This is a genomic window from Streptomyces sp. NPDC055749, assembly GCF_053617235.1.
The window spans coordinates 56,182-171,524 of the sequence record NZ_JBSHFH010000007.1; the positions used below are offsets into that span (position 1 = coordinate 56,182).

Genomic DNA, 115,343 nt, shown 5'->3' on the forward strand with positions numbered 1-115,343 from the left:
GGGGCGGCCATCGAAGTGCCCTGGTAGGGCTTGTAGTTCTCCGTCGACTGCGTGGTGGCACCGGAGTTCAGCGTGGAGAGGATGCCGTTCTCGGGGGTGGTGATGGTGCCGGGCGTGTCGGTCGCGCGGCGGGTCTCGCCGCCGGGCGCGGACACGTCGATGATGCTGCCGTAGTTCGAGTAGAACGAACGGTTGCCCTCACGGCTGGTGGACGCCACGTTGATGACACCGGAGCAGTTGGCGGGCGTGAAGCCGGAGGCGTTGGCGTTGCTGTTGCCCGCCGCGACGACCACGGTGGTGCCGCGCGAAACGGCGCCGTTGATGGCGGTCTGGTAGACGCTGGGGCAGGTGGAGCTGGCGCCGCCGAGGCTCAGGTTGATGACCTTGGACGGGGTCGCGTTCGCCGCGACGCCCGGGACGGTGCCGCCGGACGCCCAGGTGATGGCGTCGGCGATGTCCGATGAGGAGCCGCCGCACTTGCCGAGCACGCGCACGGGCTGGATCTTCGCGCTGTACGCGATGCCCGCGATGCCCTTGCTGTTGTTGGCGGTCGCCCCGATGGTGCCGGCGACGTGCGTGCCGTGCCAGGAGGAGTTGCTCGCCGTGGAACCGGCGCCGCACTCGCCGGCGGTGGCGTTCCAGTCGCCCTCGTCCTTGGCGTCGCTGTCGCGGCCGTTGCCGTCACGGGCGTCCGCGGAGGAGGAGATGAAGTCGTATCCGGCGACGGTGTTGGCGGCCAGGTCCGAGTGGGCGGCGTAGCCGGTGTCGATGACGGCGACGGTGACGCCGCTGCCGGTGCCCTTGTCCCAGGCGCCGGGGACGTTCATGCCGCCGGTGGCCTCGAACAGGTCCCACTGCTTGGCGTAGTCGGTGTCGTTCGGGGTGGCCGCCATCGCGTAGGCGCGGATGTCGGGCTCCACGGACGCGACGGAGGAGTCGGCACGGAAGGCGTTCATGACCTCGGTGACGTCCTTCTTGGACGTCTCGCCACCCAGGTCGACCAGGGCGGCGCCGCCGGCGAGGCGGCGCTCGAACGACAGGCTCTCGCCGGTCTGCTCGGCCTTGGCGGCCGCGTCGCTCTTGGCGGCCGCGTTGGAACCGGCCTCGGCAGCCTTGGACTTGTAGGTGACGATGACGTTCTCGACCGGCGCGGTGGGCAGCGCGGTCATGGCCTGCGAAGCCGGGGCAGGCTTCGGGGAGGGGCCCGCCGGGGCGGCGGCGAGCGCCACGGAGGAGGTGGCAACGACACCGGCGATCGTGGCAGTCGCTGCCACAACGGATATGAGTCTCCGCCTGGAACCGTTCAAGGTGTTCCCTTTCAATGACTACTCGTGCGGAGCGCGGCGGGCGGCGCGAGAACCGCGGTGCAGCGTGGGGGCTGCGGTCCGCGGTTCCTGGGCGGGGTGGCCCGTGCGCCGACGCCGACGCCACGACCCTGGTCAAGGCCGTCACCGACGGAACCTCACCCCTGCTTTACATGCACCTGACACCTAAGAGTCAGAGGATGGGATCCGCCGGTGCGGCAGACAGTAGGGAACGGGGAGATGAACCCGATACGGGGAAAACCCTTGTCCGGGGCGGGGGGTCCGGGCAGGGCCCGCGAGCGTTCCCGCCCGGGCGCCCCCTCAGCCGACGAGCGTCTGAATCAACTCACTGCGCTCCGACGTGTGGACGATGCGCCCGAGTGCGCCGTTGACGAGGGGCATGAACGGCGGGACGTGCCCGCACTCGACGTCGGCGATGATGGGCACAGCCAGCGATCCGAGCGCGTCGAGCACGGCTTCGTGCTGGGTGAGCGAAGGCGCGTCGGGCGCCGGAGTCCGCCCGATCAGCACGGCGTTGGCATGGTCGAAGAACCCGGACAGCCGCATCCCGTGAAGGTTCCGGCAGGTCGTGAAGGCATCCTCCGAGGCCTCGACGTACACGAGAAGCCCTTCCGGGGCATGGTCGCGCGCGAACGCCGAGAGATCCCCGTACGGAGTCCCCGCCAGCCCGGCGACCGTCTCGAGGCACCCTCCGACGAGCCGCCCGGAGACATCCACGTCCCCGTCCGTATCACCGTCGAGGCGGGTCCACCGCCCGGCGGTGTCGAGCTTGAAGTCGCATACCTCGGGGAAGGCCTGGAAGTCGTCCCAGCCCGTGGACGAATGGCGCCCCGGCGGCGTCTGCACGAACCGCCGGCCCTCCGGCATGGTGACGATGTCCAGCCAGGACAACAGCCCTTCGGGCACCCGGTAGGGCGTATCCATGAGGTTGTTGCCGTGCACGGTCGCGACGCCGGTGAGCAGGGTGAGCGGCGTGATGAGGGTCGACATGTCCGACCACCCGACGACCCAGGTGGGCTCGGCGTCGCGCAGCCGCTCCCAGTCGAGGAGAGGCAGCAGGTCGATCGCGGTCTCCCCGCCCCACGGCGGCACCACGGCCCTGATCCCGGGATCGGTCAGCATCCTCATGAACTCGTCAGCACGCTCGGCGGCGGGCGCACTGACATGCCCGGCCCCGTCCATGCACTTCCCGACGACGACCTCGTACCCCCGCGACTCGACCTCACGGATCGCCACATCGAGCCGCGCGCGCAGTTCCTTCGGCACTCCACTGGACGGCGAGGTGACGCCGATGCGGTCACCGGGACGGAGGGGGTGCGGGAATCGAATAGGCATGCGGGGATTTTGGCACGGCGTTATATGGGAACGGCACCGAGTTTCCGCGCACCCCGTCCCCGTCCCCGTGCAAAGCCCCCAGGGGTGGTGCCCACGATCCGCTTGAAGTGCCGGCTCAGATGCGACTGGTCGTAGAAGCCGGCCGCAGCCGCCACCCCTCCGGGCGGCTGCCCATCGAGCAGCAGCCGCCGCGCCCGGTCCACCCGGCGGGCCGTCAGGTACTGGTGCGGGGCGATACCGAAAGCCCCGCTGAACGCCCGTACCAAGTGCGTGGGGTGGGCGTGCAGCAGCTTCGCCGCCTCGTCCAGGGTCACCCCCTGGAGCAGCCGTTCGTCGAGGAGTTCCCGCAGGCTGTGGGCCACACCGCGAGGGGGCACCCGAACATCCGTGACGAGCCGGGGCCGCAGGTGGGTGTGCAGCCGTTCACGGATGAGGGCGAGGCGGCTCTGCGCCTCCAGTTCGTCGCCTCTGTCCGCGAGCGCGCTGTGCGGCTGTCCGACGCGTTGCCGCAGCAGGGAGTCGACGAGGTCGGGTCCGTCCACGGCCGGCCCGATGTAGCTCTCGTCGAGCTGGGTCAGATCCAGATAGAGGACCCGCTTGCGGAAGCCGTCGGAGGTGGCGGGTGAGCCGTTGTGCGGTACCTGTGGCGGGAGCAGGGACACCGTGTCGCTCGGGGTTCCGCGCTCGTGGCGGTCCAGGTCGTAGCGGACCGCGCCGTCGTCGACGATGAGCAGGGTCCACACGTCGTGGACGTGCATCGGGTACGCGTGCTCGGTGAAGTGGGCGTGGAAGACCTCCACGACCCCCGGGACCTGCGGGCGCCATGCGGAAACCTGCTGCCGGGGCACCATGCGCTGCCGGGGCACCACGCGCTGCCGGGCCACCATGCAAGGAATGTACAAGACGGTGCGGCGGGGTGGTCGGCAGTCTCGGAGCATGACGACGACCGACAACGCCCCCGCACGTTTCGACACCAAGATCGCCGTACTGCTGCGCGAGGACCTGGAGACCTGGCAGCGGCTGAACGTGACCGCGTTCCTGGTCAGCGGCCTGGGCCCGGAACAGCCCGAGGTGATCGGCGAACCGTATGCCGACGCCGACGGCACCCCGTACCTGCCGATGTTCCGACAGAAGGAGACGCTGACCGCGGCGCACACCCGCGCACTGTCCCGCTCGCTGCCCCGGTCGGTGTTCACGTCCGACCTCTTCGCCACCGGCAACGACGAGGACAACCGCGCGGCGGTGCGGGCGGTGCCGAAGGATCAGCTGGATCTGGTGGGCCTCGCCGTGTACGGGCCGCGCAACGCGGTCGACAAGGTACTGAAGGGCGCCCGCATGCACCCCTGACCCGTCGGCAGCGGCCGTGCGCGGGTGCCGCCCGGCCGTGTGCGCGGGTGCCGCCCCGCCCCCTTCCCCCATGCCCCTTCCCCCATGCCCCATCCCCTATGCCCCCTTCCCCTATGCCCCCTGTTCCGGCTTCCTGAGCACCTCGACCAGCGCTGAGATGCTGTGGTCTCCGTGGCCTGCCTCGACGGCCCGCCTCACCAGGTCATGCAGCGGGGCCTGCCAGGCCACGTCGACGTTCGCCTCCCTGCCGAACTCCTCGTCGGCTGCGATTCCCGCGAGGAAGAGGTTCACAGAGGACGCGGGCTTGCTGTAATCGCCGCTGTCGATCTCCTCGGCGAAGACCGGCAGGACGGAATTGATCATCTCGAACCATTTAGCGGTGAACCGCACCAGCGAGCTTGCGTCCAGCCCTCGCGCCTGGACGGCGGCAGCGCCCTGGAAGAAGCCGACGAGTGCCGGAAGCAGCGTGCCGCCCACCGCCATCTCGTAAAGCGCGGCGAGATCCGTCTCCTCGCCGAGATGGACGGTGTCGCCGCCCATCACCTTCAGCGTCGACGCGTATTCATCGAAGACAGTCCTGTCGCCGCCGTAGTACAGCAGGGTGTCCGGTGCGCCCACAGCCGACGGCACGTTCTTGATCGCCCCGCCGAGGAACCGGGCACCGTGCCCGGTGGCCCAGTCGGCCATCTCGCGGGCGCCGGCCGGGGAGCCGCTGTTCAAGGTGACAAGGGCGCGCCCGCGCAGTGACGCGGCGGCCGGTTCCAGGGCCTGGCGGGTGTCCTCGAAGGCGGTCAGACAGGCGATGACCAGCGGGCTCGCCACCACCGCGGCCTCGACCGCCTCAGCGTGGACCGCCCCCATGGCAACAAGCGGCGCAGCCTTGCCCGGCGTACGGTTCCACACCGTCGTCGGGTGCCCGGCGCCGATGAACGCCTCTGCTAATGCCCGGCCCATCGAACCCAGCCCGATGACGGTCACGGGTGTGCGGTTGTCCCCAGCCATGCTTCGCTCCAATTCACGGTCAGACCTTCGGTATCCACGAAGATGCGATGAGGGCTTCCGTGCCGGTCCGGGATGATCGCGGCGCGGCGCACGTTGAATGCTGGGCCTTCGATGAAATTCCCTCAAGTACGTACAAATTTGTCAGGTACCCACATCTTTGTAAGTGGGAGCGCCCACCCCAGGAAACGCTCCCGGTCACAGCACCTGGCTGCGCTGCGGCCCCGTCGCGTACGCCAGAGGGGGGCGATCGACTGGGCGTCGGCTCCCTCGGCCACCCAGAGCCCGATCAGCAGCGCGGCCGTCGCCTCGACCGGCCCGGCCCGTTCGAGTCCGCCGGCGGCAAACGGTTCGCATCCCACATCCCGCACCAACTCCCTTACGGGTACGAGTGCCTCCTCCTCGTCGCCGCAGAGCGGCACGGCGAGCGGGCGGCCGCCGAAGACCGGCGGGTCCATGCGCCATTTGACCCCCTTGGGGGAGACCTTGCTGACCCCGATCGACGCGTTCGGCAGGTGGGCCTTCGAGCACGGCGACGAGGTCATGGCGGCCCGGGACACGAACGCGGACGTGCCGAATTAGCCTCCGCCGCGCAGGTCACCGGACAGGGGTATGGCTCGAAGTCCCGTTCGCATGGTGGGAGATGGGCGGCGTGCGGTACGGTCACGGAACATCACGCTCTGTGTGGACACGCACACACAGGGCGGCCCCCGGCGGTGCGCCAACACCATCCGAGGGCCTTCATCACCAGTGGAAGAAGCCACCGGAAATGCTGCGTCATGTTATCGCTCCGTCTGCGTTCTACACGAAGGCGTCGAACGAAGTCGTCCGCCATAAGCGTCTGAACAGTGACGCGAAGATCCTCGTGCTGTACGTCCAGGGTCTCCCTGGAGAGTGCACCTGTAAGCCCCTGGGTGAGCTGGCCGAGAAGCTGGAGATCAACGGGCGCGCCTACCAGAAGGCCAAGCAGCAGCTGATCGCCAACGGGTACGTGCACGAGTGGCGGAGCCAGGGTGACGGGGGCCGCTGGGTCACGCATCAGCTGATCTCGAACGAACCGCTCACGGCCGCGCAGGCGAGGGCCCTGCGGGAAGCTCCGCCCACGGCCCCGCCGCCGAGTGCACAGTTTCCGACGGTCGGTGTGCCGACCGGTCGGAGGGCCGGTGGTTATAAACCTGTAGAAGACCACAGTGATAAGACCACTCCCCACCCACCCTCCGAAGCCGAGCCGAAGCCGTCTCCGGAACCGCCGGACGCGCCCCCGGCCCCGACCGCACCCAGGGCCGCGCCCCCGTCCGCAACTGATCCGACCCCCGCACCGACCCCACCCGTGCCCCCCGCACCGACCCCACCCCAGCCCCCGGCACCGACCCCACCCCGGCCCCCGGCTGACCCGGTCCGAATGCTCCAACTGGCCCGAGCCGAACGGGTCCTGCTCTCCCTGCGCCACTCGCGCCGAGAACTGCATCTGGGGGCCCGCGAGGCCCGAGCTCTGGCGGTCGAGGCGGTCAAGTGGCTGGAACGCGGCCTCAGTGCTTCCGACTTACGGCAGGCCATGCTCGCCGAACGCCCCGAGAACGGCGTGCGTTCGGCGGTGGGCTTCCTGCGCTACCGCCTCATCCACAAACTTCCCGAGGACCCGACGCCACTCCCACCCTCCCCCTCACCCCCACCCTCACCCTCACTGCCTCCCCACGCCCGCGAGCTGATCACCTGTAAAGGCCCGGGCGAGGAGCACCTCTTCCGCCCGCTGGGCGCCGAGACGGAATGCGGCGAGTGCCGTCAGGCCGCCGCGTACGCGGCTTGGCATCGCATCCCCCCGCCGCCCGAGGGGCCTGATCCGGAGCGCATCCCGTGGCGGGACCGGTTCGCGCGGATCCAGGCGGCGGAAGGCTGACTGGGCGAGCGCGGAGGCGAAGTCCGTACGGTCTTGCGGATGCAGTGTTGCGTACAACGCGCTGGATGCTCCGCAAGGGAGCCCGCACCGGCTGTTGGGGGTGGGAGGGGGCAGGGATGGGGAGGAGTGGATCATGCCTGCCCCGACGAAAGCCGATGTCAGGACGCTTGACCACATCAAGCGCCGCCAGCGGAGCCTGGCCACCCACCGGCAGCTCCAGGCCGCCGGCCTGCACCGAAGCACGATCAAGCGCCGCTGCGAACCGGGCGGCCCCTGGCAACGGGTGCTGCCCCGGGTGACGTTGATACACGCGGGCGCGCCCGACCGGTACCAGCGCATGCTGGCGGCGGTCCTCTACGCGGCTGAACCGGACTCCGACCCCCTGTCCGGCGCGACGGCCGTGGTGACGGGGGAAGCCGCGCTGTCGCTCTACGGGGTACGCGGCACGCGCAGCGGGACGGTAGACGTACTGGTCGACGAGGCGCGAAGGATGCGGGACGTGGCGTACGTACGCATCCGCCGCACCCGCCGCCGCCCACCCAGCCTCCTCTTCGAGGGAGTGCCGTGCGCCCGCAGACCGCGCGCGGCGGCGGACTTCGTCGCCCGCGAGGCGTCCCCGGAGCGCGTACGAGCGGTCCTGGCGAACGCCGTCCAGGCAGGCCGCTGCGACCCGCGGGACCTCCTCGCCGAACTCCGGGCGGGCCATGCGCTGCGGGGTGCGCCGGTACGCGCGGCAGCGGAGGAACTCCTCGTGGGCGTCCGCTCGATCGAGGAGGGCCGCGCCCGCGACGTACTACGCGCGGCCGGAGTCCCGGACGCCCTGTGGAACCCCACGCTGCTCACGGCGGACGGCATCTTCCTGGCGGTCCCGGACGCGTACTGGCCGCGCGAGGGCGTAGCCCTGGAGGTCGACTCCGAGGAATTCCACCTGGGCGTGAACGAATACCGAGCCACCCTCCGCCGCCGCCTAAAACTGGAGGCCCACGGCGTAGAGGTGGTGAGCGTGGCCCCCGCGCTGGTACGGGACCACCCGGCGGAGGTGGTAGCCGCGATCCTGGCCAAGCTGCGACTGGGCGCGGGGCGCCGGGAGCCGATTTCGGTGGTGGTGCGGGGTTAGGGAGAGAGGCGCGAGTGGCCTACTGCCTCAGAGTCGCCACGAACTCCGCCCAGGCGCTGGTGTGTACGGAAACGCAGGCCCCTTCGGGGCGCTTCGAGTCCCGTACGCCGACGAAGGTGTCCAGGTCGGCTACCTCGACACACTCAGTTCCACTTCCACCGCTGTACGACGACTTGAACCAGTGCACGCGTTCGGTGTCCATCAAAGCTCCCCAATGACCCGATTCAGGAGCGCGGCAGACTGGTCGATATCCAACGCCTGCGCACGCAGGTACTCGAACGCCAACCTATAGCGCGCCAGTTCCTGGGGCTTCTCCATGAAGAGCCCACCGCCGATGATGTCCACGTACACGACATCGAGTTCGGGTGCTGGGCCGCCGAGAATGACGAAGCTGCCGACCGCCGCGGCGTGGGCGCCCGCTGCGAACGGCAGTATCTGAACGGTGATGTGTGGCTCGGCTGCTTGCTCGCTGAGGTGCCGCAACTGCTCGCGCATCACCCCGTGTCCACCCACCATGCGCCGGATGACTGCCTCGTCAATCACGGCCCAGATGTGCGGAGGCTCGGCGCGAGTAAGGAGCTCCTGCCGTTTCATGCGGATGTCCACCATGTGGTGGATCTCTTGGTCCGTGCATCTCATCTCTGAGGCGCGGTGCACTGCCTCCGCGTAGGCACGTGTCTGGAGGAGCCCTGGCACGTACATGCACGCGTAGTGGCCCTCGCTGACCACTTCATCTTCGAGGGTCAGCATGAGGTTCATTGATTCGGGAATCGGGTCAGCGAGTGATCGCCACCAACCCTGAATGCGCGCTCCCTTGGCCAAGTCGACCAGCGATGCACGTTCCTGGTCTGAAGCGCCGTACTCACGGCAGAGAGCATCAACGGCTGGCCACTTGACCGTGCCTTCCTTTGTCTCGTATCGACTCAACGTCGCCTTTGAGATGCCGACTCGAGCCCCCGCCTCCTCCAATGTGAGGCCTTTGCGCTCTCGGAGGCGGCGCAGATCTGCGCCGAGCTGGCGTCTACGAGTAGTTGGTCCGACTGGCATGGCCGTCCTTCGTGTTGATCCTCAGAGGGTGCATGGTGCGGAGCGCTCCGAGCAAGGCAGCGCACACCGGGGGCGCGCGCCAACGCTCGTGCTCCTGTAAGCCGTTGGTGAGAGTTCCAAAATGAGAGTTCCACTGTCACTGTATTGATGAGAGCGGACACGTTGGGTGACCGTGAGTGCTGTGGGAGTGGTGATTGAGGTGGATGAATGTTGCTTTGGTGTCGTCAGGAAGGCGTGGGATCTGCCCTTCCTGGCTGAGGCAGAAGAACTAGCCGGCCTGCGCCGAGTGATGAGGCTGCACCTGGAGCTCTGGGGCCTGCCTGGCGTGGTGCACGCTGCGCAGCTCTGCGTCACGGAACTGGCTGCGAACGTCATCAGGCACGTTGGGCCTGGCACGCCGACGTGTCTGACGGTTGCAATGAACGGCAGCCACCTCCGAATCGAGATGAGCGACCCTGACACGCGCGCACTACCCACCCTCATTGAGGCAGCCGACATGGCCGAGGAGGGGCGAGGGCTCGCCCTTGTAGATGGCGTTTCCGAGCGGTGGGGCGTCATCCTTCGCGGCGACTCCAAGGTCACCTGGTGTGAACTGGCTACTGGCCTTCTCTCGCCTGTGGGTCATGTGGGTGGACCGCGTGTGGCGAAGGCGGAAGCAGTCCTGGGTCTTGTCCAGTTGAGGGCTGAGTCGGAGGCCGATGCCTACGCGCCTGGTCGGCTGAGTGCGGTAAGGGCGGAGGAGGCTGCAATCGGCCTCATCACTGATCTCCTTCACTGGCTACGAGCTCACGGGTGTGACCCAGATGAGGCGCTGGATCGCGCACAAACTCACTTCGAGGCCGAGTTGGCCGAAGTCGGCTGAATTGATTTCAGTCAGGTTCCGACGGCTTTCGGCCGCACGTGTCAGCTGGCCGTACATGTTGATCAAGTTCGCTATCCCTGGCGGCAGCATGTCCGCATGGCTGCATACAGAGCGACCTTCGGACATGTGAACGACGTTCTCCCCGGTACTCAGTTCGAGTCACGACGAGCTGTCAAGGATGCCCAGCTTCACAAGGAGAGTGAGGCGGGCATCTCGTGGGGCCGCGACGAGCAGGATGAGCGGGCAGCTGACGCGATCGTCCTCAACAACGGCTACGAGGACGATGTGGATGGCTGGGACGAGATCACGTACACGGGGGCTGGCGGGCAAACCCGGAACTCCAGCCGACAGACGTCAGACCAGACCTGGGAGAATAAGGGAAATGCGAGTCTCCGGCGGAGTCGAATCAAGGGGAACTGCGTTCGTGTCATTCGAGGCAGCGAGGGTGAGCCGGGCTACTCGCCGGCCTCGGGCTATCGCTATGACGGCTTGTACGAGGTTGTAGCCGACTGGTCAGAGGTAGGCAGGGCTGGGTTCCAGATCTGCCGGTTCACGCTGCGCCGCCTCCCGGCCGCGCGGCAGGAACTCACCTCAATCGAACAGCAGGTCCAAGACATGCTCGATCGACGAGGGCAGGGATCGACCGACGATCGGGGCGAAGATGACACCGCTCCTACGAGGCGGACTACAACGGTCGAGCGCATCGTTCGCGACACCGCAGTCGTCCGACGCGTGAAGCGATGGCACGGATTCGCATGCCAGGTGTGTGGTCTCGCCCTGACTATTGGCGCTGACGGCAGAAGCTATGCAGAGGGTGCACATATACACGCCCTCGGCGGGGTAGACGGCGGGCCGGATGTGGATGGCAACGTCTTGTGTCTATGCCCCAATTGCCATGTGCAATTGGATCGAGGAGCCATCTACTTGACTGATGACCTGCACGTAGTGAACCGATTTGCCGCGGAGGGAACCCCACGGCGCGTGCCTCTGCGGACTGTGGCACAGCACCGCATAGAGGAACGATTCATACGGGCCCATCGCCGCTTCTGGCGGATACAGGGACTGACTCTCGATTCTTAGCCGGCGGCGATGGCGGAGTAGGTCAGCACATCCGCAGGGATCTCATGGCGAAGTTTCCAGACGATGCCCATGGGCTTGCTGCCCTTGTGCTTCACGTACTCGGCTGGGCCAAGCAGCATCCACGGCTGGGGGCCACCGATGTCCGTCTTCTTGTAGCGGCGGACGAAGAGGAGAACGTGGGAGTCCTTCTCCTTGTGGGTCTGGTAGCGGACGCCGGTGGGGGAGGTCTCAGACGTTTGGTTCTGAGACTCCCAGTGGAACAGCGAGTCGTTGAGGGCGTAATCCTTGTAGCGAGTCTCTGGAGAGAAGTCCTTCTCATCCTTTTCGAGGGTGATGAGCAGGGCGTCGGTTTGGATGTTCTCGCACCACTTCACGCCCTCCCGGAAGTGCCCAGGCATGAAGCTGTCCACGGTGGACTGACCCAGGGCGGGGAGGATTTCTTCCCTGCTATACGAGGCGTGGACCGTCAGCGGCAAGCCGGCGTGTGTGCCGAGTAGCGGGACGGGGACATGGTCCGCCTGGTCCAGGACATGGGCGAGGGCTTGGCGTAGTTCGTCTCGGAAGGCTTGTTGTGGGCGGAGGGTGTCGAAACCGGCCTGGTAGCTGGTGAAGGTTCCTCCCAGCGGCCACAGAGAGAAGAAGAACATCCGGGCGTATGCCTGATCTTGGCTGCCGAGCTCTTCGTACGTCGGGGCGTCGTCGGCGACGAGTTTCGCGTACGCGGTGGCGCGCAGCGGATCATCCACGTGCAGGAAGGCTGATACGCGCTTGAGCAGAGCCTCCTCGCCTTCGGGGCCCTTCGCATTGAGGAGCTTTGCGCGACGGAGCAGTCCCGTCCAGGAGTTCCCGTTGCCTCGGTAGAGCTCCTTGAGCTCTCGGCCGCTCTCCCGCAGATAGTCGGCGAGGAGCGGCTCGGCGTAAGACGCCACCTCGCGGGCAAGCTGAGTGACGTTGACCCCGATCTGGTTGCGAATGTTGTCGATGATCAATTCCTTGGCCTTTGTCTCAAGGATGATCTGGCAACCAGAGGGCAACTGAGGGAAGTCGTGCTCGACGCTCGCGAGGAGTCGATTTCGCGTCAGGTTGGTGAGGGCATGGAACTGGTCCTCGAAGCGGAATTCCTTGCGGTGCTGCCCGATGAAGTCCAGGACGGTGAGGACAGCTTTTCCTTCGGTTCGACGCAGGCCGCGGCCCAGCTGCTGCAGGAATACTGTGGCGCTGGAGGTCGGGCGGAGCAGGAGCAGAGTGTCGACGTCGGGGATGTCTAGGCCCTCGTTGAAGAGGTCGACCGAGAAGATGACCTGGAGTGCACCTGTTCTCAGCTCATCCAGCGCTGCCTTACGGACCTCCCTGGGGCTCTCTCCGGAGAGTGCAACAGCGGCGAGGCCCGCCTGGCGGAAGAAGTCGGCCATGAAGTGTGCGTGTGCGACGGAGACGCAGAACCCCAAGGCCCGCATGGCGCCCGGATCAGCGATCTTGTCCTTCACGGCCTGAACGACGAGCCTGGCGCGAGCATCGTTGCCTGTGAAGAGATTGCTGAGGGCCGTTGAGTCGTATGCTCCGCGCTTCCATGTGACGGCACTCATGTCGGTGTTGTCGGTGATGCCGAAGTAGTGGAACGGGCTGAGGAGGTCGTTCTCCAGGGCCTCCCACAGTCGCATCTCGGCGGCGATCCGGCCGTCGAAGAACTCATCCTGAATGTTCAGACCATCCATGCGCTCGGGAGTGGCCGTGAGGCCGAGAAGCTCCAGCGGAGTGAAGTGGTCCAAGAGCCTGCGGTAGGTGGGCGACGTTCCGTGGTGGAACTCGTCGATCACGATCACATCGAAGTGGTCTGGAGCGAAGCGTTCCAGTGCGCGCGGGTTGAGGGACTGGACGCTCGCAAATACGTGGTTCCAGTTGTCGGGAATCTCTCCAGTGAAGAACAGCTCACCGAAGTTCGCGTCGATCAGGACATTCTGGTAAACGCGTAGGGACTGTTCGAGGATCTCCTTGCGGTGAGCCACGAACAGGAGGCGGGGATCGCGGCCGAGCTGCTGCCGTAGGCGCTTGTAGTCCAGCGCGGCCATCACGGTCTTGCCAGTGCCTGTCGCAGCAACCAGAAGATTGCGGTGCCGATCGTGCACAGTGCGCTCGACTTCTAGACGCTCGAGCATGTCGCGCTGATGGGGGTAGGGGCGGACTTCCAGACCGGAGAGCGTAATGCTGTTTCGGACTTGGTTGCTGGTGCCGCTTGCGTGTGACAGCGCTTCGTCGAGCCGCTGAGCATCACGGTCTGGGTCGTATGCCTCGAAGGCTTGTTCGCTCCAGTAGGCGTCGAACGTTGCCTCGAACTTGCGTAGGACGGAGGGTGTCGCGACGGACGACAACCGTACGTTCCATTCGAGGCCGTCGAGGAGTGCTGCCTTGGACAGGTTGGAGCTGCCTACGTACGCCGTGTCGAAGCCACTGTCCCGGCGGAAGAGCCATGCCTTGGCATGGAGGCGGGTGGAGCGAAGCTCGTAGTTGACCTTCACCTCGGCGCCGAAGTCCTGAACCAACCGGTCCAATGCGCGACGTTCTGTGGCGCCAATGTAGGTCGTTGTGAGCACGCGAATAGGGACGCCGCGCTCCCGTGCGGACGCTAGCGACTGCTCAAGGACGCGCAGCCCGTGCCACTTCACGAACGCGCAGAGGAGATCAACGCGGTCGGCAGTAGCCAACTCGGCGCGAAGCTCGAAACCGAGGCTTGGATCTTCAGGTGAGTTGGTGATGAGCGCGGTGTCGGAGAGCGGAGTGGCAGGGCGAATCGCGTAGACGCCAGGAGCCTCTTGCTCCGCCACTGCGAGCAGTTGGCGCGGGCCATCGACGACGAGGTCTACCCACTGGGTCGCGCCCTCGATGGTATTCAGGGACTCCAAGATGTGGTTGGCGGCCAGGACCTGTTCCGCAGGTGAGAGGCGCTGAAGGACCTGCCGCACGGTGTTGCCAATGTGCCGGGACAGCACATGCGGGGTGGACTCCTGTCCGACGATCGCGTCGATGGAGCGCCAGCCAGTGGCATCGAACTCTTTCAATCGCTCTTCGAGCCGATGAGTGATGAGCGTTTCGTACAGCCCAGCAACTGGCGCCGCATCTGCGAAATCGTTGGGCATGGCCGAGTCCCCTCATCTCGTCACGTCGTTACGTGAGCAGTTGTATCAAGGGGTACTGACAGGAGCGCGGCTGCGATGCACCTTCAGGGGCAGACCAGATGGCGGCAACCTGGTGCCGCGTTGCCCCTGCACAGTCCCGAGCGCTGTCGTCAAAGCGGTGCTCTCTGTCAACTCCCGTGAAATAATGGCACGTTCAGGGACGGGATGTTCCAGGTCGCTTCAGGGTGACGGCAATGGCGCCGATAGGGGCAAGTGGATGACGGACGGGGCGGACGTGGGTGGGTCGGTGTCGGGGGAAGGGGCCGGGACTGTCGAGTTGCGGATCGGGGTCAGTGGGACGCACACGCGGCGTGATGATCTCGGCGCGCTGCATACCTGGCTGCTGAGTGCGCCCGACCTCGAAGAGGTGCGTGAAGCGCAACAGTTGGACGTCGGGCGGAAGGTCTCGGAGCACCAGACCGACCGGATGAGCGGTGAGCTGATCCAGGACATCGTCCTCGTGGTGTCCGTCGAGGTGGCTCGTAACGTCATCGACAAGGTGTGGCGGTCCGTGGAGACCTGGATTCGTAACCGGCGCCGGTTCGCCGACCCCGAGGAGACCCCCCGCGTCACCCTCGACGCGCCCACCACCGGGCCCGGGGCCGGGCTGGGGCGTGACACCGACCGGGAGGTCGGGGATGGGGACGGGGACGGGGAAAGGGGCGGTGGGGGCCGTGGGGAAGGTGGCGGGGGCCCGCGGCGTGGTGGCGACGAGGCCGGGGAGGTCTAGGCGTCGTGCCGCCGTACAGTGCGCGCGGCGACGAGGGCAGGGGTAAGCGGCATCGTGCGGTGATCGTCGGTGTCGAGCCCTACAGCGGGGACCGGAACGACCTTCCCGCCGTCCGGAGCAACCTCCGGCTGATGGCCGAGGCGCTGACCGCCGAGGGCACCGGTGTGCTCGATCCCGCGGATGTTGTCCTGGTTCCGGGGAACGATGGGCCCCGTGCCGTCGATCCGCTCCAGGTGCGTGCCGCGCTCAGCGCCGCCCGTGACGAGGTCGACGGGCTGCTCGTCGTCTACTTCGCGGGGCACGGCATCGTGCGTCCCGACGGCAGCGACCTGCATCTGCTGTTCACCCCCTCGCGGGTGACGCGGGACCGGCAGCACCCCTTCGTGGACGCGCTGTCCTGGCGCGACGATGTGATGCCTGAGCTCGCCCAGGCACGTGCGGACTGGGTCGTGGCGATCCTCGACTGCTGTTTCGCGGGCAACGCGCTGTACGCGTTCAATCCGGCCGTCGGGCAGAACTTCGCCCTGCTGACCGCGGCGGAACCGGGCGTGGAGATCCCGCCCGGCGACCCCTCGGTCGGTACGGAGTTCACCGTCCGGCTGCACCGGCTGCTGACCGGGCGTGGGGCGGCTGATGAGCCGGCCACGTTCACTCGGCTCGTCACCGAGATACGGGAGGCCATGGCGCCCCTCAAGGCCGTCGACGGGCACCGGTGGATTCCCGATGAGCGGCGGCACGGGGACGATGTGCTGCTCGCCTGTCCGGGGGGTGGGGGGAGTGGTCTGCTGTTCACAGACGACGGGGCAGATGAGGGGGAAGGGGTAGGTGGTCGGGACGGTGTGGGGAGTGCGGGGCCGTCTGGTGTGCTCCCCTCCGGCGGAGGGCAGCGCTGGTTACGGCAGCCCCGTCGTTGGCTTCGGGTGCCGGGCTCCGGTCCTGTACGCCGTTGGATGCGACGCTCGCCGCGTGGGCGGATGGGTGTTCTCGTTCTTGCGGGCGTTGTCGCCGTCGCCGGGGTCGGTACGTGGTTGTTCGGGGATCTGCCGGGCGGGGCGCCCCGCGTCTGCCCGCCCGCCATGGAACTGCGTGTGCTGACCGATCCCGACCTGCGGTCCACCGTCGAGAAGGCGGCGGACGCCTACATGGAGCGCGGGAACGGCTGCCGGTCCGTCGGGATCACCACGTACGACGCCAAGGCCACCGACGCCGTGGCCGCCTTCCGGGCCTCGTCCCTCTGGCAGGACCCTCCCGCCACCTGCCCCGCGACCGGTGACTGTCTGCGGCCCCAGCGCGATGTGGGCGCGCAGCCGGACATCTGGATTCCGGCGGCCGGGAGCGCCTGGCGCCGGGTGATGGACGGTGCGGAGGAGGCGGAGGAGGCGGGGGCGGAGAGCGAGGGAGGGAGTGCCGCTGCTTCGGGCGGCAGTGACGGTTCCCAAAGGGGTGCTGGAGTGGACGTCGGGGAACGCGTTGTGAGTTTTGAGTCCCTGGGGTCCGTCGCCTATACGCCGATGGTCCTCGCCGTGCCCGTCAGCATGCCCCTGGCCGATGCCGCGCGGACCGGCAATCCGCTCGGTTCGATCATCTCCGCGCTGCGTGACACGCAGCAGCCGGAACGTCCCGCCTCCGTGCTGCGGCCCGACCCCGAAGGTACCGACGGGGCTCTGCTGGCCACCGAGGCGCTGTACGCCTCACCGGATTCCGGGCAGGCGTCGTCCCTCGAACAGAGCATGGTCCAGGCGCTGCGGCCGATGCCCGGCACCGCCAGGGAGCTGATGTGCGCGCTGGCCGACGGCTCCCGCAACGACCTGGAGGACACCGCCGCCGTCCTCGTACCGGAACAGACCATGGCCCAGTTCAATCTGTTGCCCAGTGACCTCGGCCGCCCGGCCTGCGCGAGCGAGACCCTGGCCACACGCACCGCCCACTACCCCTCCGACGTACCGGTGCTGGATCTGCCGTTCCTCCGCGTCACCTGGGACCAAGCGGGTGGGGACGCCGACGCGCGCAGGACGGAGGTGCAGCGCTTCCACAAGTGGCTGGTCGAGGCGCCGGAGGCGCAGAAGCTCTTCACGCAGGACGGGTTCCGCGGCGTGAAGGACGGCAAGCCCGCACCGCCCGACGCGAACTCGCCGCTCGCGACGGATCTCAACAAGACAGCCGTACGCGAATCGATTCCGCCGACGGGTGAGAGCAGGTCCACCGCCGCCTCGCTCGGCGAGACCCTGCGCCGCTACCGGCAGGCGCTCGGTCCCGGCCGGGTGCTGTATCTCCTGGACAACTCGACCTCGATGGCAGACAAACGGCTCTGGGACGGCTCCGGGCGCGCCAAGGAGCTGGTGACCCGGTCGATGAGTTCGCTGGGTGCGGGCGACGCCTACGGGGTGTGGTCGGTCGCTTCCAAGAAGGGTTCCAAGGAGGGTTCCGAGAAGGATTCCGAGAAGGGCGGGGACGTGGTCGCGTTCGGGCCGCACACCCGTACCGCCGCGCAGAAAGCCGTGGCCGCGGCCCCGACCGCCGACGTCGACGCGCGCATCGTCGACGGGCTCCGCGAGGGGCTCGGCACGCTGCGCGGCGGGCCCGCCGAGGACGATCCGCCGCGGCTCCTCGTCCTGGTCACCGACGACGAGGATTCCGCGGACATCGGGAAGCAGGAGGTGGCGGAGCTGGTCGCCGATGCCGAACGGGCCCCGCTGGTACGGGTCGTGGTGGTGTCGCTGCGCAGTGGTGGCTGTTCGTCCGGCCGGCTCAACGCGACGATCACGGAGGCGACCGGCGGGCGCTGTCTCGACCTGTCGGACGACATCGCGACCGAGCTGACCGCCGAGGTCGCCAAGACCGGTACGGGGGATGCGGAATGACCATGCGAGGGAGTCGAGGGCCCCGTCGTGTCCTTCTCGGCGTCGCGTTCGGCTGTCTGCTCGCCGTTTCCTCCGCCGCCTGTTCGGGCGGGCCCGACGGTACGCCCCAGCCGGACCAGGACGACAAGGAAGCCGCCCAGGGGCCGATCGTCGTCGCCAGCGGGCTCGATGTCACCGGGTCCGGCGGTGTGCGGCAGCAGCTCATAGAGGAGTGGAACCGGCGGCACGCGGGATCCGAGGCCCAGCGGGCCTCGCAGGCCAAGCTCGTCGAACTGCCCGGCGGCGCCGACCAGCAGCGCAGCCAGCTGCTCGGCGCGCTGCAGTCCGGGAGCGCCGGCTACGACGTGGTGAACCTCGACATCACCTGGATCCCCGAGTTCGCCGAGGCCGGGCTGATCCGTGCGATGCCCGAGGACGAACCCGTCGACCTCGACTTCATCAAGCGGGTCGACCAGACCACCCTCTGGAAGGGCCGTTCCTACGCCCGGGCCTTCAACACCGACGTCGGCCTCCTCTACTACCGCCCCGACCTGCTGGAGAAAGCCGGAATCCAGAAGAGCCGCCAGCCCACCCTCAACTGGAACTGGGACTCACTCAACGCCTCCATCAAGACGCTCGCGCTCAGCCCGGACCGGGGCGACGACCAGGCAGGCTGGACCACGCAGCTCAAGCAGTACGAGGGGCTCACCGTCAACGCCGTCGAGGCGTTCGCCAGCGTGGACGTCGAACTCGCCGACGAGGAAGGCACGTACGTGGCGACCGAGGCGGAGCTCAAGAAGGGTCTCGACGAGCTCCTCGAACGGGCCCACCACGAGCGGATACTGCCCAGCGCCGTCTCGTCGGACGAGCCGGCGACGCTGGCCGATTTCGCGGCCGGACGGGTCGCCTTCGTACGCCACTGGCCCTATGTGTACGGCGCGTTGAGCGGTCTGCTGCCGCCCGAGGCGTACTCCGTGAACCGGCTGCCCGGTAAATCCGTGCTCGGCGGGCAGAACCTCGCCGTCACCGCCGATTCGCCGCGCGCCGGGAAGGCCCGCGAACTCATCGCGTTCCTGACCTCGCAGGAGAGCGAACGCTGTCTGCTCGACGCGGGCTTCGCCGCCACCCGGGCCTCCGCGTACAACGGGGATTCCAAGCCCTGCTGGCCCCGCGTCGCCGCCGCGCTCCGCCCGGCAGGCGGCTCGCCGGGTGCCGCCACCGGAGGGCCGTCGTCCGCGCCGCCCTCCCCGGCGGGGGAGGGCGGCGCCAAGGGCCAGGGGGCGCAGGCGCGGGTCGCGTACACCTGGACTCTGAGCGAGGCGCTCAAAGACGCGGTGCAGCGGCCCCGTACGCCGTACTACGGGGCCTTCACCCAGGTGTTGCAGTCGTACGTGCACGACCTGCTGACCGCCGAATCACCGGACAGCGACAAGGTCGCCGCCGAACTGCACGACGCCCTGCGGGATGCCTTCGAAGGGCGGTGAGGCCCGGGGTGCCCCTTGCCCTACGCCACTCCGTGGCACGCCCGGTACGCCCGCTCCGAACCGCACCAGCACGCCGCACTCCGTGCCGGGGGCCACGGGATCGCGCGGCCCCGGGCGGCGAGGGTCGTGGCGTACTGGGGGAGCAGGTTCGTATCGGCCGGGGACGCGGCCTCCGAGGCGGCGAACGCCTCGTACGAGGGGACCGTGCCCGCGACGATGCCGAGGTTCGGCGTGCCCCCCGCGTGCAGGTCGCGCAGCGCGGCCTCCAGACGGGCCAGGTGCTCGGTGTGGGTGGTGTACTCCTCGGCCAGTGCCGGGTAGGCGCCGAGCAGTTCGGTCAGCTCGGCCTCCGGCCAGTGCAGGACCGCCACCGGGAACGGGCGCGACAACGCCGCCCGGTAGGTGCCCAGTTCGGCGCGGAGGCGGGTGATCTCGGCCTTCAGCTCGCCCGGGTCCGACGATCCGAGTGACCACAGACGCTTCGGGTCGTGGAGTTCGTCGAGCGGTACGTTCGCCGTGCTGAGGGCGTCGGCCAGTTCGTCCCAGGCGTCGTGGTCGTGGCCCATCAGCCTGCGTACGCGATGGCGGCCGGTCAGCAAGGACTGCGTGGCGTACGGGACTTCCTCGCCCGGTGCCAGGAGCAGCGTCAGCGCGGTCTGGAGGAAGTCGTGGGCCGCCTCCAGCTCGTCGTGGGCTTCCAGGGTTCCGGCGACGATCTCCCACGGGGCCGCCTGGAGCGGGCCCGCGACGCGGATTCCGTCGATGATCGCGCGGGCCTCGGCCTCGTGTCCGTACTCCCACAGGTTGGCCGCCTTGAGGGCTTTGACCAGATGCGGGTTGCCGGTGTCGGAGGCGGGTGCGCTGAGCAGTTCGTCGTAGAGGGTGGTGGCGCGGGCGCGGTCACCGGCGAGTTCCAGATGGGCCGCGGCCTGGAGGATCAGCGGCTCGTGGTCCTCGGGGTACTGCGCCGCGGTGCGCAGCAGGCGCTCGGCTTCGGTGATGTGGTCGGCAGGCGTGTCGGGGCGCATGAACCACACGGTACTGCCGTACGGGTGCTTGGGGAGAGAGCCCGCGGGTGGCGTGGGTGACGACACATGTCTGGTGGGTTACGGGGATTCCCCCTATCGTGCGGGCCGTGCGCGAGCGGATACCTGTGGTGGTGCAGCGGAACTCGCCAGGCCGGCGGGCCGCTGTGCGCGGCCTGTGGACGGGTGCCGAGCTGGTGGTGACGCTCGGCGTCGTGCTGCTGCTCCTCGTCGCGCATCAGCTGTGGTGGACCAACCGGCAGGCCCGTGAGGGCGCGGAGCGCGAGGTGCAGGCCCTGCAGCGGGACTGGGGGCAGGGGGCCGCGCCGGAAGTGCCGGAAGCGCCGGATGTGCCCGGTGCCGCCGACGCCGGATCGCCGGACGGCGTGGCGGGCGGCGGAGGCGGACAAGAGGGGGAACAGCGCGAAGAAGGGGAGGAGGCGGGGCGTCCTGGTCCCGCGCGTGCGGCTCCCCGCTGGGACCAGGCCTACGCCGTCATGCGCATCCCCCGGCTGGGCCTCACCGCACCCGTCGCCCAGGGCATCAGCAAGCGCGGCGTCCTCGACAAGGGGTACGTCGGCCACTACCCGCGCACCGCGCAGCCGGGGCAGGCGGGCAATTTCGCCGTCGCGGGACACCGCAACACCCACGGCGAGCCCTTCCGCCGCATCGACCGGCTGCGGCGCGGTGACCGGATCACCGTCGAGACCCGGGACGCCGTCTACACGTACACCGTCGACAAGAGCCTCGCGCAGACGTCGCCATCCGACAGCGGCGTCATCGCCGCCGTGCCGCGCAGCAATGTGCGCACCTCCGTCGGGTACAGCGCGCCGGGGTACTACCTGACGCTGACCACCTGCACGCCCGAGTTCACCTCCCGGTACCGGCTGATCGTGTGGGGCAAGCTGACCGCGATGCGTCCGAGTTGAAGCTCTCTCCCCTGTGAACGGGGGAGATTCCCGCCTACCTTGCGATGGCAGGTTTGACGCCGTGCGAAGCGCGCCTGACGACTGCCCTCCCGGCAGCCGGATCGAGCGCGTGGCCCGACCGGTATCGGTGAAGCACGGTGCACGCGGTCGCCGTGGTCTGCGTGCTCGTTTTCACCGGGAACGACCCCGTGTGGGGTGTGAACGCGGGGCTCGTGGCGCTAGCGGCGAATCTGGCGGTGGCGCTGGTGGTGACGTTCGCGGGGGCGCGGGACGCGGACGAGCGGCCGGACGCGGAGGTGCTGGCGCGCTAGGGCCTGTCCGGCGGATCAGGGCCGGACAGGCCCTAGGCGCGTGAGTGTCCCAGTTGCCCAACGCGTGAGCGCCCAGCACGTGTTGCGTCTTAATGAAAGACGAAAGAAAAGTCCGGTCGGGGTTATTGACCGTGTGAACGGGGGCGGGCAAGGTTCCGGAGAGCGCTCTCCCATTCAGTCTTGTTTTCAAGGAGACCCCCCATGCCCGCACATGGCATACGTGTGGCCGCACCACCCCCCGGAACCGTTCGCCGAGGCATCGCAGGCACCGTCATCGGCGCCCTGGTCGGCACCCTTCTCGTCCTCCTCCCCGCCTCCGCCGCCCAGGCGGCGCCCGTGCTCCTGTCCCAGGGCAAGGCGGTGACGGCGTCGAGCGAGGAGAACTACGGCACCCTCGCCGCCTCCGCCGTCGACGGCAACGGCGCCACCCGCTGGTCGAGCGCCGCCTCCGACCCGCAGTGGCTCCGCGTCGACCTCGGCGCGACCACCCAGGTCAGCCAGGTCGTCCTGGACTGGGAGACGGCGTACGGCAAGGGCTACCGCATCGAGCTCTCCACCAACGGCACCGACTGGTCGACCGCCTACCAGACCACCACGGGCGACGGCGGCACGGACACCGTCAGCATCACGGGCGAGGCCCGCTACATCCGGATGCACGGCACCGCGCGCGCCACCCAGTACGGCTACTCGCTCTGGGAGTTCAAGGTGTACGGGGAGACAGGCACCGGCGGCCCGCAGCTGCCCGGTGGCGGTGACCTCGGCCCCAACGTGCACGTCTTCGACCCGTCGACCCCCGGCATCCAGGCCAAGCTGGACGAGGTGTTCCAGCAGCAGGAGTCGGCGCAGTTCGGCAGCGGCCGGCACCAGTTCCTCTTCAAGCCGGGCACGTACAACAACCTCAACGCCCAGATCGGCTTCTACACCTCGGTCTCCGGCCTCGGCCTCAAGCCCGACGACACCACCATCAACGGTGACGTGACCGTCGACGCCGGCTGGTTCAACGGCAACGCCACCCAGAACTTCTGGCGTTCGGCGGAGAACCTGGCCCTCAACCCGGTCAGCGGCACCAACCGCTGGGCCGTCTCGCAGGCCGCCTCCTTCCGCCGCATGCACGTCAAGGGCGGGCTCAACCTCGCGCCGAACGGCTACGGCTGGGCCTCCGGCGGCTACATCGCCGACTCCAAGATCGACGGCCAGATCGGCAACTACTCGCAGCAGCAGTGGTACACCCGCGAAAGCTCGATCGGCGGCTGGTCCAACGGCGTCTGGAACCAGACCTTCTCCGGCGTCGAGGGCGCCCCGGCGACCGGCTTCCCGAACCCGACGTACACGACACTCGACACGACGCCGATCTCCCGCGAGAAGCCGTTCCTGTACCTCGACGGCTCCACGTACAAGGTGTTCGTCCCCGCCAAGCGCACCAACGCCCGCGGAGTCTCCTGGAACGGCACCCCGCAGGGCACCTCGATCGGCCTCGACAAGTTCTACGTCGTCAAGCCCGGCGCGACCGCCGCCACCATCAACCAGGCGCTGGCCCAGGGCCTGCACCTGCTCTTCACCCCCGGCGTCTACCACGTCGACCGGACCATCAACGTGGACCGTGCCGACACGGTCGTCCTCGGTCTCGGCCTGGCGACGATCATCCCCGACGGCGGGGTGACCGCGATGAAGGTCGCCGACGTCGACGGAGTGAAGCTCGCCGGATTCCTCATCGACGCCGGACCCGTCAACTCCCCGACCCTGCTTGAGCTCGGCCCGCAGAACTCCTCCGCCGACCACGCCGCCAACCCCACCAGCGTCCAGGACGTCTACGTCCGCGTCGGCGGCGCGGGCGCCGGCAAGGCCACCACGTCGATCGTCGTCAACAGCGACGACGCGATCATCGACCACACCTGGGTCTGGCGCGCCGACCACGGTGAGGGCGTCGGCTGGGAGACCAACCGCGCCGACTACGGGGTGCGGGTGTACGGCGACGACGTGCTGGCCACCGGCCTGTTCGTCGAGCACTTCAACAAGTACGACGTCGAGTGGTACGGCGAGCGCGGCCGGACGATCTTCTACCAGAACGAGAAGGCGTACGACGCGCCCAACCAGGCCGCCATCCAGAACGGCGACACCAAGGGGTACGCGGCCTACCGCGTCGACGACTCGGTGGACGTCCACGAGGGCTGGGGCATGGGCAGCTACTGCAACTACAACGTCGACCCGAACATCAGGCAGGACCACGGCTTCAAGGCCCCGGTCAAGCCCGGCGTGAAGTTCCACAGCCTGCTCGTCGTCTCCCTCGGCGGGATGGGCCACTACAACCACGTCATCAACAACACCGGGGCGTCGACGGTCCCGGCCGGCACGACCACGGTGCCGTCCAACCTCGTCTCCTTCCCCTGATTCCCGGGTGGCTGCCCTCGGCGCAGGCCGGGGCGGCCACCCTTCCCCCCACCCCACCCCCCAGGAGCCGCCATGCCCTCCCGTTCTCGCCCCCTGCGCAGACCCGCTCTCACCCTCACTCTCGCCGCCCTGCTCGCCACCTCCCTGACCGTCGTCGCCCAGCCCTCCACGGCACAGGCCGCCGACCCGCTCCTCTCCCAGGGCAAGCCCGTCTCCGCCTCCTCCAGCGAGGGCGACGGATACTCCGCCGCGCTCGCCGTCGACGGCGACCTCACCGGCACCCGCTGGGCCAGCCAGTGGTCCGACGCCCAGTGGATCCGGGTCGACCTGGGCAAGAAGGCCAACCTCAGCCGTGTCGTGCTCAGCTGGGAGGGCGCCTACGGCAAGGCGTACGAGATCCAGGTCTCCGACAACGGCACCGACTGGACCACCGCCAAGAAGGTCACCGACTCCGACGGCGGCACCGACGACCTCGCCCTCACCGGCTCCGGCCGCTACGTCCGGATGCTCGGCACCACCCGCGCGGGCGGCTACGGCTACTCGCTCTGGGAGTTCCAGGTCTACGGCGCCTACGGCGACTCCCCGCCCCCCGTCAGCGGCGGGGCGGTCGAGGTCACCGGAAGCCAGGGGGCGTGGCAGCTCACCGTCGGCGGACAGCCGTACACCGTCAAGGGGCTGACCTGGGGGCCGTCCGTCGCGGACGCCCCGAAGTACCTGCCGGACGTGAAGTCCATGGGCGTCAACACGATCCGCACCTGGGGCACCGACGGCTCCACCAAGCCGCTGCTGGACACCGCAGCGGCGAACGGCCTCCGTGTCGTCAACGGCTTCTGGCTCCAGCCCGGCGGCGGCCCCGGATCGGGCGGCTGCGTCAACTACGTCACCGACACGACGTACAAGAACACGATGCTCACCGAGTTCGCCAAGTGGGTGGACACGTACAAGAGCCATCCCGCCACGCTGATGTGGAACGTCGGCAACGAGTCGGTCCTCGGGCTCCAGAACTGCTACAGCGGTACGGAGCTGGAGGCGCAGCGCAACGCGTACACGTCCTTCGTCAACGACGTCGCGAAGAAGATCCACACCATCGACCCGGACCACCCGGTCACCTCGACCGACGCCTGGACCGGGGCCTGGCCCTACTACAAGCGCAACGCTCCGGACCTCGACCTGTACTCGATGAACTCCTACGGGGACATCTGCGGAGTGCGGCAGGACTGGATCGACGGCGGTTACACCAAGCCCTACCTGATCACCGAGGCCGGTCCGGCCGGTGAGTGGGAGGTGCCGGACGACGCGAACGGCGTTCCCGACGAGCAGACCGACGTACAGAAGGCCGAGGGGTACACCAAGGCGTGGGGCTGCGTCACCGGCCACCAGGGCGTCGCCCTGGGTGCCACGCTCTTCCACTACGGGACCGAGCACGACTTCGGCGGCGTCTGGTTCAACCTGCTGCCCGACGGGCTGAAGCGGCTGTCGTACTACGCCGTCAAGAAGGCGTACGCCGGATCGACGGCCGGTGACAACACCCCGCCGGTGATCACGAACATGAGCGTCTCGCCGGCCTCGGCCGCCCCGGCGGGCGGGGAGTTCACCGTGCGCGCCGACATCCGTGACCCGGACGGCGACCAGGTCGCGAACAAGATCTTCCTGAGCGGCAACTACGCCAACGGCGACAAGCGGCTGGTCGAGGCCCAGTGGCGGTCGACGGGCAACGGGACCTTCGCCGTGACGGCGCCGGAGAAGCTCGGTGTGTGGAAGGTGTACATCCAGGCCGAGGACGGACGCGGGAACGCCGGGATCGAGACCAAGTCGGTCAAGGTCGTCGCACCTCCCGTCGCCGGTACGAACGTGGCACTGAACAAGCCCACCACCGCCTCGTCCGCGCAGGCATCGTACGGGGACTGCCCGTGCCCGGCCACCAACGCGACGGACGGCAGGGCCGACACCCGCTGGGCCAGCGACTGGAGCGATCCGCAGTGGATCCAGGTCGACCTGGGCGGGCCCACGGCCGTCCGCAAGCTCCAGCTGGTCTGGAACCCCGCGTACGCCAAGTCCTACGAGGTCCAGGTCTCGAACGACGGCACCAACTGGCAGTCCGTCCACACCACCACCACGGGCAACGGGGACATCGACACGATCGACGTCTCCGCGACCGCCAGCCATGTGCGCCTCCAGCTGACGGCGCGCGGCACCGGCTGGGGCTACTCCCTCCACGAGTTCGGCGTCTACAGCTGACAGCGCCCGCACCAGCCCCCAACCCCCACCGAAAGGGCAGGAGAACCATGAGATTACGTACGAAACGGCTCCCCGCACTCCTCCTCGGCACCGCGCTCGTCGCCGGTGTCCTGGGCATCGGGACCATCGCGACCGCCGCCGATCCGGCCGCATCCGGCTCCCGTACGAGCACGACGGCCGCGGTCCACACCGGGCACACCATGGCGGTGTCCACCCAGGCATCGGGTGACGACGCCGACGGGGACGGCTACATACCGGCCGTGCCCCAGGTCACCGGCGTGACACCGTCCACGGCCAACCCGCCGCCGCGCTACTTCCACGAGTTCCAGGCCAACTGTTCCGTCACGCACACCGCGCCCGACGACCCGATCGTCTACCCGGGCCAGCCGGGCAAGTCCCACGACCACACGTTCATGGGGAACAGGTCCACGAACGCGAACAGCACCACCGACTCGCTCTACGGGGGCGGCACCACCTGCAAGGCCCCCGGCGACGCCTCCGCGTACTGGATGCCCTCGCTCTTCAAGGGCGAGCAGAAGATCCTGCCCGTCGGACCGCAGGTCATCTACTACAAGACGGGCGTCACCGACTACACCAGCGTGCGGCCGTTCCCCAAGGGGCTGCGGTTCGTGGTCGGCAACCCGATGCAGAGCGCGCAGGAGTTCCGCGACCACCCCGGCTGGGTCGAGGGCTGGGAGTGCGGGGAGAGCTTCAAGAACGTCGACTTCCCGTCGAACTGTCCCGCCGGCTCACAGCTCAATCTCCGTATGCAGTCGCCCAGTTGCTGGAACGGCCTGTATCTGGACACGCCCGATCACAAGAGCCATATGGCCTACCCGGTGATCAAGCAGGGGACGAACGACAACGTCTGTCCCACCAGTCATCCGGTCGCTCTGCCCATGGTCGAGTTCAAGATGGCTTTCCCGGCGGACGGTGACATGTCACAGGTCCGGTTGGCCAGTGGGCGGGGCTACTCCTTCCACTACGACTTCTTCAACGCCTGGGAGGAGCGCACCCTCAAGGCCATGGTCGACCACTGCATCGTGGGCGGCCTCCAGTGCGACCCCCGCGGCTACGACCAGAACAACCCGGAGCGGGGCGCGGTACTGAACGCGGAGTACCGACTGCCCTGATCCGGCAAGGGTCTGTCTGTCCGTGCCCGGCCGTTCCCTCCCCCTCACCGGAGGAGGGGGCGGCCGGGTTCTTCGTACGCAAGAAGGAGTGGAATGACCGAAGAGACGCTCGACCGGCTCATCGGCCGGCTCGACCTGCCCCGGAAGGTGCGCCTGCTCACCGGTGCCACGACCTGGCGGACCGCCGCCGATGACGAGCTCGGGCTGCGGGAGCTGGTGATGTCCGACGGGCCCGCCGGGGTACGTGGCGAGGCGTGGGACGAGCGGCGCACCTCCGCCCTGCTCCCCTCGGCCTCCGCGCTCGGCGCGATGTGGGACGAGGAACTGGTCGCGGAACTGGGCGGGTTGCTCGCCGCCGAAGCGGTCCGCAAGGGGGTCGACGTGGTGCTGGCTCCCACGCTCAATCTGCACCGCTCCCCGCTCGGCGGCCGGCACTTCGAGTGCTTCTCCGAGGACCCCGAACTGACCGGCCGTACGGGCGCGGCACTGATCCGGGGCATCCAGGCCCTGGGCGTGGCCGCCACCGCGAAGCACTTCGTGGCCAACGACTCCGAGACCGAACGTCTCACCGTCGACGTACGGGTGTCCGAGCGCGTGCTGCGGGAGGTGTACCTCGCCCCGTTCGCCGCGGCGGTCGAGGCCGGGGTGTGGCTGGTCATGGCCGGTTACAACGCCGTCAACGGTACGACGATGACGGCCGGGGAACTCCTCGCGCAGCCGCTCAAGGGGGAGTGGGGCTTCGACGGCGCCGTCGTCTCGGACTGGGGCGCCGTACGGTCCACCGAGGCGCCGGCGCGTGCCGCGCTCGACCTCGCGATGCCGGGACCCGGGGGTCCGTGGGGCGCGTCACTGGTCCGTGCGGTGAAGGACGGGCTGGTCCCCGAGGCCGCCGTCGACGACAAGGTGCGGCGCCTGCTCCGGCTCGCGGACCGTGTCGGAGCGCTCGGCCCGCACCGCCCCCGTGGCGCGGCGGTGACAGGGGCGCGCGACAGCCGGCCGCTGCTGCGCCGCGCCGTGGCCGCGGGATCGGTGCTGCTGAACAACCGCGCGGTCCTTCCGCTGGACGCCGACGCCCTGTCGAGCGTCGCCGTCATCGGGGTGCACGCGGCCTCGCCCCGCACCCAGGGCGGTGGCAGCGCGGGCGTCTTCCCCTCCGGTGTCGTCACCCCGCTCGACGGCATTCGCGCCCGGCTTCGTGGCCGGGCCAGGGTGGTGCATGTGCCCGGCCCCTCGCTGGGCGTACCGCCCGCCCCGCTGGACGCCGTCCGGTGCGAGGACCCCAGGTCCGGTGAGCCCGGTGTTCTGCTGCGGGTCCTGGACGCTTCGGGCGGCGAGCTGTACGCGGAACGCCGTTTGTCAGGGCGTCAGTTGGAGCCGGAGGAGGTGCCGGGGGCGCATACCGTGGAGATCGGCGCGGTGCTGCGCCCGCAGGACGCGGGGGAGTGGACGTTCGGCATCGGCGGTTTCGGCCGGATGTCGCTCGCGGTGGACGGGCGGACGGTCCTGGAGGGGGAGTTCCCCCGGCTGACGGACGACCCGGCCGTCGTCCACGTGAACCCGCCCGTCCACACCGTACGGGTGACCCTGGACTCCACCCGGCCCGTCCACCTGGTCGCCCGGCGCGAGTTGGTCCCCGGCAGCGGGCGGGCCACGGTCCTCGCCGCGGCACCGCCGGAACCGGACGCGGGGACCGCCCTCGCAGCCGCGGCGAGCGCCGCCCGCGAGGCGGACGCCGCGATCGTGGTCGTCGGCACCACCGAACACAGCGAGACCGAGGGCTACGACCGCACCGGCCTGACCCTGGGCGGCCATCAGGACGCGCTCGTACGGGCGGTGGCCGCCGCCAATCCGCGCACGGTCGTGGTCGTCAACAGCGGGGGCCCGGTCGAGCTGCCCTGGCGCGAGGAGGCGGGCGCGGTGCTGCTCACCTGGTTCCCGGGCCAGGAGGGCGGCGCGGGGCTCGCCGACGTCCTGTTCGGTGTCACCGAACCGGGCGGCCGGCTCCCCACCACCTGGGCGGCCCGCCTGGCGGACGCACCCGTCACCGGCGTGCGGCCGGCCGACGGCCGCCTCGACTACACGGAAGGGCTCCACATCGGCCACCGTGCATGGCTGCGTGCGGAACGGGAGCCGGCCTACTGGTTCGGGCACGGACTCGGTTACACGGACTGGGAGTTCGAGGACGTCCGGGCGCCGGACGCGGTGGCGGCGGGATCCCCCTTCACCGTACGGGTCCGGCTGCGCAACACCGGGGCGCGGCCGGGGCGCGAGGTGGTGCAGGTCTATCTGGCGCGCCCGGGGTCCGTGGTCGAGCGGCCGGTGCGCTGGTTCGCCGGTTACGCGGCGGTGCGAGCGGCCCCGGGGCGTACGGCGACCGCGGAGGTGGAGGTACCGGCCCGCGCGCTGCGGCACTGGTGCCCGGAGGCCGGGGGCTGGACCGTGGAGCCCGGCCCGTACCGGGTGATGGCCGGGCGGTCGGCCGGGGATCTCCGGTGGGAGGGGACGGTCACGGTGGGCGGGCCGTGACGTACGGAGCGGCGGGCGACCCTCCGGCGGGGCCCCCGGCCGCTCTCAGTGCGCCGCCCGCTGCTGGAGGGTCGCCTGCCAGGCGGGGGCCGGTTCCTCCGGGTCGGTCTCCTGCGCACGGCCGCCGCGTCCGAAGAAGTCGGCGAGCGGCAGGATCGCCGCCCCGACGGTGACGGCGTCCGGGCCCAGGGTGCCGAGATCGATGCGGACATGGGAGGCCGGGTACGACAGCGCGTACGAGGTGGCGTGGGTCCGTACGGATTCCAGGAAGCGCGCACCGAGCTGGAGGCCCGCCCAGCCGCCGACGAGAATCCGCTCGGGCTGGAACAGATTGATGAGGTCGGAGAAGCCCGCGCCGAGGTACTCGGCGGTCTCCTCCAGGACGGCCAGCGCCGTGGCGTCGGCCTCGGGCACCGTGCCGTCGGCAGCCGCGCCGGGGTAGGCGGCGGCGAGCATCGCGGTCAGCGCCGTCTCCTCGTCCGCGTCCTCGGGCGGGCGCCCGCCCGCCTCCGCCCACCGCTGGAGGAGCGCCTCGGCTCCCGCGTACGCCTCAAGGCAGCCCTGGGCTCCGCAACGGCAGCGGCGGCCCCGGACCCGTACCGTCAGATGCCCCCACTCCACGGCCCGGCCCGAGCGCATCGAGTCGGAGACCACGCAGGCGCCGACGCCGGAACCGAAGAGCACGACCACCGCGCTCTGCGCACCCCGGCCGGCCCCGAACCACATCTCGGCCTGGCCGAGCGTCTTGGCGCCGTTGTCGATGTAGTAGGGCACGGTCTCGGGCAGCAGCCCGGACTCGCGCAGCAGGCGCTCCAGCGGCACCGCGTCCCAGCCGATGGTCTGGCCGTGCACCACGGCCCCGTCCTCGGGGGTGCGCGCGACGATGCCGGGCACACCGATGCCGACCCCGAGGAGCCGTTCGGCGGGGATGTCCGCCCGCTCCAGGACCTCGGCGATGCCGTCGAGCAGATGGCCGACGACGACACCGACGTCGTAGCGGGTGTTGCGGCCTACGCGGTCGCCCGTGAGGGGTTTCTCCACCCGGGCAAGCTCGGTGAGGGCGAGGTCGAAGAGTTCGATCCGGATCCGGGTCTCGCCGACGTCGACGCCGATCATGTACCCGCAGCGCGGGCTGATGCGCACCAGGATGCGCGGGCGTCCGCCGCCGGAGTCGACGCTCCCGGCCTCCTCCACGAGTCCTTCCGCGACCAGCTCCGCCACCACGTTGCTGACCGAGCCGGAGCTGAGGCCGGTGGCGGGACCGAGCGAGAAGCGGCTCAGGGGCCCGTCGAAATACAACCGTTGCAGAACGGCGGTGCGGTTTTCCCGCCGCAGGTCACGCACCGTACGGCCACTGCGCACTTTCACCCTGCCCCCTCTTCCTGAAGTTCCTACCCGCAACCTACAGGTGCCAAGACCCTTGACGCGACCTTCGCTTGAGGTTTAACTCACATCCTAAATTAAGTCGTGGGGGCATTCAGGGTCCGAACGCGGGGCGCTGCTCCGACCCATCTCCCCCGTGACACCCGCCACTTCCTGAAAGGCCCCTGTCGTCATGCGCAGAAGCCGAGCCGCGGCCGTCGGTGCCGTCACCCTCTCGCTCGTACTCACCGCGGCTGCCTGTGGCGGCGGATCGTCCGGTGCGGGCGGGTCCAACGAGCAGCCCAAGACTCTCACCTACTGGGCCTCCAACCAGGGCGCCAGCCTCGAAGTCGACAAGAAGGTCCTCCAGCCCGAACTCGACAAGTTCGAGAAGGAGACCGGCATCAAGGTGAAGCTGGAAGTGGTGCCCTGGGGCGACCTGCTCAACCGCATCCTCACCGCGACCACCTCGGGCCAGGGCCCGGACGTCCTCAACATAGGCAACACCTGGAGTGCCTCGCTCCAGGCCAGCGGCGCGCTGCTGCCCTGGGACGCGAAGAACTTCGACAAGATCGGCGGCAAGGACCGCTTCGTCGAATCGGCCCTCGGCTCGACCGGCGTCCAGGGCCAGGACCCCGCGGCCGTCCCGCTCTACTCCATGGCCTACGCGCTCTACTACAACAAGAAGATGTTCAAGGACGCGGGCATCGAGAAGCCCCCCGCGACCTGGGCCGAGATGGCCGAGACCGGCAAGAAGCTGTCCAAGGACGGCAAGTGGGGCCTCGGCGCCGAGGGATCGAACCTCTCCAACAACATCCACCAGGTCTTCGTACTCGGCAAGCAGCACGGCGCGGACTTCTTCACCCCCGACGGCAAGGCGGACTTCACATCGGACGGGGCCGTCGCCGCCGTCAAGCAGTACGTCGACCTGATGGCCAAGGACAAGATCGTCGCGCCCGGCAACGCCGAGTACGCGCAGAACCAGTCCCTGAGCGACTTCGCCACCGACAAGACCGCGATGGTGCTCTGGCAGACCGCGTCCGCCACCTTCAAGTCCCAGGGCATGAACGAGGACGAGTGGGGCGTCGCGCCCGCACCGGTGCAGTCCGGCGCACCCGGCCAGGACACCGCCACCAACTCCATGGTGGCCGGCATCAACATGGCCGTCTTCAAGAACACCAAGAACACCGACGGCTCCATGCAGTTCGTGAAGTTCATGACCGGTGACGAGGAGCAGACGATCCTCAACAAGGCGTACGGCTCGATCCCGCCCGTCAAAACCGCCCAGGAGGACCCCGCGTTCAACGGTCCGGCCCTCTCGGTGCTCAGGGAGACCCTCGCCACCAGCGCCGCCGCGCTGCCCCAGGTCCCCGAGGAGTCGCAGTTCGAGACCGTCGTCGGGACCGCGGTCAAGGAGCTCTTCGCCGACGCCGCCGCCGGACGCCCGGTCACCGAGGCATCCGTCAAGGCCAAGCTCGACAAGGCCCAGCAGCAGATGCCCAAGAAGTGAGTGCGGACACCACCATGACCACCACCGCTGCCCCCGACCGCACGGGCGCGCGGACAGCACCGAAGGACAACCCCGGAGCGGCGCCCCGCAGGCGCCGCTCCGGGCGGCTGCGCCAGATCAGCCTGCCCTACCTGCTGCTGCTTCCCGCCGTCCTGCTGGAACTCCTCGTCCACCTCGTGCCGATGGTGATCGGCATCGTGGTGAGCTTCCGGGAACTCACCCAGTTCTACATCCGCGACTGGACCACCGCGCCCTGGGCGGGCCTGGACAACTACGCGCTCGCGGTCGACTTCGACGCCCCCGTGGGGGAGGCGCTGCTGAAGTCCTTCGTCACCACCTGCGTCTTCACCGTCATCTCGGTCGCCCTGTGCTGGCTGCTCGGCACCGCCGCCGCGGTCTTCATGCAGGAGAGCTTCCGCGGCCGGGGCTTCCTGCGCACCCTGTTCCTCGTGCCGTACGCGCTGCCCGTCTACGCGGCGGTCATCACCTGGGCGTTCATGTTCCAGCGGGACAACGGACTGATCAACCACGTCATCCACGACCAACTGGGCCTCACCGACAGCCCGCCGTTCTGGCTGATCGGCGAGAACAGCTTCGTCACCCTGCTCGTCGTGGCGGTGTGGAAGGGCTGGCCCTTCGCCTTCCTCATCATGATGGCCGGGCTGCAGAACATCCCCCGGGAGATCTACGAGGCCGCCGCCCTCGACGGAGCAGGCGTCTGGCAGCAGATCCGCCGCATCACGCTGCCCTCGCTGCGCCCCGTCAACCAGGTCCTGGTCCTCGTCCTGTTCCTGTGGACCTTCAACGACTTCAACACGCCGTTCGTGCTCTTCGGCAAGTCGGCGCCCGAGTCGGCTGACCTGATCTCGATCCACATCTACCAGTCCTCGTTCCAGACCTGGAACTTCGGTACGGGCTCCGCCATGTCGGTCCTGCTGCTCCTGTTCCTGCTGGTCGTCACGGGGCTCTACCTCCTGTTCACCTCACGGGGAAGGAAGGCCACCGATGTCTAGCCACTCCCGGCAGCGGCCCCGCTCACCCATGGCGCCGCCGCAGTCGTTCCTGTGGAGCCGGCGGATCTTCCTGTCGCTGCTCACCGTGTTCGTGGTGCTGCCGGTCTTCGTGATGGTGTCCAGCTCGCTCAAGCCGCTCCAGGACGTCTCGGGGAAGTTCCAGTGGATCCCCTCGGGGCTCACCGTGCGCCCCTACTTCGACATCTGGGAGACCGTCCCGCTCGCCGACTACTTCGTCAACTCGCTGGTCGTGGCGGGCTCCGCGACCGTCCTGTCCGTGGTCATCGCCGTCTTCGCGGCCTACGCCGTCAGCCGCTACAACTTCCGCGGCAAGCGCGTCTTCACCGTGACCGTGCTGTCCACCCAGATGTTCCCCGGCATCCTCTTCCTGCTGCCGCTCTTCCTCATCTACGTCAACATCGGCAACGCCACCGGCATCGCGCTCTTCGGATCACGGGCCGGGCTCATCCTCACCTACCTCACCTTCTCCCTGCCGTTCTCCATCTGGATGCTGATCGGGTACTTCGACTCCGTACCCCGGGATCTCGACGAGGCGGCCAAGGTCGACGGATGCGGGCCGCTCGGGGCGCTCTTCCGGGTCATCGTGCCCGCGGCGATCCCCGGCATCGTGGCCGTCGCCGTCTACGCGTTCATGACCGCCTGGGGCGAAGTGCTCTTCGCCTCCGTCATGACCAACGACGAAACCCGGACGCTCGCCGTCGGCCTCCAGGGCTACTCCACCCAGAACGACGTGTACTGGAACCAGATCATGGCCGCATCCCTCGTCGTGAGCGTGCCCGTCGTGGCCGGCTTCCTCCTGCTCCAGCGCTACCTCGTCACCGGCCTGACCGCCGGCGCCGTCAAGTAAGCCGCACAAGCCCGCGCCAACAAACCCTCCCGTACAAACCCAGAGAGGTCCTCTGTGTCCGCACCCATCGACCTTGCCGCCTTTCCCCGCGACTTCGCCTGGGGCACCGCCACCTCCGCCTACCAGATCGAGGGCGCCGTCACGGCGGACGGCCGCGGCCCCTCCATCTGGGACACGTTCTCCCACACTCCCGGGAAGATCGACAACGACGACCACGGCGACGAGGCCTGCGACCACTACCACCGGTGGCCCGAGGACATCTCCCTCATGAAGCGGCTCGGCGCCGACACCTACCGCCTCTCCCTCGCCTGGCCCCGGGTCCTGCCCGGCGGCGACGGACCGGTCAACGAGGCCGGACTCGACTTCTACGACCGTCTCGTCGACGGACTCCTCGAAGCGGGCATCACCCCGTCCGTCACCGTCTACCACTGGGACCTTCCCCAGGCGCTCCAGGACCGGGGCGGCTGGGCCGAGCGCGACACGGCCGAACACCTCGCCGCGTACGCCTCCGTCGTCGCCGGGCGCCTCGGCGACCGGGTCACCCAGTGGGCCACCCTCAACGAGCCGCTCTGCTCCGCCTGGATCGGCCACCTCGAAGGCCGCATGGCCCCGGGCATCAGCGACCTCACGACCGCCGTCCGCTCCTCCTACCACCTGCTGCTCGCCCACGGCCTCGCCACGCAGGCGATCCGCGCGGCGGCCCCCGGCGCGCAGATCGGCCTCGTCACCAACCACTCGACCGTGGCCGCAGCCTCCACCCGCTCCGAGGACATCGCGGCGGCCGTCCGCATGGACGGGCACACCAACCGCTGGTGGCTGGACCCCGTGTACGGGCGAGGCTTCCCCGCCGACATGCGCGAGCTGTACGGGGTCGACCTGCCCGAGCGTCCCGGCGACCTCGACACCATCGCCGCGCCCCTCGACTGGCACGGCCTCAACTACTACTTCCCTGCGACCGTCACCGACGACCCCGAGGGGCCCGTCCCGTACGCCCGGGAGCTGCGCCTGCCGGACGTGCCGCGCACCGGCCTGGACTGGCAGATCGACGCCGACGGCCTGGAGGCACTGCTGATGCGCCTCACCGACGACTACGGCGTACGCCGGATCTACGTCACCGAGAACGGCTCGGCCTTCCCGGACAGCCTGAGCCCGGACGGCACCGTCCACGACCCCGAGAGGACCCACTACCTGGAACAGCACGTGGCCGCCTGCGCCCGCGCCGTCCGCAAGGGCGCGCCGCTGGCCGGCTACTACGCCTGGTCCCTGCTCGACAACTTCGAGTGGGCCTACGGCTACGACCCCCGCTTCGGCCTCGTCCACGTCGACTACCCGACGCAGACCCGCACCATCAAGACCAGCGGACACCGGTACGCCGAGATCATCGCCGCCCACCGGCAGGCGCACGGCTGAGGGGAGGAGCAGGTCAGGCGGACTCGCGGACGACCAGTTCCGGTTCGAACATCGTGGCGGCGGGTTCCGTACGGAGGCCCTGGACGTGCTCCTCCAGCAGCTGGGCCATGGTCGCCGCCATCCGCTCGACCGGCTGGCGCACCGTCGTCAGCGGCGGCCGGCACGTCACGGCGATGCTCGAATCGTCGAAGCCGATGACCGCCACGTCCTGCGGAATCCGCCTGCCCTGCTCGCGCAGGACCTGGCAGGCGCCCTGGGCCATCAGATCGTTGGCCGCGAACACCCCGTCGATGTCCGGGTGCTCCTCCAGCAGCCGGGTCATCGCCACCGCGCCGCTGTCGAGGGTGAACGTGCCCTCGGCGGCCGGCGGGCGGTGCTGCCCGGCGCGGGCCAGTGCGTCGCGGAAGCCGTCGAGCCGGGCGCGGGCGGCCGGGATGTCCTGGGGGGCGCGGATCGTGGCGATCCGGCGGCACCCCCTGGCCAGCAGGTGTTCGGCCGCCAGCCGGGCCCCCGCGTAGTGGTCCAGGTCGACGTAGCTGACGGGCTGGGGCCGCTCCGGGCGGGCGAAGAGGACGAGGGGGACACCGGCGGAGGCCAGCAGGTGGGGAAGGGGATCGTCGGCCTGGATGGAGACGACCAGCGCACCGTCCGCGCCGCCCTGGCGCAGATAGTCGACGGCCTGCTCCCGGGCCTGCTCGGATTCGGCGAACATGAGCACCGGGTGCGTGCCGTGGGCCCGCAGATGTCCCAGGACACCGCTGACGACCCGGCCGAAGAAGGGGTCGGCGAACACCCGGGCGGCGAACGCGTCCCCCGCGCCGGAGACGATGAGCGCGACGGTCCCCGCACGCCGGGTGACCAGGGCCCTGGCCGCCCGGTTGGGGGCGTATCCCGTCCGGTCGATCGCGTGGCGGACCAGATCCTGGATGCCGGGGTCGACGTTGCGTACCCCGTTCACCACGCGCGACACCGTCGCCCGGGACACCCCCGCCTCCCGCGCCACGTCTTCCAGCGTCGGGCCCCGTCTGCTCATGGCCTGAACCTTAGACCGACCGGGAAATGGGGGGCATCGTGTATAACGGCTTGAGGGGCGAACGCGTGTGCGCGCGTCCCGCCGGACCGTGACCGTGGTGACTGTGGTGAAGGAGAGGCCGATGGGCGACGCGAACCGTCTCCGCGGTGCCTTCGCCCGGCTGCTCCGGCCCGTCGGGCTGCTGGTCCTCTTCCTCACCGAGGTCCTCCTCGCCGAAGGCGGCTCCCTCTCCGCCGCGGTCGCGCTCGCCGCCACCGCCGCAGCCGGCTCCGCCCTCATCGCCTCCGCCGTCATCAGCGCGCGCTGCGCCGTCCCCGTGCCCCGCACCCGGGTCCGCACAGCCATCCGCGACCGGGAGAAACGCACCGCGTTCCTGCCCCAGCGCGATCCCGACGCCCGGGGTCGCACCAGGCCCCGAGCACCCGGCCGTGCCCTCCTGACGGCCGCGTAGGGCACACCGCACCCCTGGAACCACCGTGCGACCCCACGTGGGCCGTCATGCCGAGTCCGTACGTACTCCCGGCACGACGAGACCCCCGGAGGGCTCACCCATGTCCGCTTTCATGTCCGCCTTCGCGAGCCTGGTCGGCTCGCTCGCCGACCTGCTCCAGCCGTTCTTCCAGACGGCGTCCACCGCCGCCGCGATCGTCCTGTTCACCGCCCTCGTACGGCTCGCCGTGCACCCTCTGTCCCGGGCGGCGGCCCGCGGGCAGAAGGCGCGGACCAAGCTCCAGCCGCAGATCGCCGAGCTCCGCAAGAAGCACGGCAAGAACCCCGAGCGGATGCAGAAGGCGCTCATGGAACTGCACGCCAAGGAGAAGGTCTCCCCGCTCTCCGGCTGCCTGCCGAGCCTGCTCCAGATGCCCGCGTTCTTCCTGCTGTACCACCTCTTCTCCAGCGCGCGGATCGGCGGCGAGCCCAACGAGCTCCTGAGCCACCGGCTCTTCGAGGCCCCGCTCGGCGAGCGCTGGCACGACGCGCTCGGCGAGGGTGGCGTGTTCGGCGCGCAGGGGCTGGTCTACCTGGGGCTCTTCGTGATCGTCGCGGCCGTCGCCACCTTCAACTACGGGCGTACGAAGCGACAGATGGCCGCCAACCCCATGACCCCCGCCACGGGCCCCGACGGGCAGCCGGTGCCCGGCATGGGCGCGATGACGAAGCTGATGCCGCTGATGTCCTTCATGACGCTCTTCACCGTGGCCTTCGTGCCGCTCGCCGCCGCCCTCTACGTCGTGACGAGCACCACCTGGACCGCGATCGAGCGGGCGTACCTGTACCGCGACATGCCGGTCCCGGGCAGCGCCATGGCCACCGCGGCGTAATCGGCACGGCATCTGCTCCGGTCCAGTGTGTGAACAGGGTCTTGCGGGGTGATCGGATGTCTTGGAGGATCAGCCAAGCCCATTCGATGGCCGCAACCACCGACGGGCTCGATCTCGACCAAGGGGAGATGAACCGTTGAAGCTGCTTCGAGTCGGTACGGCGGGCGCGGAACGCCCTGCGCTGCTTGACCAGGACGGAACCCTGCGCGACCTGTCGGGCCTCGTCGGCGACATCGACGGCGCGCTGCTCGCCGACGCGCCGGCGCTCGCCCGGATACGGGCCGCGGCCGAGGCGGGCGAGCTGCCCGTGCTCGACGCGGACGGGCTGCGGGTGGGCCCGCCGCTCGCCCGGATCGGCAAGATCGTGTGCATCGGGCTGAACTACCACGACCACGCCACGGAGACCGGTGCGGCGATTCCGGCCGAGCCGATCCTGTTCTTCAAGGCACCCGACACCGTCGTGGGGCCGGAGGACACGGTGCTGGTGCCGCGGGGCTCCCGCAAGACCGACTGGGAGGTCGAGCTCGCGGTCGTCATCGGGCGCACGGCCCGCTACCTGGAGTCCGCCGATGAGGGCCTCGCGCACGTGGCGGGATACGCCACGGCGCACGACGTCTCCGAGCGCGAGTTCCAGATCGAGCGCGGCGGCACCTGGGACAAGGGCAAGAACTGCGAGACGTTCAACCCGCTGGGGCCCTGGCTGGTGACCGCGGACGAGGTACCCGACCCGCAGACACTGCCCCTGCGGCTCTGGGTCAACGGTGAGCTGAAGCAGGACGGCACCACCGCCGACCAGATCTTCCCGGTGGGTGAGGTCGTCCGCTATCTGAGCCACTTCATGACGCTGTACCCGGGCGATGTGATCAACACCGGTACGCCGGCCGGGGTCGCCATGGGGCAGCCCGAGCCCAAGCCGTATCTGCGGGCGGGCGATGTCGTCGAGCTGGAGGTCGTCGGTCTCGGCCGTCAGCGGCAGGAGCTCAAGGACGCCTGACAGGTCCTCAGGGCGCTGTAAAGATCGGAGGGGTGGGGGTGCTGCGCGTGTGCAGTACCCCCACCCCTCCCTCGTGTTCCGGGAGCCGTCCGGGCGTCAGCGGCCGAGCTTCGTGGCGAACTGCTCCAGCGCCTCGACGACCAGCGCGTGGTCCTCGGCCTGCGGCAGACCGGAGACCGTGACCGAGCCGATCACGCCCGCGCCCTCGACCGAGATCGGGAACGAACCGCCGTGCGCGGCGTAGACGTCCGGGTCCAGGCGCGAGGACTCCTCGAACGTGGTGCCCTTCGCCCGGAAGCGGGTGCCGACCAGGTAGGAGCTCTCCGCGTACCGCTCGACGACCCGGCGCTTGCGGTCGATCCAGGCGTCGTTGTCCGCGGTCGAACCGGGCAGCGCCGCGTGGAACAGCTGCTGGGCGCCGCGCCGGATGTCGATCGCGACCGGGGCGTGCCGGGCGCGCGCCAGCGAGACGAGCAGGCCGCCGAGCGCGTAGGCGTCGTCGTAGCCGAAGTGGGGCAGCGTCAGGCTGCGCTCCTGGGCGATGAGCTCGGAGATGGTCGGAGCGGTGGGGCTCATGCGGAGTGCTCCTCGGGGTGGGGGAGAAGGGTCACGGACGTGCCCTCGCGCGGGGAGCGGCGGGCGGCCTCCAGGACGTCCAGGGCCGCGGCGGCCTGGAGAGCGGTCACCGGGTTCTCGCCGGTGCCGCGCACGGCCGCCGTCACCGCCGCGTAGTACGCGGGGTAGTCGCCGGGGAGCGAGCGGACCGGGGTGCCGCCACCGGTCAGGGGCGACTCGCCCGAACCGAGCCGGCCCCACAGCTCCTGCGGCTCCTCGCCCCAGGGCTCGCCGGCAGCGGGGCGCAGGCCCTCGCGCAGGGCGGCCTCCTGGGGGTCCAGGCCGTACTTCACGTACCCGGCCGTGGAGCCGAGCACGCGGAAGCGCGGGCCGAGCTGGGCCGTGGTGGCACTCACGTACAGGTGCGAGCGGACCCCGTTGGCGTGCGTGATCGCGATGAACGTGTCGTCGTCGGCCAAGGCACCCGGACGGCGTACGTCGGACTCCGCGTACACCTGCACCGCAGGGCCGAACAGGGTGAGCGCCTGGTCGACGACATGGCTGCCCAGGTCGTACAGCAGCCCGCCGATCTCGTCCGGGTCGCCCGACTCGCGCCAGCCGCCCTTCGGCTGCGGGCGCCACCGCTCGAACCGGGACTCGAAGCGCTGTACGTCGCCGAGCTCGCCGTCCTCGATGAGGCCGGCGAGCGTAAGGAAGTCGTTGTCCCAGCGGCGGTTCTGGAAGACGGACAGCAGCAGCCCGCGCTCCTCGGCGAGGGCGGCGAGCTCACGCGCCTCGGCGGCGGTGCCCGCGATCGGCTTGTCCACGACCACCGGCAGACCGGCCTTCAGTGCGGCCGTCGCGAGCGCGACATGGGTCTTGTTCGGGGAGGCGATCACGATCAGGTCGAGCTCGTCCGCGCGGGACCAGAGCTCTTCGGCCGAGGCGGCGAACCGTACGTCCGGGAACTCGGCGCGGGCCTGCGCCCGCCGCTCCTCGTTCGACGTGACGACCGTGTCCAGTACGAGACCCTCGGTCGAGGCGATCAGTGGGGCGTGGAAGACGGAGCCGGCCAGGCCGTATCCGACGAGTGCGACCCGGAGCGGGGCATTGGGGTTCCCAGTCATGCCTGCCACTTAAGCAACGCTGTTGCCAAAGTGCAAGCGGTGGGGACAATGGGGTCGTGAACAGAAGCAATACCAGGAGCGGCAGCGGAGCCAACCTGCCGACACTGCGCCACCACAACGCCGCGCTCGTGCTGGATCTGCTGCGCGTGGCGGGCGGGCGCGGGATCAGCAGGCTGGAGCTGGCCGAACGGACGGGGCTCACCCCGCAGGCCGTCAGCAAGATCACCACCCGGCTGCGGGCGGAGGGTCTCGCGGCCGAGGCGGGCCACCGCGCGTCCACCGGCGGCAAGCCGCGCACGGTGCTGCGGCTGGTCCCGGACGCGGGGTACGCGGTGGGGCTCCACCTGGACCGCGACGAGCTGACGGCCGTCCTGGTCGACCTGGCCGGCACGCCGGTCGCCGCCCGGACGACCCCGCTGGACCTCGGCGCCCCGGCGGACGAGGTGATCGCGGAGGCGGCGGACGCGGCGGAGTCGGTACGGGGGACGGGGGCGGACCCGTCGAAGCCGGTGTTCGGTCTCGGCGTCGCCATGCCAGGCCCGCTGGACCACCGGGGCGGGGTGCTGCACCGGGTCACGGGTTTCCCGCAGTGGGACGGATACCCGCTGCGGGACGCCCTCGCCGAGCGGACGGGGCTGCCCGTGGTCGTCGACAAGGACACCAACGCGGCGGCCCTCGGCCTGGCCCTGCGGGAGCCGGGCGGTGGCGACTTCGCGTATCTGCACCTGGGGACCGGGCTCGGCGCGGGGCTCGTCCTGGGCGGGGAACTGCACCGGGGGACGCGCACGGCGGCGGGGGAGTTCGGCCACCAGACCCTCCAGCTGGACGGTCCGCCGTGCGGCTGCGGGGGCCGCGGCTGCATCGAGGCCCTCTGCCTGGCCGCGGTGGCTCGCGGCGACGTGGCGGAGGCGGTGCGGGTGCTGGGGGCGGGCGCGGCGAATCTGGTGAGCCTGCTCGACATCGACCGGGTGGTGCTGGGCGGGCGCACGGTGGCCGCGGACGAGGAGGCGTACGTACGGGGCGTACGGGCCGTGATCGAGGACCGGGCCCGCCGCGACGGCACGGGAACCCCCGCCCCGGTCACGGTCGCGGGCGGAGGCGACCGCCCGGTCGCGGAGGGAGCGGCGCAGCTGGTCCTGGCGCCGGTGTTCGGCAGAGTGTGACGGGCGGGCCGGTGTCCGGCCGCGTGTGATCCGCACTGGGCCCCGCCGGGGCGATCGAGGACAGGGCGGGGTCCCTCGTTCGGCCGCTCGGGCGGCACCGTGGCTCCGTACGGGCGACCCCATCCGCATGTCGGCGTCGTTCGCCCGCGCGCGCGTGGCAGCGTCGCCGGTCACAGCCGGGGCCCCGCCCGGTCGTTCGCGAGCAGCAAAGGGTGACCCCCGATGCCCAAACCCACCGCACGACTGCGCGACGGCCGCGCCCTCGTCACTCTCGGGACCCTCGGACCGGCGGCCGGTATCGCGGCGGCGGCCGTTCTCCTCGTCGGAGCCGCTCCCGCGGGCGCCGCCGAGGTCACGGTCGCCGCTGCAGGCCCGCAGCCCGGCTGCGGCGACCCGAACGCCGACGAGTTCCCCATCGAGACCCGGATCCACGGCGGCCCGGACACGTACGCCTCCGGAGGCGGCTACGGGACCTGGTTCCTCGATCTGACCAACACCACGTCCGAGCCGTGCCGCGCCGTCCACCCGGTCCTGGTCCTGACCGACCAGGACAGGAAGCTCGCATCCGACCAGATCCAGCTGGAGTTCTCCGAGCGGACGCAGCGCGCCGACCCCGCCGCCCAGTACCGCGTCACCTGGGAGACCACGGACCGGGACGAACAGATCGGGGTCTTCGGCGGAGGCGAGAAGGACGAGGACTTCCCCGGCTTCACCGTCCCTGCCGGACGTACCGTCACCGTCCAGGTCCGGATGGCCTTCACCTCCGACACCGAACCGGGCAAGGTCACTGCCAGCGCCGCCGTCGTCCACCGGAACAAGGGCCGGGGCGGCGACGACGGGGAGTGGGTCGGGGAGTCCGGCGGCTACCCCTTCGTCATCGTCGGGGGCGGCGGGAGCGGGGAGGGTGACGCCGACGTCGGCGGCGAATCCGATACCGCTGAGGCCGGGGGCGACCGCCGCACCGACACGGAAGCCGACCCGCGAGCCGACCCGCGATCCGACACGGAAGCCGGCGACGACCCCGGCACCGGCACGACACGCCGAGACGCGGCGGGCAACCCCCTCCCCGAGCTCGCCCGCACCGGGCAGGACCCGCTGCCGCCGCTCGGAATCGCCTCCGGATTACTGGTCATCGGCGGTGCGGCCACCGTGGCCCGCGCCGGACGGGTCCGCCGCGAACAGGGCTGAGAGCCGTCCCTCCGTACCGCCGCGTTCATATCCGTCTGCCACCATCGGGCGGTGGACTATCCGAACGACCAGGCACCTGGCGCACCGATCCGCTCCGGCATCCCGGAGCACGGCCGTATTCCCAAGTACTACGCCGTCAAAGCTCATGTATCCCTCCTGATCGATGAGTTGAGCGAGGGCGGTTCGCTGCCGACCGAGCGCGATCTCGCCCTGCGCTACGAGGTCTCGCGCGAGACCGTGCGGCAGGCGCTGCGCGAGCTGCTGCTGGAGGGGCGGCTCCGCCGCCAGGGCCGCAGCACCGTCGTGGCCGGGCCCAAGCTGGAGCAGCCGCTCTCCCTGGCCAGCTACACCGAGGGCGTCCGCCGCCAGGGCCGCACGCCCGGCCGTACGCTCATCGGCCTCGACCGCTTCCCCTGCCCCGAGGCACTGGCCACCGAAATAGGAGTCGCACGCGGCGAACCGGTCTGGCACCTGGAGCGTGTCCTGCTCGCCGACGACGAGCGGGTCGGCCTGGAGAGCACGTACGTCTCCGTCGCCCGCATCCCGCACCTGGACACGGAGTTCGACCCCGACTCCTCGTTCTACGCCTACCTCCACGACCGCCTCGGCATCTCCTTCGGCGACGGTGACGAGCGGATCGAGACGGTGCTCGCCACGCCCCGCGAGGCCCTGCTGATCGGCACCCCGCCCGCGCTGCCGATGCTGCTGATCCACCGCGTCTCGCGGGACTCGGCGGGTCTGCCGCTGGAGCGGGTGCGGACACTCTTCCGTGGCGACAGGTTCTCCTTCACGACGCATCTGGGTAACCGGCGCTGAATCCCGGACCGGCAATTGACGCATGGCGATAACAGCCATGTAACGGGTCTAGGCCAACCTTGGGTGCTCGTTCACCCTCCCGTTGCCGTACGGATTCGTCCGGGTCACCCGCTCCAAGGAGCGTTGCCGTTGTGAGAGTCATCGTCGTAGGAGCCGGCGTGGTGGGAACCATGCACGCCTGGCACGCAGTGAACCGCGGCCACGAGGTCGTACAGATCGAGCGAGAGAGCGAGGCGCGCGGAGCATCCCTTCGCAACTTCGGACAGATATGGGTGAGCGGCCGGGCGGGCGGCGAGGAGCTGGACACCGCACTCCGCGCCCGTGAGCTGTGGGAGGGCATCGGGGAGCAGGTACCCGGCCTGGGCTTCCGCCCCTGCGGATCGCTCACCCCGCTCCGCACCGCACTGGAGCTCGCCGTCGCCGAGGCGGCCGTCGCCCGCCCCGACGCGGCGGCCCGCGGCTACAAGCTGCTTAACCCCGGTGAGGCCCGCGCCGTCAACCCGGCGCTGCGCGGAGACTTCGAGGCCGCCCTCTGGTGCGAGCGGGACGCGGCCGTCGAGCCCCGCACCGCCCAGCTGGCCCTGAAGCAGGCACTGCTGGCATCCGGCAGGTACACCTACCTCGGCGGCCGTGAGGTCCGCGAGGTCATCGGCGACAGCGCCGTCCGCGACGACCACGGCGACGTGCACACCGGCGACGCCGTCGTCCTGTGCACCGGCGCCTGGCTCGGCGGACTCGTCCGCGAACTGGCGGGCCCCGACCTGCCCGTGCGCCGCGTCCGCCTCCAGATGATGCAGACCGACCCGCTCGGCGAAGCACTCACCACGTCCGTCGCCGACGCCGACAGCTTCCGCTACTACCCGGCGTACGCGAGCGGGGCCCTGGACGCGCTCAACGCCGGACAGGCACAGGCGCCGACCGCCGCCGAGCACAAGATGCAGCTGCTCATGGTCCAGCGCCGCGACGGCGGACTGACCATCGGCGACACCCACGAGTACGAGCACCCCTTCGCCTTCGACACGACCGAGGAGCCGTACGAGCACCTCACCCGGGTCGTCGAGTCCTTCCTCGGCCGCCCGCTGCCGAGAATCCGCCACCGCTGGGCCGGCGTCTACGCCCAGTGCACCGACACCAGCCGTGTCGTCCACCGCCAGCAGGTGCGCGGCGGCACCTGGCTGGTGACCGGACCTGGCGGGCGCGGGATGACCTGCTCGCCCGCCATCGCCGAAACAACCGCCAACGAACTGGGCTGGTGAACACAGTGACCGACAAGCGCACCCACAACCTCGTCGTGCTCGACATGGCAGGAACCACCGTCGCCGACGGCGGACTGGTCGAGCAGGCCTTCGCCTCCGCCGCCAAGCGGCTGGGCGTCGAGCCCGGCTCCGCCGACCACGCCGAGAAGCTCGACTACGTCCGCGCCACCATGGGCGAGTCCAAGATCTCCGTCTTCCGTCACCTCTTCGGCGACGAGGACAAGGCCCAGCAGGCCAACACCGCCTTCGAGGAGGCGTACGGAGAGCTCGTCGACGGCGGCCTCATCGCCCCGATACCCGGCGCCCGCGAGGCGATCGAGGAGCTCAAGGCCGCAGGCCGCACCGTGGTCCTGTCCACCGGCTTCGCCCGCCCCACCCAGGACGCCATCCTCGACGCCCTCGGCTGGCAGGACCTGGTCCCCCTGACCCTGTGCCCCGCCGACGCGGGCGGCCGCGGCCGCCCCTACCCGGACATGGTCCTCGCCGCCTTCCTGCGCACCGGCGCCGTGGACGGCGTCCAGAACATCGTGGTCGCGGGCGACACCTCGTACGACATGCTCAGCGGCGTACGCTCCGGGGCCGGCATCGTCGCGGGCGTCCTGACCGGCGCCCACGACAAGGACCAGCTGAACCGGCACGGCGCCACGCACGTCCTGGGTTCGATCGTGGAACTGCCCGGCCTGATCGCGCGGGCCGAGGCATGACGGGCGGCGGCGGCGCCGTCCGCAGCGGCATCAGGTTCGACCAGGTCAGCGTCGCGTACGGCGGGAACACCGTCCTCGACCGGCTCGACCTGACCGTCGAACCCGGCGAGGTCATAGCACTGCTCGGGCCCTCCGGCTCCGGGAAGACCACCGCACTGCGCGCCGTCGCCGGATTCGTCCAGCCCGCCTCCGGGCGGGTGTATCTCGGCGACCGCGACGTCACGGGGCTGCCCCCGCACAAGCGCGGCATCGGCATGGTCGTCCAGCAGTACGCCCTGTTCCCGCACATGCGGGTCCAGGACAACGTGGCCTTCGGGCTCAAGGCCCGCAAGGTCCCCAAGGCGGAGATCCCCGAGCGCGTCACCGAGGCACTCGAACTCGTCGGCATGGGCGCCTACGCCAAGCGCTACCCGCGCGAGCTCTCCGGCGGCCAGCAGCAGCGCGTCGCCATCGCCCGCGCGCTCGCCATCCGGCCCGGCGTCCTGCTGCTCGACGAACCGCTCTCCGCGCTCGACGCCCAGCTCCGCTCCGGAATGCTCGCCGAACTGGCGCGCCTGCACCGCGAGTTGCCGGACGTCTCCATCCTGTACGTCACCCACGACCAGGTCGAGGCGCTGACCCTCGCCGACCGGATCGCCGTCATGGACAAGGCACGGCTCCAGGACTGCGGCACCCCGCAGGAGCTGTACCGCCGCCCGCGTACGGAGTTCACCGCCTCGTTCGTCGGCAACGCGAACCTCCTGCCGGTCACGGTCGGTTCGGGATCCGTCGCCTTCGCCGGGCAGGACCTGAAACTCCCCACCGGCGACGCGGCCACCGGCAGCACGGCCACGCTCTGCGTACGCCCCCACCTCGTCGGGCTCGGCGACGGACCCAACGCCCTCACCGGCACGATCGCCGAGGTCCAGTGGCGCGGCTCCACACACCGGCTGTACGTGGACATCGCCGGCCACCGCGTCAAGGCCGACCTGCGCGAACTGCGCGAGACGCCGGCGCTCGGCGGTGAGGTGACGCTGCACTTCGCGTCCGAGGACGCGGTGCTGCTCCCGGCGGTCGACCAGGTCAAGGGCGAAACCATATCCGTATCCGGAGGAGCCCGTGGCTAGTCTGGTCGCCGGAGACGTCCGCCAGGGCTCGGCCGGGAGCCGCGCCCCGCGCAAGCGGACGACAGCCTGGATCTGGGCCCTGCCCCCCGTGGCCGTCCTCGCGCTCGTCTTCCTCTATCCGCTGGCGCTCGTCGTCCAGCAGTCCTTCACCCCCGACGAGGGCGGCACCTCACTCACCCCGTACGCGGACGTCTTCGCCTCCGAGTCCTTCCGCTCGGCACTGACGACCACCGTCTGGCTCGCCGTCGGCTCGACGGTCGGCTGTCTCGTACTCGGGTTCGTGCTGGCCCTGATCATCGCGTTCGTGCCGTTCCCGGGCGGGAAGGCGGTCTCCAAGTTCATCGACGTCTTCCTCTCCTTCCCGTCGTTCCTGATCACGCTCGCCCTGCTGTTCATCTACGGCACGGTCGGCATGGCCAACGGCATGTGGACCGGCGCCACCGGTGCGTCCGAGGGGCCCTTCCACTTCCTCACCACCCCGTGGGGCGTACTTCTCGCCGAGATCACGTACTTCACCCCGTTCGTGATGCGGCCCCTGCTCGCCGCCTTCTCCCAGCTCGACACCGCGCAGCTGGAAGTGGCGTCCTCCCTGGGCGCACGCCCCGCACGGATCGTGCGGAAGGTGATCCTCCCCGAGGCCCTTCCCGCGCTCGCCGCGGGCGGCAGCCTCGTCCTCGTCATGTGCCTCAACGAGTTCGGCATCGTGCTGTTCACCGGGGCGAAAGGGGTCACGACCCTGCCGATGCTCGTCTACGGCAAGGCGATCCTGGAATCCGACTACCCGGCCGCCTGTGTCGTCGCCGTCGTCAACATCGCGATCTCGGTCGGTCTCTACAGCCTGTATCGGATGGTGAGCCGCCGTGTTGGTGCATAGCCGGGCAGGGAAGTGGGCCACCTGGACCACCTTCTTCCTCCTCTTCGTCCCTCTGTTCGCGGTGCCGCTGCTGGTCATCGTCGCCGCCTCGTTCACCACGAACTGGTCCGGCGCCTTTCCCTCCGGGCCCACCACCAAGCACTACGCCGCCGCCACCAGCGGCGACTCCCTCCAGGCCCTCACCACCAGCCTGGTCACCGCGCTCTGCGCCAGCCTGCTGGCCCTCACCATCGGCTCCTGGGCCGCGGTCGCCGCCGCCTCGCTGCGCAAGCGCGGCAAGAGGTTCCTGGACGCGCTGTTCATGCTGCCGGTGGCCGTGCCCTCCGTCGTCGTCGGCCTCGCGGTGCTCGTCGCGTTCAGCCAGCCGCCGGTGCTCCTCAACGGAACGCGCTGGATCGTGATCCTGGCGCACACCGTTCTTGTCACAGCGTTTGCCTACCAGTCGGTTTCGGCCGCCATAGTTCGTCTCGACCCGATGTACGAGCAGGCGGCGGCCAGCCTCGGCGCGCGACCCGCGTACGTCCTGTGGCGGATCAAGCTGCCGCTCCTGCTGCCGTCGCTCACGGCCGCCGCGGGGCTCTGCTTCGCCCTGTCCATGGGCGAGCTGAGCGCCACGATGATGCTCTACCCGCCGGACTGGACTCCGCTGCCGGTGCAGATCTTCGCGGCCACCGACCGTGGCTCGCTCTTCACCGGAGCCGCGGTGGCCGTGGTCCTGATGGGCGCGACGCTGCTCGTCCTGCTCGGCGTCTCCCGCATCCGGACCAGGGCCTCGTACCGCTGATCCGCCGTACCCCCCTACTTACTTCCAGGAGATACGACACCCATGCGCAAGAACCTCCTCAAGCCGATAGCCGCCGTCACCGGCAGCCTCGCCCTCGCCGCCACCCTCTCCGCCTGCGGCGGCTCCTCGGCCGCGTCCGACGAGAAGGTCGTCACCGTCTACAGCGCCGACGGCCTCAAGGGCGAGAACGGCGACGGCTGGTACGACAAGGTCTTCAAGGACTTCGAGAAGAAGACCGGCATCAAGGTCGAGTACGTCGAGGGCGGCTCCGGCGAGATGGTGCAGCGCGCCGTCCGCGAGAAGTCCAACACCCAGGCCGATGTGCTCGTCACCCTGCCGCCGTTCATCCAGCAGGCCGACTCCAAGGGCCTTCTGAAGGCGTACGAGCCGGCCGGTTCCGACCAGGTCGACGGCGCCGACAAGGCCGCCGACGGCACGTGGACCTCGGTCGTCAACAACTACTTCGGCTTCATCTACAACAAGAAGGAGCTGAAGACCCCGCCGAAGACCTGGGAGGAGCTGCTCGACGGGAAGTTCAAGGAGAAGGTCCAGTACTCCACCCCGGGTGTGGCGGGCGACGGCACCGCCGTCCTCATCAAGGCCATGCACGACTTCGGCGGCAAGGAGCCGGCGATGGAGTACCTGAAGAAGCTCCAGACGAACAACGTCGGCCCTTCCGCCTCCACCGGCAAGCTCGCGCCCAAGGTGGACAAGGGCGAGCTGCACGTCGCCAACGGTGACGTCCAGATGAACTTCGCGCAGTCCAAGGACATGCCGAACCTCGGCATCTGGTTCCCCGCGAAGGGCAGCGGCAAGCCCACCACCTTCGCCCTCCCGTACGCGGCCGGTCTCGTCGACAAGGCCCCGCACAGCGAGAACGGCAAGAAGCTCCTCGACTTCATGCTCTCCGAGCAGGCCCAGAAGGACGTCAGCGCGGTCGGCGGCGGCTTCACCGCCCGTAAGGACATCGAGGCCACCGACGCCAACGCCATCGAACTCGCCGCGCTGCTCGACGGTGTGGAGGTCTTCGAGCCGGACTGGTCGGACATCGGCACCAACCTGGACAGCTATGTCGACGCCTGGAAGTCGGCGACGGGCAGCTGATAGTTGCTCCATCATTCACCGCACAGGTATGGACCGACGGTGAAGTGTAGCGGAATGATAACGGGTCTGGACCCACGCTCAACTCCCCGCCCACGGGTGGGGAGTTGAGCGCCCCCAACCCGATTCCGTTCTCGGAGGACCCCGTGTCGTCACGACTGTCCCGCCGTACGCTCCTCATGGGCGCCGCAGCCCTCGCCACCGCCGCAGGACCGCTCGCCGCGGCCACCGCGCGCGCGGCGGCCCGCACCCCCAAGGTCCTGGCCATCGGCCTGGACGGCGCCCTGCTCGGCCGGATCAAGGACGCCACCGCGCCGAACCTCGACGCGCTCATGGCGTCCGGGCTCACCGCGGCCAGTTCGATCTACGCCAACCCGCTGGCGCCCACCGTGTCCGGCCCCGGCTGGTCCACGGTCATCACCGGCGTCTGGCCCGACAAGCACGGCGTGAAGGACAACAGCTTCAGCGGGAGCAAGTACTCCCAGTACCCCGACTTTCTCACCCGGATCGAGACGGCGAAGCCCGCCCTGTCGACGTACGCGGTCGCCTCCTGGGCCCCCGTCACGGACACGATCCTCTCCTCGAAGGTCGACACCCGGGTCTCCACGCCCAGCGCCGAGTACGACACCGGGACCACCAGCCGCGCCGTCGCCGAGCTGAGGAACGGCAACCGCGACGCCGTCCTCGTCCACCTCGACAACATCGACCACGCGGGCCACAGTTACGGCGCCGCCAGCCAGCAGTACCTGGACGCCATCCGCACCGTGGACACCCAGGTCGGCCAGATGGTCGCCGCCGTCACCTCACGGCCCACGTACGCCTCCGAGGACTGGCTCATCATGGTCACCACCGACCACGGGCACACCGACGCGGGCGGCCACGGCGGCTCCAGCGCGGGCGAACGGCAGACCTTCCTCATCGCGAGCGGCGGTGGCATCACCGCCGGCTCCACCCGCCACGACATCAAGATGCCCGACCTCGCCGCCTCCGCCCTCGCCCACCTCGGCATCGCGATATCCCCGTCCTGGAACCTGGACGGCCGCCCCCTCCAGCAGCCCACCCCGGACGCCTTCGACGCGCTGAGGCCCCAGCTGACGACCCGTGTCGACGAGACGGGCATCGGCGCCGGAGTCCTCGGCTTCACCCACACCCCGCCCGCGGGCTGGACCATCGAGAACGGCGCGATGGGCACCGGCGGCGTGACCGAGTGGCGCGGCTGGACCTTCACCACCGACGAGTTCTGGACGGCGGCCGAACGCGACCAGTGGCGCGAGTCCAACATCCGCGCCCGCAACGTCTTCGCCGTGGCGGACGGCGACGAATGGGTCGACAAGAGCTACACCGGCACCTTCGACTCCACCCTGGTCAGCCCCGCGTGGCCGGTCACCGGCGGCAGCACGGCGGTCCTGCGCTACACCACCCACTACCGCCAGGAGGCCCCGCAGAAGGGCGAGGTCCTCGTCTCGTACAACGGAGGCACCCCCGTCTCCGTGAAGACGTACACCGCCGACGCCGTCGCCAAGGACGAGACGGTCACCCTCCAGGTCCCCTCGGGCGCCACGAACGTCAAGGTCCGGTTCCGCTACACGGCGGGCAACAACTGGTACTGGGTAGTAGACGGCGTCAAGATCAGTTCCTCATAACGCATCCGTTCCGCCCAGCCGGACGGGCGGCCTAAAATCGGGACGTCGGCGCTGCACAACGCGGTGCCGCCGGCGTCCCAGCACATCACGTGCACAGTACGTACGGCAGGAGCACGTCCCATGGCAGAGCGCAAGCCGATCGAATCCTGGCTCACGGACATGGACGGGGTCCTCATCCACGAGGGTGTGCCCATCCCCGGGGCCGACGCCTTCCTCACGAAGCTCCGTGACTCCGGCAAGCCCTACCTGGTGCTGACGAACAACTCCATCTACACCGCCCGCGACCTTCAGGCGCGTCTCACCCGCATGGGCCTGCACGTGCCTGTCGAGAACATCTGGACCTCGGCGCTCGCGACCGCCCAGTTCCTCGACGACCAGCGTCCTGGAGGGACGGCGTACGTCATCGGCGAGGCGGGGCTGACCACCGCGCTGCACGACATCGGGTACATCCTCACGGACTCCGACCCCGACTTCGTGATCCTGGGCGAGACCCGTACGTACTCCTTCGAGGCCCTGACGAAGGCCGTCCGGCTGATCAACAACGGCGCACGGTTCATCGCCACGAACCCGGACGAGACCGGTCCTTCGACGGAAGGCGTGCTGCCGGCGACCGGATCGGTCGCCGCCCTGATCACGAAGGCGACCGGCAAGGACCCGTACTTCGTCGGCAAGCCGAACCCGCTGATGATGCGGGCAGGGCTGAACGCCATCGGGGCGCACTCCGAGACCTCGGCGATGATCGGCGACCGGATGGACACCGACGTGCTCGCGGGCCTGGAAGCCGGCATGACCACGTTCCTGGTGATGACCGGAGTGACCCAGCCGGGCGACATCGAGCGGTTCCCGTTCACGCCGTCGAAGGTCGTCCCGTCCATCGCGGATCTCGTCGACCTCGTCTGACGGAGGACGGAGTACGGCGGGCGGGATACGGGGAAGGTCGCCCGACCAGGCCCCTGCGGATGCGAAATGCGGACGCGCGGGTGAACCTGCGAGAAGGAGGTTCACCATGCGTTCACTGCCCCTCACGTTCTGTGCCGCAGCGACGGTCGCGGCGACACTGCTGCCCGCGACCGCCGCCCTGGCCGACTCCGAGCCCCAAGGCAAGGTCTCGGTGACCCCGTCCGCCATAGCCCCCGGCGGGGAGGTGGAGCTCTGGGTCGACATCTGCGGCAAAGGCAAGGAGGCCAAGGGCAACTCCGATGCCTTCGTCGCGGAGGCCCACTTCGCGCCCGCCGACGACAAGGGTCTGTTCGCCGAGGCGAAGATCCGCTCCGATGCCGAGCCCGGCGACTACGACGTCTGGGTGAACTGCAAGGGCGGCAAGGGCAAGGCCACCGGCAAGATCACCGTCGTCCACCACCGCCAGCCCTCGCCCGTCGCACCCGTCAGGGCCGGCGGCGGTGGCACCGCCACCCTCGCCGACCAGGCAGCCGAGCAGGAAGGCCCCGGCACACGGCACGCCGTGACCGGGCTGGTACTCGGGGCCGTCGCGGCCGTCGCCGTCGCCTTCCGCAGCGCACGGCGCCGTCGCTCGGCCACGGACTGAGATGTCCGCCCCGGACCGCCCGGCAGGCACCGGGCGGCTGCTCACCGGAGTCGCCTGGGCCGTTCTCCTGCTGGGCCTGTGGCTCTGGGGCCGCGAGATCACCGACGGTCCCGGCGGCAGCTCCGCCCCGACGACCGGTGATGTCGCGGCGGTCGGGCGCCCCCTGGGCGTACCGCTGCCCCCGGCGCACGAGCCGCTCGACGGCGCCGCGCCGAAGCGGGTCGAGATCCCCTCGATAGGGATCGAGGCCCCCGTCGTCCGGCGCGGTCTGGACAAGGGCGGGGCGATAGACCCGCCGCCGTACGCGATGCCGCAGACCGTCGGCTGGTACGGCAGCGGCACCGAGCCGGGTGCCGAGGGCGCCGCGCTCTTCGTCGGCCACGTCGACACGGAGACGAAGCCCGCCGTCTTCTACGGGCTCAGCGCGGCCCGCCCCGGCGAGAAGGTCCGGGTGACCAGGGCCGACGGGACGATCGCCGAGTTCACCATCGACGACGTCCAGGTCTTCACCCGGGAACGCTTCGACGCCAGGAAGGCGTACGGGCCCCGCGAGGACGGCCGGGCGGAGCTCCGCCTGATCACCTGCGGCGGCACGTACGACGAGAAGTCGAAGTCGTACACGGCCAACGTGGTCGTCTCGGCCTATCTGACGGGCCAGAAGACCGCGGCCGAGAAGAGCACCGGCGAGAAGAGCCGCGTCTGACGTACGGCACGCCGCGAGGCCCAGCCCGGCCGGCAGCCCGCTCCCCCCGGAGCCGCCGGCCGGGTCCGCCGTAGCAGCTCCCCGGCAGCCCCCCGGCCAGTTCGCGCGAGCCCGGTGGGCCCCCGTGTCGCTGTGTCAGGATGGATGCGACCGGGAGTACATCGGCGCACCCGGAAACGGGTGCGACCAGTGCGACCAGTACACCCGAGGGGGAGTGGATGTACGGCAGTTACACCGGCCGGTCCGGCGCGCGCACGCGCCCGGGCGGCGGTCTTCGGACCGGCACCGCGGCCGTGATCGGCGCGGTCCTGCTAGTGGCGGGTTGTTCTTCGTCAGACGAGGGGGAGCCGAACGGCCCGGCCGCCATAGGCCAGCAGCCCAAGGGCAGCGACCCGTTCTGGGTCGACCCCGACGGCACCGCGGCGAAGCAGGTCGCCGGCTACGAGGAGTACGGCGACGACAAGAGCGCCCGCCTGATCAGGAAGATCGCACAGCAGCCGGTCGGCGAGTGGATCGGTCCCGACAAGCCCGAGGCCGAGGTGAAGGGTGTCACCGAGGCGGCCGAGAAGGCCGACCGGGAGGCCCTGCTGGTGCTCTACAACATCCCGCACCGCGACTGCGGGCAGTTCTCCAAGGGGGGCGCGTCCGACGGCGACACCTACCGTGCCTGGGTGGAGGACGTGGCCAAGGGCATCGGTGACCGCCGGACCACGGTGATCCTGGAGCCGGACGCGCTGCTGCACCTCGTCGACGGCTGTACGCCGCAGGAGTTCCACGAGGAGCGGTACGACCTGCTCAGGGGTGCGGTCGAGCGGCTGAAGAAGCAGCCCGGGACCACGGTGTACGTGGATGCGGGCAACGCGGGCTGGCAGAGCCCCGACGCACTGTTCGAGCCGCTCCAGCGGGCGGGCGTGGGCGACGCGGACGGCTTCGCGGTCAACGTCTCCAACTTCCAGACCACGGAGGCCAGTACGGCCTTCGGCAAGCAGCTCTCGGCGAAGGTCGGCAACAAGCCGTTCGTGATCGACACCAGCCGCAACGGCAACGGCCCCTACGACGGTGGCGACCCGGCACAGAACTGGTGCAACCCGCCGGGCCGTGCGCTGGGCGAGACCCCGACCACGAAGACCGGCGACGAGCTGGTCGACGCCTACCTCTGGATCAAGCGCCCCGGCGAGTCCGACGGCGACTGCAAGGGCGGCCCGAAGGCGGGCGAGTGGTGGCCGGAGTACGCCTTGGACCTGGCCGCCGGGTAGGCAAAGCCCACCGGGCGGCCCCAGTCCTTACGGCACCTCCACCCAGGTCCCCTCCGACGGTGTGCCACGGTCGTCGGTGACGAAGAGCATGTACCAGCCCGCAGGCACCAGGGCCCGGTTCTTCGGCACCGTCACCGTGATCCCGTCGGCCGTCTTCTTCAGGTCCAGCGCGACCGTCCGCTGATCCGTGTCCGTGACATGGGTGACCGCGCTGGGCCGCATCAGCTTCGCCGACTTCAGTGACGAAGCCTGCCGCGTCCGATACGTGCCCGTACCGCCCCGCGCGATCCGCTTCGGACCCGCCGTCAGCTCCGGGCGGGCATCGCGGAACAGATACGGCGGCGTGTAGATCTCGATCCGCTGCTCGAACGTGCCCGGCCGCGTGTTGTCCCGGTCCGAGTAGAGCGAGTCCGAGCCGAAGATCATGACCCGGCCGTCCGGCAGCAGCAGCGAGCCGGAGTGGTAGTTGCGGCCCACCGCCGGGTCCGCGACCCGCTTGTACGTGTCCGACTTCGCGTCGTACAGCCGCGCCTGGAGCACATCGGAGCCGCCGCGCCCGCGGTAGTCCTCGGAGCCGCCGGTGACGAGCAGCGAGTCGTCGGGCAGCAGCGAGGCGCTCGGATAGCGGGTGCCGTCCGACAGCGCCGCGCCGTCCTCGAACCGCGGCTTCTTGGCCCCCAGGTCCACCAGCCGGGACTTCTCGCTGGACTTCTCGGACTCGCCGACCCCGCCCCCGCCGATGACCATGAACTTCTCGTCCTGGGCGGGAGGCAGCCGTACCGTCGCCGAGGTCTCCATCTTGTCCGGGTCGCTCAGCCCGGGGATCTTCGTGAACCTGTTCGTCGCCAGGTCCCAGACGCCGGGGTGGCGGCCCACGTTCGCGGGCCCGTACCCGGCGTTGGAGCCGGAGTAGAAGAGCTTGCCGCTGTTGAGGAGGAAGACCGCCGGGTAGGTGGGGAACTTCCGGACGATGCCGGTGTACTCCCACTCCTTGGTCTCCGGGTCGTAGATCTCGTCCTTGCCGGGCACGATCTGCCCGATCTCGTCCAGACCGGAGAGGGCGAGGACCTTGCCGTCCTTCAGCGTGGTCAGCGTCGGATACCAGCGGGCCTCGTTCATCGGGTCGACGCTGATGTACTTCTCCGCGACCGGGTCGAATTCGTAGGCTTCCTTGATGCCCTGGAAGTCCTTCTTGTCCAGGGCGAGTTTCTGCGCGATCCCGTAGACGTTACGGGTGTCGGAGCCGGACAGGCCGGCGATCCGGTAGTTGTCCTCGGTGCCCGTCTCGTACTTCGCGCCGGACTGCTTGGCCTCGACGTAGATCCGGCCACGGCCGGGCTCGTTGCGTACGAAGGCGCCGGTCACCTTGTCGAAGACCTTCGTGGCCTTCTCGACCAGCACGGGGTCCTTGGAGACGAACGTCTTGCCGTTCTCCTTGCCGGTGAACCGGGTACCGGCCGGCAGGGTGACCGGCTTGTCGGGGTCCTCGTTGTGGACGATCATCAGGCCGCCGGCCTTGGTGACGTCGCCCTCCAGCTTCTCGTACCGCTTCGTGCCGCCGGCTATCAGGAGCTTGCCGTCGGGCAGTTGGGTGTGACCGGCGCAGAACATGTCCTTGGGCGTGGGTATGTTCTTGAACCCGTTCGTCTTCGGGTCCCACAGCACCGACCGGAAGCTCTTCGCGTCGAAGTTCTTCTGGTTGTTGCCCGAGCCCGCGACGAGCAGCACCTTGCCGGTGTGCAGCAGCGCCGCGTGGATCGTGTTGATCCGGAACTCGGCGGGGACGTCGAGGAAGTCCCAGTGACCGTTCGCCGCCTTGTACTCCGAGGTGTTGATCTCGTACGTGTGATAGCGCTCGGTGCCGAAGCGGTACAGCCACGGTCCGTTCGCGCCGGCGAGCGCGACAACCACCGCCGTACTGATCGCCAGTCGGCGGGCACGGCGGCTCGGACGGTACTTCATTGGTTACGTCCCCCAAGGGCGATCTGCATGGTCTGTTCGCTGTCGGCAGGTCCCGGCCGCTCCTGCGGTTCCGCCCGGCGCTTCTTCTTCTCGGCGCGGACGGTGTGCCGCCAGCCGAAGATCGGCGCCGCCGTGATGAGCAGGGCGAGGCAGGCCCAGGTCAGCATCGCGGGGTGGCTGTGGCCCAGGAAGAAGGACGCGGCGATGGAGCCGCCGAACACGAGAAGGAAGAAGAGGTGGATGCGGAAGGTGCCGAAGAGGGTGTCCGGGCTCGACGAGTCGCCCTTGGGCGTCACCACGAAGGAGCTCTTGCGGCGAAGGACGGCATCCATCAGGGAGCGTGCGTAGATCGGCGCGGAGAGCGCCGACATCATCATCCCGGCGAGTCCGCCCGAGCCCTCGGGCTCGTGCGGGGAGACGTTGTGGCGCCGGTTCCAGATGTAGAGACCGATCTGGAGCGCGGACGCGTTGCCGTAGAGCATCATCCAGATCACCGGGTCGATCTGTACACCGGAGGCGCCCATGCCGAGGAACAGCGCGCAGCTCAGCGCGGCCAGGATCCAGTTCATCGCCGACATCGGGTAGAAGATGATCATCATCGTGTAGTTGAAGAGCTTGCCCGCGGGGAGCGAGAACCAGCCCTTCCAGTACTGCTTGAGGATCGTTTCGTACGTCCCGCGCGACCAGCGCAGCTGCTGGGTGAAGAAGTCCGTCCACGCGGTGGGACCCTCGCCGACGGCCAGCACGTCCGGGGTGTAGACCGAGCGCCACTTCTTGCCGGTGAGCGGGTTGCGGGCGCGGTGGATCTCGAAGCCGGTGGCCATGTCCTCGGTGATCGAGTCGTACAGACCGCCGATCTGCTTGAGGGTCGAGATCCGCACGGCGTTGCTCGTGCCGACGAACATCGGGGCGCCGTAGCGGTTGCCCGCGCGCTGGATCAGCGCGTGGAAGAGGAACTGCTGCGACTCGGCGGCCTTCGTGACGAACGTGTCGTAGTTGCCGTAGACCTGCGGGCCGATGACGAAACCGATGTCCGGGTCGCGGAAGTAGCCGAGCATCCGCTCCAGATAGTTGGGCAGCGGTACGTGGTCGGTGTCGACCGAGGCGAAGAAGTCGTAGTTCCCGCCGTGCGCGTCGAGCCAGGCGTTGTAGTTGCCGTGCTTCGTCTTCGCGCGGTGCGGACCCTTGGCCTGGTTCCAGTGCGCGACGCCCTTGCGGGAGAAGTGGTGCACACCGAGCCGGGCGCACACCTCCTTCACGGCGGGGTCGTCGCCCTCGTCCAGCAGCCACACGTGCATGAGCCCGCGGTGCCGGATGCGCACCGCGGCCTCCAGCGTCTTCGTCACCATCTCCAGGGGTTCCTTGCCCGGGACGAAGGAGGTGAGGAAGGCGACCTTGGTGCCCGTCTCCGGCACCACCGGAATCGGGTCACGGGCGACGAGTGTGGCGTGCGCGTTGGACAGGACGTTCATCGTGCGGAACAGCTCGATCAGACCGATCGAGACCAGCATGACGATGTCGAGGATCAGCAGGGTGTCGTTCTCGAGGTTCGGATCGCGTTCCGTCCAGTGCCCGGGCTGCATCAGCCAGGCGAAGAGGCCGAGCGATACGAGAGGAGCCGCGCCGAGGAGCAGCGCGGCCCGGAAACGGTGCGGTTCCTGTGAGAGCAGGGAGCGGTAGCGGACCGTGTAGGGTCGGTCGCTTTCGGGCTGGGTCAGGGGCCCGGCGAGCCGGCTGTAGTGCTCGTAGTCGTAGCGAGGCAGCGCCTTGTTCGTCCGGCGTCGCCGCTGCCCGGCCCGCAGCTGCGGCGGTATCCGTAGCTGCGTGGTCCGGGAAGCGTCGTTGTCCGGCCGGGCGCCTGGCGGCGTCGACGTCATGGGTCATCCCCCCGCACGCATGGTCAGTGCGTGATTGGTCGGTTCGTTCGTGTGCGATGGAGCCCCCTGGAACACCGCACACGCACACAGTGGCGGGTCACCTTTTCACAGACATGGAAAGGTGGCCTTCCGGTTGCATGATGCCCCCTCGGCATTCGTCCATGAACGGGACCCCCATCCCGCGGTACACGCAACCGGTACATCACTCTCCGCTGCCCAACTGGCCGGTGCAGCGGCCCCCTTGGAGTCGATGGCTCCAGGACAGGTTGTCCGACTTGTGGTGTGATCGCAAGGGTGAAACTTGGTGTTTAGCTGCCATACGTGCGGTTTGACCACTGCGCGGGGAGTGAAGCGGGGAGTGAAGGGGAGGGGCGCGCGGGGGCGCCCGCAGGGGCTCGCGAACCGCCCGTCCACCGGCGCAGGGCACACGAACAAGGCCCCCTCACGCTGGGTGAGGGGGCCTTGACTCTGCGTGCGCCGTCAGGGACTCGAACCCCGGACCCGCTGATTAAGAGTCAGCTGCTCTAACCAACTGAGCTAACGGCGCCTGCTGACCTGGAGAACTCTACCCGATCAGACACCGTGCCCCTGACCAATTCCGCCGCGCCGCGCCCTGTGGGATGGTCGTTTTTTCTCTTTGATCCGTCAAAATGCGATATGTCAGGAGAGTTGAGACACTGACGCCCGTTGCAGATGCGCCCAAAGATCTTGACGAGTGCGGAGGGGAATCGCATGACTGTGCCGGTCTTCGAGGAGTACGAGCCCGCTGTCGACTGCTCCTGTGCGGGGTGTGCCGCGCAGCGGCGTACCGCGGCCAGGGCCCTGTCCACGCGGCACGGCGGACATCCGGCGGCGCACGGCGCACGCCGGGCGCTGGTGCTGGTGACGGCCGCCGGAGTGGTCCTGTCCAGCGGGGCCGCGGAGGCGGCGACCGCGACGGGACACGCCGCAGGCCCCGCCCGGACGGACGCGTCGGCCGATCCCGAACCTGCCACCCCGCAGGGCGAGAAGGGTCCGCTGAAGGGTTCCGGGGCCTCCGGCCCACCGTCCTCGAAGCCGGAGCTCCGTAAGACCACGCGGGCCGACATCATCAACCGGGCCAAGGTCTGGGTCTCGGCGCAGGTCCCGTACAGCATGGCGAAGTACTGGTCGGACGGCTATCGCCAGGACTGCTCCGGCTTCGTCTCGATGGCCTGGAACCTGGGCGGCAACGAGTGGACCGGCAGCCTCGCCCAGTACGGGACGCGGGTCTCCCGGGAGGAGCTCCAGCCCGGCGACATCCTGCTCTTCCACAATCCGGCCGACCCGTCCAAGGGCTCGCACGTCACGATCTTCGGGGGCTGGACCGACTACAGGCACACCCACTACACCGCCTATGAGCAGGCGCGCCCGCGCACGCGCAAGCAGGCGACGCCCATGGCGTACTGGAACAACTCCGACCGGTATGTGGCGTACCGCTACAAGGGGCTCACGAGCGGATCGGGCGGCAGCGGCTCCTCGACCTCCTTCCCGGGGGCGGGGAAGTTCGGCCCGGGCGCCAACAACAAGTACGTCACCCAGCTCGGCAAGATGCTCGTGGCGCGCGGCGGCAAGCGCTACTACACGGTGGGTCCTGGACCGCGGTGGAGCTCGGCGGACCGGCGTGCGACGCAGGCGTTCCAGAAGGCCCAGGGCTGGAAGGGCAAGGAGGCCGACGGCATCCCCGGACCGCAGACCTGGCGGCTTCTGGCCAACAGCACCGGGCGCAGCATCCCCGCCGCCGGTGCGGGCGGCAGCCAGAACGCGGCCCCGGCGTTCCCCGGCCGCGGCTATTTCAAGCCGGGTCAGTCCAACAGCCATGTCGCACGGCTCGGCAAACAGTTGGTGAAGAAGGGATACGGCACGTTCTACGCCTCGGGTCCCGGGCCCCGGTGGACCGAGGCGGACCGTCGCAATGTCGAGGCGTTCCAGCGGTCCCTGGGCTGGCGCGGCAGCGAGGCCGACGGCTACCCGGGACCGGAGACCTGGCGGCGGCTCTTCGCGTGACGGCACGGACATGACGGAGGCGGGAATGCGACCCACGGTGTCGGACAGCTCCGGATTCCCGGAGAACGGAAAGGCAGGCCAGCCGGTGAACGGACACGAGGACGCGACCGAGGTCCCCGCCGACACGACCACCCCACCCGGGACCCCACCGCACGAGGGGGAGGACCCGGAACGGGCGGGCGACACGGTGGTGGATCTGGTGCTCGATCTGATCCCGGCCGTTCCCGTTGCCGCCTCCGTTCCCGCGGCCGGGCTCGTCACCGCGTCGGGGTCCGGGGGCAGGAGCGGGGCCACCGACACCGAGAACTGGTGGGACACTGGGCGGCGGCACCCGGTCATCGCCAACGAGTCCACCGCCTCCATCCCCGTACACCTCCTCTTCCGTGACGACCGCGACAGCCGCGACAACCGTGACGGCCGCGACCCGGACGCGGACACCGAGCGCGGCGACCCGGCCGCGCTGCCCGCGTTCGTGACGCGGCGCGCGCAGCCGGCCCGGCGGCCACCCCTGCCGCGTACGCCGCAGGTGCAGGCGCCGACCAGGCCCGCACCGCTCGGTGACCCCCGGCTCGCCGAGCGGCCGGGGCCCGCCCTGCCCGGCTGGGCGGCCCTGCTGACCGGGGCGACCGGCACCGTCGCCGGCCTCGCCACCCTGTGGTGGTCCGGGGCACTGCCCGACGCCGTGCTCACCCGCATCGGGGCCGGCCCCCGCCCGTACGACGGCATCGGCATCGGCGCCTGGGCGCTGCTCGCCCTCCTGACGACCGTGGTCCTGTTCGCCCTCGGCGGTCTCGGCCGCGGCCGGGTCGGTCATGCCTGGGTGCTGACCCTGTTCGGCGACTACCGGGGAAGCGTCCGGCGCACCGGCCTGGTGTGGGTCTCCCCGCTCCTGCTGCGCCGCCGCGTCGACGTACGGCTGCGGCACTGGCGCAGTGAACCGCTGCCCGCCGTGGACGCGAACGGTACGGCGCTGCGCGTGGTCGTCCTCGTCGTCTGGCGGATCAAGGACACCGTGCGGGCCACGCTCGGCGTCGCCGACCACGAGGAGTATCTGCGCGAGCAGGTCGAGGCGGCGATGGCTCGGGTGCTCTCCCAGCTGCCGGCCGACGCGTTCCACGAGGACGCGCACACCCTGCGCAACGCGGAGGCCGTCGGTGACGCGCTGACCCGGATGCTTAAGGCGGACTGTGAACCCGTGGGCATCGAGGTGTACTCGGCGCAGCCGACCGGAATCGAGTACGCCCCCGAGGTCGCCGCCGCGATGCAGCGCCGCCGGATCGCCGCCATCGACGCCAAGCACCGCGACAGCGTGCTGACCTCCGTGGTCGACGCCGTCGACGACACGGTGCACCGGCTCACCTCGCGCGGCATCGTGGAGCTCGACGACTACGAGCGGAAGGCGCTGGTGAAGGACCTGACGGTGGCGTTCTACACCGGCCGCAGCGGTGGGGACGGCGCCTGAGCGGGATCCTCCAACTCCCCGGCGGCGTACCGGAATCGGATGCTCATTGGTCTGGACATGTTCACGTCGCGTCAATAGCCTATGACTTGGTCTAGACCGCACCACACGCGCGCAGAGCAGAGCTCATGGAACCTCCCCCACGTTCTTGAGGAGCACAAGCATGCGGAAAAGGGCAAGCGCGGCCGTGATCGGCCTGGCGATAGCGGGCGCGTCGATGTTCGCGACCAGCAGCGCCAGCAGCCACGGCTACACGGACTCCCCGATCAGCCGGCAGAAACTGTGTGCCAACGGCACCGTGACCGGCTGCGGGTCCATCCAGTGGGAGCCGCAGAGTGTCGAGGGCCCGAAGGGCTTCCCGGCGGCCGGTCCGGCCGACGGCAAGATCTGTTCCGCGGGACTCGGTCAGTTCTCGGCGCTCGACGACCCGCGCGGCGGCAACTGGCCCGCGACCAAGGTCACCGGCGGCCAGGGCTACAGCTTCCGCTGGCAGTTCACCGCCCGGCACTCCACCAGCGACTTCCGGTACTACATCACCAAGCAGGGCTGGAACTCCACCCAGCCGCTCACCAGGGCCGCACTGGAGTCACAGCCGTTCATGACGGTGCCGTACGGGAACCAGCAGCCCCCGGCGACCCTGACCCACCAGGGCACGATCCCCACCCAGAAGACCGGTAAGCACATCATCCTCGCCGTCTGGAACGTCGCGGACACCGGCAACGCGTTCTACGCCTGCTCGGACGTGCAGTTCTGACGTGAAAAGCGCAGTGGGCGGTTCCCGACGAATCGGAAACCGCCCACTGCGTTGTCGTGCGCCGTCAGGGACTCGAACCCCGGACCCGCTGATTAAGAGTCAGCTGCTCTAACCAACTGAGCTAACGGCGCCTGCTGACTCGAAAATAATACCTGCTCTCCAGGAGTGCTCGCGACACACGTCCTCAGAGCGCCAGCGACAGCAGTACGGGCGCGGCCCGCCGGTTCAGGGCGTCCGCCGCCGACCGCAGCCGGTGCGCGTCCTCGATGGGCAGCGAGAGCGCCAGGCATCCCGCCGACGACCCGGCGGTCAGGGGCACCGCCGCGCAGACCGTGCCCACCGCGTACTCCTGGAGGTCCAGCATCGGGACCGTCGCGGGCTGGCTGTCCAGCTTGGAGAAGAGGACCTTCTCGCTGGTGATCGTCCGCGAGGTGAGCCGGGCGGTCTTGTGCCGGGAGATGTGGTCGCGCCGGCCGTTCTGGTCGAGCTGCGTCAGCAGGCACTTCCCGATCGCGCTGGCGTGCGCCGCCGACCGGAAGTCCACCCACTCGTTGACCGCGGGCGTCAGGGGACTGTCGGCCATCTGTGTGACCCGGATCTCACCGTCGACGTACCGGCTGAGATAGACCGCGGCGCCAACGGAGTCCCGCAGCTGCACCAGGGTCTGCTGGAGCTTGTCCTCCAGGGCCTGCCGGCGGGCCGCGCCGGAGCCGATCAGGAGGAGCGAGGCGCCGATCACGTACGCCCCGTCGGTGACCTGCTCGACGTACCCCTCGCGGCGCAGCGTCAGCAGGAGGGAGGCGAGGTGGCCGGTGGGCAGCCCCGTCTCGCGGGCGATCTGTACGTCGGTCACACCGTTGCCGTGTTTGGAGACCGTTTCGAGCACGCGCAGGGCGTACTGCACCGAGTGGAACGGTGCGGTCGGCTCGGGCTTCAACGCCACGGTGTCCCCCTACCAGGTTGTGACCGCAAGCTTTCGCTCCACGATAGCCGCCAAGAGCCCCTTACGGGGCTCCTGTTGGCGACTTCACGGTGCGCCCCGGCCCTGTCAGCTGGGGCGCACCCGTCTGGCATATGCCCACGTCATTGTCGGTGCACCAACAGCGTGGTCACAGCACCGCGTTGAGGAACTCGCGCGTACGTTCGTGCTCCGGATCCGAGAAGATTTTTTCCGGAGATCCGGACTCCACGACCCGTCCGGCGTCGAACATCAGCACCTTCTCCGACACGTCCCGGGCGAAATTCATCTCGTGGGTCACGCAGAGCATGGTGATGTCGGTGGTCCTGGCGATGTCGGACAGCAGATCCAGCACGCCCGCCACCAGCTCCGGGTCCAGCGCCGACGTCACCTCGTCGAGCAGCAGGATCTCCGGCCGCATCGCCAGCGCACGGGCGATGGCCACCCGCTGCTGCTGACCGCCGGAGAGCTGGGAGGGATGCGCGTCGGTCTTCCCCGAGAGGCCCACCAGGTCGAGCAGTTCGCGGGCCCGGCTCTCCGCCTCGTCGCGGTCCATGCCCAGCACGCTGACCGGCGCCTCGGTGATGTTCTGGAGCACCTTCATGTTCGGGAAGAGATTGAACTGCTGGAAGACCATCCCGATCTTCTTCCGGGACTCCCGCAGCTGCTTCTCGCCCGCGGGCTTCAGGGAGCCGTCCGCCGTGCGGACGTGCGACAGCGGTGAGCCGTCCACCCAGATCACCCCGTCGCTGACCTTCTCCAGCGTCATCAGCAGCCGCAGGATGGTCGTCTTGCCCGAGCCGCTGGGGCCGATCAGGGTGACGTGTTCGCCGCGCCGTACGGTGAAGTCCAGCTCGTCCAGGACCACATGGTCGCCGTAGCGCTTCACCACCCGGTCGAAGCGGACCAGCGGTTCGACGCCGGTCGTCACATGGCCCAGGGCCGCGTCCGCGGGCTCCTTCAGTGGAGCAGATTCAGTGGCCAAGGCGCTTCTCCAGCTTTCTCATCAGTAGCGAGGTGGGGTAGCTCGCGACCAGGAACACCAGTCCCGCGAGCGTGAAAGCCTCGGTGTACGCGAAGTGCTCGGCCCCGTACTTCCGGGCCTCGAAGACCATTTCCTGCACCGTGATGACGGCGAGGAAGGGGGTCTCCTTGAACATCGAGATGGCGTAGTTGCCGAGCGCGGGCAGCACGTTGCGTACGGCCTGCGGCAGGATGACGGCCTGCCAGGTCCGGCGGGCCGGCAGTGAGAGCGCCCGTGCGGCCTCCCACTGGCCCTTCGGCACACCGTCGATCCCGGCGCGGTACACCTCGGAGGTGTACGTGGCGTAGTGGATGCCCAGCACCACGATGCCGACGGTCAGCGGCTCGACGGAGCTGAAGACCGCGGCGGCGCCGACGAGTTGGACCAGCAGCGGGGTGGCGCGGACGAACTCCATCGCGGCGCGTACCGGCACCGTGACGAGCCGGCTGGGTGCCCGTCCCGCGACCGCGATGGCCAGCCCCAGGACGGCGGCCACGAGGGTGCCGAGGAGCGTGGCGATCAGGGTGACCTTGAATCCTTCGAGCACCAGGGGCAGGGCGTCCCCGGCGGCGCTCCAGTCGAAGCCGTTCACCGGGCACCTCCGGCGGTGGTGGTGGCCGCGGCGCTGCGGCTCTTCAGCAGGCTGCCCGGACCGGTCGCGAGGCCGAGCCGCCGTTTGGCGGTCCGTTCCAGCAGATTCATCAGCAGGGTGAGCGCGTAGGCCAGTACGAAGTAGACGGCCAGCAGCGTCAGATACGCGGTGAGGGTCTCACCGGTGCGGTCGCGCAGCTGCTGGATCACGGTCATCAGATCGGCGGCGGAGATCAGCCACAGCAGCGGGGTGCACTTCAGCAGCTGGATCAGCAGATTGGTGAAGGAGGGGATCATCTGCACCCACGCCTGCGGAAGGATCACCTTGCGCAGCCGCCGGGAGGGTGTGAGGTTCAGCGCGAGGGCCGCCTCGTACTGTCCGCGCGGTACGGAGTTGATGGCCCCGCGGACCACTTCGGAGCCGTACGCCCCGTAGTTGAGGCCGAACGCGACGACGCCGCAGAGCACCGGCGTCAGCTCGTAACCGGTCAGCTGCGGCATCGCGTAGTAGAGCCAGAACAGCTGGATGTAGAGCGAGGTGCCGCGGAAGAACTCCACGACGGTCCGCGAGACCCCCCGCACCAGGAGCAGCCGGCTGCCGGCCATCAGGCCGAGGGCGAAGGACAGGAGCAGGGCGAGCAGGGAGCCCAGCACGGTGGCCTGGAGGGTCACCCACAGGCCGGCGCGGACCTGGGGGAGTTCGTCGAGGAGAGTGGAGAAGAAGTCACTCATACGGTGTGGTCCGCCCCGTCAGCCCTTGCACAGATCGGCGGTCTTCAGCGTGGCCGGCGGGATCTCCGTCGCCCCGAAGCCGTACGGCTCCAGCAGGCTCACATAGCGCGACCTGTCCGAGACGATCTTCTTCAGCTCGCGGTTGAAGGAGTCCCGCAGGTCCTCGTTGCCCTGGCTGAACACCGCGCCGCCGGGGGAGAACTGCTTCTTCCCGTCCAGCTCCGGCAGGAACGCCTCGGTGACCTCGGTGTCGGGGTTGGTCTTCGCGAGCCAGCGCAGCGAGATGCCGGTGAGCAGGAACGCGTCGATGCGCCCGCCCTTGACGGCGTCGGCGCCGTCCTGCGGCTTCTGCAGCGTCTTGATCCTGTCCTCGGCGATGCCCGCGCCCTTGGCGTACGAACCCTCGACCGCACCCGACATCACACCGACGGTGATCCCGGCGGCCTTGGCGGAGGCCAGGTCGGTGACCTTCTTCGGGTTGCCCTTCTTCACCATCAGCGCGGTGGGGGAGATGAACTCCGGTTCGGAGAATATGGCGTTGGCGCACCGCTCGGGGGTGATCGCCATACCCGCGCTGACCACGTCGTACTTCCCGGCCTGGAGCCCGGGGATCAGACCGTCCCACTCGGAGAGGGTGGGCTTCAGCTCGTCGACGCCGAGCGCCTTGAATATCTCGCGGTGCAGCGTGGGCGCCTCGCCCTTGAGTTCCTTGCCCTCCAGGTAGCCGTACGGGGCCTCGTTGGCGTAGGCGACCCGCACGAAGCCCTGCTTGCGGAGCTTTTCGAGGGCGCCCTCGCCCTCGACCGCCCCGGCGTCGGTCTTGCTGCACGCGGAGAGCACGCCGGGAACGACGAGCAATCCGCCCACGGCTGCTGATCGGTTGAGGAAACCCCGGCGGGACAGATTCGGGAAGTCAGCCATGGTTCGCAATCTCCTGGAGGTCGAACAGTCCGGACAGGGTGGGCGCCTGCCCGATCCCGTACGTCTATGCAGGAAGAGGCGGCATGTAACCCAACAGTGGCCGGAGAGTGACCTTTTCGTGCCCTTTCATGGGCGGAGTGCGACCAGGGATGCGCGGGGCGTATTACTCGGTGCGGTCGATGGAAGGGACGTAACCCTGTTCCTTGTCCACCACGTTGGGCAGCGGCAGACCCGCCGCCCACAGCTCGTACATGTCCACGAACTGCTCGCCCAGCCGGTCGCGCCAGCCGACCGTGTCGCCGCTCATGTGCGGTGAGACCACCAGGTCCTGGACGTCCCACAGCGGGCTCTCCGGTCCGAGCGGCTCCTCCTGGAACACGTCGAGCGCCGCCCCCGCGATCCACCGCTTGCGCAGGGCGTCCGCCAGATCGGCTTCGACGACCACGGGACCGCGCCCCACGTTGACGAACACGGCCGAGGGCTGGAGCAGACCGAAGAACCGGGCGTCGAACATCCCGCGCGTCGACTCCGTCAGCGGCGCCGCGCAGATCACCCAGTCGGCTCGGGCAGCCAGCCGGTCCAGATCCTCGATGCCGTGGATCGTGCGCCGGGCGCTGCGCGCCACGAGCGCCACGATCACGCCGAGGCCGTGCAGCAGCCGGGTGATCTCCCGGCCGATGGGGCCCGCGCCGACGACGACCGCGCGGGTGCCGGAGAGCTGCCGGACCTCGCGGTGGCGCCACTGGCGCCGGCGCTGCAGCTCCAGCGTGCCCGGCAGATCCTTCGCGAAGGCGAGCACCAGACCGGCGACGTACTCGGCGATGGGCAGTTCGAAGACGCCGCGCGCGTTGGTGACCACGGTGTCGGACGCGGCCAGTTCGGGACAGAGCAGCCGGTCCACGCCCGCGCTCGCCGTATGCACCCAGCGCGGGCGGGGCCCGTCGCCCGGCCAGGCCCTGCGGACCGCGTCCGAGGTGAAGTCCCACACCAGCAGGGCGTCCGCCGATGGAAGCTCTCCGGCCAGACCCCGTTCGTCGGTGTAACGGACCCGGACCCGGCCTGCAAGCCGGCCCAGGCGTGGCGACGGTTCGGTGTCGAGGACGAGGAGGGTGGGCTCAGGCATCACTCACCACGCTCGCACCGGAAACCCGCCGCGTCAACGGAGCCGCCCGGTCACGCTCCGTGTGCACTCCATGATGCGGGTGCGCACGCAGGAGGAATACTTGGCAGGGGCGAGGGCAGCGGTGACGGATCACGCGCTCGCGCTCAGGACGCACAGGAAGGGTGGACATGACGACCATCGGACTCCTCTACCCGGGCCACTCCGCCGAGGACGACTTCCAGCGGATCGAGGTCATTCTCGACAGCGACATCCGGCTGCCCGTCTTCCACACCGAGATCGGCGAGGACACCCACAGCGCCGAGGCCCTGCGCGCGATGGGCTCGGCCGACCGGCTCGCGGCGGGCGTGGAGGACCTGCGTCTGGCGGGCGCCGAAGCGCTCGTCTGGGCCTGTACGGGCGGAAGCTTCCTGTACGGCTGGGAGGGCGCCCACGAGCAGACGGCGACCCTGGCCAGGGCGGCGGGCCTGCCGGCGTCCAGCACCTCCTTCGCCTTCGCGCACGCGGTACGGGAGGTGGGGGCGGCCCGCGTCGCGATCGCGGCGACCTACCCCGAGGACATCGCTGCCTCCTTCGCCCGCTTCCTGGAGGCCGGGGGCATCGAGGTGGTCGCCACCCGGGGCAGCGGGATCATCACGGCCGCCGAGGCGGGCACCTGGGACGGGCTGCTCGTGAAGGAACTGGGCGTCGCGGGGGACCATCCGGACGCGGACGCGGTGCTGCTGCCGCACACGGCCCTGCACACCGCCGCGTACATCACCGAACTGGAGGAACTCCTCGGCAAGCCGGTCCTCACGGCGAACCAGGTGACGGTCTGGGAGGGGCTGCGGCTGGTGGACCGCCGTATCTACGAACCGGAGCTCGGCGCACTCTTCGCCACCCGCGTACCGCCGCCCGGCGCCACCGAACGCCGGGGCATCGAGGTACGGGAATAAAGGGTCCGGAATAAACGGAGCCATCCTCCTGTTGGCTTCTTCCGTTACGTACGCATCACCGGGAGAGGCCGAAACGTGGACGAGATCCGAGGCGACCAGATTCGCGGCACCGCAGGCGGAACGGCCTCCGTGCCGCTGTCCGTACTCGACCTGGTGACCGTGGGACAGGGCCGCACCGCGACCCAGGCGCTGCGCACCAGCGTCGACATCGCCAAGCTCACCGAGCGCCGCGGCTTCCACCGCTTCTGGGTCGCCGAGCACCACTCCATGCCGGGCGTGGCCTCCTCTTCCCCGGCCGTGATCCTCGCCCACCTCGCCGCGCACACCGAGCGCATCCGGCTCGGCTCCGGCGGAGTGATGCTCCCCAACCACGCGCCGCTCGTGATCGCCGAGCAGTTCGGCACGCTGGAGGCCATGGCCCCCGGCCGTATCGACCTGGGCCTGGGGCGCGCACCCGGCACGGACGGTGCGACCGCCGCGGCCCTGCGCCGCAGCGAGCGCCTCAACGAGGGCGCCGACGACTTTCCGCAGCAGCTGGCCGAACTGGTCCGGTTCCTGGACGACGACTTCCCGGACGGCCACCCGTACGCCAGGATCCACGCCGTACCCGGCCCCGTGCAGGCGACCGCGCCCGGCGGCGTGCAGTCGGCGGCCCGCCCGCCGGTCTGGCTGCTGGGCTCCTCCGGCTTCAGCGCCCGGCTGGCCGGTGTCCTCGGTCTGCCCTTCGCCTTCGCGCACCACTTCTCGGCGCAGAACACCGTCCCGGCCCTCGACCTCTACCGGGAGTCGTTCAAGCCGTCCGCGGTGCTGGACGCCCCGTACGCGGTGATCGGTGTCTCGGCACTCGCAGCCGACGAGGAGAGCGAGGCCCGCCGTCAGGTGCTGACCGGCGCGCTGTCGATGGTCCGTCTGCGCACCGGACGCCCGGGGCTGATCCCGAGCCCGGAGGAGGCGGCGGCGTACGCCTTCAGCCCCATGGAGCGCGAGTTCGTCGACAGCTGGCTCTCCAACGTCATCCACGGCACCGCGGACGAGGTGCGTACCGGCCTCGACGACCTGGCCAAGCGCACGGGGGCGGACGAGCTGATGATCACGGCGAACGCACACGGCGGCGAGGCGAGGCTGCGCAGCTACGACCTGATCGCGGACGCGTACGGCCTGCCGTCCTGAACGGCCCCCGAGGACAGGCCCTAGGTCACGCGACCTTCGCCCCGATCAGCTCCGCGATCCGCTCCGGCGCCACCGCCCGTGAGTACAGCCACCCCTGCCCCGTGTCGCAGCCGATCTTCCGCAGCCGCTCCGCCTGGCCCGCCGTCTCCACGCACTCCGCGGTGACGGTGAGGCCCAGCCGGTGGGCCAGCTGCACCATCGCCTCCACGATCGTCTCGTCGGCGGGGCTGGGGTGCGCCCCGTCGTCGTACCGGAAGCCGCGTACGAAGGAGCCGTCCAGCTTCAGTACGGAGACGGGCAGCCGGCTTAGATAGGCGAGGTTGGAGTAGCCGGTGCCGAAGTCGTCGATGGCGATCCGGACACCCATGTCGCTGAGCGCCTGGAGCGCCCGCAGCGGACGGCCGGCGGATCCCATCACCGCGGACTCGGTCAGTTCGAGCTGGAGCAGTCCGGCGTCGAGCCCCGTCTCGGCGAGGATCTCCGCGACATCGGCGACCAGGTCGGAGTCCCAGACCTGGCGTACGGCCACATTGACGCTGATGAACAGCGGCGCCTCGTCCGGATGGTCGAGCTGCCAGCGCCGGGCCTGGCGGCACGCGGTGCGCAGCACCCACCGGCCGAGCTGGACGATCGTGCCGTCCTCCTCGGCGATGGCGACGAACCGATTCGGCGCCAGGAGGCCGAACTGCGGGTGGTTCCACCGCACCAGGGCCTCCACGCCCCGTACGGCTCCGTCGGCCATGCACACCAGCGGCTGGTACTCCAGGGTGAACTCGCCCCGCTCTACGGCGGGCCGGAGCGTGGAGGAGAGCGCCTGCCGGGTCATGCGGTGGGCGTTGCGCTCGGGGTCGAAGAGCGTCCAGCGGGCCTTGCCGTCCTCCTTCGCCCAGTACAGCGTCGTGTCCGCGGCCTGCATCAGACCGGTGGGCGACGTGCCGGCGGAGGCCCGCTCGACCACCCCGATCGACGCCGAGACGGAGAGCCGCTGCCCGGCGAGGTCGAAGGGCTGCTGGAGCGAGAGGAGGACCGCGTTCGCGAGTTCGGTGAGCTGGGCGGTGCCGGTGGAGTCCTCGACCAGGATGGCGAATTCGTCTCCGCCGAGCCGTGCCACGAGATGGCTGCCGGTGCGGTCGGAGCCGTCGCGTTCGGCGCAGTCGGTGAGCCGGCCTGCGACGGCGGCCAGGAGCCGGTCGCCGATGCGGTGCCCCATGGTGTCGTTGACGGCCTTGAAGCCGTCGAGGTCCAGGTAGCAGAGCCCGATCCGGCCGTGCGGGGGCAGCGAGTCGTCCTGGAACGGCGGTGTGTCCAGGGCCGCCGAGAGCCGTTCGAAGAACAGCGTCCGGTTGGGCAGCCGGGTAACCGGGTCGTGCATCTGGAGGTGGCGCAGCCGCTTCTGGAGCTCGCGCCGGTCGCTGATGTCGGCGACCGACAGCAGCACGCCGCCGGTGGCGGACGAGGTGTCCATCGGTACGACGGTGATCTCGGCCCAGAGGGAGCGCCCGTCGGGGTGCTTCAGCTTGCGGGTGCAGCGGAAGCGGGAGCGCCGGCCGTGCAGCACCTCGCGGTAGGCGTGCCAGGTACGGCCGTCGGACGCGAGGTCGACGAGGTCGGCGGCCTGCTGTTCGGCCAGGGCGGCGGTATCGGTGCCGAGCAGCCCGGCCAGGGCGTCGTTCGCGCGGACGATCTGCCCCTCGTGGTCGACGACAGCCATGGCGAGGACGGCGATCTGGAAGGCGGCCCGGTAGTCGCGCAGTTCGGCGGGGCTCGCCCCCGCCGCATGACGCTCCGTGACCGGTGCTCGTACGGTACCGAGGGCTCTGCCTGCCGGGGGCTCCGGCCCTTCGGAGGTTCCGCTCACCGCTTGCTCCCGCTGTGCAGATTGTCGTGAACAGGTGTGGTCGGACAGGCCACCGCGTGGAGTCCCGTGTCAGGGACGGTATCCACGCTGGAAAGCGTGGTGAAGCATAGATGGTGGTGAGTCGGCCGTTCCAGCCTGGCGGCCGATCCCGGCTCTCCGTACCCACTTGGCCTTCGCTCCGGGCTTCAAGCCGGTTTGCCCGTGACTGCTTGTTTCTGTGAGGTTCTGTTATATCGCTTCACCGGATTGATCGATTGTGACTGTCCGTGAAGTGGGACGCGGTCCGCGGTCCACTGACCCGAGTGGGGCAGCCCAACAGGACGTACGGCCCCGTATCGGCACAGGGTGGGTGGGGTGTCCCGTGTTTCCCACCCGGAGGTAGATGTGCCGCGACAGCGCAGACCCGGGGGAGTGGAGAGGCCGAGTCTGCGTGGCGTCGCAGCCGCTCTGACCTCTCTCATGGCGTTCGCCGCCACCTCTCTGGTCGCAGGCCCGGCCGTGGCGACCACACGCGACGCGAGCCCGTGCGCCCTGCCCAGGACGGGGGCGCACCACTCGCTCGGCCTCGACACCTGGAACGGCGCCTACCCGCGGCCCGATCACGGCCTCGACGCGGTCATGATCTTTCTCTCGTTCCCCGACGCCGAGCCCACGGTCACGCCCGCCGTGCTCACCGCCGACTACTTCCCCTCGACCACACGCTTCTTCCAGCGCGCCTCGTACGGGAAGTTCACCCTGCGCCCCCACCCTCAGCAGCAGTGGATCGAGATGCCGCACCCCTCCACCTGGTACGGCATAGAGCGTGACTGGGACCAGGGGCGGCGCAGCGCGTATCTGCGCGACGCGATCGACGTGGCGGACAGGAAGGTCGACTTCTCGGCGTACGACATCGTCTATCTGGTCGCCGACCCGGACGCGCCCGGTGTCGACTCCGACGCCACGAAGGTCGTCAACTTCGACCGGCCGCTGCGGGCCGACGGCAAGGACATCAAGCGCGTCGTCACCGTCTTCGAGCAGCACCCGCCGGACCGCAACGTCCTCGCGCACGAGACCGGGCACGTCTTCGACCTGGCGGACCTCTACCACCGGCCGACGGACGGCAAGGGCGACTGGGACACCTACGTCGGCGACTGGGACGTCATGGGCAGCCAGTTCGGGCTCGCGCCCGAACTGTTCGGCTGGCACAAGTGGAAGCTCGGCTGGCTCGACCACCGTCAGGTCAGATGCGTGCAGGGCAGTGCGAGCCTCACGCTGGAGCCCGTCGCAGCCGTCCCCGCGCCCGGCGGGTCCATCGGGACCCGGCTCGCGGTGATCAGGACGGGCGAGGACAGCGCCCTGGCCATCGAGGCCCGCAGCGCCACCGGTAACGACGATGCGACCTGCACCGAGGGCGTACTGATCTACCGGGTCCGCAACGGGACGGCGTCCGGCGGCGGCCCCGTCGAGGTCCTGGACACCCACCCCGAGTCCGACGCCTGCTGGGACCGGTCGGTCTACCCGCCGCTCGCGGACGCCCCGCTGACCGAGGGCGAGACGTACACCGTGCCCGGCGAGCGCACCAGGATCGAGGTCGCGGGCCGGACGCCGTCCGGTTCCTGGACCGTCAGGATCACGACGGGCACCTAGAGCGCGCCTCGCGCACACGAAGAAGCCCCCTCGCTTCCGCGAGGGGGCTTCCACCGTCTGTGCGCCGTCAGGGACTCGAACCCCGGACCCGCTGATTAAGAGTCAGCTGCTCTAACCAACTGAGCTAACGGCGCCTGGTGACGTCGTAGACATTAGCACCCGGATCCGCAGGAGGAAAAATCGAATACCCGGACGCCGGGGAGGGCTGTGACCTGCCCACCCGTACGCAGGCCCACAGCAGCACGTCGGGGCCCGGGAGCCAGGGGTTACGGGTGTCGGGGGCGACCACCCAGCGGGGCCCTGTGCCCTCGGAGCCGCAGGTCAGGGGCGGGACAGTCACCGCGTCGCCGGTGCCGTGGCAGAGCAGCGGGGGCACGGAGCCCAGATGGCCTCCCGGCTGCCCGGGGCCGCCGGTGCCCCACTCCTCCCAGTCGAGCAGGGAGGGCAGCCGCTGGGCCGTTCCCGGGGCGGCGAACAGGAGCATCCGGCCCCGGTGCGTGGCGACCGGGCCGGAGCCGGGCCCCTCGGACCAGAGCTGCTCCAGCATGCGGCGCCCGAAGAGCGCGGGGACATTCACCACGTCGAAGACGGAGCCGCACGGCAGGACGCCGGGGGAGCCCGGACGGGCCTGCCACTGGGAGAGCGTGCTGCGCGGATACGCCGAGGCGCCGGCGAGCCAGGCGGCACCCGCGGCGGTCACCTGCGCGGTCTGGTTCCGGGGCTGGTCCCGCAGCAGAGCGAAGATGTCGACGTTGCGGTGGGAGGCCCCTGCGGCTGCGGGGAGGGTCGTTTCGTCTTTCAGCCAAGCGCTCATGCAGACAGGTCTACAAGGAGTGACGGTTCCGATTCCGAGAGTTGCCGGAAACGAGGACAGGGTCGGGCGCGGAGGAGTATCTTGCGCGCGGGCATATGCCAGCGGCGGTACCCGGGGCCGGGGCGGAGCCCTTGGCCCGCTCAGGGTCCGGCGTTCTTCAGCAGGGTCCGGCCGAACTCGATCATCTTCTTGGCATAGTCCTCGGTCCACTCCGCACGCTGCGCGACATCGGCCGCCGTCAGCCGGTCGAAGCGGCGCGGATCGGCGAGCTGCGCGGCGGCCACCGCCTGGAATTCGACGGCCCGGTCGGCCGCGGCCCGGAAGGCGTGCGTCAGCTCCGTCGCACGGGCCAGCAGCTCCTTCGGATCCTCCATCGCGTCGAGGTCGAAGAAGCGCTCCGGGTCGGCTGCCGCTTCCGACGGCTCGAAGAGCAGCGGTGCGGGACGCAGCCGCTGCCGCTCGTTCCGCTCGGGTTGTGCCATGAGATGTGCCTCCTTCGGGCGGCCCGGTGGCCACCCTCCATTGTCCAACCCGGCGCAAGAGGGGGTGGCCCGCGGTGTTCGCTCCCCCCGGTCAAGGCCGCCAGCGCACCCGGTGTTCCGCGAGGTGGGCCAGGACCGAGTGATTCGCGTCCCACCCGTCCGGGGCTGTTTCCTTTGGCCGCCTCCGGCGGCGTGCCGGACTCCGTCCGGCGTCGGAGGTCGTCCACCGCGTCCGCTCCACCGTGTCAAGGCCGCCAGTGCACCCGGTGTTCCGCGAGGTGGGCCAGGACCGAGTGATTCGCGTCCCACCCGTCCGGGGCTGTTTCCTTTGGCCGCCTCCGGCGGCGTGCCGGACTCCGTCCGGCGTCGGGGGTCGTCCACCGCGTCCGCTCCACCGTGTCAAGGCCGCCAGCGCACCCGGTGTTCCGCGAGGTGGGCCAGGACCGAGTGATTCGCGTCCCACCCGTCCGGGAATTTGACCGTGACGCCGAGCTGGACCGGTTCCGTCGACGGGTGTTCGTCCAGCAGGTCCGCGACGCCCTCCCGGCACACCACGATGCAGGCGTGGCGGTGGCGGGATGCCAGGACGCACAGGCGGCCCGTCTCCAGGTGGAAGGCCGTCGCGTCCGGGCGGCCCGACAGGGGGTGCAGTACCACCGTCACGTCGAACTCGCGGCCCTGCAGCCGGTTCGCCGTGTCCACGGCCACGCCCGTGACACCCAGCTCCGCCAGCGCCGCCCGGACCGCCGCGGCCTGGTCGCGGTGGGCCGTGCCGACCGCCACCCGGTCCGCCGTCACCGGGACCGGGTCCGGGGAGCGCTCGCTCGTCGCGGCGCCGCCCCGGTCCAGCAGCCTGCGGACGGTCAGGGCCACCGCGCGGACCGCCTCCGGGTCCGTACGCGGAGTGTGTCTGGCCGGGAGCTCCAGCAGGCCCCAGCCGGACTCCGCGGCCTCGTCCAGCACCCGGTCGGGACCCGAACCGTCCGACGGGACACCGAACGCGAGGCGCCGCTCCCCGTGGTCCGTACCGCTGCGGAACGGTGTGTACGGGTAGAACGCGTCCGAGACGAGCGGCGCCGCGGACGCCGGCAGCCGCCAGGAGACGGGAAGCCGGTGCTGCGGCAGCTCCGGGTTGTGGGCGAGCAGCGTGGTGACCGCGCTCGCCGACGGGTCGTACGACAGCCCCGCCCACTGGTCGGCGCCGACGATCGAGAAGGGGTCCAACTGGCCCGGGTCGCCCACGAACAGCGCCCGCTCGAAGAGCCCCGCGACGGCCAGCAGCGCGTCAGAACGCATCTGGTACGCCTCGTCGACGATCGCGTGCCCCCACGGCTCCACGTTCTTCACGTGGGCCCATTTCGCGGCCGTCGAGATGACGATGTCGAGACCGGCGAGATCCGCCGCCTTCGCCGACTTCCGTACGTTGTCCAGGCCGTCGAGCACCGTGTCGTACGGATCGGAGTCGTTGCTGTGCAGGCGGCCCACCGGCAGACCGGGTGCCTTCTCGGCCAGCCGGACGACCAGATCGTCGACCTGCGCGTTCGTCTGCGCGATCACCATCAACGGGCGTCCCGCTGAGGCCAGTTCGAGGGCGGCGCGCACCACCAGGGTCGACTTGCCGGCGCCCGGCGGCGAGTCCACCACGACGCCGCGCGAGGTGCCGCGCAGGGTGTCGTCGAGGATCGCGTCGGTCGCCCGCGTCGCCGCGGCGCCCGGGTCGAACGTGGCCTTCTCCGAGGTCACAGCAGGTCCTCCGCGGTCACGGGGTCGGGCTGTTCGGCCCGCTCGGCGGCGGCGCCGGGCGGGCCGCCGTGGGTCCAGGGGGTCTCCTCGGGGTCCGGCAGCTTCGGACCGCCGCGAGGGTCGTGCTCGAACAGGGTCCACACGGTCCGGTCGCCCGGCTCGGGGACCGAACCCGGTGCGGGTTCCTTGCTCCGCCCCATCCGGTCGGTGATCCGCAGCACCAGGAGGCGGCCGTTCTCCTCGGACGGCCCTTCCGCTTCCCGCACGAACTCCGCGGTCTGCGGTTTTCCGTCCAGCGAGCGGTACACCTTGGTCCGCTCACCGAGATGCGGGTGCTCGTCCGTGCGGACCGTGACCAGGGGGCGCGGCGAGGGGCGCTTCGACTCGCTGTACGCCATCACCACCTCCGTCACCTCCCCGACGAACGCCTCACCCGACAGCCTGCGCCCCGCGAGCACCAGCGGATCGTCCAGCGCCTCCTGCGCGTCGAGCTGGGCCTGGGCCGCCTCCCGGGAGGCGAGCTTCTGCGCGGCCGTCACCGCGTCGTCCCGGCGGGGCTGCGGGGGCTCCCCGGCCCGCACCCGGTCCCGGTGGCCCGTGAACGACCAGCGGTCCCGGGTCCAGCGGTCCTCGGCCCTGGCCCCCTCGGGCAGTTCGTGCAGCAGGTCGAGCCCCCGCCACACCGCGTCCCAGGTGGGCAGCATGACCTTCGCCAGCAAGGATCTGATCTCCCGCTCGGCGCGCGTCAGTTCGGCCAGGCGGGCGTCCGCGGCGAGCCCGTCCTCCGCCGCCGCGAGCGCTGTGCGCGCCCGGTCGTACGCCTCGATCGCGGGCGCCAGCAGCCGGTTGTCGAACGCGGGGTCCGTCGCCGGTCCGGCCGGCGGGCAGAGCAACTGGCCCTCCCGGTCCCGCTCCAGCTCCGCACGCAGGGCCGCGTCGGCCCCCGAGCTGCCCTCCGGCGGGGCGATCCAGGACAGCAGCGCCCCCAGATGCTGGTCCTCCAGGCTGCTCTGTCCGGTCGCCCAGTGCCGGTTGAGGAGATCGGTCGTGGCCAGCAGCAGGGAGGAGCCCGGCACCCTGGCCCGCTCCGCGTAGTGCGTCAGCCAGCGGCCCAGCACGGGCACCCGCGCGGGCGCCGGATACGGGGTCTCCGGGTCGTCCTCCGCGGTCCGCCGGAAGCGCATGGAACGGCCCAGGAGGCGTACGAAGTCGATGCCTGCCCGGCTCGGCACGATCAACTGGGCGGCGTCCGTGCACAGTTCGACCTCGACCTTGACCTTCTTGCCGGTCTCGGGATCGGTCTCGTTGCGCTCGGCCGGCTCGACCACGTCGGCGTACGACTCGATGTGAGGCAGCACCGCCTCGGCCAGCTCGGCGAGGAACGCGAAGCGCAGATCGCGGTCGCGCGGCTGGGCCACGGCGAGCAGCCGGGGCGAGTCACGGTCCGTACCCACCAGCGCCCCGAGCGGAGCACCCGCCTCACCGGCGGTGGTGAGCGGCACCAGGACGAGCGGCCGGGCGCTGAGATGGCGGTGGCGGACGGTGGCCATGGGCTGCGCCCGCCCGCTCTCCACCGCCTCCAGCCGCGCCAGTGTGGTGATCAGTGACATACGGCGTGACCCTCCAGCGCTTCCGCGCGCAGGGCAGCGGCACGGCGCAGCGCGGCCACCGTCGGATCGGCCGGGTCGCCCTCCTTGCCCGCCGCCGCGGCCAGCACCGCGCCGACCGTAGTGAGACCGCCGAGCTCGCCGCGGACGCTGCGGCCCAGGGCCTCCACCGCCCCCCTGGCACGGGATTTCTCCCGGCAGTGGAAGGCCAGTTCGCACGCCGCCAGACACTCAGGGGCGTAGGCCGCGCCGACCGCGTCGACGGCCTGGCCGAGCTCCTGCGGGGTGCACCCCGGGTCGAAGGTGGTGCCGTCGGGCAGGGTGGCGGCGATGTCCTCGATACGGGTCAGTCTGGTCAGCTGGCGGCGCGTGACGGCCCGCTGCTTGCGGACGTCGACGACCGAGGCGGCCGGCAGGTTGGAGAAGTCCTTCGGGCAGACCAGCAGCACCCGGTGCCCGACCTCGGCGCCCTCGGTCATCTCGGCGATCCGCTCCAGGGCCAGGACGTAGACCGCGGACTGGCGGGCCGCGGCGCCGACCTTGGCCGCGTCGGCCGAACTGTCGATCATGGGGAACGACTTGATCTCGACCACCGTCCAGGTGCCGTCGGGGTGCACCACCACGGCGTCCGGCTCCAGATAGGCGGGCGAGCCCGCGACCTCAAGGGCCAGCATCGGATGGTCGAGCAGCGCCCAGCCACCCGCCGCCGTCGCCTCCCGCAGGGCCAGCGCCGTCCTGGCCGCACGGCCCTCGGGCCCGGCGGCCGTCAGATCAGGCACGTTCACCTCACGCGGTGCCTCGCAGCCGCCGCCGAGGCGCTCGTACAGCAGGCGCAGCAGCTCCGTGCCGCCGTCGGCCTTCACCTTCGCCTCGAACGCGTTGCCCCGCATGAACGCGAACTGCGACTGGCCGAAGGCGGCGGGGGAGCCGAGCGCCGTGGCCAGGACGGCCTTGTTCACCCCCGCGGCGTCCAGCAGGGCGCGCCGCTTGCAGCCGGGGTTCGCGGCGAGGGCGGCCAGCGCGCGTGCGTCCAGCGGGTGCGGTGCGACGGACGGGCCGCGCAGCTCAGCGAGCCGCTGCCGCAGCGTCGTCGGCTGCCGGTGCGCCCTTGTCGGTGGAATCTGCGGAGGAGGTCCGCTGGCCGGGGATTCGCTCACCCGCGGAAGTCTTGCATCCGGCACTGACATCCGGGGACTTACCGGCGTTCACGGCCGTGCTCGCGGGCGTGCTCGTGGGCGTGGTCGCGGCCGTGCTCACCGGGGCGGGTCCGGCCTGGAACCGGTCCTTCACACGGTCGGCGAGACGCATGACCGGCTTCGCGAGAAGCGCTCCGGCCGCCATCACGGCGACGCCCGCCACGGCGTCGAGGAAGTAGTGGTTGGCGGTGCCCATCACCACGAGCGTGGTCAGCAGCGGGTAGGCGATGCCCAGGGCGCGTACGAGGGGATGGCGGCCGTGCCGCCACAGCAGGACCCCGCACCACACCGACCAGCCGACGTGCAGGCTCGGCATCGCCGCGTACTGGTTGGTCATCCCGCCGAGGCCGCGCGGTGCGCTCGCCTCGGTGCCCCACCAGCCGTACGAGCTGTACTGGGCCATCGTGTCGACGAAGCCGTGCGTGGCGTCGAGCAGCCGGGGCGGGCAGGTCGGCATCAGGGTGAAGCCGATCAGCCCGAGGAGGGTGGACGTCATGAGCCAGGTGCGGGCCGCCCGGTAGGCGGCCTTCCGGCGCCGGAACATCCATATGAGGACGGCCGGGGTGACGAGGTAGTGCAGCGAGGCGTACGCGAAGTCGGCGGGTATCCCGAGCGCCGGGTTCGCGGTCAGCAGGCGGTTCAGGGGGTGCTCGGCGTTCAGGGAGAGGGCCTGTTCCAGCCGGAGTATGGCGAGCCCGTGGTCGACGGCGGTCGACACGTCACCGCGTACCAGCAGCCGTCCCGCCGAGTACAGCGCGTACACCACCGCTATCAGTGGCAGCTCGGTCCACCATCGGGGACGGTGGCCGGGTGCGGGCGCGGCGGTGGCGTGCTGCATCCGGTAGCTCTCCCCATGTTCATGCTGCCGACGAATGGCGTTCAACCGTACGGCGGTCGTCGGCCGGGGCTCCCCCGGGGTCCCGGTCCGCGCTGGAAGGGACGCCGCTACGGCCCCGGAGGTTGCCTCCCGGGCACGTGAGAGATGATTGGGCTCAGTCAGATCGTGAGATCTCAGTTCCAGGGAGAGCCTTCATGGCACCGCGCATCCTGCTCGCCCGGCACGGCCAGACCCAGTGGTCGGTGCAGGGCAATCACACCGGCAGGACGGACATTCCGCTGCTGGACACCGGCCGCGAGGGCGCCAAGCTGCTCGGTGAGCGCCTGCGCCGCGAGCCGTGGGCGGGCCTGCCGGGGGTCGAGGTCAGGACCAGCCCGCTCGTCCGGGCGTCGGAGACCTGCGAGATCGCCGGGTTCGGGGAGCGGGCGCAGCCGTGGGACGCGCTGATGGAGTGGGACTACGGGGCGTACGAGGGGCTGACGCCGGCCCAGATCAAGGCGGACCGGCCGGACTGGCTGATCTGGCGTGACGGGGTGCCGGACGGCGAGACGACGGCCCAGGTGTCCGCCCGTGCGGACGAGATCGTGGACTGGGCGCGGTCGGCGGACCGCGATGTCCTGGTCTTCGCCCATGGCCACATCCTGCGGGCGCTGGGGGCGCGGTGGCTGGGGGAGGACGTGTCGTTCGGGGCGCGCATCCGGCTCGATCCGACGTCGCTGTCGGTGCTGGGCTGGGCGTACGGCCTGCCCGCCGTGGAACGCTGGAACGACACGGGACACCTCGACAGGTAGGCCCTGCCGGGGCGGGCGCTCACGCTCGTTGTGGTCCCGTCACCGCCGCGCCCGCCTCGCCGTACCGGTCCACGAAATCCGTGACCGCCGATGAGGCGGTCTGCGCCCGCAGCACCCGCACCGCGCTCGCCAGCATCCCGCGGATGCGGGAGGACTGGACCTGGTCCAGCAGGTCCAGCACCGCGTGGCCCGCGGCCGCCGCCTCGTCCGCGATCCCCGCGCGTGCCAGATCACCGGTCAACTGCGCCCGGTACAGCGCCAGGTTCCGCGTGAAGTGCGGGTCCTGGAGCCGCGTCGCCCGCCGTGCGTGCCGCGCCGCCCGCGGCCAGTCGCCCAGCGCCGACCAGCACTGGGCCTGGAGCATCTCCATCTCCGCCTCGCGGAAGAACGTCATCCACTCCGGATCACCGGCGGACGCCCCCCGCCCGAACGCGGCGTGCGCCCGGCCGATCGCCTGGTCGCACCCGGTGCGGTCACCGAGACCCGCCCGGCCCCCCGCCTCCCGCAGGGCCAGCAGCGCGAGCAGCCGTGACGAGCCGAGCGACCGGGCGACCCGCTGACCGGCCTCCGCCGCGCGCACCGCCTCGCGCGGCCGTCCCGTATCCCTGGCCAGGAACGACGCGTTGCAGAAGGCGTGGGCCTCCAGCGCCGCGTCCCCCGCCAGCCGCGCCGTCGCCAGCGCCTCCGCGTAATGGGAACGGGCGTCCTCGAAGCGGCCCGAGTCATGGGCCAGCCAGCCCACCGAGATGGCCAGCTCACCCGCGCCCGCGTGCAGCCGGTCCGCGGTGGCGCGGCGCGTGGTCGTCCCCGCGTCGAGCAGGGCGTACGCGGCCCGGAGCGGCTGCGAGGCCCGCCGGTAGAGGCCGTCGGCCCCGTGCCGGTCGTCCAGCAGCCGGATCTGCCGTACCGCCTTCTCGACGGCGTCGACTTCGGCCTCGCCCACGCGACGCTGCGTGGGCAGCCTGGTCAGGGCGGCAGCGGCGGACGCGCCGCCGAGGCCCAGGGTCGCGGCGGCCACCGTGGTGGTGCCGCTGGTCATGAACATGCGACGCAGCACGTCGCTCTCCTCGTCGGTGTCGCTGTGGAGCGTAGGGGGCGGTGGAGTGGCGCGGTGCGCCGGAGCGTCCGCACCTGAGGTGCGCGCCCCCCGGCCGCGCACGGTCTCGCGGGCCGAGAAGCCCAGGTCCGCCAGGCCCGCCCCGGGGAACATGTGGAGGAAGACCCGTTCGTACGCGTAGTTGGGGCAGCGGATCTCGCCCGACTCCACGCGCCCGATGTACCGGGCGTCGCAGGCGACCTGTTCACCGATCTCCCGCGCAGCGCGGCGGACCGCCGCCGCGAACTCCCCCGCGGAGCGCTGTCCGCGCAGCCGGCGGAAAACGAGGTTGGGAACTGGGCTTGTCGACACCATGGCTGGGCCCTCTCTGGTGCAGCCGGGCGCTTGTTCCGTTGTCCCGGCGGAGCAAGAACGTACCTGCTGTGACGGGACGCACACAGAGTGTTTGCGTACAAAGCGGATATCTCACCCGTGATCCGCCATGAACTGCCATCCTTTGCGGCGGCGTGGTGCCGTAGCCCTTGACGCCGTGGACCCGTTGGTCCATGTGGAGACGGAGTCTGGCTCCGTTCGGCGATGAGAGGAGGGGTTCCCTTGCTTCAGCTCGGCACGGAGACCGGCTCACGGACGACCGCGGCGCACCCCATGACCGCACCACCCGCCGCACCCGCACCCGCACCCCAGCACGTGCAGGCCCCCGCCCCTGCGGGCGAACCGTGCGACCTGGTCACGGTCCCGGCCCGGCAGGGCCTGGAGGCCGTCGACATCCTGCGCCGCGGCGCAGACCAGGAGGCCGTGGGTCCGGTCCTCCACGACGGCGCCTGCGCCACCCTCGGATTCCTGGTGCCGCCGGGCACGGCCGACGCCTGGGACGTACCCGGCAGCGCCTGTACGCGTACGAACGGCCGAGGGTTCCGCATCCCAGCCGAGCCCCCCGTCTCCGGCAGCGGCTGGCTGCTGCCGCCCGCCGCTGACGCCCCGGTCACCGACCCGGCCGTACTCAGGGAGGCCCTCGACCAGGCGGCCCGGCTGATCGAGGCGGCCGACAACTGCCAGTGAGCCCATAATGGCCGGACGGCCGGATTCTCCCGCCGCAGCCGGTGGAGCAGTGGCGTACCGGCCCCGGAACGTATGAGCAAGGGCGAGCAGGCGTGGCACATCGAGGAGCGTCGGCAGGGGGCGCGAGCGACCGGAAGCGGTCCGACCGCAAACGGGAGCCCCTCGTCGCGGAGGTGGACGGCGGTCGCGCCGAGCTGGTGCCCGACCGCGAGCGGCCACGCGGCTGGACGCTGCTGCTGGACGACGCCCCGCAGTCGCACGTGGACCTCGACGATCCCACGTATCTGTCCTTCGAGTACCAGCGCAGGATCGGTCACATGATCGATCTCGCCGCGCCCGCACAGCAGCCCCTCCAGGTGGTGCACCTGGGCGGCGGGGCCTTCACCCTCGCCCGCTATGTCGCCGCGACCCGCCCCCGCTCCACCCAGCAGATCGTCGAGGTCGACGCCGCGCTCGTCCAACTGGTGCGCCGGGAGCTGCCGTTGGACCCGCAGGCCCGGATACGCGTCCGCTCCACCGATGCCCGCGCCGGACTCGGCAAGATCCAGGACGGCTGGGCGGACCTCGTCATCGCGGACGTCTTCAGCGGAGCCCGTACCCCCGCGCACCTCACCTCGGCCGAATTCCTCGCCGAGGTGCGCCGCGTCCTGAAACCCGGCGGACAGTACGTCGCCAACCTCGCCGACGGGCCGCCGCTGACCCATCTCCGCGGCCAGATCGCCACCGCCGCCACGCTCTTCCCCGAGCTGGCGCTCGCCGCCGACCCGACCGTCTGGCGGGGCAAACGCTTCGGCAACGCGGTGCTGCTCGCCTCGGACGTGCCGCTCGCCGTCGCCGAACTCACGCGCCGCGTCGCGACCGACCCGCATCCCGGCCGGGTGGAACACGGGCGGGCGCTCGCTGACTTCACCGGGGGCGCCGCCGCCGTGACGGACGAAGGCGCCAAGGCGTCCCCCGCGCCGCCGCCCTCCGCGTTCACCTAGGCATTACTGCTCGACGATCTGCACCTGCGGCGGATGGTCGTTCCAGGTGCAGAACAGGGAGTACGTCGCCCCGGCCTCGTCGCTGAAGTCGACCCTGATCCAGGTCGTGTTCGTCCACACCCGCATCGACCAGCCGGTCTCCGGCGTCGCCGACACCAGCTTCGCCGAGCTGCTCCCCAGCTCGAACACGGCCCGCCCACCGTCCGTGCGGTAGCTCTTCACCTTGCCCGAAGGGGCCGGGGACCGTGAGGGCGCCGGGCTCCTCGACGGCGTGGGGGAGGCCGGAGGCTCGGTGCTGGGGGTGGCCGTGGGCGAGGTGGGGGACGGTGCGGGGCGGTGCGTCGACGAGGCCACCGGTTCCTGCGTGGCCTGTTCCGTACGAGCCCCCACGGAGAGCGGCACCGCGAGCGGCGGGTCGTAGGCGGTCCCCGCCATCACCGTGTGCACACCCCACCACGACAACGTGACCGCCGCCCCGGTGGCGAGCGACCACGCGATCGCGTGTACGAGTCCTCGTTGCATCCGGGACATCCTGCACCACCCGGGCCTCCGCTGTCCCGGAGGGGACCGGACAGGACCCCGGCGCCGGTGAATGGCGTACGGTGCCGCCCATGGCAAGAGTGCTCGTGGTCGAGGACGACCAGTTCGTACGTTCCGCCCTCATCCGGCACCTGAGCGAGGCGTCCCACACCGTGCGGAGCGTCGGCACCGCGCTCGAAGCGCTGCGCGAGGTCGCGCACTTCGGCTTCGACGTGGTGATCCTCGACCTCGGACTCCCCGACCTCGACGGCGCCGAGGCGCTGAAAATGCTCCGGTCCATCACCGACGTACCCGTGATCATCGCGACGGCGCGGGACGACGAGGCCGAGATCGTGCGGCTCCTCAACGACGGCGCCGACGACTATCTGACCAAGCCGTTCTCGGTGGAACACCTCTCGGCGCGGATGGCCGCCGTACTGCGCCGTTCGCGGGCGGCCGGCGGCGAGGCGCCGCCGCCGCGCGTCATACAGGTCGGCGGGCTCTCCATAGACCCGCTGCGCCGCCAGGCCGAACTGGACGGGGCCACGCTCGATCTGACCCGCCGCGAATTCGACCTCCTGACCTTTCTCGCAGGCCGCCCAGGCGTCGTCGTCGCCCGCAGGGAACTGCTCGCGGAGGTCTGGCAGCAGTCCTACGGCGACGACCAGACCATCGACGTCCATCTGTCGTGGCTGCGCCGCAAACTGGGCGAGACCGCCGCCCGGCCGCGCTATCTGCACACCCTGCGCGGTGTCGGCGTGAAGCTGGAGCCGCCCGCATGAGATGGGCCCTCGTCAAGGTCTGTCTGGCCGTCACGGCCATGGTCGTCATCGCCTTCGCCGTACCGCTCGGACTCGTCATCAAGGAAATGGCCCGCGACCGGGCCTTCTCCGACGCCGAGCGGCAGGCGGCCACCATCGCGCCCACCCTGTCGATCACCACCGACCGCAAGGAACTGACCCGGGCCGTCCTGACCACCGAACCGGGCAACGAGGGGCGCCTCGCCGTCCATGTCCCCGCCGCCGAGGAACCCGACAGGCAGGCGCTTGAGATCGGCACCCGGCGGGCCGGTGTCAAGGACCTGGAGACCGTACGGGAGTCGGGGCGCGCCGCCATCGCCGAGGTCACCGGCGGTTCCGTGCTGCTCCAGCCGACGGCGCTGGGCTCCGGGGACATCGCCGTGGTCGAGGTGTTCGTGCCCGAGGGCGAGGTCTCCAACGGCGTCGCCACCGCCTGGCTCGTGCTGGCGGGTGTCGGCATCGCGCTGATCGTCGGCTCGGTCGCGGTAGCCGACCGGCTCGGCGTACGCATGGTGGAGCCCGCGCAGCGGCTCGCGGGAGCCGCCCAGGACCTGGGGGAGGGCAGGCTCGGTACGCGGGTCCCCGAGGAGGGGCCGACCGAACTGCGCTCGGCCGCCGTCGCGTTCAACTCGATGGCCGACCAGGTGGTCCAGCTGCTGGCCAACGAACGCGAACTCGCCGCCGACCTCTCGCACCGGCTGCGCACCCCGCTCACCGTGCTCCGCCTCAACGCGGCCTCGCTGGGCGAGGGTCCGGCGGCCGAGCAGACCCGGGCCGCCGTCGAGCAGCTGGAGCACGAGGTCGACACGATCATCCGCACCGCACGCGAGCAGCGCCCCCAGACGCAGGGCCCGCAGCCGGGCGCGGCTCCCGGCTGCGACGCGTCGGAGGTGATCCGGGAGCGGATGGGGTTCTGGTCGGCGCTCGCCGAGGACGAGGGGCGCACGGTGCGTCTCGCGGGAGTGGACCGTACGGTACGGATCCCGGTCGCCAGGCCCGAACTGGCGGCAGCGCTCGACGCGTTGCTCGGAAACGTCTTCCGGCACACCCCGGAGGGCACCGCGTTCTCCGTCGATGTGCACCACAGCGGTGACGCCGTCATCGTGCTGGTGTCCGACGCCGGACCCGGTATCGCCGACCCCCGCGCGGCGCTGACCCGCGGCTCCAGCGGACGGGCCGGAGCGGCGGGCGCGGTGGGCTCGACCGGGCTCGGGCTCGACATCGTGCGCAGGGTCGCGGAGTCCACCGGCGGCGATCTGCGGATCGGTCGGTCGGTGCTGGGCGGCACGGAGGTACGGATCTGGATCGGGCTCGACGGCGGCCGGACCGAGCGGGGCAGGCGCGGACACCGGGTGGGGCGGCAGCGACGCGGAGTGCTGCGTCGGAGCACAGGGTTCCGGGGCGGCTCCGGGGCGGGCACCCATCATTAACCGCCGCCCATGCGCCCCTTAAGCCAACCCTAAGAACATCAACTCCGGTCCCAAGAGTCTCATTTGTCGCATTCGATGCCGCTAGCGTTCTGCCGCGATCCCCCACACCCCCGTAGGACAGAGGCAGACACGCGATGGGCACCAGCACGCACCGCCGCACGGCGAGCACCCGGACCAAGGCCGTCGGCGCCGTCGTAGCCGCGGCAGTGATCGGTGGAACGGTCTTCGCACTGACCGGCACCGCTCAGGCCGCCGCGATCGGCGCGACGTACACCAAGACCAGCGACTGGACCGGTGGGTACACCGGTCAGTACGTCGTCACGAACGACACCGACCGGGCCCAGTCGGACTGGACGCTCGAATTCGACCTGCCCGAAGGCACGAAGATCGGCTCCCTGTGGAACGCCGAGCACACGGTCAGCGGCAACCACGTCACCGTGAAGCCCGCGAGCTGGGACACGGAGCTGGCACCCGGCAAGTCCGTCACCGTCGGCTTCGTCACCACCTCGGCCGGCACCGCCGCCGACCCCACCGGCTGCCTCATCAATGACGCCACGTGCTCGGCCGACACGGGCGCGACGCCGCAGCCCAGTGGACGCCCGACCGAGACGGCGACCCCCGCGCCGAAGCCCACCCCCACGGTCTCCGAAACCCCGACGGCGACCGCGACACCGAGCGCGACGGCGACCACGCCGCCGAGCCCGACCCCCTCGGAGACCAGCGGAGGCGGCGGCGGAACCACTGCATCCGCCGGCTTCGCCCCGTACATCGACACCTCGCTCTACCCCTCGTACGACCTCCTGGACACCGTCACCAAGACCGGTGTGAAGGAGTTCAACCTCGCCTTCATCACCTCCGGCGGCAGCTGCACCCCGCTCTGGGGCGGTGTCACCGGCCTCGGCGACGACAAGGTCGCCTCCCAGATCGGCGCGCTGCGGGCCAAGGGCGGTGACGTCCGCGTCTCCTTCGGCGGAGCGGCCGGTGCCGAACTGGCGCTGCACTGCTCGACCGCCGCCGACCTCGCCGCCGCCTACGGCAAGGTCATCGACACGTACGACCTGACCAAGGTCGACTTCGACATCGAGGGCGGCGCGCTGCCCGACACCGCGGCCAACTCCCGCCGCTCCCAGGCCATCGCGCAGCTCCAGAAGTCGCACCCCGGCCTGGACGTCTCCTTCACCCTGCCCGTGATGCCCGAAGGACTGACGCAGCCGGGTGTCGACCTGATCGCCGACGCGAAGAAGAACGGCGTCCGGGTCGACGCGGTCAACGTCATGGCGATGGACTACGGACCCGCGTACAGCGACGACATGGGCACGTACGCCATCCAGGCCGCGACCGCCACGCAGGCCCAGATCAAGGGTGTGCTCGGGCTCTCCGACACCGCCGCGTGGAAGGCCGTCGCGGTCACCCCGATGATCGGCGTCAACGATGTCGTCACCGAGATCTTCAAGGTCGACGACGCCACTCAGCTGGTGAAGTTCGCCCAGGAGAAGGGCATCGGCCGGCTGGCGATGTGGTCCGGTACGCGGGACAAGGCGTGCCCGGGCGGGGCGCAGCCGGTGGCGGACGCCAGCTGCAGTTCCATCGCCCAGGAGCCGCTGGCCTTCACGAAGGCGTTCGGCGCGTACAAGTAGTCCCTCCAGACCGCCACCCCCCCTCCGCGCGCCCCGGCCGGGCCCCACTTCCCCCCACACCCGGCCGGGGTGCGCGCCCCATGTGGGCCTCTCAGCCCGTCGGCGGCTTCGGGATCGCTCCCGACCTCGCCAGCTCGCCGTACCAGTGGGCGCTGGCCTTCGGAGTGCGCGTCTGGGTGGGGTAGTCCACGTGCACGATGCCGAAGCGCTTGCCGTAGCCGTACGCCCACTCGAAGTTGTCCATCAGCGACCAGAGGAAGTAGCCGCGCACATCGGCCCCGTCCGCGATCGCCCGATGGACCGCCGACAGATGCCCGTGCAGATAGCGGATGCGCTCCAGGTCCCGCACCACACCGTCGTCGCCCGCCTTGTCGGGGTACGCCGCGCCGTTCTCCGTGACCATCAGAGGCATTCCCGGCGCCTCCTTCGTGTAGCGCATCAGCAGGTCGTGCAGCCCCGAGGGGTCGATCGACCAGCCCATCTCGGTCAGTTCGCCGGGCGGCTGGTGGAAGGCGACATGCTCCGAACCCGGCCACGGCGAGTGGTCGCTCGACCCGTGCCCGTCCCGGCGAGGGCCCTCCGCGTCACTGCCGTCGGAGACGACCGCGGGCGTGTAGTAGTTGATGCCCAGCGAGTCCAGCGGCTGGTTGATCGCCGCGAGGTCGCCCGGCTCCACGAACGACCAGTCCGTCAGCCGTGCCGTGTCCGCGAACAGGTCCTGCGGGTAGGAACCCTTGAGCACCGGATCCGAGAAGATCCGGTTCGCCAGCGCGTCGATCCGGCGCTTGGCGTCCAGGTCGCGCGGCGACTGCGTCCGCGCCCGCACCGCACTCGGGTTGATGCTGAGCGAGACCTGCGCACGGGCGGGCAGCGCCGCACGCAGTGCCTGCGTGCCCAGGCCGTGCGCCAGATTCAGGTGGTGGGCGGCGCGCAGCGCGGCGACGGGTTCCGTACGTCCCGGGGCGTGCACCCCGGAGCCGTACCCGAGGAACGCGCTGCACCAGGGCTCGTTGAGCGTCGTCCACAGTTCCACCCGGTCACCGAGCGCCTCCGCGACGATGCCCGCGTAGTCGGCGAAGCGGTGGGCGGTCTCCCGCGCCGTCCAGCCGCCGGCGTTCTCCAGCTCCTGGGGGAGGTCCCAGTGGTAGAGCGTGAGCATCGGCTTCACGCCCCGCTCCAGGAGCTCGTCGGCCAGGAGACGGTAGAAGTCCAGGCCCCGCTGGACCGCCGGGCCGCGCCCGGTGGGCTGCACCCGGGACCAGGAGACGGAGAAGCGGTACGCGTTCACCCCGAGGTCCGCGATCAGTTGCACGTCCTCGGTGCGGCGGTGGTAGTGGTCGACCGCGACGTCGGCGTGGTCGCCGCCCTCCGTCTTGCCCGGTGTGTGACTGAAGGTGTCCCAGATGGAGGGGGTACGGCCGTCCTCCCGTACCGCGCCCTCGATCTGATGGGCGGAGGTCGCGGTGCCCCAGAGAAAGCCGGGCGGAAAGTGTGCGGACATGGAAGAGCCTCCGTGAGAGTCCTGAGAGTCTGAGAGTCCTGTGAAGGAGATGGGAGCGCGGGGGATCAGCCCTTGACGGCGCCCTGCATGATGCCGCCGACGATCTGCTTGCCGAAGAGCACGAAGACGGCCAGCAGGGGCAGCGTGCCGAGCAGCGCGCCCGCCATGATCACCGACTGGTCGGGGATGTAACCGCGGCCGAGCCCGGTCAGCGCCACCTGCACGGTGGGACTGCCGTTCTGGGTCAGCGCGATGATCGGCCAGAAGAAGTCGTTCCACGCCATGACGAACGTGAGCATCCCCAGCACCGCCATCGCGGGCCGCGCCGCAGGGAAGACCACGTGCCACACGATGCGCAGACTGCTCGCCCCGTCGACCCGGGCCGCCTCGATCAGTTCGGTGGGCAGCGCCCCGATCAGGTACTGCCGCATGAAGAACACCCCGAAGGCGCTCACCAGCGTCGGCAGGATGACCGCCTGGAGCTGATCGGTCCACTGGAGCTTGGCGACCATCATGTACAGCGGTACGACGCTGAGCTGCGGCGGCACCATCATCGTGCCGATGACCAGCAGCAGCAGGATGTTCTTGAAGCGGAAGCGGAGCTTGGCGAACGCGAAGCCCGCCAGCGTGGAGAAGACGACCGTGCCGATGGTGATGGAACCGGCCACGATCGCCGTGTTCAGCAGGGCCGACCCCATGTTGGCGTCGGTCCAGGCGATCTCCAGGTTCTTGAAGAGATTGCCGCCGAACCAGAACGGCGGCGGATTCTGCGCCAGCCGGTGGTTGTTGCGGGACGCCGCGATCGCCGTCCACACCAGGGGGAAGAGCGAGATCACCGTGAAGACGATCAGCACCGCGTAGGTGATCTTGCCGCCGTGCAGGTGCTTGCCGGCGCGTTTCCCGCCGCGCCGCCGCTTCCGCGTGCCCGAGGGCGCCTTCGGCGGGCTCACCGGCTCTGCCGGAGTCAGGGTTGTCATCGTGTCGCCCCTCATGAGCTCTTGCGCAGACGACGGCCGACCAGCCAGTTGACGGCGCCGATCAGCAGAAGGATCAGGAACATCGTCCAGGCGATGGCCGAGGCCCGGCCGAGGTGGAGATTGACCCAGCCCTGCTCGTACAGATAGAGACCGAGCGTCTGGAACTGGTGGTCGGCCCCGCCGGTGGCACCCGCGCCCCGGCTGAACAGGAGCGGCTCACCGAAGAGCTGGGTCGCGCCTATCGTCGACACCACACAGGTGAAGAGGATCGTCGGCCGCAGCGACGGGATCGTCACATGGACGAACTGCTGCCAGCGCGTGGCACCGTCCAGCGCCGCCGACTCGTAGAGATCGTTGGGGATCGCCTGCATCGCCGCCAGATAGATCAGCGCGTTGTAGCCGGTCCACCGCCAGACGACGATCGTCGACACGGCGAGCTGCGAGGTCCACTCGCCGTTCTCCCAGTCCACCGGACCGAAACCGACCTGACCCAGCGCCCAGTTGATCATCCCGATGTCACGGCCGAACAGCATGACGAACACGAGCGTCGCCGCGGCCACACTCGTCGCGTACGGAGTGAGGATCGCGACCCGGAAGAACATCGAGCCGCGCAGCTTGTAGTTGAGCAGATGCGCGATGCCGAGGGCGATCAGCAGCTGCGGGACCGTGGAGATGACCCCGATGGTCAGGGTGTTGCGCAACGCGTTCCAGAAGAACTCGTCCTCCATGAGCCTGGAGAAGTTGCGCAGCCCGATCCATTCCATGTCGTTCGGGGCGGTCAGCTCTACCTGGTGCAGCGAGGCCCAGCCCGTGTAGAGCAGCGGGAACAGCCCGAAGGCCAGGAAGAAGACGAAGAACGGCGCCACGAAGGCGTACGGACTCCACTTCAGGTCCCACCGGTACAGCCGGCTGCGCCTCTTGCCGCGCGCGGTATCCGGGGAGCCGCTGCCGTCCACGCGGCGCGGGGCCGCGCCCCCCTCGGGGAGGGGCGCGGCCGTGCGGGACTTACTTGTCGTTCCGCTCACCGGAGGTCACTTCTCCAGGGCGTTGTCGATCGCCTTCACCGCGGCGTTCCAGCCGTCCTTGGACGAGACGCCCTTCTGGTCGACCTGGAGCATGCCGACATCGGCCAGGTTCTGGGCGATGATCAGGTCCTTCGGGCCGACGACGGCCACCGGGATGTTCTTGGCGGCGTCGGAGAAGATCGTGCCGATCGGGGCGTCGTTGAAGTACGGGTCGGTGGCGCCGGAGACCTCGGGCAGTGTGAACGCGGCCTGCGCGCTCGGGAAGCTGCCCCGCTTGGCGAAGAAGGTCGCCTGCTGCTCGGGGGCGGTCAGCCAGGCGACGAGCTTGGCGGCCTCCTCCTTGTTCTTACCGGCCTCGGGCACGGTCAGGAAGGCGCCGCCCCAGTTGCTGGCCTTGGGCGCGGCTGCCACGTCCCACTTGCCCTCGGTCTTGTCGGCGCCCTTGTCCTTGATGTAGCCGAGCATCCACGGCGGGCAGGACATGGTGGCGAAGGTGCCGTTCACGATGGCCTGGTCCCATGAGGGCTGGAACTGCTGGAGCTTGGCCGTCAGGCCGAGGTCGGCCGCCTTGGCGGCGACGTCCCAGGCTTCCTTGACCGCCGGGCTGGTCTTGTAGATGACCTCCCCGTCCTTGTCGTAGAAGCGCTCGGAGGAGCCGCCCTGAACGGCGTTCATCAGACCGGAGGCCGAGTCGACGAACGCGGTGCCCTTGGGTGCCTTCGCCTTGTACGTCTCGCCCGCGTCGAGGAACTTCTGCCAGTCACCGGCCCACAGCTTGCCGACTTCCTCGCGGTCGGTGGGAAGCCCGGCCTTCTCGAAGAGGTCCTTGCGGTAGCAGACGCCCTGGGGGCCGATGTCCGTACCGAGCGCGACGGTCTTGTCGCTCTGGTCCGTGCCCTGGGACCACTTCCACTCCAGGAAGTTCTCCTTCTTCACCCCGGCGGTCTTGCCCAGGTCCACCAGCTTGGCGGACTGCGTCTGGGCGATCTCGGCGATGTTGTTGACCTCGATCGCCTGGATGTCGGCGAGGCCGCTGCCCGATGCGAGGTGCGTGAGCAGCTGCGGGTAGTAGTTCTCGTTCCGCTCGATCGAGGTCTGCTCGATGTTGATCTCGGGGTGGAGCTTCATGTACGCGTCGTACAGCCCCGCCTCCTTGAGACCGAAGGCACCGAAGACCCCGACGGTGATCGTCGTCTTGCCCTTGCCGTTGCCGCCCGATGACGGGCTCGACCCGGGGTCACCGGAATCCTCGGCGCAGCCGGCCAGAAGTCCGGCACCGAGCGCGGCGACGGCCGCGACGACCACGGCGCGGCGGAACGCACGGCGCGGCGGTGGTGCGGTCGTACCCCGGGTGAAGACAGAAGTGCGCATTGCGGCCTCCTTGTGCCCCGTGCGTGCCCTCCCCGGCCCAACTGCGCGAACGCGTCCGTACGTTGTTTCGCGCTGTGGTCCAGGTGAGGGGCGTGCGGGATATGTATGAGTCAGGTACGGTGGGAGCGCTCCCATACGTGATGTGTTGAAGGGTTGCGGCTCGCTGGGAGGGTGTCAAGGGACCGGACGGCGAGACTTGTTTCAGTTATCTCCTTGTGAGAAATTTTCGACGACTGGGAGGGGCAGCCATGACTGTTCGTGGAAGGCAGGGGCGGCGGCCCACACTGGAGGAGGTCGCGGCCAAGGCGGGAGTCGGCCGTGGGACGGTCTCCCGCGTGATCAACGGCTCACCGCGCGTGAGCGATGCGACCCGGGCCACGGTCGAGGCGGCGGTCAGCGAACTGGGTTACGTGCCCAACCGTGCCGCCCGCGCGCTGGCGGGCAACCGCACGGACGCCATCGCCCTCGTGGTGCCGGAGCCCGAGACCCGCTTCTTCGCCGAGCCGTACTTCTCCGACATCGTGCGCGGGGTCGGCGCGGCCCTCGCCGACACCGAGATGCAGCTGCTGCTCACCCTCGCGGGCAACGACCGCGAGCGCCGCAGCCTGGCCCAGTATCTGACCGCGCACCGCGTGGACGGCGTCCTGCTGGTCTCCGTACACGCCGACGACCCCCTGCCCGACCTGCTGGAACAGCTGGGGATGCCCTGTGTGATCAGCGGTCGCAGGCACGCCGCCGAACCGCTGGCGTCGGTCGACTCCGACAACTTCGAGGGCGCCCGTACGGCCGTCGGCCATCTGATATCCCGTGGCCGGCGCTCGATCGCCACGATCACCGGCCGCCTCGACGTGTACGGAGCGCAGCGCCGCCTCGACGGCTACCGCGAGGCCGTCGCCGCGGCGGGCCTGGCCCCCGACGAGCGTCTGATCGCCCCCGCCGACTTCACCGAGGAGGGCGGCGCCCGCGCCATGCGGGAGCTTCTCGCCCGCTGCCCCGACCTCGACGCGGTCTTCGCGGCGTCCGACGTGATGGCGGCGGGCGCCCGCCAGGTCCTGCGCGAGGCCGGCCGCCGTATCCCGGACGACATAGCCATGATCGGCTTCGACGACTCGGCGGTCGCCCGCCACATGGACCCGCCGCTCACGAGCGTCAGGCAGCCCACCGAGGAGATGGGCCGCACCATGACCCGCGTCCTGCTCCAGGAGATCGCGGCCCCCTCCGAGGACCGCCCGAGGATCGTGCTGCCCACCGAGCTGGTCGTACGGGACTCGTCCTGACCTGACACCGGCAGGGTGTCGGCACAACGAGAAGGGCCCCGGTCCGAAGACCGGGGCCCTTCTTTCAGGGTGAGTAACGGGACTTGAACCCGCGACATCCTGGACCACAACCAGGTGCTCTGCCAGCTGAGCTATACCCACCATGTCGCCCGGTCGCTTTTCCGACCGGCCGAGAAAAAGTGTACAGGGTCCGGGAGGGTGCTCGCGCCCCGGTTGTTTCCGCCCCGTCCACGGGCCCCGAAAGGCCCGTGACCAGGGGCGTCGCCCTTGGGGTGGGCCTACTCCGCCGGAGCCGTGAGGCGCGCGGCGATCTCCTTGGCGTGTGCCGAGTCGGGGCCGGGCTGCGGTACGAAGACGGCCTCCCGGTAGTAGCGGAGCTCCGTGATCGAATCGCGGATGTCCGCCAGCGCCCGGTGGTTGCCGTTCTTGTCCGGACTGTTGAAGTACGCCCTCGGGTACCAGCGGCGTGCCAGCTCCTTGACCGAGGACACGTCGACGATCCGGTAATGGAGGTAGCCCTCCAGCGACGGCATGTCCCGCGAGAGGAAGCCCCGGTCGGTACCGACCGAGTTTCCGCACAGCGGGGCCTTGCCCGGCTCCTTCACGTGCTCGCGCACATAGGCCATGACCTGCTCCTCGGCGGCTTCCAGGGTCGTACCCCCTGCAAGCTCGTCGAGGAGCCCCGAGGCGGTGTGCATCTGCCGCACCACCTCGGGCATGGTCTCCAGGGCCGCGTCCGGCGGGCGGATCACGATGTCCACCCCTTCGCCGAGCACGTTCAGCTCCGAGTCGGTGACCAGTGCGGCCACCTCGATCAGTGCGTCGTCCGTCAGCGAGAGCCCGGTCATCTCGCAGTCGATCCACACCATACGGTCGTTCATGCGCCCCACCCTACGGGGCGCTGCGCTGCCCCGGCAGGGCCGGGCGTCCCGGCGCGTACGCGTCAGGACCCGGTTTCATGTGCTCCGCGGAGCCTCCGGAACCCACCCCGACCGGGGCCGGCCCGGCCGGTGCGCTCCGACGGCCCGTGACCGTCCCCTGGGCGGGCACGACCGGATCGATCGCCGCGGCGATGCTCTCCAGCCCTCCGCTCTGCGGCCGGCGGGCCCGGTAGGCGGCCCGGTAGGCGGCCGGGGACGAGCCCAGCTGGCGGCGGAAGTGCCCGCGCAGCGCGACCGGGGAGCGGAAGCCGCAGCGGCCCGCGACCTCGTCGACCGAGTAGTCGGAGGTCTCCAGCAGCCGCTGCGCCTGCAGCACCCGTTGGGTGATGAGCCACTGGAGCGGTGCGCTGCCGGTGAGCGAGCGGAACCTCCGGTCGAAGGTCCGTCTGCTCATATAGGCGCGCGCCGCCAGCGTCTCCACGTCGAACTGCTCGTGGAGATGCTCCAGCGCCCAGGCCACCACCTCGGCGAGCGGGTCGGAGCCGATCTCCTCCGGCAAGGACCGGTCGAGGTAGCGCTCCTGGCCGCCGCTGCGGCGCGGTGGCACGACGAGGCGTCGGGCCAGTGCCCCGGCGGCCTCCGTGCCGTGGTCCGTGCGGACGATGTGCAGACAGAGATCGATTCCGGCGGCCGTGCCGGCGGAGGTGAGCACGTCGCCGTCGTCGACGAAGAGTTCACGCGGATCCACGTGCACCGACGGATAGCGCTTGGCCAGCGTCGGTGCGTACATCCAGTGTGTCGTCGCCGGGCGGCCGTCGAGCAGGCCGGCCGCGGCGAGGACGAACGCCCCGGTGCAGAGTCCGACGATGCGCGCACCCTCTTCATGGGCACGGCGCAGCGCGTCCAGCGCTTCCGCGGGCGGTGGTGATGTGATGGACCGCCAGGCGGGCACCACCACGGTGCCTGCCCTGCTGATCGCCTCCAGGCCGTACGGTGTGCTGAGTTCGAGTCCACCCGTGGTGCGCAGTGGTCCCTCTTCGCCCCCGCAGACGAGCAGCCGGTAGCGGGGAACTCCCGCGTCCTGCCGGTCGATTCCGAAAACGGAGAGCGGGATGGAGCTCTCGAAGATAGGGCCGCCGCTGAAAAGCAGTACGGCCACAACCTCCCGGCGTCGCCGCCCGGTCAGCTTCCGTCCGGCCTCCGTTGCGGTAGCAGAGTCCTGGCTCATGACGCTAAGCCCCCCTCGGTGTTCGCGTCTCCCTGGTCCTTACGGGCCTGTCGCTCCTGCACGTTTCCCCTCGGTCTCGCACGAGTCCGCAGACTTCGTCCCATGATCGAATCTACTGCGTCCCGTGGTGCCGCAGTGACACGTTCCCCCACCGGCACTATGTCGACAAGGCCACTTGGCGCGAAGCCGTCGATCACGAAGCGTTCCACTCGCGAGGCGCCCAGGGAAGTGCGTCGCGCGATCATGGCCCGTCCCCGTTGGGTAAAAGCGTACCGCGCGGTCTATTCCTGCCTGGTGGCACGTGGGTTGGCCGGGCAGATCACCAAGAGTTGGGCACTGGCTCGAAGTTGGCTGAAAACCAGCGGTTGTGTGCGCGGAATCCAGTCACACCCGGCGCACCACCCCTTCTCTATCGCCCGCCCCGGCGCGCCCCTTCGACAATGCGGGCGGGTTTCTGATCATGCGGGAGAGACGTCTCGCGGGCGGTGCCGTGCTCGGAACGGCACAGCAGCAGCCGGCAGGCGGCGGTGACGGCGGCGAGCCCGATGGCCAGGAGCGTGGCACTGCCGGCCCGGGTGCCGTACACCGCGAAGGCGGCGGGGACGAGCAGGCACCAGAACAGCCCCCAGCGGACCGCGTCCGGTGACGCGGGAGATCCCGCGGGCTCGGCGCGAGGTGTGCCGGCGGTCGGGTCGGTCGGGGCGGCCGGGGGTGCGGACACGGCTACGGGCACGGTTTCTGCTCCCTGGAAGGCTGTGGTGGCTCAGTGTGACGGTGGGGCTAACGCCGGAGCGCTACGCCTGGTCACTGCTCGTCGCGGTGGTGCCGGTCCGGACCCCTCCACGTAAGGGGGAAGGAAGGGGAATGGTGTCGTCCGGTCGGGTGAGGCTCGGTGTACGGCACAACCGGCATTGCCATACGCTGCCGCCTCGGGCATGCTCCCTGCAACGTCGCACGCGCTTTGCGGGGGTCTGGGCTGTGAAGGAGTGGGGCCGTACCCTTGGGGGTATGGGGTTGGGAAGATGATTCCCGGACACACCTTTAGCAACTGGAAACACCGCCCGAAGCCGCTCCCTCCACACGAGGACTCTCTTCGCCGAGACACCGATGGCCGGTCACGAAATCCCTGAACCCGCAGACCGCAAGCAGGTCGCCGACCCACGGTCGGACCCGCAGACGGTCGAAGAAACACGTCATTCCTGCGATCCCGCCTTCCGGCATGGGGTCGTGGTCGGTTTCGACGGCTCCACGTCCAGTGAACGGGCCCTCGCGTACGCCATCGGCATGGCATCGAGGTCCGGTTCGGGCCTGATCATCGTCCATGTCGCCAACCGGCTGCCGACCACCGTCTGGGCCGGCTGCGAGCCCCCCGTCTTCGTCGACGTGCCGGATCACCGCACCGAGGTCCTCGGTCTGGAGCTGGCCTGCGCGGAGTACCTCTCCGAGGTGCCGTGGGTGCTCGTCGAGCGCGGCGGGGACATCTGCCACGAGCTGGAGGAGGTCGGCCGGGAGTATTCGGCGGACGCCATCGTCGTGGGCTCCACGCACGGCATCGTCGGCCGGATCTTCGGTTCGGTGGCGGGCCGGCTGGCACGCCGGGCACAGCGCCCGGTCATCGTCATTCCCTGACGCCGCGGAATCGCCTGAGGCCCGCGGAATCCCCCTGACGCGCGCGAAGGACCGACGAGGCGTCAAAAACCCTGTGTACGCGGCAAATCTACCGATGCGTAGGGGTGGATTGTGCGCTTGTGAAGGGTATCCCGACGGTACGTGGAAACAGCACCACACCTGAAGGGAGCCCGCCGTGGACAAAGACGTCTCCGCGGGAAGCGCCAGTACCACCACCCTCGGTCATCTCGCCCTGGGAATCACTCTGTTGGCGTTCGGCATCGGCAGCACCGGAGTCATCGACGGTGTGACCGCGGCCGACGCCGTCACACTCGCGCTCTATGTCGGCGGTATCGCCCTGTTCGTCACCGGGCTCCTGGAGTTCCGGGCGGGCAACGCCTTCGCCGGGACGGCCTTCGCCGGCCTCGGCGCGTTCTGGTTCACCTGGGGCACCGGCGCGGGCGCGTCGGTCTCCGCCGACGCGGCCGGGCTCTTCCTGCTGCTCTGGGCGCTCTTCGCGCTCAGCCTGACCCTCGGGGCGGCGGGCAGCGGTCCGCTCGCCCAGGGGATGTACGCACTGCTCTTCCTGGGCCTGCTGCTCATGGGCGTCGGGCAGTTCGCGGGCAGTGACGGTCTCGGCGAGGCCGGTGGCTGGTGCGCGGCGGTCGCCGGTCTCGCGGCCTGGTACGGGGCTACGGCGGCGCTGGCCAGTTGGCCGACCGCTCTGCCCAAGCGTGCTGCCGGCCGGGGCGTGACGGCCGCCGGCTGAGGCAGCGGACCGGCCGGCGCGGAGGCGGCGCCGGCCCGCGATGGAGCGGCTCCGCACCACAGTGGCGTGGTGCGGGGCCGCTCTCCGTGCCGTACGGACGACTGTCCGGGGTGACGGACTTCTACTCGACGGTGACGGACTTCGCCAGGTTGCGCGGCTTGTCGATGTCGCGGCCCATGGCCAGCGCCGTGTGGTACGCGAAGAGCTGGAGCGGGATGCCCATCAGGATCGGGTCCAGCTCGTTCTCGTTCTTCGGTACGACGATGGTGTGGTCGGCCTTCTCCTGCACCTGGTGGGCGACGGCGAGGATGCGACCGCTGCGGGCCTTGATCTCCTCCATCGCGGCGCGGTTCTTCTCCAGCAGCTCGTCGTCAGGGACGATCGCCACGGTCGGCATCGCGGGCTCGATGAGGGCGAGCGGGCCGTGCTTCAGCTCGGATGCGGGGTAGGCCTCGGCGTGGATGTACGAGACCTCCTTGAGCTTCAGCGAGGCCTCACGGGCGACGGGGTAGCCGCGCACCCGGCCGATGAACATCATCGACTTGGCGTCCGCGTACTCGGCGGCCAGCTTCTTGATCTCGTCCTCGGTCGCGAGGATCTCGCTGATCTGGCCGGGCAGCTTGCGCAGGCCGTCGATGATCCGCTTGCCGTCGGCGACCGACAGGTCACGGATGCGGCCCAGGTGCAGGGCGAGCAGGGCGAACGAGACGACCGTGTTGGTGAAGCACTTGGTCGAGACGACGCAGACCTCGGGCCCGGCGTGGACGTACGTACCGCCGTCGGCCTCCCGGGCGATCGCGGAGCCGACCACGTTGACGATGCCCAGGACGCGAGCGCCCTTGCGCTTGAGCTCCTGGACCGCGGCCAGTACGTCGTACGTCTCGCCCGACTGGGAGACCGCGACGTACAGGGTGTCGGGGTCCACGACCGGGTTGCGGTAGCGGAACTCGGAGGCGGGCTCGGCGTCCGCGGGGATGCGGGCCAGCTCCTCGATCAGCTGGGCGCCGATCTGGCCCGCGTGGTACGAGGTGCCGCAGCCGAGGATCTTGATCCGGCGGACCCCGCGCGCCTCACGGGCGTCCAGGTTCAGACCGCCGAGGTGCACGGTGGAGAACCGGTCGTCGATCCGCCCGCGCAGCACGCGGTCCACGGCGTCGGCCTGCTCGGAGATCTCCTTGTGCATGTACGTGTCGTGGCCGCCCATGTCGTACGAGGCGGCCTCCCACTCCACGGTGGTCGGCGTCGCCGTCGTGGTGGAGCCCTCCGTGGTGTACGTACGGAAGTCGTCGGCCTTGAGGGTGGCCATCTCGCCGTCGTCGAGGGTGACGATCTGGCGGGTGTGGGCGACCAGCGCGGCGATGTCGGAGGCGACGAACATCTCCTTCTCGCCGATGCCGAGCACGACGGGGGAGCCGTTGCGGGCGACGACGATGCGGTCGTTGAAGTCGGCGTGCATGACGGCGATGCCGTACGTGCCCTCGACCACCTTCAGCGCCTGGCGGACCTTCTCCTCCAGAGTGTCCGCCTGCGAGCGGGCGATCAGGTGGACCAGCACCTCGGTGTCGGTCTCGGAGAGGAAGACGATGCCTTCGGCGACGAGCTTCGCACGGAGCTCGGTGGCGTTGTCGATGATGCCGTTGTGGACGACGGCGACCTTGTTGTCGGCGTCCATGTGCGGGTGGGCGTTCTCGTCGCTCGGCGCGCCGTGGGTGGCCCAGCGGGTGTGGGCGATGCCGGTGGTGCCGGCGAAGCGCTTGGGGACGCGGGCCTCCAGCTCGCGGACCCGGCCCTTGGCCTTGACCATCTTCAGGGTGCCGGGCTTGCCCGCCGCGGCCTTGCTGGTGACCACGAGGCCCGCCGAGTCGTAACCCCGGTACTCCAGCCGCTGAAGACCCTCCAGCAGCAGGGGTGCCACATCACGCCTGCCGATATAACCGACGATTCCGCACATAGAGTCTCTGCCCCTCCATCGACGTACAAAGTGAGTGCTCAGCCGTAGACGATGCGGCGCAGCTGGCGGAGCGAGAGCTCCGGCGGTGCGACCGCGCGGTACGGCAGCTCGGCCGCGATCCGTTCGAAGATCTCCGTGTTCACCAGGCCGCCGGACTGCAGTTCGCGGTGGCGGCGGCGGACGAAGGCATCCGTCGTCTCGTCGAAGTACGCCAGCACGTCAAGGATCACCCGGGTCGCTTCGCCGCGCTGGAGCGCGGTGCTGCGCACCAGGTGGTCGATGAGGTCGTCATGCGACGAGCGGCGTTCGAGCACTCGTCGATATTGCGCGCCAGGGGCGTATTCCGCAAGAAATCTGCCCGATATCGGGCAGGGAGACGCGGAAACGCGCCCTCGTCCGGGGTGTGGCCGCCTCGGGATGCGGCCGAAGTGGTCTAGTCCCTTGACCCACCGGTGATACGCGCGATACGGATGGTGACCGTTCGGTTGCTCGAGAACCACAGGTGCGAACCCGAGGAAAGGGCCCCTTGTGAGACAGCACAGAACGTTTTCCCGTCTGTTCGGCTCGCTGCTGCTCGTCGTGGCGGCCGGCATCTCCAGTGTCGGAGCCGCCCCCGGCAGCGGCGGCGAGGCCGCTCCCGCACCGCCCAGGCCGCTCGGCGAGATCGTGCCCGCCCCCGCCAAGGTGAAGCCCGGCGGATCCCCGTACGCCCTCACGCAGAGCACCCGCATCCGGGTCGACGACGGCTCCGCCGAGACCCGGCGGATCGGCGAGTACCTGGCGGACCGGCTGCGCCCCTCCACCGGATACCCGCTGCCCGTCACCGATCAGGACGGCCGCGACGGCATCCGCCTCCGGCTCGGCTCCACCGACGCTTCGCTCGGCTCCGAGGGCTACCGGCTCCAGTCCTCCGGCGGCTCCGTCACCATCACCGCGCGCGGCCCCGCCGGTCTCTTCCACGGGGTGCAGACACTGCGGCAGCTGCTCCCGGCCGACGTGGAGAAGGGCAGCGTCCAGGAAGGGCCGTGGAAGGTCGCGGGCGGCACGCTCACCGACGCCCCGCGCTACGCGTACCGGAGCGCGATGCTCGACGTCTCGCGGCACTTCTTCTCCGTCGCCGAGGTCAAGCGGTACATCGACCAGCTCGCGCTCTACAAGATCAACACCCTGCACATGCATCTCTCCGACGACCAGGGCTGGCGCATCGCGATCGACTCCTGGCCCAGGCTCGCCGAGTACGGCGGCTCCACGGAGGTCGGGGGCGGGCCCGGCGGCTACTACACCAAGAGCGACTACAAGGAGATCCTCGGCTACGCGGCCTCGCGCTACATGGAGGTCGTGCCCGAGATCGATATGCCGGGCCACACGAACGCGGCCCTCGCCTCGTACGCCGAGCTGAACTGCGACGGGGTCGCGCCGCCGCTCTACACGGGCACGAACGTGGGCTTCAGCTCGCTCTGCGCGCCGAAGGCCGTGACGTACGACTTCGTCGACGACGTGATCCGCGAGGTGGCCGCGCTCACGCCCGGCCGGTACATCCACATCGGCGGCGACGAGGCGCACTCCACGAGCCACGAGGACTACGTGACGTTCATGGACAAGGCGCAGGCGATCGTCGGGAAGTACGGCAAGACCGTGGTCGGCTGGCACCAGCTGACCGGGGCGAAGCCGGTGGCGGGTGCGGTGGCGCAGTACTGGGGCTACGACCGGACGAGCGCCGCCGAGAAGCAGCAGGTGGCGGATGCCGCGAAGAACGGCACGAAGCTGGTGCTGTCCCCGGCGGACCGTACGTACCTGGACATGAAGTACGACGCGAGCACCAAGCTGGGTCTTGCCTGGGCCGGCTACGTGGAGGTGCAGCGCTCGTACGACTGGAACCCGGCGACGTACCTCGCGGGCGCTCCGGCGGACTCGGTCCTCGGCGTCGAGGCGCCGCTCTGGTCGGAGACGCTGTCCAACAGCGACGAGATCGACCAGATGGCGTTCCCGCGGCTGCCGGGGGTGGCCGAGTTGGGATGGTCACCGGCGGCCACGCACGACTGGGATTCGTACAAGGTGCGGCTGGCCGCACAGGGGCCGCGGTTCTCGGCGCTCGGTATCAACTACTACCGGTCGCCGCAGGTGCCGTGGGGCGCGGAGTGAGGTGACCGGGGGTGTCCGGCCGGACGGGCTTGGAATCAAGCCCGTCCGGCACTTCCTACCGGCCGGCTATCGGGTTCTTCAGCGTGCCGATCAGCTGGAGTGCGCCCGCCGGGTCCGTCAGGTCCACCATCTGCTTGTTGTTGCGCAGTTGCAGACGGTTCAGACAGGACAGCGCGAACTCCTCCGTGAACAGGTCGTACTGCTTGAACTTGTCCGCGAGGTACGGCACCGACTCCTGGTAGCCGCTCACGCACTCCGCGACCGTCCGCCAGAACGTGTCCTCGTCGAGGATTCCCTCCGTGGCCAGGCCCGCGCCCAGGAAGCGGAAGAAGCAGTCGAAGACGTCGGTGAGGACCGAGAGGAGCTTCATGTCCTCGGGGACCTCGGCGCGGATGCGCTCGACCTGGGGCGGCAGCACCGCGTCCGGGTCCATGACCGCGATCTCCTCGGCGATGTCCTTGAAGATCGTGCGGCGTACGACGCCGTCCTCGACGACCAGGATGACGTTCTCGCCGTGCGGCATGAAGACCAGGTCGTAGGCGTAGAAGCTGTGCAGCACCGGGACGAGGTACGCGTCCAGGTAGTGGCGCAGCCACGCCGCGGGAGCCAGCCCCGACTCGGCGATCAGCACACCCGCGACGGAGCTGCCCTCGTGGTCGGTGTGGAGCAGCGAGGCCATCGTGGCGACCCGCTCGCCGGGTGCCAGGTCCGGGACGGGGCTCTCGCGCCAGAGTGCGGCGAGCATCTTCAGGTACGGGGAGCCCTTGGCGGTCGCCGCCTCGTACGCCCGGTGGTGGTAGCCGATGGCCGCCCGCTCCCGGATGATCGAGAACCGGGCGCGGCGCAGCAGTTCGTCGCGCTCGACGACTCCCGCGAGCCAGTCGTTGATCGCGGGCGTCGCCTCCATGTACGCGGCCGAGAGCCCGCGCATGAAGCCCATGTTGAGGACGGAGAGCGCCGTCTTCACATAGTGCTTCTCGGGGTGGTCGGCGTTGAAGAACGTACGGATCGACTGCTGTGCGAGGTAGGCGTCGTCGCCCTCGCCCAGGCAGACCAGGTGCTGCTGGGCGAGCTCCCCGGCGAAGGTGACGGACAGCTTGTTCCACCACTGCCAGGGGTGCACCGGGATGAGGAGGTAGTCGTCGAGGTCGAGGCCGAGACCGCTCATCGTTCCGGCGAACCGGGTGCGGGTCTCCTCGCTCAGCTCACCGGCGATCAGCGTCCCGTAGTCGAGCCCGGCGCCCGCGGTGAACGTGGCGCGGCCGCGGCGGGCGGCCAGCCAGACCAGCCGGATCTCGGCCGCCGTCTCGGGGGCGTACGCGCGGTACTCGTCCACGCCGAAGCCGAGGCGCCCGTTGTTGGCGACGAAGCAAGGGTGGCCCTCGGTCATCCCCGTCTCGATGGCCTGGAATCCCGCGGCGACGAGTTCGGCGGAGGTGGCCGGTTCCTTGGTCAGTTTGTACGCGGTTCCGGCCAGCGTGGAGGAGATCTCCTCCAGGTAGACCGGCAGGATCTCCGCCGAGAGACCCAGTGTCGAGCGCAGCTCGATGAAGAAGTCCAGCGCGTCCAGAGGCAGTTCGGAGCCGTGCCGGTGGCGGGTGATGGAGTCCGCGTCGACCTGCCAGTGGTCGAGGGCGAAGCGTCTGGCTGCGAAGCGGTACTCGGTCTCCGCGTCGTCGCTCCGTACCGAGTAGCGGTCGTCGCCGAGCGGGGCGGGGGCCAGCAGGCGTTCGTGGGTGAACTCGGCGAGGCCCTTGCGGATCAGCAGCCGGTTGGCGGTGGCCCAGCGTTCGGGGGAGAGGTGGGCGACGCTGTCGGTGAGGGCCGGCATCAGGAGAGACCTCCGGTCGTGGCCTGGAACTGTTCGCGGGTGCAGGCGCTGAGCAGCGCGGTCTTCTCCGGCTTGGTGATCTCCCGGAGGACCTCGAAGCCGACGGCCTTGTTGAGGGCGTGCACCGCGCCGTTGCGTACGTCGGGCTCGACGACGACCCGGAGCACCGAGGGGTCGGCGAACATCTCCTTCATCACGGCCGTGATCACGGCGAGCGTGAAGCCGTGCAGCGGGGTGTCGGTGGGGGCGACCAGGAAGTGCATCCCGATGTCGCCCGGCTCGGCCTCGTACAGCCCCTTGAGCTCGACCTCTGCCGGGTCGTAGCGCTCCATGAGGAAGGCGGGCTCCCCGTCGTGGAGCCCGATGAAGGCGTCGTGGTGCGCGTGGGAGGCGATCGCCATGTACTCCCGCTCGACGTCCTGGAGCCGGGCGTCGCCCATCATCCAGAAGGACGCCTTGGGGTGGGTGACCCAGCCGTGCACCAGCTCGGCGTCGGAGAGGGGGTCCAGGGGGCGGGTGGTGAAAGTACCGATGGTCTGGCTCATATCGCGAACTCCTGGAAGGCGATGGACTTCTCGACCGGGTAGTACTCACGGCCGAGCAGTTCGCCGATGATGTACGCGTTGCGGTAGGCACCCATGCCCAGGTCGGGCGAGGTGATCGAGTGGGTGTGCGTGCCCGCGTTCTGGAGGAACACACCGCGTCCCGTGGTGTCGATGCTGTAGTTGCGGGCCACGTCGAAACGGCCCCGGCTGTCGTGTCTGAGCCGGTCGCCGATCGGTTCCAGGAACGCCGGAGGGGTGTACTTGTAACCCGTGGCGAGGATCAGTCCCTGGGTGCTCAGGGAGTAGTCCTTGCCCTGCTCCTCCTGGCGCAGTCCCAGGGTGTACGTGCCCGTCTCCTCCTCGTAACTCGCGCTGTTGAGCGAGGAGTTGGTGAGCAGCCTGGTGGGGACGGGGCCCGGCAGGTTCTTCTGGTAGAGCAGGTCGAAGATCGAGTCGATCAGTTCGCCGTCGATCCCCTTGAAGAGGCCCTTCTGGCCGGACTCCAGCCGGTAGCGGGCCTCCTCGGGCAGGGCGTGGAAGTAGTCCACGTACTCCGGCGAGGTCATCTCCAGCGTCAGCTTGGTGTACTCCAGCGGGAAGAACCGCGGGGAGCGGGTCACCCAGTTGAGCCGGTAGCCGTGCACATCGATCTCGGAGAGCAGGTCGTAGTAGATCTCAGCCGCGCTCTGGCCGCTGCCGACGAGGGTGATGGACTCCTTCGCCTGGAGCGCCGCTTTCCCCTCCAGATAGCGGGAGTTGTGCAGCAGGTCGCCGCCCAGGCCCTGGCACGCCTCCGGGATGTACGGCGGGGTTCCGGTGCCCAGGACCAGGTGGCGGGCGCGGAAGACGCTGTCGGCGGTGCGGACGGTGTAGAGGCCGTCGCTCTCCTCGTACGTAACCGACTGGACGGTCTGCTTGAAGCGGACGCTGCTCAGTTTGGCGGCGGCCCAGCGGCAGTAGTCGTTGTACTCGGTCCGCAGGGGATAGAAGTTCTCGCGGATGTAGAAGGAGTAGAGCCGGCCCCGCTCCTTGAGGTAGTTCAGGAAGGAGTACGGCGACGTCGGGTCGGCCATCGTCACCAGGTCCGACATGAACGGCGTCTGGAGATGGGCTCCTTCGAGAAACATACCGGCGTGCCACTCGAAGTCCGGCTTGGACTCCAGGAAGACGCCGTTCAGCTCGTCGATCGGCTCGGTCAGGCACGCGAGCCCGAGGTTGAACGGTCCGAGGCCGATCCCGATGAAGTCGTGGGGGTCAGGAAGCGCGGTCAAGGGTGTCTCCCAGGTACTGCTCGGCGTGGCCCGAGATCAGGTCGAGGACCGCGGCGATGTCACGCACGGTCGTTTCGGGGTTCAGCAGGGTGAACTTCAGGTACTGGCGGTCGCCGACCTTCGTCCCCGCGACGACGGCCTCGCCGGAGGCGAACAGGGCCTTGCGGGCGTAGAGGTTGGCCCGGTCGATCGCGGCGGGCGCGGTGACGTCGGCGGGGATGAAGCGGAAGACCAGGGTGGAGAGCTGGGGCTCGACGACGACGTCGAAGCGCGGATCGGCGGCGAGGAGCCGCCAGCCGTCGGCGGCCAGGTCGCAGACCTCGTCGAAGAGCTCGCCGACACCGTCGGCGCCCATGACGCGCAGCGTCATCCAGAGCTTCAGCGCGTCGAATCTGCGGGTGGTCTGGAGGGACTTGTCCACCTGGTTCGGGATGCGCTCCTGGGCCATCCGCTGCGGGTTGAGGTATTCCGCGTGGTACGTGGCATGGCGCAGCGTCGCCCGGTCGCGGACCAGCACGGCCGAGGAACTGACCGGCTGGAAGAAGGACTTGTGGTAGTCCACGGTGACGGAGTCGGCGCGCTCGATGCCGTCGATGAGGTCCCGGCGGGTGCGCGAGGCCAGCAGGCCGCAGCCGTAGGCGGCGTCGACGTGCATCCAGGCGGAGAAGCGCTCGCAGAGGGCGGCGATCTCGGGGAGCGGGTCGATGGAGCCGAAGTCGGTGGTGCCGGCGGTGGCGACGACCGCCATCGGCACGGCGCCTTCCGCGACGCACTGCTCCAGTGCGCGGGCCAGGGCCACGGTCTGCATGCGCTTGTTGCTGTCGACGGGCACGGGCACGACGGCGTCGGGGCCCAGACCGAGGAGTTTCGCCGACTTCTGGACGCTGAAGTGACTGCACTCGGAGGCGAAGATCCGCAGTCGGGTGAAGTGCTCCGGACGGGACTTGGCCTCCTCGCGGGCCAGCAGCAGGGCCTGGAGGTTCGACTGCGTACCGCCGCTGGTGAAGATGCCGTCCGCGGCCGGGCCGAGGCCGATGCGCTCGGTGGTCCAGTCGATCAGTTTGCGCTCGATGAGCGTGCCGCCCGCGCTCTGGTCCCAGGTGTCCAGGGAGGAGTTGACGGCCGAGAGCACCGCCTCGCCGAGGACGGCGGGGATGACGACCGGGCAGTTGAGGTGGCCCAGGTAGCGCGGGTGGTGGAAGTAGACGGCGTCGCGCAGATAGACGTCCTCGAGTTCGTCGAGAGCGGCCGTGGCGTCGCCCAGGGGCCTGTCCAGGTCTATCGCGTCGATGACGGGTGCGAGCTCGTCGACGCCGATTCCGCTGAACGGCCGCTCGGTGGCGGCGAGTTTGGCCGCGACCCGTTCGACTCCTGCGGTGACGGAGAGACGGTAGTGCTCTGCGGTCGAGTCGTTGAGCAGGTGCGAACGCATGAGGGGGGTCCTCCCGGGTGAGGGGAACTTCATCGAAACCCTCCGGGCAGGAGAAAGGGGACGAGGGCGCGATGTCGAAGTAAGGTTAGCCTAACCTAAGTTTCGACCTTCGCGTCCCCCGTCCCCCATGGGGCCCGGAAGTTGTCTGGTTTATGCGTCTTCGGTGGCCGCTTCGGCGCGCGACTGGTCCTCGCTGAGCCCGCGGCGCCAGTACCCGACGAAGGTCACTCGCTTACGGTCGAACTCCCGCTCCCGTACGAGGTGCCGGCGCAGTTCCCGCACCTCGGAGGACTCGCCCGCGATCCAGACGTACGGGGTTCCGGCGGGCAGCTCCGCGGCGCGGACGGCGTCCACGGCCGAGGGTGCGCCCTCGTCGCGTACCAGCCAGTTGATCTTCGCGCGGGCGGCGGTGTTGAGGGCCTGGCGGTCCTCGGTGTGCGCGACCTCCAGCCAGACCAGGGCGCGCATCCCGGCCGGCAGCCACTCCAGGGCGGCCGAAGCGGCGGGCAGCGCCGTCTCGTCGGCCCAGATCAGCACCCAGTCGGTGTCCTGCGGGGGGCGGAAGCGGACGGCCGTGTTGTCCTCGACGGCCGGGCCGAGTGCTTTGAGCAACTGGCCCGGAGCGGCGGCGGTCGCCCAGCGGCAGGCCGGGCCGCCGTCCTCGTGCAGTGCGAAGTCGATGTCTATCTCGGTCGAACCGTCGGCGGCGCGGCGCTGGGCGCGCACCGTGTACGAGCGCATGACCGCCCGCTCGTCCTCGGGGAGCTCCCGCCAGGCGGTGAACCACTCGCCGTCCTCGTCGACCGGGACCACGGGCTCGGACTGCCCGGGATGCGGCAGGAAGAGCGAGAGGCTCTGGTCCCGGCCCCCGGCGGCGAAGCCGTCGAGACCGGGACCGCCGAAGGTGATCCTGAGCATGGAAGGACCGAGCCGTCTGGTCCGCAGAACCGCCAGCCCGAAGAACCGGAAGGGAGCTGTGGCGGGTTCGGTGGCGGTCGTCATGCGGGTGCTCCTCCGGGACGGGTCGGCGGTCCGAAGGAAGGTTAGCCTACCCTTGCCAAGGGTGGGGCCTATTCGGGGTCCGGACACGGCGCAGCAGGGACCGCTTTCGCGCGCCGAGGGTTGTACGTGCGGGGCTTAAGCGCGTAATGCTCCTTTCGTTCCAACAGTTGACATGAACCCCTCCAGAAGCAGTACAACTCTTGCGCCGGTGACCAACGCTGGGGCGCCGGTCCGGTACCGACCGTCGCCGCCCAGTCGTTTCGCGTACCCCTGCGAACAGCACTGGTCCGGTGCGGTCCGAAGGCACTGAGGGTGACAAACGCGATGTTCGGACCACGTACACGCAGAAATCTGACAACCGGCACGATTACGGTGCTGCTCTTAGCGGGCCTGCCACAACCCGCGTTCGCCGCCCAGGTCGAGGGCAAAGCGCTCGTCGACGGGGTACGGAGCTGGTTCGGGGCCGACGACGGTGACGACGGGGAGAGATCCCGACCACCCGAGCTCCCCGACGAGGGGGTGCCGGACAACGAACGCCTCCCGGAGGGGCGCGAAGCGCCCAAGGCGAAGCGGACGGGCGAGCTCGAGGAAAGACGTACGCCCAGTGCGCGCTACTGGAAGCTCTCCGACGGCAGGGTCCAGGCCGAGGTCTCCGGCACCCCGACGCACTACGAGTCGGGCAAGGACTGGAAGGCCATCGACACGACGGTGCGCCCCACCGGCCGTGACGGCTTCAGCCACGCCAACACGACCAATGTCGCCGGGACATCGTTCGGCTCCGATCCGGACCGGCTCGTCCGCTTCAGTACCGAGTCCGGCCACTGGGTGACCCTCGGCCTCAAGAAGCCGGCCGAGTCGAAGCTCACCCCGAAGGTGTCCGGCAACGCCGTCACCTACTCCGGCGCCCTGGGCGCGGGAGCGGACCTGCGGTACACCGTCGGCCACGGGTCGGTGAAGGAGGACATCGTCCTCGCCGCCCCGCCCGCCGGGAACGCGGCGTACGCCTTCAGCCTCGACACCAAGGGCCTGACGGCCAAGCAGCTCAAGAACGGCTCCATCGCCCTCTACAGCGAGAGCGGCGGCCCCGAGCGCCCCGAACTGGTCATTCCCGCGCCGTTCATGACGGACGCGAAGAAGGACGCCGGGTCGCCGTACGGAACGTCCTCCAGCGACGCCGTCGAGCAGAAGCTCTCGGGCACGAAGGGCAGTTACGAGCTGGTCCTGCGCCCGGACGCGAAGTGGCTGGCGGCCCCCGAGCGGCAGTACCCGGTGGTGATCGACCCGACCATCTCGATCCAGCCGACGTCCACCCAGTCCCAGGACGTCATGATCTCCTCGGACGATCCCGGCGCGAACTACGATGGCAACTGGCGGCTGTCCGTCGGTGCCACGAGCCTGGGCGGGGCCTCCCGCGCCCTGGTGCGGTTCCCGCTGACCGGCGTCCCGGCCGGCGTGAAGCTGGACTCCGCCGACCTGAAGCTCTACTACGACCAGACGCACGCCGCGGGCGACACGGACGTCCCCCTGGAGGCGCACCGCGCCACCGCGGCCTGGGACGAGACCACCGCCAACTGGTCCAACAGCAAGGACATCACGGGTGAGCTCTCCGGCACCTCGGTAGTCGTGGACGACGGGGACACCGGCGCCACTGCCGCGCAGGGTGCCTGGCCCGCGTCCACGAACACCGCGTTCACGCAGTACGCGATCAACCGGGACTACCTGTTCAACAAGGACACGGTCGCCGGGGACACGTACACCTGGCAGCCGAAGATCCCCTCGGACGGCACCTACCGGGTCGACGTGCACAGCGTCCCCGCGTCCGACCGGGCCACGAACGCCCCGTACACCGTGACGTACGACGGTGGCACGAAGGCGTACGCCGTCGACCAGCGCACCGGTACGGGCGGCGTGTGGAAGACGCTCGGCAGCCACCCCTTCAAGGCGGGCAACGCCGGCAAGGTCGTCCTCGGCGACGGCCCCGTCAACGCCTCCACCGGGGTCATCGCCGACGCCGTACGGCTTACCAAGGACGCCACGGTCACCAAGCGGGCGGGGGTCGTCAACACCTGGCACTCCTTCGGTGTCACCGACACCGTGCAGTCCTGGATCAACGGCACCAACACCAACAACGGCTTCGTGGTCAAGGCGGCCGACGAGTCCGCGAGCGCCCCCAGGGGCGGTCCGCGCTACGAGGCCGCCGAATTCGCGTACAAGGGCGAGGGCGCCAACTTCCCGCGTCTCGTGCTGACCTGGGGCCGCCCCGGAGTCACCCTCGACGCACCCCGGGTCATCCACTCCACCGGCGCCGAGCTGAACTGGTCCGCGTACGCTGACCCGTCCGCCGCCTCGACGGCCGACGACATCGTGGAGTACCAGGTACACCGCAGCGTGTTCCAGACCTTCACGCCGTCCTCGCAGACCCTGCTCGCGCCCGTGGCGCCCACCAGCAGGGCCTATACGGACTCCACCGCCACCCCGACCCCGGCCGACTCGGCGGACACCTTCGGGAACGTCTTCTACTACATGGTCGCGGTGAAGACCCGGGACGGGCAGGTGATCCCGGCTCCCACCGAGATCGTCAAGCTGCCCACCGCCGGCCGGACCACCGTCGTCCTCCAGGGCGACGCGGCGGACACCACGCTCTCCAGTGCCCAGCCGGCCACCGGCCACGACGCGATCTCCGAGTCGTCGATCAACCATCCGTGGATGACGGTCGGCAACAACTCCCCGTCGCTCGGCAAGACGCGGGCGCTCCTGAAGTTCCCCTCGCTGAGCGAGGTGCCCGCCGGGGCGCGCGTCCTCGAGGCGCAGCTCGACATGTGGGGCACGACGACCACCACCGGCACCGCCGGGGCGGTCTACGAACTGCGCGGGCTCACCAAGGACTTCGACGAGTCCACCGCGAGCTGGAACAACGCCACCGCCACCACCCCGTGGACGGCACCCGGCGGTGACCTCGGCACGGCTGTCGCGGACACCGTGGGTGAGGTCACCAACGACCCCGCCCGCCAGAGCTGGATGCTCACCTCGCTGGCCCAGCAGTGGGTCTCCACGCCCACGAGCAACAAGGGCGTGGCGATCAAGCTCCAGAACGAGACGCTGAGCGGACCGCAGGAACGCACCGTGTTCCTGTCCTCCGAGGCCGAGGAGCCGCAGCTGCGGCCCCAGCTCGTCGTCACGTACATCGACAAGTCCACGGACTCCACGTACTTCGCCCCCGACACCCCGTCGCGGATGATCCCGGGCGACCAGTACGGCATCGACGTCACCCTCACCAACACCACGACCACGGAATGGAAGTCGGCCGACCAGGCCCTCTCGTACACCTGGTCGCTGCCCGACGGCACGGACGCCACCACCGGCGGCAACCAGCTGCAGACCGCGCTGCCGAAGAACGTCCTGCCCGGTGAGACCGTCACCGTCAAGGCGCAGCTGAAGACCCCGATCAACTCGGACTCCGGCAACAAGCGTCTCGACTACGTCCTCAAGTGGGACCTGCGCAACAACACGACCGGCACCTGGCTCTCGGCCACCGAGTCCATCCCGCCGCTCGCGCAGAACGTGCGCGTGGAGGACCCGACCTCCGACCAGCTGGGCATGGAGAAGTTCTTCTCGTACACGGGGAAGAACACCGGCGCCGGCGGCTCGCTCGTCAACAACCTCTACGCGGGCAACACGGTCTGGCAGTACAACGCCCTGAGCAACCCGGGCCGCGGACTCTCGACCTTCGCGCGCTTCGCGTACAACTCGCTCGACACCTCGGACACCGTCCTCGGCCACGGCTGGTCGGCGCAGGCCGCCTCGCCGCTGCGCCTCGGTGCGGCGCTGGACTTCCACCCGAACCCGAACCCGCGCGAGGTGACCCTGCCGGACGGCGACGGCACCTCGCACATCTTCCGCAAGCAGGAGGACGGGTCGTGGAAGGCACCGGCGGGCGTGCACTACCTGCTGGAGCAGGGTTCCGGCGTGGACTGCACACCGGACAAGGACGGTGACCCGAACGCGTGGTCGCTGACCCGCCCGGACCGCACGCGGTTCTTCTTCGACTGCGACGGCTATGTGACCTCGACGGTGGACAAGAACGGCAACACCCAGCTGTTCACCTACGAGGAGCGCAAGTCCAACAACAAGCCGGTCAAGTTCCTGCGGTACATAACCGACCCGGCCGGCCGGCAGTCGCTCACCCTGGACTACTACTCCAAGGCGGAGAGCAGCAACCCGAAGATCATCGACCACCTCAAGTCGATGACCGACATCTCGCAGCGCAAGCTGGCCTTCGAGTACTCGGACAAGGGCCTGCTCACCAAGCTCACCGACGGTGCGGGCTCGTCCCAGCCGAAGGTGTTCCTCTTCGAGTACGACGCCACGCAGGGCAACAAGAACGTCAAGCTCGTCAAGACGACCGACCCGCGCGGTAACGCGACCTCGCTCGACTACTACTACCCGAACGAGGGCGAGGACCCGAAGTTCCACTGGTACACCCAGCAGATCACCGACCGGCTCGGCGGTAGCACGGGCTACGTCTACACCGACACGGACGGCACCGCGGGCTCGGTGATCGAGACCAAGGTGACGGACGCCGAGAACCACGTCACGACGCAGGTGCTCGACGGGTACGGGCGTTCCACGCAGATCACGAATGCCAAGTCGGAGACGACGAAGTTCCACTGGGACGCGGACAACAACGTCGACCGTCTGGAGGAGGCCAACGGGTCCGTCTCCACGTGGACGTACGACGACAAGACCGGCTACCCGCTGACCACCAAGGGCGCCGAGGCGAACAAGAACGGCACCGCGGCGGGCACGTACACCTACCAGACGGGGCTCAACGGCCACATCGCCGACATCTGGCAGCGCAAGTCCCCCGAGGGCAGGACCTGGCAGTTCGCCTACGACCCCAAGGGCAACCTGACCTCCGTCACCGACCCGAAGGGTCTCGCCACCACGACGGCGGGCGACTTCACCACCACGTACGAGTACGACGTCCACGGTCAGATGACCAAGGCGGTCGACGCCAACGGGAACCCGAGCTTCAACAGTGGCTTCCAGCCCACCGGCTACCCCGGCGTCATCACCGACGCGCTGGGCGGCAAGGCGGACTTCACCTACGACGAGCGCGGCAACGTCACCAAGGTGGTCAACGCCAAGGGTGCTCAGGTAACCCAGAACTACGACACCTTCGGGCGTCCGCTGGAGAAGAAGGAGCCCAAGGACCAGTCGACGGGCGACTTCATCATCACTCCCGCGGCGGTGTACGACGCCAACGACAACATCACCAAGGTGACGCAGCCCAACGGCTCGTTCTCCACCTCCGTGTACGACAAGGCCGACCAGGTCAGCGAGACCGTCCTGCCCAAGGACGAGCCGACCGACCCGGAGCGGAAGACCACGTCGACGTACGACAAGGTCGGCAACGTCCTCACCACCACCGAACCCAAGGGCAA

Annotated in this window: 93 protein-coding genes, 4 tRNA genes and 4 pseudogenes (2 of these 101 only partly in view); 53 read left to right on the top strand and 48 right to left on the bottom strand. The window is 69.9% G+C overall.

Annotated features, from left to right (window positions below; all coding sequences use genetic code 11):
• The 3 genes from ACWGO0_RS07295 to ACWGO0_RS07305 all read right to left on the bottom strand — a co-directional run.
• A protein-coding gene (locus tag ACWGO0_RS07295; RefSeq protein WP_453529365.1) for a S8 family peptidase crosses the window boundary here: on the bottom strand, nt 1–1,274 show its 5' portion. The gene continues 526 nt to the left of window position 1, outside the view; the window shows 1,274 of its 1,800 coding nt (coding positions 1–1,274); its start codon is at nt 1,272–1,274; its stop codon lies off the left edge, out of view.
• 351 nt (nt 1,275–1,625) lie between these two features.
• Nucleotides 1,626–2,660, bottom strand: coding sequence for a S66 family peptidase (locus ACWGO0_RS07300; protein WP_453529367.1), 1,035 nt, complete (start codon nt 2,658–2,660; stop codon nt 1,626–1,628).
• A 20-nt stretch (nt 2,661–2,680) separates the two neighbouring features.
• The gene (locus ACWGO0_RS07305; protein WP_453529370.1) at nt 2,681–3,547 is read right to left on the bottom strand and encodes an AraC family transcriptional regulator; all 867 of its coding nucleotides are present in this window, start codon (nt 3,545–3,547) and stop codon (nt 2,681–2,683) included.
• A gap of 49 nt (nt 3,548–3,596) precedes the next feature.
• Here ACWGO0_RS07305 and ACWGO0_RS07310 point away from each other — a divergent pair, with 49 nt between their 5' ends.
• Nucleotides 3,597–4,007 (top strand): DUF2000 family protein, encoded by a 411-nt coding sequence (locus ACWGO0_RS07310; protein ID WP_453529373.1) that lies wholly within the window; start codon nt 3,597–3,599, stop codon nt 4,005–4,007.
• Between the two features lie 111 nt (nt 4,008–4,118).
• Here the strand turns inward: ACWGO0_RS07310 and ACWGO0_RS07315 are convergent, their stop codons facing one another.
• Together ACWGO0_RS07315 and ACWGO0_RS07320 are read right to left on the bottom strand one after the other, a co-directional pair.
• The gene (locus ACWGO0_RS07315; protein ID WP_453529376.1) at nt 4,119–5,009 is read right to left on the bottom strand and encodes an NAD(P)-dependent oxidoreductase; all 891 of its coding nucleotides are present in this window, start codon (nt 5,007–5,009) and stop codon (nt 4,119–4,121) included.
• 195 nt (nt 5,010–5,204) lie between these two features.
• Nucleotides 5,205–5,470: pseudogene (locus tag ACWGO0_RS07320) on the bottom strand (NADP oxidoreductase); the annotation flags it as partial.
• Between the two features lies 1 nt (nt 5,471).
• On the opposite strand from ACWGO0_RS07320, the pseudogene ACWGO0_RS07325 reads away from it, so the two are divergent.
• The 3 genes and pseudogenes from ACWGO0_RS07325 to ACWGO0_RS07335 form a co-directional block, all read left to right on the top strand.
• Nucleotides 5,472–5,588 (top strand): annotated as a pseudogene (locus ACWGO0_RS07325) (winged helix-turn-helix transcriptional regulator); the annotation flags it as partial.
• A 187-nt stretch (nt 5,589–5,775) separates the two neighbouring features.
• Entirely contained in the window at nt 5,776–6,903 is a 1,128-nt protein-coding gene (locus ACWGO0_RS07330) for a hypothetical protein (RefSeq protein WP_453529379.1), read from the top strand.
• Between the two features lie 133 nt (nt 6,904–7,036).
• Nucleotides 7,037–8,020, top strand: coding sequence for a hypothetical protein (locus ACWGO0_RS07335; RefSeq protein WP_453529381.1), 984 nt, complete (start codon nt 7,037–7,039; stop codon nt 8,018–8,020).
• Between the two features lie 19 nt (nt 8,021–8,039).
• On the opposite strand, the gene ACWGO0_RS07340 is transcribed toward ACWGO0_RS07335, so the two are convergent.
• A complete protein-coding gene (locus ACWGO0_RS07340) occupies nt 8,040–8,222 on the bottom strand; it encodes a DUF397 domain-containing protein (protein WP_453529384.1) in 183 nt (60 codons plus the stop codon).
• Entirely contained in the window at nt 8,222–9,067 is an 846-nt protein-coding gene (locus tag ACWGO0_RS07345) for a helix-turn-helix domain-containing protein (RefSeq protein ID WP_453529387.1), read from the bottom strand. The genes ACWGO0_RS07340 and ACWGO0_RS07345 overlap by 1 nt, the downstream gene beginning before the upstream one ends.
• Before the next feature lie 172 nt (nt 9,068–9,239).
• On the opposite strand from ACWGO0_RS07345, the gene ACWGO0_RS07350 reads away from it, so the two are divergent.
• Nucleotides 9,240–9,929 (top strand): ATP-binding protein, encoded by a 690-nt coding sequence (locus tag ACWGO0_RS07350; protein WP_453529390.1) that lies wholly within the window; start codon nt 9,240–9,242, stop codon nt 9,927–9,929.
• Between the two features lie 96 nt (nt 9,930–10,025).
• Nucleotides 10,026–11,009, top strand: coding sequence for a YDG/SRA domain-containing protein (locus ACWGO0_RS07355; RefSeq protein ID WP_453529393.1), 984 nt, complete (start codon nt 10,026–10,028; stop codon nt 11,007–11,009).
• Here the strand turns inward: ACWGO0_RS07355 and ACWGO0_RS07360 are convergent.
• The gene (locus ACWGO0_RS07360) at nt 11,006–14,143 is read right to left on the bottom strand and encodes a DUF3427 domain-containing protein (protein ID WP_453529396.1); all 3,138 of its coding nucleotides are present in this window, start codon (nt 14,141–14,143) and stop codon (nt 11,006–11,008) included. The two genes, ACWGO0_RS07355 and ACWGO0_RS07360, sit on opposite strands and share 4 nt — an antisense overlap.
• Nucleotides 14,144–14,399: 256 nt before the next feature.
• On the opposite strand from ACWGO0_RS07360, the gene ACWGO0_RS07365 reads away from it, so the two are divergent.
• From ACWGO0_RS07365 to ACWGO0_RS07375, 3 genes are read left to right on the top strand one after another with little or no spacing between them, the layout of a single operon-like run.
• A complete protein-coding gene (locus ACWGO0_RS07365) occupies nt 14,400–14,912 on the top strand; it encodes a hypothetical protein (protein ID WP_453529399.1) in 513 nt (170 codons plus the stop codon).
• Nucleotides 14,913–14,917: 5 nt separating this feature from the next.
• Nucleotides 14,918–17,773: a caspase family protein gene (locus tag ACWGO0_RS07370; protein ID WP_453529402.1), complete on the top strand. Its 2,856-nt coding sequence runs from the start codon at nt 14,918–14,920 to the stop codon at nt 17,771–17,773.
• A gap of 2 nt (nt 17,774–17,775) precedes the next feature.
• Nucleotides 17,776–19,236 (top strand): extracellular solute-binding protein, encoded by a 1,461-nt coding sequence (locus ACWGO0_RS07375; RefSeq protein ID WP_453529405.1) that lies wholly within the window; start codon nt 17,776–17,778, stop codon nt 19,234–19,236.
• A 20-nt stretch (nt 19,237–19,256) separates the two neighbouring features.
• Here ACWGO0_RS07375 and ACWGO0_RS07380 read toward each other — a convergent pair whose 3' ends face one another.
• Nucleotides 19,257–20,264: an SEC-C domain-containing protein gene (locus tag ACWGO0_RS07380; RefSeq protein ID WP_453529408.1), complete on the bottom strand. Its 1,008-nt coding sequence runs from the start codon at nt 20,262–20,264 to the stop codon at nt 19,257–19,259.
• Nucleotides 20,265–20,371: 107 nt separating this feature from the next.
• Here ACWGO0_RS07380 and ACWGO0_RS07385 point away from each other — a divergent pair, with 107 nt between their 5' ends.
• The 6 genes and pseudogenes from ACWGO0_RS07385 to ACWGO0_RS07410 all read left to right on the top strand — a co-directional run bounded on the left by ACWGO0_RS07385 (nt 20,372) and on the right by ACWGO0_RS07410 (nt 29,786).
• The gene (locus tag ACWGO0_RS07385; protein WP_453529411.1) at nt 20,372–21,190 is read left to right on the top strand and encodes a class E sortase; all 819 of its coding nucleotides are present in this window, start codon (nt 20,372–20,374) and stop codon (nt 21,188–21,190) included.
• A gap of 146 nt (nt 21,191–21,336) precedes the next feature.
• Nucleotides 21,337–21,501, top strand: a pseudogene (locus ACWGO0_RS07390) (sodium:solute symporter family protein); the annotation flags it as partial.
• Nucleotides 21,502–21,702: 201 nt separating this feature from the next.
• Nucleotides 21,703–23,889 (top strand): discoidin domain-containing protein, encoded by a 2,187-nt coding sequence (locus ACWGO0_RS07395; protein ID WP_453529414.1) that lies wholly within the window; start codon nt 21,703–21,705, stop codon nt 23,887–23,889.
• 72 nt (nt 23,890–23,961) lie between these two features.
• Entirely contained in the window at nt 23,962–26,127 is a 2,166-nt protein-coding gene (locus tag ACWGO0_RS07400) for a discoidin domain-containing protein (RefSeq protein WP_453529417.1), read from the top strand.
• Between the two features lie 47 nt (nt 26,128–26,174).
• Nucleotides 26,175–27,260, top strand: a complete 1,086-nt coding sequence (locus tag ACWGO0_RS07405; RefSeq protein WP_453529420.1) for a DUF1996 domain-containing protein — start codon at nt 26,175–26,177, stop codon at nt 27,258–27,260.
• Nucleotides 27,261–27,353: 93 nt separating this feature from the next.
• On the top strand, nt 27,354–29,786 hold the full coding sequence (locus ACWGO0_RS07410; RefSeq protein WP_453529423.1) for a glycoside hydrolase family 3 C-terminal domain-containing protein: 2,433 nt from the start codon (nt 27,354–27,356) through the stop codon (nt 29,784–29,786).
• Between the two features lie 45 nt (nt 29,787–29,831).
• On the opposite strand, the gene ACWGO0_RS07415 is transcribed toward ACWGO0_RS07410, so the two are convergent.
• Nucleotides 29,832–31,154, bottom strand: a complete 1,323-nt coding sequence (locus tag ACWGO0_RS07415; RefSeq protein WP_453529426.1) for an ROK family protein — start codon at nt 31,152–31,154, stop codon at nt 29,832–29,834.
• A 187-nt stretch (nt 31,155–31,341) separates the two neighbouring features.
• Between ACWGO0_RS07415 and ACWGO0_RS07420 the strand changes: the two genes are divergently transcribed.
• From ACWGO0_RS07420 to ACWGO0_RS07435, 4 genes are read left to right on the top strand one after another with little or no spacing between them, the layout of a single operon-like run.
• The gene (locus tag ACWGO0_RS07420) at nt 31,342–32,658 is read left to right on the top strand and encodes an ABC transporter substrate-binding protein (protein WP_453529428.1); all 1,317 of its coding nucleotides are present in this window, start codon (nt 31,342–31,344) and stop codon (nt 32,656–32,658) included.
• Between the two features lie 14 nt (nt 32,659–32,672).
• Nucleotides 32,673–33,671: a carbohydrate ABC transporter permease gene (locus tag ACWGO0_RS07425; protein ID WP_453529431.1), complete on the top strand. Its 999-nt coding sequence runs from the start codon at nt 32,673–32,675 to the stop codon at nt 33,669–33,671.
• Nucleotides 33,672–33,699: 28 nt separating this feature from the next.
• On the top strand, nt 33,700–34,539 hold the full coding sequence (locus ACWGO0_RS07430; RefSeq protein WP_453529688.1) for a carbohydrate ABC transporter permease: 840 nt from the start codon (nt 33,700–33,702) through the stop codon (nt 34,537–34,539).
• Nucleotides 34,540–34,593: 54 nt separating this feature from the next.
• Nucleotides 34,594–35,949 (top strand): GH1 family beta-glucosidase, encoded by a 1,356-nt coding sequence (locus ACWGO0_RS07435; RefSeq protein ID WP_453529434.1) that lies wholly within the window; start codon nt 34,594–34,596, stop codon nt 35,947–35,949.
• Nucleotides 35,950–35,962: 13 nt separating this feature from the next.
• On the opposite strand, the gene ACWGO0_RS07440 is transcribed toward ACWGO0_RS07435, so the two are convergent.
• A complete protein-coding gene (locus ACWGO0_RS07440) occupies nt 35,963–36,982 on the bottom strand; it encodes a LacI family DNA-binding transcriptional regulator (protein ID WP_453529437.1) in 1,020 nt (339 codons plus the stop codon).
• A gap of 121 nt (nt 36,983–37,103) precedes the next feature.
• On the opposite strand from ACWGO0_RS07440, the gene ACWGO0_RS07445 reads away from it, so the two are divergent.
• The 3 genes from ACWGO0_RS07445 to ACWGO0_RS07455 all read left to right on the top strand — a co-directional run bounded on the left by ACWGO0_RS07445 (nt 37,104) and on the right by ACWGO0_RS07455 (nt 39,298).
• Nucleotides 37,104–37,433 carry a DUF6412 domain-containing protein gene (locus ACWGO0_RS07445; RefSeq protein WP_453529440.1) on the top strand — a complete coding sequence of 110 codons (330 nt, stop codon included), beginning with the start codon at nt 37,104–37,106 and terminating at the stop codon, nt 37,431–37,433.
• 100 nt (nt 37,434–37,533) lie between these two features.
• On the top strand, nt 37,534–38,304 hold the full coding sequence (locus tag ACWGO0_RS07450; RefSeq protein WP_453529443.1) for a YidC/Oxa1 family membrane protein insertase: 771 nt from the start codon (nt 37,534–37,536) through the stop codon (nt 38,302–38,304).
• A 136-nt stretch (nt 38,305–38,440) separates the two neighbouring features.
• Nucleotides 38,441–39,298, top strand: coding sequence for a fumarylacetoacetate hydrolase family protein (locus ACWGO0_RS07455; protein ID WP_453529449.1), 858 nt, complete (start codon nt 38,441–38,443; stop codon nt 39,296–39,298).
• Between the two features lie 96 nt (nt 39,299–39,394).
• Here ACWGO0_RS07455 and ACWGO0_RS07460 read toward each other — a convergent pair whose 3' ends face one another.
• Nucleotides 39,395–39,874, bottom strand: coding sequence for a heme-degrading domain-containing protein (locus tag ACWGO0_RS07460; RefSeq protein ID WP_453529452.1), 480 nt, complete (start codon nt 39,872–39,874; stop codon nt 39,395–39,397).
• Nucleotides 39,871–40,980, bottom strand: coding sequence for a Gfo/Idh/MocA family oxidoreductase (locus tag ACWGO0_RS07465; RefSeq protein WP_453529455.1), 1,110 nt, complete (start codon nt 40,978–40,980; stop codon nt 39,871–39,873). The genes ACWGO0_RS07460 and ACWGO0_RS07465 overlap by 4 nt, the downstream gene beginning before the upstream one ends.
• A gap of 56 nt (nt 40,981–41,036) precedes the next feature.
• On the opposite strand from ACWGO0_RS07465, the gene ACWGO0_RS07470 reads away from it, so the two are divergent.
• From ACWGO0_RS07470 to ACWGO0_RS07535, 14 genes are all read left to right on the top strand, one after another.
• Nucleotides 41,037–42,143, top strand: a complete 1,107-nt coding sequence (locus ACWGO0_RS07470) for an ROK family transcriptional regulator (protein WP_453529458.1) — start codon at nt 41,037–41,039, stop codon at nt 42,141–42,143.
• 222 nt (nt 42,144–42,365) lie between these two features.
• Complete coding sequence (locus ACWGO0_RS07475; RefSeq protein ID WP_453529460.1) at nt 42,366–43,331, top strand: hypothetical protein; 966 nt, start codon at nt 42,366–42,368, stop codon at nt 43,329–43,331.
• 51 nt (nt 43,332–43,382) lie between these two features.
• Nucleotides 43,383–44,147: a GntR family transcriptional regulator gene (locus ACWGO0_RS07480; protein WP_453529462.1), complete on the top strand. Its 765-nt coding sequence runs from the start codon at nt 43,383–43,385 to the stop codon at nt 44,145–44,147.
• 131 nt (nt 44,148–44,278) lie between these two features.
• Nucleotides 44,279–45,403 carry a TIGR03364 family FAD-dependent oxidoreductase gene (locus ACWGO0_RS07485; RefSeq protein WP_453529465.1) on the top strand — a complete coding sequence of 375 codons (1,125 nt, stop codon included), beginning with the start codon at nt 44,279–44,281 and terminating at the stop codon, nt 45,401–45,403.
• A complete protein-coding gene (locus ACWGO0_RS07490; RefSeq protein WP_453529468.1) occupies nt 45,400–46,107 on the top strand; it encodes a phosphonatase-like hydrolase in 708 nt (235 codons plus the stop codon). Before ACWGO0_RS07485 ends, ACWGO0_RS07490 begins: the two co-directional genes overlap by 4 nt.
• Complete coding sequence (locus tag ACWGO0_RS07495; RefSeq protein WP_453529471.1) at nt 46,104–47,213, top strand: ABC transporter ATP-binding protein; 1,110 nt, start codon at nt 46,104–46,106, stop codon at nt 47,211–47,213. Before ACWGO0_RS07490 ends, ACWGO0_RS07495 begins: the two co-directional genes overlap by 4 nt.
• Nucleotide 47,214: 1 nt before the next feature.
• Complete coding sequence (locus tag ACWGO0_RS07500; RefSeq protein WP_453529690.1) at nt 47,215–48,087, top strand: 2-aminoethylphosphonate ABC transporter permease subunit; 873 nt, start codon at nt 47,215–47,217, stop codon at nt 48,085–48,087.
• Nucleotides 48,074–48,871: an ABC transporter permease gene (locus tag ACWGO0_RS07505; RefSeq protein ID WP_453529473.1), complete on the top strand. Its 798-nt coding sequence runs from the start codon at nt 48,074–48,076 to the stop codon at nt 48,869–48,871. The genes ACWGO0_RS07500 and ACWGO0_RS07505 overlap by 14 nt, the downstream gene beginning before the upstream one ends.
• Before the next feature lie 42 nt (nt 48,872–48,913).
• Nucleotides 48,914–49,975, top strand: coding sequence for a 2-aminoethylphosphonate ABC transporter substrate-binding protein (locus ACWGO0_RS07510; protein WP_453529476.1), 1,062 nt, complete (start codon nt 48,914–48,916; stop codon nt 49,973–49,975).
• Between the two features lie 176 nt (nt 49,976–50,151).
• Nucleotides 50,152–51,615 (top strand): alkaline phosphatase family protein, encoded by a 1,464-nt coding sequence (locus tag ACWGO0_RS07515; RefSeq protein ID WP_453529692.1) that lies wholly within the window; start codon nt 50,152–50,154, stop codon nt 51,613–51,615.
• A 120-nt stretch (nt 51,616–51,735) separates the two neighbouring features.
• Entirely contained in the window at nt 51,736–52,515 is a 780-nt protein-coding gene (locus tag ACWGO0_RS07520; protein ID WP_453529479.1) for an HAD-IIA family hydrolase, read from the top strand.
• Between the two features lie 106 nt (nt 52,516–52,621).
• On the top strand, nt 52,622–53,161 hold the full coding sequence (locus ACWGO0_RS07525; protein ID WP_453529482.1) for a hypothetical protein: 540 nt from the start codon (nt 52,622–52,624) through the stop codon (nt 53,159–53,161).
• Nucleotide 53,162: 1 nt separating this feature from the next.
• Complete coding sequence (locus ACWGO0_RS07530) at nt 53,163–53,864, top strand: class F sortase (protein WP_453529485.1); 702 nt, start codon at nt 53,163–53,165, stop codon at nt 53,862–53,864.
• A gap of 218 nt (nt 53,865–54,082) precedes the next feature.
• On the top strand, nt 54,083–55,120 hold the full coding sequence (locus tag ACWGO0_RS07535) for a glycoside hydrolase family 6 protein (protein WP_453529487.1): 1,038 nt from the start codon (nt 54,083–54,085) through the stop codon (nt 55,118–55,120).
• Between the two features lie 27 nt (nt 55,121–55,147).
• Here the strand turns inward: ACWGO0_RS07535 and ACWGO0_RS07540 are convergent, their stop codons facing one another.
• The 3 genes from ACWGO0_RS07540 to ACWGO0_RS07550 all read right to left on the bottom strand — a co-directional run bounded on the left by ACWGO0_RS07540 (nt 55,148) and on the right by ACWGO0_RS07550 (nt 59,506).
• Entirely contained in the window at nt 55,148–57,082 is a 1,935-nt protein-coding gene (locus ACWGO0_RS07540) for a galactose oxidase-like domain-containing protein (RefSeq protein WP_453529490.1), read from the bottom strand.
• Nucleotides 57,079–58,959 carry a glycosyltransferase family 2 protein gene (locus tag ACWGO0_RS07545; RefSeq protein WP_453529493.1) on the bottom strand — a complete coding sequence of 627 codons (1,881 nt, stop codon included), beginning with the start codon at nt 58,957–58,959 and terminating at the stop codon, nt 57,079–57,081. The genes ACWGO0_RS07540 and ACWGO0_RS07545 overlap by 4 nt, the downstream gene beginning before the upstream one ends.
• A 473-nt stretch (nt 58,960–59,432) precedes the next feature.
• Nucleotides 59,433–59,506, bottom strand: a tRNA-Lys gene (locus ACWGO0_RS07550).
• Between the two features lie 185 nt (nt 59,507–59,691).
• Here ACWGO0_RS07550 and ACWGO0_RS07555 point away from each other — a divergent pair.
• From ACWGO0_RS07555 to ACWGO0_RS07565, 3 genes and pseudogenes are all read left to right on the top strand, one after another.
• A complete protein-coding gene (locus tag ACWGO0_RS07555) occupies nt 59,692–60,984 on the top strand; it encodes a peptidoglycan-binding protein (RefSeq protein ID WP_453529496.1) in 1,293 nt (430 codons plus the stop codon).
• A 322-nt stretch (nt 60,985–61,306) separates the two neighbouring features.
• Nucleotides 61,307–62,446, top strand: a pseudogene (locus tag ACWGO0_RS07560) (SPFH domain-containing protein); the annotation flags it as partial.
• A 160-nt stretch (nt 62,447–62,606) separates the two neighbouring features.
• Entirely contained in the window at nt 62,607–63,197 is a 591-nt protein-coding gene (locus ACWGO0_RS07565; protein WP_453529499.1) for a lytic polysaccharide monooxygenase auxiliary activity family 9 protein, read from the top strand.
• Between the two features lie 57 nt (nt 63,198–63,254).
• On the opposite strand, the gene ACWGO0_RS07570 is transcribed toward ACWGO0_RS07565, so the two are convergent.
• From ACWGO0_RS07570 to ACWGO0_RS07600, 7 genes are all read right to left on the bottom strand, one after another.
• Nucleotides 63,255–63,328, bottom strand: a tRNA-Lys gene (locus ACWGO0_RS07570).
• 53 nt (nt 63,329–63,381) lie between these two features.
• Entirely contained in the window at nt 63,382–64,140 is a 759-nt protein-coding gene (locus ACWGO0_RS07575) for an IclR family transcriptional regulator (RefSeq protein ID WP_453529502.1), read from the bottom strand.
• A 166-nt stretch (nt 64,141–64,306) separates the two neighbouring features.
• Nucleotides 64,307–65,140 carry an ectoine/hydroxyectoine ABC transporter ATP-binding protein EhuA gene (gene ehuA, locus ACWGO0_RS07580; protein WP_453529505.1) on the bottom strand — a complete coding sequence of 278 codons (834 nt, stop codon included), beginning with the start codon at nt 65,138–65,140 and terminating at the stop codon, nt 64,307–64,309.
• Complete coding sequence (ehuD, locus tag ACWGO0_RS07585; RefSeq protein ID WP_453529508.1) at nt 65,130–65,771, bottom strand: ectoine/hydroxyectoine ABC transporter permease subunit EhuD; 642 nt, start codon at nt 65,769–65,771, stop codon at nt 65,130–65,132. Before ehuD ends, ehuA begins: the two co-directional genes overlap by 11 nt.
• Nucleotides 65,768–66,502, bottom strand: coding sequence for an ectoine/hydroxyectoine ABC transporter permease subunit EhuC (ehuC, locus tag ACWGO0_RS07590; protein ID WP_453529510.1), 735 nt, complete (start codon nt 66,500–66,502; stop codon nt 65,768–65,770). The genes ehuD and ehuC overlap by 4 nt, the downstream gene beginning before the upstream one ends.
• Before the next feature lie 18 nt (nt 66,503–66,520).
• On the bottom strand, nt 66,521–67,423 hold the full coding sequence (gene ehuB / locus ACWGO0_RS07595; protein WP_453529513.1) for an ectoine/hydroxyectoine ABC transporter substrate-binding protein EhuB: 903 nt from the start codon (nt 67,421–67,423) through the stop codon (nt 66,521–66,523).
• 163 nt (nt 67,424–67,586) lie between these two features.
• Entirely contained in the window at nt 67,587–68,546 is a 960-nt protein-coding gene (locus tag ACWGO0_RS07600; protein WP_453529516.1) for a D-2-hydroxyacid dehydrogenase, read from the bottom strand.
• A 167-nt stretch (nt 68,547–68,713) separates the two neighbouring features.
• Between ACWGO0_RS07600 and ACWGO0_RS07605 the strand changes: the two genes are divergently transcribed.
• Both ACWGO0_RS07605 and ACWGO0_RS07610 read left to right on the top strand, forming a co-directional pair.
• Nucleotides 68,714–69,478 (top strand): maleate cis-trans isomerase family protein, encoded by a 765-nt coding sequence (locus tag ACWGO0_RS07605; protein ID WP_453529519.1) that lies wholly within the window; start codon nt 68,714–68,716, stop codon nt 69,476–69,478.
• Between the two features lie 75 nt (nt 69,479–69,553).
• Nucleotides 69,554–70,648 (top strand): LLM class flavin-dependent oxidoreductase, encoded by a 1,095-nt coding sequence (locus tag ACWGO0_RS07610; protein WP_453529522.1) that lies wholly within the window; start codon nt 69,554–69,556, stop codon nt 70,646–70,648.
• Between the two features lie 25 nt (nt 70,649–70,673).
• Here the strand turns inward: ACWGO0_RS07610 and ACWGO0_RS07615 are convergent, their stop codons facing one another.
• On the bottom strand, nt 70,674–72,506 hold the full coding sequence (locus ACWGO0_RS07615; RefSeq protein WP_453529525.1) for a putative bifunctional diguanylate cyclase/phosphodiesterase: 1,833 nt from the start codon (nt 72,504–72,506) through the stop codon (nt 70,674–70,676).
• 384 nt (nt 72,507–72,890) lie between these two features.
• Here ACWGO0_RS07615 and ACWGO0_RS07620 point away from each other — a divergent pair, with 384 nt between their 5' ends.
• Nucleotides 72,891–74,132: a M6 family metalloprotease domain-containing protein gene (locus ACWGO0_RS07620; protein WP_453529695.1), complete on the top strand. Its 1,242-nt coding sequence runs from the start codon at nt 72,891–72,893 to the stop codon at nt 74,130–74,132.
• A gap of 60 nt (nt 74,133–74,192) precedes the next feature.
• On the opposite strand, the gene ACWGO0_RS07625 is transcribed toward ACWGO0_RS07620, so the two are convergent.
• The 7 genes from ACWGO0_RS07625 to ACWGO0_RS07655 form a co-directional block, all read right to left on the bottom strand.
• A tRNA-Lys gene (locus ACWGO0_RS07625) sits at nt 74,193–74,266 on the bottom strand.
• A complete protein-coding gene (locus ACWGO0_RS07630) occupies nt 74,257–74,946 on the bottom strand; it encodes a hypothetical protein (protein WP_453529528.1) in 690 nt (229 codons plus the stop codon). The genes ACWGO0_RS07625 and ACWGO0_RS07630 overlap by 10 nt, the downstream gene beginning before the upstream one ends.
• A gap of 140 nt (nt 74,947–75,086) precedes the next feature.
• Nucleotides 75,087–75,428, bottom strand: a complete 342-nt coding sequence (locus ACWGO0_RS07635) for a hypothetical protein (protein ID WP_453529531.1) — start codon at nt 75,426–75,428, stop codon at nt 75,087–75,089.
• Between the two features lie 399 nt (nt 75,429–75,827).
• The gene (locus ACWGO0_RS07640) at nt 75,828–77,171 is read right to left on the bottom strand and encodes an AAA domain-containing protein (protein WP_453529534.1); all 1,344 of its coding nucleotides are present in this window, start codon (nt 77,169–77,171) and stop codon (nt 75,828–75,830) included.
• Nucleotides 77,168–78,781, bottom strand: coding sequence for a hypothetical protein (locus ACWGO0_RS07645; protein ID WP_453529537.1), 1,614 nt, complete (start codon nt 78,779–78,781; stop codon nt 77,168–77,170). Before ACWGO0_RS07645 ends, ACWGO0_RS07640 begins: the two co-directional genes overlap by 4 nt.
• On the bottom strand, nt 78,772–79,935 hold the full coding sequence (locus tag ACWGO0_RS07650) for a hypothetical protein (RefSeq protein ID WP_453529540.1): 1,164 nt from the start codon (nt 79,933–79,935) through the stop codon (nt 78,772–78,774). The genes ACWGO0_RS07645 and ACWGO0_RS07650 overlap by 10 nt, the downstream gene beginning before the upstream one ends.
• Complete coding sequence (locus ACWGO0_RS07655) at nt 79,844–80,812, bottom strand: phosphatase PAP2 family protein (RefSeq protein ID WP_453529542.1); 969 nt, start codon at nt 80,810–80,812, stop codon at nt 79,844–79,846. Before ACWGO0_RS07655 ends, ACWGO0_RS07650 begins: the two co-directional genes overlap by 92 nt.
• Before the next feature lie 194 nt (nt 80,813–81,006).
• Between ACWGO0_RS07655 and ACWGO0_RS07660 the strand changes: the two genes are divergently transcribed.
• Nucleotides 81,007–81,603: a histidine phosphatase family protein gene (locus ACWGO0_RS07660; protein ID WP_453529545.1), complete on the top strand. Its 597-nt coding sequence runs from the start codon at nt 81,007–81,009 to the stop codon at nt 81,601–81,603.
• 19 nt (nt 81,604–81,622) lie between these two features.
• Here the strand turns inward: ACWGO0_RS07660 and ACWGO0_RS07665 are convergent, their stop codons facing one another.
• Nucleotides 81,623–83,014 (bottom strand): tetratricopeptide repeat protein, encoded by a 1,392-nt coding sequence (locus tag ACWGO0_RS07665; RefSeq protein ID WP_453529547.1) that lies wholly within the window; start codon nt 83,012–83,014, stop codon nt 81,623–81,625.
• A 291-nt stretch (nt 83,015–83,305) separates the two neighbouring features.
• Here ACWGO0_RS07665 and ACWGO0_RS07670 point away from each other — a divergent pair, with 291 nt between their 5' ends.
• On the top strand, nt 83,306–83,719 hold the full coding sequence (locus ACWGO0_RS07670; RefSeq protein ID WP_453529698.1) for a hypothetical protein: 414 nt from the start codon (nt 83,306–83,308) through the stop codon (nt 83,717–83,719).
• A 92-nt stretch (nt 83,720–83,811) separates the two neighbouring features.
• Nucleotides 83,812–84,702, top strand: a complete 891-nt coding sequence (locus tag ACWGO0_RS07675; RefSeq protein WP_453529550.1) for a spermidine synthase — start codon at nt 83,812–83,814, stop codon at nt 84,700–84,702.
• 3 nt (nt 84,703–84,705) lie between these two features.
• Here the strand turns inward: ACWGO0_RS07675 and ACWGO0_RS07680 are convergent, their stop codons facing one another.
• Entirely contained in the window at nt 84,706–85,224 is a 519-nt protein-coding gene (locus ACWGO0_RS07680) for a hypothetical protein (protein WP_453529553.1), read from the bottom strand.
• An 89-nt stretch (nt 85,225–85,313) separates the two neighbouring features.
• Here ACWGO0_RS07680 and ACWGO0_RS07685 point away from each other — a divergent pair, with 89 nt between their 5' ends.
• The 3 genes from ACWGO0_RS07685 to ACWGO0_RS07695 all read left to right on the top strand — a co-directional run bounded on the left by ACWGO0_RS07685 (nt 85,314) and on the right by ACWGO0_RS07695 (nt 89,088).
• Complete coding sequence (locus ACWGO0_RS07685; RefSeq protein WP_328910302.1) at nt 85,314–86,003, top strand: response regulator transcription factor; 690 nt, start codon at nt 85,314–85,316, stop codon at nt 86,001–86,003.
• Complete coding sequence (locus tag ACWGO0_RS07690; protein ID WP_453529556.1) at nt 86,000–87,451, top strand: sensor histidine kinase; 1,452 nt, start codon at nt 86,000–86,002, stop codon at nt 87,449–87,451. Before ACWGO0_RS07685 ends, ACWGO0_RS07690 begins: the two co-directional genes overlap by 4 nt.
• Before the next feature lie 134 nt (nt 87,452–87,585).
• Nucleotides 87,586–89,088, top strand: coding sequence for a cellulose binding domain-containing protein (locus ACWGO0_RS07695; RefSeq protein ID WP_453529559.1), 1,503 nt, complete (start codon nt 87,586–87,588; stop codon nt 89,086–89,088).
• Between the two features lie 91 nt (nt 89,089–89,179).
• Here the strand turns inward: ACWGO0_RS07695 and ACWGO0_RS07700 are convergent, their stop codons facing one another.
• The 4 genes from ACWGO0_RS07700 to ACWGO0_RS07715 form a co-directional block, all read right to left on the bottom strand.
• Nucleotides 89,180–90,589, bottom strand: coding sequence for a GH1 family beta-glucosidase (locus ACWGO0_RS07700; protein WP_453529562.1), 1,410 nt, complete (start codon nt 90,587–90,589; stop codon nt 89,180–89,182).
• A 65-nt stretch (nt 90,590–90,654) separates the two neighbouring features.
• A complete protein-coding gene (locus ACWGO0_RS07705; RefSeq protein ID WP_453529565.1) occupies nt 90,655–91,566 on the bottom strand; it encodes a carbohydrate ABC transporter permease in 912 nt (303 codons plus the stop codon).
• Nucleotides 91,567–91,577: 11 nt separating this feature from the next.
• Nucleotides 91,578–92,591 carry a carbohydrate ABC transporter permease gene (locus tag ACWGO0_RS07710; protein ID WP_453529568.1) on the bottom strand — a complete coding sequence of 338 codons (1,014 nt, stop codon included), beginning with the start codon at nt 92,589–92,591 and terminating at the stop codon, nt 91,578–91,580.
• A gap of 6 nt (nt 92,592–92,597) precedes the next feature.
• A complete protein-coding gene (locus tag ACWGO0_RS07715) occupies nt 92,598–93,962 on the bottom strand; it encodes an ABC transporter substrate-binding protein (protein ID WP_453529571.1) in 1,365 nt (454 codons plus the stop codon).
• Nucleotides 93,963–94,210: 248 nt separating this feature from the next.
• On the opposite strand from ACWGO0_RS07715, the gene ACWGO0_RS07720 reads away from it, so the two are divergent.
• Entirely contained in the window at nt 94,211–95,239 is a 1,029-nt protein-coding gene (locus ACWGO0_RS07720) for a LacI family DNA-binding transcriptional regulator (protein ID WP_453529574.1), read from the top strand.
• A gap of 68 nt (nt 95,240–95,307) precedes the next feature.
• On the opposite strand, the gene ACWGO0_RS07725 is transcribed toward ACWGO0_RS07720, so the two are convergent.
• The 4 genes from ACWGO0_RS07725 to ACWGO0_RS07740 form a co-directional block, all read right to left on the bottom strand.
• Nucleotides 95,308–95,380: transfer RNA gene (locus tag ACWGO0_RS07725), tRNA-His, on the bottom strand.
• Between the two features lie 137 nt (nt 95,381–95,517).
• Nucleotides 95,518–96,120, bottom strand: coding sequence for an oligoribonuclease (gene orn, locus ACWGO0_RS07730; RefSeq protein WP_453529577.1), 603 nt, complete (start codon nt 96,118–96,120; stop codon nt 95,518–95,520).
• A gap of 10 nt (nt 96,121–96,130) precedes the next feature.
• Complete coding sequence (locus ACWGO0_RS07735; RefSeq protein ID WP_453529579.1) at nt 96,131–97,348, bottom strand: helix-turn-helix domain-containing protein; 1,218 nt, start codon at nt 97,346–97,348, stop codon at nt 96,131–96,133.
• Nucleotides 97,349–97,757: 409 nt separating this feature from the next.
• Complete coding sequence (locus ACWGO0_RS07740; protein ID WP_453529582.1) at nt 97,758–98,081, bottom strand: hypothetical protein; 324 nt, start codon at nt 98,079–98,081, stop codon at nt 97,758–97,760.
• Between the two features lie 374 nt (nt 98,082–98,455).
• Here ACWGO0_RS07740 and ACWGO0_RS07745 point away from each other — a divergent pair, with 374 nt between their 5' ends.
• Nucleotides 98,456–98,977: a universal stress protein gene (locus ACWGO0_RS07745; RefSeq protein WP_453529585.1), complete on the top strand. Its 522-nt coding sequence runs from the start codon at nt 98,456–98,458 to the stop codon at nt 98,975–98,977.
• A 175-nt stretch (nt 98,978–99,152) separates the two neighbouring features.
• Nucleotides 99,153–99,725, top strand: a complete 573-nt coding sequence (locus ACWGO0_RS07750) for an acetate uptake transporter (protein ID WP_453529588.1) — start codon at nt 99,153–99,155, stop codon at nt 99,723–99,725.
• A 121-nt stretch (nt 99,726–99,846) separates the two neighbouring features.
• Here ACWGO0_RS07750 and glmS read toward each other — a convergent pair whose 3' ends face one another.
• On the bottom strand, nt 99,847–101,676 hold the full coding sequence (gene glmS / locus ACWGO0_RS07755; protein ID WP_453529591.1) for a glutamine--fructose-6-phosphate transaminase (isomerizing): 1,830 nt from the start codon (nt 101,674–101,676) through the stop codon (nt 99,847–99,849).
• Between the two features lie 38 nt (nt 101,677–101,714).
• On the bottom strand, nt 101,715–101,990 hold the full coding sequence (locus tag ACWGO0_RS07760; RefSeq protein WP_453529593.1) for a hypothetical protein: 276 nt from the start codon (nt 101,988–101,990) through the stop codon (nt 101,715–101,717).
• Nucleotides 101,991–102,204: 214 nt separating this feature from the next.
• Here ACWGO0_RS07760 and ACWGO0_RS07765 point away from each other — a divergent pair, with 214 nt between their 5' ends.
• Nucleotides 102,205–103,818, top strand: coding sequence for a beta-N-acetylhexosaminidase (locus ACWGO0_RS07765; RefSeq protein ID WP_453529596.1), 1,614 nt, complete (start codon nt 102,205–102,207; stop codon nt 103,816–103,818).
• 55 nt (nt 103,819–103,873) lie between these two features.
• On the opposite strand, the gene ACWGO0_RS07770 is transcribed toward ACWGO0_RS07765, so the two are convergent.
• The 5 genes from ACWGO0_RS07770 to ACWGO0_RS07790 all read right to left on the bottom strand — a co-directional run bounded on the left by ACWGO0_RS07770 (nt 103,874) and on the right by ACWGO0_RS07790 (nt 109,899).
• Complete coding sequence (locus tag ACWGO0_RS07770) at nt 103,874–105,649, bottom strand: IucA/IucC family protein (protein ID WP_453529599.1); 1,776 nt, start codon at nt 105,647–105,649, stop codon at nt 103,874–103,876.
• Nucleotides 105,649–106,194: a GNAT family N-acetyltransferase gene (locus ACWGO0_RS07775; protein WP_453529602.1), complete on the bottom strand. Its 546-nt coding sequence runs from the start codon at nt 106,192–106,194 to the stop codon at nt 105,649–105,651. The genes ACWGO0_RS07770 and ACWGO0_RS07775 overlap by 1 nt, the downstream gene beginning before the upstream one ends.
• Nucleotides 106,191–107,465 carry a lysine N(6)-hydroxylase/L-ornithine N(5)-oxygenase family protein gene (locus ACWGO0_RS07780; protein ID WP_453529605.1) on the bottom strand — a complete coding sequence of 425 codons (1,275 nt, stop codon included), beginning with the start codon at nt 107,463–107,465 and terminating at the stop codon, nt 106,191–106,193. The genes ACWGO0_RS07775 and ACWGO0_RS07780 overlap by 4 nt, the downstream gene beginning before the upstream one ends.
• The gene (locus ACWGO0_RS07785; protein WP_453529608.1) at nt 107,449–108,897 is read right to left on the bottom strand and encodes a pyridoxal phosphate-dependent decarboxylase family protein; all 1,449 of its coding nucleotides are present in this window, start codon (nt 108,895–108,897) and stop codon (nt 107,449–107,451) included. The genes ACWGO0_RS07780 and ACWGO0_RS07785 overlap by 17 nt, the downstream gene beginning before the upstream one ends.
• 150 nt (nt 108,898–109,047) lie before the next feature.
• Entirely contained in the window at nt 109,048–109,899 is an 852-nt protein-coding gene (locus tag ACWGO0_RS07790) for a siderophore-interacting protein (RefSeq protein WP_453529611.1), read from the bottom strand.
• Between the two features lie 372 nt (nt 109,900–110,271).
• On the opposite strand from ACWGO0_RS07790, the gene ACWGO0_RS07795 reads away from it, so the two are divergent.
• On the top strand, nt 110,272–115,343 hold the 5' portion of the coding sequence (locus ACWGO0_RS07795) for a golvesin C-terminal-like domain-containing protein (RefSeq protein WP_453529614.1). The gene runs 3,967 nt beyond the window's last position; the window shows 5,072 of its 9,039 coding nt (coding positions 1–5,072); its start codon is at nt 110,272–110,274; its stop codon lies beyond the right edge, outside the window.

Excerpts from the sequence above, each read along its gene's own strand:
- ACWGO0_RS07300 (WP_453529367.1), bottom strand. The coding sequence starts at position 2,660 with ATGCCTATTCGATTCCCGCACCCCCTCCGTCCCGGTGACCGCATCGGC.
- ACWGO0_RS07305 (WP_453529370.1), bottom strand. The coding sequence starts at position 3,547 with ATGGTGGCCCGGCAGCGCGTGGTGCCCCGGCAGCGCATGGTGCCCCGG.
- ACWGO0_RS07310 (WP_453529373.1), top strand. The coding sequence starts at position 3,597 with ATGACGACGACCGACAACGCCCCCGCACGTTTCGACACCAAGATCGCC.
- ACWGO0_RS07315 (WP_453529376.1), bottom strand. The coding sequence starts at position 5,009 with ATGGCTGGGGACAACCGCACACCCGTGACCGTCATCGGGCTGGGTTCG.
- ACWGO0_RS07330 (WP_453529379.1), top strand. The coding sequence starts at position 5,776 with ATGCTGCGTCATGTTATCGCTCCGTCTGCGTTCTACACGAAGGCGTCG.
- ACWGO0_RS07335 (WP_453529381.1), top strand. The coding sequence starts at position 7,037 with ATGCCTGCCCCGACGAAAGCCGATGTCAGGACGCTTGACCACATCAAG.
- ACWGO0_RS07340 (WP_453529384.1), bottom strand. The coding sequence starts at position 8,222 with ATGGACACCGAACGCGTGCACTGGTTCAAGTCGTCGTACAGCGGTGGA.
- ACWGO0_RS07345 (WP_453529387.1), bottom strand. The coding sequence starts at position 9,067 with ATGCCAGTCGGACCAACTACTCGTAGACGCCAGCTCGGCGCAGATCTG.
- ACWGO0_RS07355 (WP_453529393.1), top strand. The coding sequence starts at position 10,026 with ATGGCTGCATACAGAGCGACCTTCGGACATGTGAACGACGTTCTCCCC.
- ACWGO0_RS07360 (WP_453529396.1), bottom strand. The coding sequence starts at position 14,143 with ATGCCCAACGATTTCGCAGATGCGGCGCCAGTTGCTGGGCTGTACGAA.
- ACWGO0_RS07365 (WP_453529399.1), top strand. The coding sequence starts at position 14,400 with ATGACGGACGGGGCGGACGTGGGTGGGTCGGTGTCGGGGGAAGGGGCC.
- ACWGO0_RS07375 (WP_453529405.1), top strand. The coding sequence starts at position 17,776 with ATGCGAGGGAGTCGAGGGCCCCGTCGTGTCCTTCTCGGCGTCGCGTTC.
- ACWGO0_RS07380 (WP_453529408.1), bottom strand. The coding sequence starts at position 20,264 with ATGCGCCCCGACACGCCTGCCGACCACATCACCGAAGCCGAGCGCCTG.
- ACWGO0_RS07395 (WP_453529414.1), top strand. The coding sequence starts at position 21,703 with ATGCCCGCACATGGCATACGTGTGGCCGCACCACCCCCCGGAACCGTT.
- ACWGO0_RS07400 (WP_453529417.1), top strand. The coding sequence starts at position 23,962 with ATGCCCTCCCGTTCTCGCCCCCTGCGCAGACCCGCTCTCACCCTCACT.
- ACWGO0_RS07405 (WP_453529420.1), top strand. The coding sequence starts at position 26,175 with ATGAGATTACGTACGAAACGGCTCCCCGCACTCCTCCTCGGCACCGCG.
- ACWGO0_RS07410 (WP_453529423.1), top strand. The coding sequence starts at position 27,354 with ATGACCGAAGAGACGCTCGACCGGCTCATCGGCCGGCTCGACCTGCCC.
- ACWGO0_RS07420 (WP_453529428.1), top strand. The coding sequence starts at position 31,342 with ATGCGCAGAAGCCGAGCCGCGGCCGTCGGTGCCGTCACCCTCTCGCTC.
- ACWGO0_RS07425 (WP_453529431.1), top strand. The coding sequence starts at position 32,673 with ATGACCACCACCGCTGCCCCCGACCGCACGGGCGCGCGGACAGCACCG.
- ACWGO0_RS07430 (WP_453529688.1), top strand. The coding sequence starts at position 33,700 with ATGGCGCCGCCGCAGTCGTTCCTGTGGAGCCGGCGGATCTTCCTGTCG.
- ACWGO0_RS07440 (WP_453529437.1), bottom strand. The coding sequence starts at position 36,982 with ATGAGCAGACGGGGCCCGACGCTGGAAGACGTGGCGCGGGAGGCGGGG.
- ACWGO0_RS07445 (WP_453529440.1), top strand. The coding sequence starts at position 37,104 with ATGGGCGACGCGAACCGTCTCCGCGGTGCCTTCGCCCGGCTGCTCCGG.
- ACWGO0_RS07450 (WP_453529443.1), top strand. The coding sequence starts at position 37,534 with ATGTCCGCTTTCATGTCCGCCTTCGCGAGCCTGGTCGGCTCGCTCGCC.
- ACWGO0_RS07460 (WP_453529452.1), bottom strand. The coding sequence starts at position 39,874 with ATGAGCCCCACCGCTCCGACCATCTCCGAGCTCATCGCCCAGGAGCGC.
- ACWGO0_RS07465 (WP_453529455.1), bottom strand. The coding sequence starts at position 40,980 with ATGACTGGGAACCCCAATGCCCCGCTCCGGGTCGCACTCGTCGGATAC.
- ACWGO0_RS07475 (WP_453529460.1), top strand. The coding sequence starts at position 42,366 with ATGCCCAAACCCACCGCACGACTGCGCGACGGCCGCGCCCTCGTCACT.
- ACWGO0_RS07495 (WP_453529471.1), top strand. The coding sequence starts at position 46,104 with ATGACGGGCGGCGGCGGCGCCGTCCGCAGCGGCATCAGGTTCGACCAG.
- ACWGO0_RS07510 (WP_453529476.1), top strand. The coding sequence starts at position 48,914 with ATGCGCAAGAACCTCCTCAAGCCGATAGCCGCCGTCACCGGCAGCCTC.
- ACWGO0_RS07515 (WP_453529692.1), top strand. The coding sequence starts at position 50,152 with ATGGGCGCCGCAGCCCTCGCCACCGCCGCAGGACCGCTCGCCGCGGCC.
- ACWGO0_RS07520 (WP_453529479.1), top strand. The coding sequence starts at position 51,736 with ATGGCAGAGCGCAAGCCGATCGAATCCTGGCTCACGGACATGGACGGG.
- ACWGO0_RS07525 (WP_453529482.1), top strand. The coding sequence starts at position 52,622 with ATGCGTTCACTGCCCCTCACGTTCTGTGCCGCAGCGACGGTCGCGGCG.
- ACWGO0_RS07530 (WP_453529485.1), top strand. The coding sequence starts at position 53,163 with ATGTCCGCCCCGGACCGCCCGGCAGGCACCGGGCGGCTGCTCACCGGA.
- ACWGO0_RS07535 (WP_453529487.1), top strand. The coding sequence starts at position 54,083 with ATGTACGGCAGTTACACCGGCCGGTCCGGCGCGCGCACGCGCCCGGGC.
- ACWGO0_RS07540 (WP_453529490.1), bottom strand. The coding sequence starts at position 57,082 with ATGAAGTACCGTCCGAGCCGCCGTGCCCGCCGACTGGCGATCAGTACG.
- ACWGO0_RS07545 (WP_453529493.1), bottom strand. The coding sequence starts at position 58,959 with ATGACGTCGACGCCGCCAGGCGCCCGGCCGGACAACGACGCTTCCCGG.
- ACWGO0_RS07555 (WP_453529496.1), top strand. The coding sequence starts at position 59,692 with ATGACTGTGCCGGTCTTCGAGGAGTACGAGCCCGCTGTCGACTGCTCC.
- ACWGO0_RS07565 (WP_453529499.1), top strand. The coding sequence starts at position 62,607 with ATGCGGAAAAGGGCAAGCGCGGCCGTGATCGGCCTGGCGATAGCGGGC.
- ehuC (WP_453529510.1), bottom strand. The coding sequence starts at position 66,502 with ATGAGTGACTTCTTCTCCACTCTCCTCGACGAACTCCCCCAGGTCCGC.
- ehuB (WP_453529513.1), bottom strand. The coding sequence starts at position 67,423 with ATGGCTGACTTCCCGAATCTGTCCCGCCGGGGTTTCCTCAACCGATCA.
- ACWGO0_RS07600 (WP_453529516.1), bottom strand. The coding sequence starts at position 68,546 with ATGCCTGAGCCCACCCTCCTCGTCCTCGACACCGAACCGTCGCCACGC.
- ACWGO0_RS07605 (WP_453529519.1), top strand. The coding sequence starts at position 68,714 with ATGACGACCATCGGACTCCTCTACCCGGGCCACTCCGCCGAGGACGAC.
- ACWGO0_RS07630 (WP_453529528.1), bottom strand. The coding sequence starts at position 74,946 with ATGAGCGCTTGGCTGAAAGACGAAACGACCCTCCCCGCAGCCGCAGGG.
- ACWGO0_RS07635 (WP_453529531.1), bottom strand. The coding sequence starts at position 75,428 with ATGGCACAACCCGAGCGGAACGAGCGGCAGCGGCTGCGTCCCGCACCG.
- ACWGO0_RS07645 (WP_453529537.1), bottom strand. The coding sequence starts at position 78,781 with ATGTCACTGATCACCACACTGGCGCGGCTGGAGGCGGTGGAGAGCGGG.
- ACWGO0_RS07655 (WP_453529542.1), bottom strand. The coding sequence starts at position 80,812 with ATGCAGCACGCCACCGCCGCGCCCGCACCCGGCCACCGTCCCCGATGG.
- ACWGO0_RS07660 (WP_453529545.1), top strand. The coding sequence starts at position 81,007 with ATGGCACCGCGCATCCTGCTCGCCCGGCACGGCCAGACCCAGTGGTCG.
- ACWGO0_RS07665 (WP_453529547.1), bottom strand. The coding sequence starts at position 83,014 with ATGGTGTCGACAAGCCCAGTTCCCAACCTCGTTTTCCGCCGGCTGCGC.
- ACWGO0_RS07670 (WP_453529698.1), top strand. The coding sequence starts at position 83,306 with ATGACCGCACCACCCGCCGCACCCGCACCCGCACCCCAGCACGTGCAG.
- ACWGO0_RS07680 (WP_453529553.1), bottom strand. The coding sequence starts at position 85,224 with ATGCAACGAGGACTCGTACACGCGATCGCGTGGTCGCTCGCCACCGGG.
- ACWGO0_RS07685 (WP_328910302.1), top strand. The coding sequence starts at position 85,314 with ATGGCAAGAGTGCTCGTGGTCGAGGACGACCAGTTCGTACGTTCCGCC.
- ACWGO0_RS07690 (WP_453529556.1), top strand. The coding sequence starts at position 86,000 with ATGAGATGGGCCCTCGTCAAGGTCTGTCTGGCCGTCACGGCCATGGTC.
- ACWGO0_RS07695 (WP_453529559.1), top strand. The coding sequence starts at position 87,586 with ATGGGCACCAGCACGCACCGCCGCACGGCGAGCACCCGGACCAAGGCC.
- ACWGO0_RS07700 (WP_453529562.1), bottom strand. The coding sequence starts at position 90,589 with ATGTCCGCACACTTTCCGCCCGGCTTTCTCTGGGGCACCGCGACCTCC.
- ACWGO0_RS07705 (WP_453529565.1), bottom strand. The coding sequence starts at position 91,566 with ATGACAACCCTGACTCCGGCAGAGCCGGTGAGCCCGCCGAAGGCGCCC.
- ACWGO0_RS07715 (WP_453529571.1), bottom strand. The coding sequence starts at position 93,962 with ATGCGCACTTCTGTCTTCACCCGGGGTACGACCGCACCACCGCCGCGC.
- ACWGO0_RS07720 (WP_453529574.1), top strand. The coding sequence starts at position 94,211 with ATGACTGTTCGTGGAAGGCAGGGGCGGCGGCCCACACTGGAGGAGGTC.
- orn (WP_453529577.1), bottom strand. The coding sequence starts at position 96,120 with ATGAACGACCGTATGGTGTGGATCGACTGCGAGATGACCGGGCTCTCG.
- ACWGO0_RS07735 (WP_453529579.1), bottom strand. The coding sequence starts at position 97,348 with ATGAGCCAGGACTCTGCTACCGCAACGGAGGCCGGACGGAAGCTGACC.
- ACWGO0_RS07745 (WP_453529585.1), top strand. The coding sequence starts at position 98,456 with ATGGCCGGTCACGAAATCCCTGAACCCGCAGACCGCAAGCAGGTCGCC.
- glmS (WP_453529591.1), bottom strand. The coding sequence starts at position 101,676 with ATGTGCGGAATCGTCGGTTATATCGGCAGGCGTGATGTGGCACCCCTG.
- ACWGO0_RS07770 (WP_453529599.1), bottom strand. The coding sequence starts at position 105,649 with ATGCCGGCCCTCACCGACAGCGTCGCCCACCTCTCCCCCGAACGCTGG.
- ACWGO0_RS07775 (WP_453529602.1), bottom strand. The coding sequence starts at position 106,194 with ATGAGCCAGACCATCGGTACTTTCACCACCCGCCCCCTGGACCCCCTC.
- ACWGO0_RS07785 (WP_453529608.1), bottom strand. The coding sequence starts at position 108,897 with ATGCGTTCGCACCTGCTCAACGACTCGACCGCAGAGCACTACCGTCTC.
- ACWGO0_RS07790 (WP_453529611.1), bottom strand. The coding sequence starts at position 109,899 with ATGACGACCGCCACCGAACCCGCCACAGCTCCCTTCCGGTTCTTCGGG.